The sequence below is a fragment of the uncultured Pontibacter sp. genome (assembly GCF_947502515.1).
Taxonomy (GTDB): domain Bacteria; phylum Bacteroidota; class Bacteroidia; order Cytophagales; family Hymenobacteraceae; genus Pontibacter.
The window spans coordinates 807,400-922,742 of sequence record NZ_CANNAI010000002.1 but is presented as its reverse complement, the minus strand read 5'-3'; the positions used below and the strand labels follow the sequence as shown (position 1 = coordinate 922,742).

Annotated in this window: 102 protein-coding genes and 1 pseudogene (2 of these 103 only partly in view); 33 read left to right on the top strand and 70 right to left on the bottom strand. The window is 51.2% G+C overall.

Translation table 11 applies throughout. The features are described from left to right. Positions 1-1,412 carry the 5' portion of a catalase gene (locus tag Q1A54_RS08690; RefSeq protein ID WP_299986776.1) on the bottom strand. 784 nt of this gene lie to the left of the window's left edge, so the window shows 1,412 of its 2,196 coding nt (coding positions 1-1,412); its start codon is at positions 1,410-1,412; its stop codon lies beyond the left edge, outside the window. A 253-nt stretch (positions 1,413-1,665) separates the two neighbouring features. Next, on the bottom strand, positions 1,666-2,217 hold the full coding sequence (locus Q1A54_RS08685) for a 2'-5' RNA ligase family protein (protein ID WP_007661227.1): 552 nt from the start codon (positions 2,215-2,217) through the stop codon (positions 1,666-1,668). 219 nt (positions 2,218-2,436) lie between these two features. Between Q1A54_RS08685 and Q1A54_RS08680 the strand changes: the two genes are divergently transcribed. Continuing rightward, a complete protein-coding gene (locus tag Q1A54_RS08680; protein ID WP_299986774.1) occupies positions 2,437-4,368 on the top strand; it encodes an ABC-F family ATP-binding cassette domain-containing protein in 1,932 nt (643 codons plus the stop codon). A 432-nt stretch (positions 4,369-4,800) separates the two neighbouring features. Continuing rightward, the gene (locus Q1A54_RS08675) at positions 4,801-5,283 is read left to right on the top strand and encodes a hypothetical protein (RefSeq protein WP_299986772.1); all 483 of its coding nucleotides are present in this window, start codon (positions 4,801-4,803) and stop codon (positions 5,281-5,283) included. A gap of 23 nt (positions 5,284-5,306) precedes the next feature. On the opposite strand, the gene Q1A54_RS08670 is transcribed toward Q1A54_RS08675, so the two are convergent. Beyond that, positions 5,307-6,077, bottom strand: a complete 771-nt coding sequence (locus Q1A54_RS08670) for a DUF2490 domain-containing protein (protein ID WP_299986770.1) — start codon at positions 6,075-6,077, stop codon at positions 5,307-5,309. Positions 6,078-6,142: 65 nt separating this feature from the next. Here Q1A54_RS08670 and Q1A54_RS08665 point away from each other — a divergent pair, with 65 nt between their 5' ends. Further along, complete coding sequence (locus tag Q1A54_RS08665; protein WP_299986768.1) at positions 6,143-7,222, top strand: PAS domain-containing sensor histidine kinase; 1,080 nt, start codon at positions 6,143-6,145, stop codon at positions 7,220-7,222. Here the strand turns inward: Q1A54_RS08665 and Q1A54_RS08660 are convergent. From Q1A54_RS08660 to Q1A54_RS08650, 3 genes are all read right to left on the bottom strand, one after another. Beyond that, positions 7,219-7,617 (bottom strand): response regulator, encoded by a 399-nt coding sequence (locus Q1A54_RS08660; RefSeq protein WP_196117578.1) that lies wholly within the window; start codon positions 7,615-7,617, stop codon positions 7,219-7,221. The two genes, Q1A54_RS08665 and Q1A54_RS08660, sit on opposite strands and share 4 nt — an antisense overlap. Next, a complete protein-coding gene (locus Q1A54_RS08655; protein WP_299986765.1) occupies positions 7,592-9,829 on the bottom strand; it encodes a PAS domain S-box protein in 2,238 nt (745 codons plus the stop codon). Before Q1A54_RS08655 ends, Q1A54_RS08660 begins: the two co-directional genes overlap by 26 nt. A 304-nt stretch (positions 9,830-10,133) precedes the next feature. Further along, on the bottom strand, positions 10,134-11,660 hold the full coding sequence (locus tag Q1A54_RS08650; protein ID WP_299986764.1) for a S8 family serine peptidase: 1,527 nt from the start codon (positions 11,658-11,660) through the stop codon (positions 10,134-10,136). Positions 11,661-12,133: 473 nt separating this feature from the next. On the opposite strand from Q1A54_RS08650, the gene Q1A54_RS08645 reads away from it, so the two are divergent. Together Q1A54_RS08645 and Q1A54_RS08640 are read left to right on the top strand one after the other, a co-directional pair. Further along, positions 12,134-16,009, top strand: a complete 3,876-nt coding sequence (locus Q1A54_RS08645) for an Eco57I restriction-modification methylase domain-containing protein (RefSeq protein ID WP_299986762.1) — start codon at positions 12,134-12,136, stop codon at positions 16,007-16,009. Positions 16,010-16,110: 101 nt separating this feature from the next. After that, positions 16,111-17,346 carry a PAS domain-containing sensor histidine kinase gene (locus Q1A54_RS08640; RefSeq protein WP_299986760.1) on the top strand — a complete coding sequence of 412 codons (1,236 nt, stop codon included), beginning with the start codon at positions 16,111-16,113 and terminating at the stop codon, positions 17,344-17,346. Positions 17,347-17,541: 195 nt separating this feature from the next. On the opposite strand, the gene Q1A54_RS08635 is transcribed toward Q1A54_RS08640, so the two are convergent. Next, on the bottom strand, positions 17,542-17,949 hold the full coding sequence (locus tag Q1A54_RS08635; RefSeq protein ID WP_299986758.1) for a hypothetical protein: 408 nt from the start codon (positions 17,947-17,949) through the stop codon (positions 17,542-17,544). Between the two features lie 258 nt (positions 17,950-18,207). Here Q1A54_RS08635 and Q1A54_RS08630 point away from each other — a divergent pair, with 258 nt between their 5' ends. From Q1A54_RS08630 to Q1A54_RS08620, 3 genes are all read left to right on the top strand, one after another. Further along, positions 18,208-18,609: a hypothetical protein gene (locus Q1A54_RS08630; protein ID WP_196117588.1), complete on the top strand. Its 402-nt coding sequence runs from the start codon at positions 18,208-18,210 to the stop codon at positions 18,607-18,609. 64 nt (positions 18,610-18,673) lie between these two features. Beyond that, on the top strand, positions 18,674-19,069 hold the full coding sequence (locus Q1A54_RS08625; RefSeq protein WP_299986756.1) for a hypothetical protein: 396 nt from the start codon (positions 18,674-18,676) through the stop codon (positions 19,067-19,069). Between the two features lie 13 nt (positions 19,070-19,082). Beyond that, the gene (locus tag Q1A54_RS08620) at positions 19,083-19,850 is read left to right on the top strand and encodes a creatininase family protein (RefSeq protein ID WP_299986754.1); all 768 of its coding nucleotides are present in this window, start codon (positions 19,083-19,085) and stop codon (positions 19,848-19,850) included. Positions 19,851-19,973: 123 nt separating this feature from the next. Here Q1A54_RS08620 and mscL read toward each other — a convergent pair whose 3' ends face one another. From mscL to Q1A54_RS08590, 6 genes are all read right to left on the bottom strand, one after another. Further along, positions 19,974-20,408, bottom strand: a complete 435-nt coding sequence (gene mscL / locus Q1A54_RS08615) for a large conductance mechanosensitive channel protein MscL (protein WP_230392125.1) — start codon at positions 20,406-20,408, stop codon at positions 19,974-19,976. A gap of 241 nt (positions 20,409-20,649) precedes the next feature. Then, positions 20,650-20,838 (bottom strand): hypothetical protein, encoded by a 189-nt coding sequence (locus Q1A54_RS08610; protein WP_299986751.1) that lies wholly within the window; start codon positions 20,836-20,838, stop codon positions 20,650-20,652. 44 nt (positions 20,839-20,882) lie between these two features. After that, positions 20,883-22,124, bottom strand: a complete 1,242-nt coding sequence (locus Q1A54_RS08605) for a glycosyltransferase family 61 protein (RefSeq protein WP_299986749.1) — start codon at positions 22,122-22,124, stop codon at positions 20,883-20,885. A 168-nt stretch (positions 22,125-22,292) separates the two neighbouring features. Continuing rightward, a complete protein-coding gene (locus tag Q1A54_RS08600; protein ID WP_299986747.1) occupies positions 22,293-23,873 on the bottom strand; it encodes a SulP family inorganic anion transporter in 1,581 nt (526 codons plus the stop codon). A gap of 85 nt (positions 23,874-23,958) precedes the next feature. Then, on the bottom strand, positions 23,959-24,504 hold the full coding sequence (locus tag Q1A54_RS08595; RefSeq protein WP_299986745.1) for a class I SAM-dependent methyltransferase: 546 nt from the start codon (positions 24,502-24,504) through the stop codon (positions 23,959-23,961). Between the two features lie 156 nt (positions 24,505-24,660). Continuing rightward, positions 24,661-26,262, bottom strand: a complete 1,602-nt coding sequence (locus Q1A54_RS08590) for a peptide chain release factor 3 (RefSeq protein ID WP_196117603.1) — start codon at positions 26,260-26,262, stop codon at positions 24,661-24,663. 392 nt (positions 26,263-26,654) lie between these two features. On the opposite strand from Q1A54_RS08590, the gene gap reads away from it, so the two are divergent. After that, the gene (gap, locus tag Q1A54_RS08585) at positions 26,655-27,647 is read left to right on the top strand and encodes a type I glyceraldehyde-3-phosphate dehydrogenase (protein WP_299986743.1); all 993 of its coding nucleotides are present in this window, start codon (positions 26,655-26,657) and stop codon (positions 27,645-27,647) included. Between the two features lie 185 nt (positions 27,648-27,832). On the opposite strand, the gene Q1A54_RS08580 is transcribed toward gap, so the two are convergent. The 3 genes from Q1A54_RS08580 to Q1A54_RS08570 all read right to left on the bottom strand — a co-directional run bounded on the left by Q1A54_RS08580 (position 27,833) and on the right by Q1A54_RS08570 (position 31,750). Continuing rightward, the gene (locus Q1A54_RS08580) at positions 27,833-28,582 is read right to left on the bottom strand and encodes a metallophosphoesterase (RefSeq protein ID WP_299986741.1); all 750 of its coding nucleotides are present in this window, start codon (positions 28,580-28,582) and stop codon (positions 27,833-27,835) included. A 135-nt stretch (positions 28,583-28,717) separates the two neighbouring features. Next, on the bottom strand, positions 28,718-31,153 hold the full coding sequence (locus tag Q1A54_RS08575; protein ID WP_299986739.1) for an outer membrane beta-barrel family protein: 2,436 nt from the start codon (positions 31,151-31,153) through the stop codon (positions 28,718-28,720). 336 nt (positions 31,154-31,489) lie between these two features. After that, positions 31,490-31,750, bottom strand: coding sequence for a hypothetical protein (locus tag Q1A54_RS08570; RefSeq protein WP_299986737.1), 261 nt, complete (start codon positions 31,748-31,750; stop codon positions 31,490-31,492). Positions 31,751-32,044: 294 nt separating this feature from the next. Between Q1A54_RS08570 and Q1A54_RS08565 the strand changes: the two genes are divergently transcribed. The 3 genes from Q1A54_RS08565 (at position 32,045) to Q1A54_RS08555 (ending at position 33,378) form a co-directional block, all read left to right on the top strand. Next, a complete protein-coding gene (locus Q1A54_RS08565; RefSeq protein WP_299986735.1) occupies positions 32,045-32,476 on the top strand; it encodes an STAS/SEC14 domain-containing protein in 432 nt (143 codons plus the stop codon). 209 nt (positions 32,477-32,685) lie between these two features. After that, a complete protein-coding gene (locus Q1A54_RS08560) occupies positions 32,686-32,955 on the top strand; it encodes a hypothetical protein (RefSeq protein WP_196117617.1) in 270 nt (89 codons plus the stop codon). A gap of 108 nt (positions 32,956-33,063) precedes the next feature. After that, on the top strand, positions 33,064-33,378 hold the full coding sequence (locus Q1A54_RS08555) for a DUF6122 family protein (RefSeq protein ID WP_299986733.1): 315 nt from the start codon (positions 33,064-33,066) through the stop codon (positions 33,376-33,378). 184 nt (positions 33,379-33,562) lie between these two features. Here Q1A54_RS08555 and Q1A54_RS08550 read toward each other — a convergent pair whose 3' ends face one another. Next, complete coding sequence (locus Q1A54_RS08550) at positions 33,563-34,204, bottom strand: DUF3347 domain-containing protein (RefSeq protein ID WP_196117619.1); 642 nt, start codon at positions 34,202-34,204, stop codon at positions 33,563-33,565. Positions 34,205-34,373: 169 nt separating this feature from the next. Between Q1A54_RS08550 and arsC the strand changes: the two genes are divergently transcribed. Beyond that, the gene (arsC, locus tag Q1A54_RS08545) at positions 34,374-34,715 is read left to right on the top strand and encodes an arsenate reductase (glutaredoxin) (protein WP_299986730.1); all 342 of its coding nucleotides are present in this window, start codon (positions 34,374-34,376) and stop codon (positions 34,713-34,715) included. A 64-nt stretch (positions 34,716-34,779) separates the two neighbouring features. On the opposite strand, the gene Q1A54_RS08540 is transcribed toward arsC, so the two are convergent. Continuing rightward, positions 34,780-37,158 (bottom strand): BamA/TamA family outer membrane protein, encoded by a 2,379-nt coding sequence (locus Q1A54_RS08540; protein ID WP_299986728.1) that lies wholly within the window; start codon positions 37,156-37,158, stop codon positions 34,780-34,782. Positions 37,159-37,171: 13 nt separating this feature from the next. Further along, positions 37,172-42,265: a translocation/assembly module TamB domain-containing protein gene (locus Q1A54_RS08535; protein ID WP_366915799.1), complete on the bottom strand. Its 5,094-nt coding sequence runs from the start codon at positions 42,263-42,265 to the stop codon at positions 37,172-37,174. Between the two features lie 275 nt (positions 42,266-42,540). Between Q1A54_RS08535 and Q1A54_RS08530 the strand changes: the two genes are divergently transcribed. Further along, a complete protein-coding gene (locus tag Q1A54_RS08530; protein WP_196117634.1) occupies positions 42,541-43,836 on the top strand; it encodes a hypothetical protein in 1,296 nt (431 codons plus the stop codon). Here the strand turns inward: Q1A54_RS08530 and Q1A54_RS08525 are convergent. The 8 genes from Q1A54_RS08525 to Q1A54_RS08490 form a co-directional block, all read right to left on the bottom strand. Then, on the bottom strand, positions 43,823-44,293 hold the full coding sequence (locus Q1A54_RS08525) for a YbhB/YbcL family Raf kinase inhibitor-like protein (RefSeq protein WP_299986724.1): 471 nt from the start codon (positions 44,291-44,293) through the stop codon (positions 43,823-43,825). The two genes, Q1A54_RS08530 and Q1A54_RS08525, sit on opposite strands and share 14 nt — an antisense overlap. Before the next feature lie 545 nt (positions 44,294-44,838). Further along, positions 44,839-45,081 carry an acyl carrier protein gene (locus Q1A54_RS08520; protein ID WP_007660653.1) on the bottom strand — a complete coding sequence of 81 codons (243 nt, stop codon included), beginning with the start codon at positions 45,079-45,081 and terminating at the stop codon, positions 44,839-44,841. 84 nt (positions 45,082-45,165) lie between these two features. Next, on the bottom strand, positions 45,166-48,345 hold the full coding sequence (locus tag Q1A54_RS08515; RefSeq protein ID WP_299986721.1) for an efflux RND transporter permease subunit: 3,180 nt from the start codon (positions 48,343-48,345) through the stop codon (positions 45,166-45,168). 144 nt (positions 48,346-48,489) lie between these two features. Beyond that, complete coding sequence (locus Q1A54_RS08510) at positions 48,490-49,545, bottom strand: efflux RND transporter periplasmic adaptor subunit (RefSeq protein WP_196117640.1); 1,056 nt, start codon at positions 49,543-49,545, stop codon at positions 48,490-48,492. A gap of 17 nt (positions 49,546-49,562) precedes the next feature. Further along, entirely contained in the window at positions 49,563-50,915 is a 1,353-nt protein-coding gene (locus tag Q1A54_RS08505) for a TolC family protein (RefSeq protein ID WP_299986719.1), read from the bottom strand. A 68-nt stretch (positions 50,916-50,983) separates the two neighbouring features. Then, positions 50,984-51,445 (bottom strand): MarR family transcriptional regulator, encoded by a 462-nt coding sequence (locus Q1A54_RS08500; RefSeq protein WP_196117642.1) that lies wholly within the window; start codon positions 51,443-51,445, stop codon positions 50,984-50,986. 114 nt (positions 51,446-51,559) lie between these two features. Further along, a complete protein-coding gene (locus Q1A54_RS08495) occupies positions 51,560-52,009 on the bottom strand; it encodes a DinB family protein (protein WP_196117644.1) in 450 nt (149 codons plus the stop codon). 66 nt (positions 52,010-52,075) lie between these two features. Continuing rightward, positions 52,076-53,695, bottom strand: coding sequence for an alpha-amylase family glycosyl hydrolase (locus Q1A54_RS08490; RefSeq protein WP_299986715.1), 1,620 nt, complete (start codon positions 53,693-53,695; stop codon positions 52,076-52,078). Positions 53,696-53,837: 142 nt separating this feature from the next. Here Q1A54_RS08490 and Q1A54_RS08485 point away from each other — a divergent pair, with 142 nt between their 5' ends. Next, positions 53,838-54,068, top strand: a complete 231-nt coding sequence (locus tag Q1A54_RS08485; RefSeq protein WP_299986713.1) for a hypothetical protein — start codon at positions 53,838-53,840, stop codon at positions 54,066-54,068. A 1-nt stretch (position 54,069) separates the two neighbouring features. Here Q1A54_RS08485 and Q1A54_RS08480 read toward each other — a convergent pair whose 3' ends face one another. Then, positions 54,070-54,348: a GNAT family N-acetyltransferase gene (locus Q1A54_RS08480; protein ID WP_299986711.1), complete on the bottom strand. Its 279-nt coding sequence runs from the start codon at positions 54,346-54,348 to the stop codon at positions 54,070-54,072. A 172-nt stretch (positions 54,349-54,520) separates the two neighbouring features. Between Q1A54_RS08480 and Q1A54_RS08475 the strand changes: the two genes are divergently transcribed. Together Q1A54_RS08475 and Q1A54_RS08470 are read left to right on the top strand one after the other, a co-directional pair. Then, complete coding sequence (locus tag Q1A54_RS08475; RefSeq protein WP_299986709.1) at positions 54,521-56,689, top strand: glycoside hydrolase family 97 protein; 2,169 nt, start codon at positions 54,521-54,523, stop codon at positions 56,687-56,689. A 126-nt stretch (positions 56,690-56,815) separates the two neighbouring features. Continuing rightward, entirely contained in the window at positions 56,816-57,010 is a 195-nt protein-coding gene (locus Q1A54_RS08470) for a hypothetical protein (RefSeq protein WP_299986707.1), read from the top strand. A gap of 50 nt (positions 57,011-57,060) precedes the next feature. On the opposite strand, the gene Q1A54_RS08465 is transcribed toward Q1A54_RS08470, so the two are convergent. After that, positions 57,061-61,527: an IPT/TIG domain-containing protein gene (locus Q1A54_RS08465; RefSeq protein WP_299986705.1), complete on the bottom strand. Its 4,467-nt coding sequence runs from the start codon at positions 61,525-61,527 to the stop codon at positions 57,061-57,063. A gap of 185 nt (positions 61,528-61,712) precedes the next feature. Here Q1A54_RS08465 and Q1A54_RS08460 point away from each other — a divergent pair, with 185 nt between their 5' ends. Further along, on the top strand, positions 61,713-62,150 hold the full coding sequence (locus tag Q1A54_RS08460; protein ID WP_299986703.1) for an acyl-CoA thioesterase: 438 nt from the start codon (positions 61,713-61,715) through the stop codon (positions 62,148-62,150). Positions 62,151-62,215: 65 nt separating this feature from the next. Here the strand turns inward: Q1A54_RS08460 and Q1A54_RS08455 are convergent. From Q1A54_RS08455 to Q1A54_RS08445, 3 genes and pseudogenes are all read right to left on the bottom strand, one after another. Next, positions 62,216-62,776, bottom strand: a pseudogene (locus tag Q1A54_RS08455) (NADPH-dependent FMN reductase). 62 nt (positions 62,777-62,838) lie between these two features. Further along, the gene (locus Q1A54_RS08450; protein ID WP_299986701.1) at positions 62,839-63,336 is read right to left on the bottom strand and encodes a VOC family protein; all 498 of its coding nucleotides are present in this window, start codon (positions 63,334-63,336) and stop codon (positions 62,839-62,841) included. 81 nt (positions 63,337-63,417) lie between these two features. Next, positions 63,418-64,935, bottom strand: coding sequence for a hypothetical protein (locus tag Q1A54_RS08445; protein WP_299986699.1), 1,518 nt, complete (start codon positions 64,933-64,935; stop codon positions 63,418-63,420). A 282-nt stretch (positions 64,936-65,217) separates the two neighbouring features. On the opposite strand from Q1A54_RS08445, the gene Q1A54_RS08440 reads away from it, so the two are divergent. Together Q1A54_RS08440 and Q1A54_RS08435 are read left to right on the top strand one after the other, a co-directional pair. Then, positions 65,218-65,937 (top strand): hypothetical protein, encoded by a 720-nt coding sequence (locus tag Q1A54_RS08440; RefSeq protein ID WP_299986698.1) that lies wholly within the window; start codon positions 65,218-65,220, stop codon positions 65,935-65,937. 11 nt (positions 65,938-65,948) lie between these two features. After that, a complete protein-coding gene (locus Q1A54_RS08435; RefSeq protein WP_299986696.1) occupies positions 65,949-66,551 on the top strand; it encodes a hypothetical protein in 603 nt (200 codons plus the stop codon). An 84-nt stretch (positions 66,552-66,635) separates the two neighbouring features. Here Q1A54_RS08435 and Q1A54_RS08430 read toward each other — a convergent pair whose 3' ends face one another. The 5 genes from Q1A54_RS08430 to Q1A54_RS08410 all read right to left on the bottom strand — a co-directional run bounded on the left by Q1A54_RS08430 (position 66,636) and on the right by Q1A54_RS08410 (position 69,821). After that, on the bottom strand, positions 66,636-67,481 hold the full coding sequence (locus Q1A54_RS08430) for an arsenite methyltransferase (protein ID WP_299986694.1): 846 nt from the start codon (positions 67,479-67,481) through the stop codon (positions 66,636-66,638). Positions 67,482-67,533: 52 nt separating this feature from the next. Further along, complete coding sequence (locus Q1A54_RS08425; RefSeq protein WP_299986692.1) at positions 67,534-67,866, bottom strand: metalloregulator ArsR/SmtB family transcription factor; 333 nt, start codon at positions 67,864-67,866, stop codon at positions 67,534-67,536. A gap of 77 nt (positions 67,867-67,943) precedes the next feature. Next, positions 67,944-68,966, bottom strand: a complete 1,023-nt coding sequence (locus tag Q1A54_RS08420) for a potassium channel family protein (RefSeq protein ID WP_299986690.1) — start codon at positions 68,964-68,966, stop codon at positions 67,944-67,946. Between the two features lie 57 nt (positions 68,967-69,023). Next, positions 69,024-69,482, bottom strand: a complete 459-nt coding sequence (locus Q1A54_RS08415; protein ID WP_299986688.1) for a hypothetical protein — start codon at positions 69,480-69,482, stop codon at positions 69,024-69,026. Positions 69,483-69,518: 36 nt separating this feature from the next. Further along, positions 69,519-69,821, bottom strand: coding sequence for a hypothetical protein (locus tag Q1A54_RS08410; RefSeq protein WP_040574659.1), 303 nt, complete (start codon positions 69,819-69,821; stop codon positions 69,519-69,521). Positions 69,822-69,988: 167 nt separating this feature from the next. On the opposite strand from Q1A54_RS08410, the gene Q1A54_RS08405 reads away from it, so the two are divergent. Next, positions 69,989-70,621, top strand: coding sequence for a DUF2911 domain-containing protein (locus tag Q1A54_RS08405; RefSeq protein WP_299986686.1), 633 nt, complete (start codon positions 69,989-69,991; stop codon positions 70,619-70,621). A 75-nt stretch (positions 70,622-70,696) separates the two neighbouring features. Here the strand turns inward: Q1A54_RS08405 and Q1A54_RS08400 are convergent, their stop codons facing one another. The 4 genes from Q1A54_RS08400 to Q1A54_RS08385 form a co-directional block, all read right to left on the bottom strand. Further along, positions 70,697-71,956, bottom strand: coding sequence for a PQQ-dependent sugar dehydrogenase (locus Q1A54_RS08400; RefSeq protein WP_299986684.1), 1,260 nt, complete (start codon positions 71,954-71,956; stop codon positions 70,697-70,699). Positions 71,957-72,103: 147 nt separating this feature from the next. Beyond that, positions 72,104-72,826, bottom strand: coding sequence for a PRC-barrel domain-containing protein (locus Q1A54_RS08395; protein WP_299986682.1), 723 nt, complete (start codon positions 72,824-72,826; stop codon positions 72,104-72,106). A 5-nt stretch (positions 72,827-72,831) separates the two neighbouring features. Continuing rightward, positions 72,832-73,032: a hypothetical protein gene (locus tag Q1A54_RS08390; RefSeq protein WP_299986680.1), complete on the bottom strand. Its 201-nt coding sequence runs from the start codon at positions 73,030-73,032 to the stop codon at positions 72,832-72,834. A gap of 136 nt (positions 73,033-73,168) precedes the next feature. Further along, positions 73,169-73,585, bottom strand: a complete 417-nt coding sequence (locus Q1A54_RS08385) for a hypothetical protein (protein WP_299986678.1) — start codon at positions 73,583-73,585, stop codon at positions 73,169-73,171. Positions 73,586-73,745: 160 nt separating this feature from the next. On the opposite strand from Q1A54_RS08385, the gene Q1A54_RS08380 reads away from it, so the two are divergent. Together Q1A54_RS08380 and Q1A54_RS08375 are read left to right on the top strand one after the other, a co-directional pair. Continuing rightward, positions 73,746-74,144, top strand: a complete 399-nt coding sequence (locus Q1A54_RS08380) for a hypothetical protein (protein ID WP_299986676.1) — start codon at positions 73,746-73,748, stop codon at positions 74,142-74,144. Between the two features lie 124 nt (positions 74,145-74,268). Further along, entirely contained in the window at positions 74,269-74,763 is a 495-nt protein-coding gene (locus Q1A54_RS08375; protein WP_299986674.1) for a hypothetical protein, read from the top strand. A gap of 121 nt (positions 74,764-74,884) precedes the next feature. Here Q1A54_RS08375 and Q1A54_RS08370 read toward each other — a convergent pair whose 3' ends face one another. Further along, on the bottom strand, positions 74,885-75,487 hold the full coding sequence (locus Q1A54_RS08370) for a hypothetical protein (protein WP_299986672.1): 603 nt from the start codon (positions 75,485-75,487) through the stop codon (positions 74,885-74,887). Between the two features lie 221 nt (positions 75,488-75,708). On the opposite strand from Q1A54_RS08370, the gene Q1A54_RS08365 reads away from it, so the two are divergent. After that, entirely contained in the window at positions 75,709-75,975 is a 267-nt protein-coding gene (locus Q1A54_RS08365) for a hypothetical protein (RefSeq protein ID WP_299986670.1), read from the top strand. A 53-nt stretch (positions 75,976-76,028) separates the two neighbouring features. Here the strand turns inward: Q1A54_RS08365 and Q1A54_RS08360 are convergent, their stop codons facing one another. Both Q1A54_RS08360 and Q1A54_RS08355 read right to left on the bottom strand, forming a co-directional pair. Continuing rightward, a complete protein-coding gene (locus Q1A54_RS08360) occupies positions 76,029-76,427 on the bottom strand; it encodes a hypothetical protein (protein ID WP_299986668.1) in 399 nt (132 codons plus the stop codon). 55 nt (positions 76,428-76,482) lie between these two features. Further along, positions 76,483-79,956 (bottom strand): DNA methyltransferase, encoded by a 3,474-nt coding sequence (locus tag Q1A54_RS08355; protein WP_299986665.1) that lies wholly within the window; start codon positions 79,954-79,956, stop codon positions 76,483-76,485. Positions 79,957-80,058: 102 nt separating this feature from the next. Here Q1A54_RS08355 and Q1A54_RS08350 point away from each other — a divergent pair, with 102 nt between their 5' ends. The 3 genes from Q1A54_RS08350 (at position 80,059) to Q1A54_RS08340 (ending at position 82,610) form a co-directional block, all read left to right on the top strand. Beyond that, entirely contained in the window at positions 80,059-80,880 is an 822-nt protein-coding gene (locus Q1A54_RS08350; protein ID WP_299986664.1) for a hypothetical protein, read from the top strand. A gap of 173 nt (positions 80,881-81,053) precedes the next feature. Further along, positions 81,054-81,389, top strand: a complete 336-nt coding sequence (locus tag Q1A54_RS08345; RefSeq protein ID WP_299986662.1) for a PAS domain S-box protein — start codon at positions 81,054-81,056, stop codon at positions 81,387-81,389. 396 nt (positions 81,390-81,785) lie between these two features. Next, positions 81,786-82,610, top strand: coding sequence for a hypothetical protein (locus Q1A54_RS08340; RefSeq protein ID WP_299986661.1), 825 nt, complete (start codon positions 81,786-81,788; stop codon positions 82,608-82,610). Positions 82,611-82,691: 81 nt separating this feature from the next. Here Q1A54_RS08340 and Q1A54_RS08335 read toward each other — a convergent pair whose 3' ends face one another. From Q1A54_RS08335 to Q1A54_RS08230, 22 genes are all read right to left on the bottom strand, one after another. Continuing rightward, complete coding sequence (locus Q1A54_RS08335; protein ID WP_299986659.1) at positions 82,692-83,651, bottom strand: calcium/sodium antiporter; 960 nt, start codon at positions 83,649-83,651, stop codon at positions 82,692-82,694. Positions 83,652-83,711: 60 nt separating this feature from the next. Then, a complete protein-coding gene (locus Q1A54_RS08330) occupies positions 83,712-84,179 on the bottom strand; it encodes a small multi-drug export protein (protein WP_299986658.1) in 468 nt (155 codons plus the stop codon). 32 nt (positions 84,180-84,211) lie between these two features. Continuing rightward, entirely contained in the window at positions 84,212-85,348 is a 1,137-nt protein-coding gene (locus Q1A54_RS08325) for a hypothetical protein (RefSeq protein ID WP_299986656.1), read from the bottom strand. Between the two features lie 54 nt (positions 85,349-85,402). After that, the gene (locus tag Q1A54_RS08320; protein WP_196117708.1) at positions 85,403-86,827 is read right to left on the bottom strand and encodes a cation:dicarboxylase symporter family transporter; all 1,425 of its coding nucleotides are present in this window, start codon (positions 86,825-86,827) and stop codon (positions 85,403-85,405) included. A 29-nt stretch (positions 86,828-86,856) separates the two neighbouring features. Continuing rightward, a complete protein-coding gene (locus tag Q1A54_RS08315; protein ID WP_299986654.1) occupies positions 86,857-87,516 on the bottom strand; it encodes a DedA family protein in 660 nt (219 codons plus the stop codon). 31 nt (positions 87,517-87,547) lie between these two features. After that, positions 87,548-87,757 carry a twin-arginine translocase TatA/TatE family subunit gene (locus Q1A54_RS08310; protein ID WP_299986653.1) on the bottom strand — a complete coding sequence of 70 codons (210 nt, stop codon included), beginning with the start codon at positions 87,755-87,757 and terminating at the stop codon, positions 87,548-87,550. 269 nt (positions 87,758-88,026) lie between these two features. Continuing rightward, positions 88,027-88,365, bottom strand: a complete 339-nt coding sequence (locus Q1A54_RS08305) for a hypothetical protein (RefSeq protein ID WP_299986651.1) — start codon at positions 88,363-88,365, stop codon at positions 88,027-88,029. A 185-nt stretch (positions 88,366-88,550) separates the two neighbouring features. Beyond that, positions 88,551-89,279: a VIT1/CCC1 transporter family protein gene (locus Q1A54_RS08300; RefSeq protein ID WP_299986650.1), complete on the bottom strand. Its 729-nt coding sequence runs from the start codon at positions 89,277-89,279 to the stop codon at positions 88,551-88,553. A gap of 178 nt (positions 89,280-89,457) precedes the next feature. Next, positions 89,458-90,399, bottom strand: a complete 942-nt coding sequence (locus Q1A54_RS08295; protein ID WP_299986648.1) for a sterol desaturase family protein — start codon at positions 90,397-90,399, stop codon at positions 89,458-89,460. 110 nt (positions 90,400-90,509) lie between these two features. Further along, the gene (locus Q1A54_RS08290) at positions 90,510-91,142 is read right to left on the bottom strand and encodes a TlpA disulfide reductase family protein (protein ID WP_299986646.1); all 633 of its coding nucleotides are present in this window, start codon (positions 91,140-91,142) and stop codon (positions 90,510-90,512) included. A gap of 87 nt (positions 91,143-91,229) precedes the next feature. Continuing rightward, positions 91,230-92,108: a DoxX family membrane protein gene (locus Q1A54_RS08285; protein WP_299986644.1), complete on the bottom strand. Its 879-nt coding sequence runs from the start codon at positions 92,106-92,108 to the stop codon at positions 91,230-91,232. Positions 92,109-92,273: 165 nt separating this feature from the next. Next, complete coding sequence (locus tag Q1A54_RS08280) at positions 92,274-92,603, bottom strand: hypothetical protein (RefSeq protein ID WP_299986642.1); 330 nt, start codon at positions 92,601-92,603, stop codon at positions 92,274-92,276. 88 nt (positions 92,604-92,691) lie between these two features. Continuing rightward, on the bottom strand, positions 92,692-93,954 hold the full coding sequence (locus Q1A54_RS08275; protein ID WP_299986640.1) for an MFS transporter: 1,263 nt from the start codon (positions 93,952-93,954) through the stop codon (positions 92,692-92,694). Positions 93,955-94,043: 89 nt separating this feature from the next. Further along, positions 94,044-94,457, bottom strand: coding sequence for a DUF6691 family protein (locus Q1A54_RS08270; protein WP_299986638.1), 414 nt, complete (start codon positions 94,455-94,457; stop codon positions 94,044-94,046). A 106-nt stretch (positions 94,458-94,563) separates the two neighbouring features. Further along, on the bottom strand, positions 94,564-95,121 hold the full coding sequence (locus Q1A54_RS08265; protein WP_299986636.1) for a YeeE/YedE thiosulfate transporter family protein: 558 nt from the start codon (positions 95,119-95,121) through the stop codon (positions 94,564-94,566). A 92-nt stretch (positions 95,122-95,213) separates the two neighbouring features. Next, positions 95,214-95,543, bottom strand: coding sequence for a rhodanese-like domain-containing protein (locus Q1A54_RS08260; RefSeq protein ID WP_299986634.1), 330 nt, complete (start codon positions 95,541-95,543; stop codon positions 95,214-95,216). Positions 95,544-95,702: 159 nt separating this feature from the next. Then, on the bottom strand, positions 95,703-97,115 hold the full coding sequence (locus Q1A54_RS08255; RefSeq protein ID WP_299986632.1) for an MBL fold metallo-hydrolase: 1,413 nt from the start codon (positions 97,113-97,115) through the stop codon (positions 95,703-95,705). Between the two features lie 123 nt (positions 97,116-97,238). Continuing rightward, a complete protein-coding gene (locus Q1A54_RS08250) occupies positions 97,239-98,102 on the bottom strand; it encodes a sulfite exporter TauE/SafE family protein (protein ID WP_299986630.1) in 864 nt (287 codons plus the stop codon). Between the two features lie 467 nt (positions 98,103-98,569). Continuing rightward, positions 98,570-99,217: a Crp/Fnr family transcriptional regulator gene (locus Q1A54_RS08245; RefSeq protein ID WP_299986628.1), complete on the bottom strand. Its 648-nt coding sequence runs from the start codon at positions 99,215-99,217 to the stop codon at positions 98,570-98,572. 118 nt (positions 99,218-99,335) lie between these two features. Beyond that, positions 99,336-100,673, bottom strand: a complete 1,338-nt coding sequence (locus Q1A54_RS08240; protein WP_299986626.1) for a rhodanese-like domain-containing protein — start codon at positions 100,671-100,673, stop codon at positions 99,336-99,338. A 153-nt stretch (positions 100,674-100,826) separates the two neighbouring features. Further along, positions 100,827-102,236 carry a porin gene (locus tag Q1A54_RS08235; protein ID WP_299986624.1) on the bottom strand — a complete coding sequence of 470 codons (1,410 nt, stop codon included), beginning with the start codon at positions 102,234-102,236 and terminating at the stop codon, positions 100,827-100,829. Positions 102,237-102,300: 64 nt separating this feature from the next. Next, complete coding sequence (locus Q1A54_RS08230) at positions 102,301-103,143, bottom strand: universal stress protein (RefSeq protein ID WP_299986622.1); 843 nt, start codon at positions 103,141-103,143, stop codon at positions 102,301-102,303. Between the two features lie 248 nt (positions 103,144-103,391). Between Q1A54_RS08230 and Q1A54_RS08225 the strand changes: the two genes are divergently transcribed. Next, entirely contained in the window at positions 103,392-103,601 is a 210-nt protein-coding gene (locus tag Q1A54_RS08225) for a hypothetical protein (RefSeq protein ID WP_299986620.1), read from the top strand. Positions 103,602-103,607: 6 nt separating this feature from the next. Next, positions 103,608-104,117, top strand: a complete 510-nt coding sequence (locus Q1A54_RS08220) for a DUF2243 domain-containing protein (RefSeq protein ID WP_299986618.1) — start codon at positions 103,608-103,610, stop codon at positions 104,115-104,117. 81 nt (positions 104,118-104,198) lie between these two features. Here the strand turns inward: Q1A54_RS08220 and Q1A54_RS08215 are convergent, their stop codons facing one another. Then, positions 104,199-105,077 (bottom strand): patatin-like phospholipase family protein, encoded by an 879-nt coding sequence (locus tag Q1A54_RS08215; RefSeq protein ID WP_299986616.1) that lies wholly within the window; start codon positions 105,075-105,077, stop codon positions 104,199-104,201. Between the two features lie 241 nt (positions 105,078-105,318). Between Q1A54_RS08215 and Q1A54_RS08210 the strand changes: the two genes are divergently transcribed. Then, complete coding sequence (locus tag Q1A54_RS08210; protein WP_299986614.1) at positions 105,319-109,329, top strand: Ig-like domain-containing protein; 4,011 nt, start codon at positions 105,319-105,321, stop codon at positions 109,327-109,329. Positions 109,330-109,335: 6 nt separating this feature from the next. After that, complete coding sequence (locus tag Q1A54_RS08205) at positions 109,336-110,325, top strand: type IX secretion system membrane protein PorP/SprF (protein ID WP_299986612.1); 990 nt, start codon at positions 109,336-109,338, stop codon at positions 110,323-110,325. Positions 110,326-110,336: 11 nt separating this feature from the next. Here the strand turns inward: Q1A54_RS08205 and Q1A54_RS08200 are convergent, their stop codons facing one another. From Q1A54_RS08200 to Q1A54_RS08190, 3 genes are all read right to left on the bottom strand, one after another. Beyond that, entirely contained in the window at positions 110,337-111,587 is a 1,251-nt protein-coding gene (locus Q1A54_RS08200) for a GAF domain-containing sensor histidine kinase (protein WP_299986610.1), read from the bottom strand. A gap of 3 nt (positions 111,588-111,590) precedes the next feature. Then, on the bottom strand, positions 111,591-112,673 hold the full coding sequence (locus tag Q1A54_RS08195; RefSeq protein WP_299986608.1) for a COX15/CtaA family protein: 1,083 nt from the start codon (positions 112,671-112,673) through the stop codon (positions 111,591-111,593). A gap of 78 nt (positions 112,674-112,751) precedes the next feature. After that, a complete protein-coding gene (locus Q1A54_RS08190; protein ID WP_196117755.1) occupies positions 112,752-113,210 on the bottom strand; it encodes a DUF2892 domain-containing protein in 459 nt (152 codons plus the stop codon). Between the two features lie 227 nt (positions 113,211-113,437). On the opposite strand from Q1A54_RS08190, the gene Q1A54_RS08185 reads away from it, so the two are divergent. Then, positions 113,438-113,857, top strand: a complete 420-nt coding sequence (locus tag Q1A54_RS08185) for a hypothetical protein (RefSeq protein ID WP_196117757.1) — start codon at positions 113,438-113,440, stop codon at positions 113,855-113,857. A gap of 100 nt (positions 113,858-113,957) precedes the next feature. Then, positions 113,958-115,343: the start of an efflux RND transporter permease subunit gene (locus Q1A54_RS08180; protein ID WP_299986605.1), read on the top strand. The gene runs 2,376 nt beyond the window's last position; the window shows 1,386 of its 3,762 coding nt (coding positions 1-1,386); its start codon is at positions 113,958-113,960; its stop codon lies beyond the right edge, outside the window.

The window sequence follows — 115,343 nt, the reverse complement described above, 5'->3', positions numbered from 1 at the left end:
TCAGTCAGGGAGTTCCAGAACAGGGTGGCCTGGCTGTAGTGGTCGTTAAAGCTTTCGCTGCGTGCCCTGATCTTGTGTCCATCCACTTTCTCCATGTAGTGTACATAGCCACCCATATTCTCGGGGGCCATCATCGGACACCCATTGCCAATCGAGTTTGGCCAGTAGTTTGCCTTGCCCTTGCCGATGGTCATGCGCATAAAGCCCGCGCCATGGTGGTTGTGCACCGGAGCCACCGGTCTGTTAATCGGCACTTCCGTAAAATTGGTGCTGTTAAAGCGGTTGAGCTGTGTATCCAGGTATGAGAAGAGACGGCCTTGCAGCAGCGGGTCATTTGTCACGTCGATGCCTGGCACCAAGTTGCCCGGGTGGAAAGCCACCTGCTCCGTTTCGGAGAAGAAATTGTCTGGGTTGCGGTTCAGCACCATTTTACCTACCGGTCTCAGGGGTACTAATTCTTCCGGAATCAGTTTGGTGGCATCTAGCAAATCGAAGTCATACTTAAACTCGTCTTCCTCCGGCACCAACTGCACCGCCAGCTCAAACTCCGGGTAATCACCCATTTCTATGGCATCCCACAGGTCGCGGCGCAGCCAGTCCGCGTCTTTACCGGCCAGTTTCTGTGCCTCGTCCCATACCAGGGAGTGCGTACCCAGTGTAGGTCGCCAGTGAAACTTCACAAAAGTGGCTTTGCCTTCTTCATTGATGAGCCGGAAAGTATGTACGCCAAAGCCCTGCATCATACGGAAGCTTCGTGGAATTGCCCGATCAGAAAGTACCCACATGAGCATGTGCGTTGACTCAGGCATGAGCGAAGCAAAGTCCCAGAAGGTGTCGTGTGCGGCAGATGCCTGTGGCATCTCGTTGTCCGGCATTGGCTTGATGGCGTGCACCAGGTCCGGGAACTTGTTGCCATCCTGTATAAAGAAAGGAGGCATGTTGTTTCCTACCAGGTCGTAATTGCCTTCCGCTGTGTAGAACTTGGTGGCAAAGCCGCGTACGTCCCGCACAGTGTCTGCTGAGCCGCGCGAACCCACTACTGTGGAAAAGCGCACAAATACAGGTGTCCGTGTGCCGGGTTCTGTCAGAAATCTGGCTTTCGTATATTTCTTGAGTGAGTCATCATAAGGCTGAAAGTAACCATGAACCCCTGAGCCGCGGGCATGCACTACCCGCTCAGGTATAGACTCATGGTCAAAGTGCGTCATTTTTTCACGGAAGTGAAAGTCCTCCATCAGGGTAGGGCCACGCTGTCCGGCTTTCAGGGAGTCATCGGTGTGGTTGATCCGGACCCCCTGGTCGGTGGTCATGTACTCGCCCTGGCCATCTTCCCGGAATTGCTCCAACTGCTTGTTTTTGCTGTCTTCGTTCACCTGGGTAGGCTTAGGCTGCTTATTGTCTTTCTCTTCCATGGTCATGTTTGTTTTTGAGATGTGTATAGGATATGCTTTTGACTTTGTGTGGTTAAATCAATTCAAGAATACGGGGATGAATTTTAAGGGGTTAAGAAAAAGTGAAACTAAACGTGATTAAAATTAAATTAAAATAATACTTTCCTTATGACAGCCAAGGGGGCATCAGCTGTGGTAAATCCACAGGCAGGTTTGAGAAAGGACTATGCTTGGAAAATTCTGGGATAGAGTGGCTGTGTAAAGAGGAGCAAACCTATAGCGTCAGCTCCTTACGCCCGAAGGTATACTCGTCTTCCTTCAGGTAATAATCACCGCACTTTTGCAGTATGGTCAGGTTGTCGATCCTGATCTCCCAGTTGAAATTGTAATTGAACAGAAAGGTGAGTACCGGTCCCAGTACTTCGGGGGAGGTGTCGCCGAGGGCCAGGGAAATGTGAGGGAGCCACATGTTAGGGTTGTAGTAAATGCCCATTTCGCTGCTCATCTCGGATATGTCGCGGTGCAGGCGGGCATGCAGCTGGTTGAGCGGCGCTGTGCGCAGCACCGGGATGTAGATCACCGGTTTCTCGCCAGGGAACACGCCCAGACCAGTAGTGCGGATGGTGAAGGGCTCCGTTTCACGGCTGGTTTCCGCCAGGTATTGCTGGATCTCTTCCATGTCCGGTATTTCGGCTGTGAGCAGAGTCAGGTGCGGGTATGGCGTCATCTTCACCTCATTGAGCCCAAATTTCTCATCAAGAAGCTCGGTCAGTTCAGATACACGCGCAGAATGAGAGGGGTCGAGCAGGGATGTTACTGCGATCATAAAAGGCTATATTTTATTGCTGTTCTCAACGTATCGCACACACATTTTTCAAAAGCATAAAGCTATAGAACGAGGTGCATGTGATAATGTTTACCTAGCCGGAGCTTTTTGCAGCAGGCATCTTTTATTTCTACGTATGAGGTGACTTTTGGTCTGTGGACCTTTGCACTGGGGATGTTTCCCAAAATAAGTACCTTTGTAGCTCAGCTTTCTGAATCTATGATCTCTATAAATAACCTTAGCTTTCATTTTGGCAGCCGCCCCATGTACGAGGATGCCAGCCTGCACATCAAACCCAAAGACAAGATAGGCCTGATCGGGCTCAACGGTACCGGCAAATCTACCCTGCTGCGCATCATCGTGGGCGAGTACAAGCCTGACGGAGGCAGCATACAGATGAGCAAGGAGACCACCATCGGTTTCCTGAACCAGGACCTGCTCAGCTACGAAACGCACGAGAGCATCCTGTCGGTGGCCATGCAGGCTTTTGAGGAGGCTATCTCGCTACAGCAGGAGATTGATCAGATACTGGTGGAGTTTGAGAACAACTTTCATGACAAACTGGTCGATAAGCTGGCTTCGCTGCAGGAGCGCTTTGAGGCGCTTGGTGGCTATACCATGCAGGCGGAGGCGGAGTCAATCTTGGAGGGGCTTGGCTTTACAACGGAGGAGCTGAAGCAACCACTGGCCTCTTTCTCGGGTGGCTGGCGCATGCGCGTGATGCTGGCCAAGATCCTGTTGCAGAAGCCTTCGCTGCTGCTGCTCGACGAACCGACCAACCACCTCGACTTACCTTCTATCAAGTGGCTGGAGTCCTACCTGGACCGCTTTGAGGGGGCCGTCGTGATTGTGTCGCACGACAGGGAGTTCTTAGACAAAACCACTAACATCACGGTGGAGGTGTCGGGGGCGAAGCTGAACCTATACCCGGGCAATTACAGCTTCTATGTGGAAGAGAAAGCCCTGCGAAACGAGATTCAGAAAGGCGCCTACGAAAACCAGCAGGCCCAGATCCGGCAGACGGAGCGTTTTATTGAGCGCTTCAAGGCCAAAGCGACCAAGGCTAAGCAGGCGCAGAGCCGCATGAAGCAGCTCGAGCGTATGGAGCGCATCGAGGAGGTGGCTCCGGAGGCGGCGAAGGTGAACTTTAGTTTCCGCTTCAATGTGCAGCCGGGACGTCACATATTCCGCCTCGAACACATGAGCAAGAGCTTCGGCAGCAAGATGATTTTCCGGGATACCAACGTCCACATTGAGCGGGGCGACAAGATCGCCCTCATCGGTGCCAACGGCAAAGGTAAGTCTACGCTGTTGCGCATCATCGCCGGTACGGAACCGATCCAGGGTAAGCGCGAAATGGGGCACAATGTGATCATGTCCTTCTATGCACAGCACCAGTTGGAGGCCCTGAACGTGGAAAACGAAATACTGCAGGAACTGCAGCAGGCCGGCTCCGGCAAAACGGAGGTAGAACTGCGCACGCTACTGGGATCCTTCCTGTTTACAGGCGACGATGTGTTTAAGAAGATCAAGGTACTGTCGGGAGGAGAGAAGAGCCGCGTGGCATTGGCCAAGACGCTCATCTCAGAGGCCAACTTCCTGATGCTCGACGAACCAACCAACCACCTGGACATGATGTCGGTGAATATCCTGATCCAGGCGCTCGAGCAGTACGAGGGTACCTTTATCGTGATCTCGCACGACCGCTACTTTGTGGAGAATGTTGCGACCAAGATCTGGTACATCGAAGACTACCAGCTGAAGGAGTACCCGGGCACGTACCACGAGTATGAGGCCTTCCAGGAGAAGCGCGAGAAAGAAACAAAACGCGATGCCGCTGCAGCGCCGGCTCCTAAAAAAGACGAGCCAAAGCCGAAGCGCGACAACAGCGAATTCAATGCGCTGAACAACCAGCTGAAGCAGATAAACCGCCAGATCAGCGAGGTTGAAAAACAGGTGCAGGTGCTGGAGCAGGAGCTAGCCAAATACGAAACCGAGCTGGCTGACCCAAAGGTATACGGTAACCCGAACGTACTCCAGGAGACTTCCCAGAAGTTTGAAATGGTGCAGAAAGAGCTGGATGCTGTCAACCAGAAGTGGGAGAGCCTGATGCTGGAAGCCGAAGAGCTGGAAGCGCAGCTGGGGAATTAGAAGGGTAAGTACGAGGACAGTAGTAAATTAAAGCATAAAAGAGAGTTGTCATGCTGGAAAAAGCCCGGTAGAAATGGGGAGCCCCTGCCCCCGGAAGATTAAGCAGATGCAGCTTGCTGGGGTAGGGTCCTCTTCATCAAGATCATTTCAGGATGACAAAACAGGGTAAATTAATGCTGTTCTTCTGCTTATAAGTATTAAGTGGGAAATTAGAAACGTTTGATCAGGGTCTTTTGATGTGATTTAAAATTGAAGCAGCAAGCCATGGGTTTGCTGCTTTTTTTGTGTTGATTCAGGTGTATTATGTTGAGAGTCAGTGGATGTGAAGTGTGGTGAATCTATACTTTAATGCAAAAATATGCGTATATAAAAATTGTACTTTGAGATAAAGTGACATTTTGCTATTTTGTTCCTGAATCTCACCTTATACCTATGAAAACATATTTACTAATGGTACTGCTTATTTTGAGCAGTATGTACAACCGCTCCCTGGCGCAGGGCGACGGTGAAATAATTGTACAGAAAAAAGGCCTTGGATTTGCTTACTACCAGCATGGCAGGCAAATCAGTAAAAAACAGCTTTTGCACATTTTGGATCAACACCCGGAGGCAAGGCAGGAGCTTCAGAAAGGCAACCGCAACTCACTTCCGGCTTCTTTGCTTTCCTATGCAGGTGGTATCCTGATCACCTACCCGATGAGCAAGCAGCTGGCCGGCAGCCAGCCCAACTGGCTGATCTCCGGTGCGGGAGCGAGTCTGCTGACCTTCAGTATACCTTTTACTGGTGCCAGAATGAAGCGGGAGCACCGGGCAATCTATGTTTATAACGAAGGCCTACGCTATGCCAGCAAGCCCCAGCCCGACATCCGCCTTGGCTATGCCTTTAACCGGGCTACTCTAATCTTTACCTTCTGAACAGAGCCAGCCTTCTAAACACTTTAAGGTTGTGCTTCCTGTCTGCGCCAGTCTATGGTATGAAACAGCCACACCACCAGGGTATGGTTACCGGTAAAGCGGCCCGGTGTGGCTGCCTGCACGTAGCGGTTCATGTAGCCGGCCTGCAGCATCAGCCCTTGGTACCGGGCGGCAGCCATCAGGGAGATGCGGTTCTGGTCAAAGGGAGCGGTGGCTTCCTCTCCCAGGTTCATCAGCAGTTCGTTGGATACAACCAGACTGGGCAGTACACCCCCAATCGTAAGGGCAGGGAAGTTGCGCCGCAGCACGGTTTGAAGGCGGGCGCGGTGGTTAAAGGTATAGCCTTCCGCCAGTTCACCGGCCGCCAGACGCTGACGGTAGCGCAAGTCCCAGCGTAGCCGGTGCTGCAGGGCAAAATTGCCGCCAAGTGGGGTCGGGATGACGAGCTGCGCCCAGGGGCGGTGCTCCCGTCGCCTGAGCTCTCCGCCCACCGGAAGCCACACATGCGCATAGCCTGCGGTTACATCAATGCGGTTTGGAAAGTGTGTAGTCAGGCCGGTGCGCACTACCCCAAAACCGTCCGGTATATAATGAAAGTCATTCCAGATGGAAAACCGCTCAGAAACACGGCTTGAAGTCATGTAGCCGAACCAGAGCTGCTCGTTTTGCTGCACCTCCTTCTGCTGCGCAGCCAGCTTTGCCGGGCAGCAGAATAGTAGCAGGAGCATGAGCAGATAAACCAGGGAGTAGCGCATCCTTTTTTGTGGCGTGGTGGCTGTGTGCTGACGTTGCATGGTACGAATATAACGTGTAAAGAGACACACCGTATGAATAGCGACGCCACTTACCGCCTTACACAATGGACAAACTCAGTACAATAGATCAGATCAGCCGACAGAGCAATAAAATTTTGTTTCAGTTTGATCTGGCACAGAATAAATTCAGTTTCCTTTCAAGTGCTTTTCGTGATTTATGGGAACCGGAGCATGAGCGGCTGCAGGAGCAACCTCAACTCCTGCTCGATACCGTGCCCGAAGAAGACCGCGCCGTCGTGGTTGACTGCTGGCATAAATTGCTGCGGGGCGAACCTGTTGAGAAAACCATACGCATGATGCGGAATGGCAGGCTGCGCCACATGCGCTGCAGCGTTTACCCCATTCGTGATGCAGCGCAGGAAATAGTGGCAGTGGCAGGTATGGCCGAGGATAATAGTCGTCAGCAGGAGTTTGTCAACTACCTCGCCGAGTTCGGGCACCGCAAGAACAGTGCGCTCGAAATGGTACTGCATGACCTGCACGGGCCATTGGCAATTGTACAGAGTGTAGCTGCCCTGCTTCGCAAAGACACGCAGGATAACCGGCTGGAGGAAGTGGCGCAATACACCTCCATTATCGAAAACGCCTGCATTCAGTGCACAGATCTGATTCGGGACCTGCTCAGTGAGGAGCATCTGGCGTCGCCCGAAATCTCAGTGACCAGAACGCGCGTCGACCTGAATAAGATGATCAGAAGCATGGCCGAGTTCTACCAGAAAGGGCAGATTGTACAGCAGGCGCTGGTGCTGGATCTGCCGCAGGAGCCACTTGTGCTGGACCTGGACCAGATCAAAATATCCCAGGTGCTGAACAACCTGATCTCTAATTCCATCAAGTTTACCCCGAGCACGGGCAACATCACGATCCATGCCTACCAGGAGGGGGATGAAGTCGTGATCGAGCACAGCGATACAGGCATCGGTATACCTGAGAACCTGCATGCGAATATATTTGAGCGAAAGGCAAAAGTCGGAAGGCCGGGACTGAACGGGGAGAAGTCACGCGGGCTGGGACTTTCCATTGTATATGAGCTGGTGCGGCTGCATGGTGGCCACATCAGTGTGCACAGCCGTGAGCATGAGGGCGCCCGCTTTGTGATCAGACTCCCGCTCTATGCCGATTAGGCACGGCTGTTGCGCGTCTGCTTCATGTAGTTCAGACTTTCTTCGTCGAGTGGCTTGTGCAGAAAGCCGCGTACAAGCGGATAATTGCGGGAAAGATCCTTATCGCTGGCAGCGATGGAAGAGGTGAGGATGAACACATCCAATCTTCCTTTGAGTTTATCTTCGTAGGGGCGCAGCACCTCCAGAAAATCCCAGCCGCTTTTGACAGGCATGTTCAGATCGAGCAGGATCACATCCGGCAGGGGAGCCGTGTCAGTAAAGGACAGATCAGCCAGGGCATCATCTGCAGAGCTATAGGTATAAATCTCGTCAGCAAAGCCTGCGTCCTCCAGTACCAGGGAGGTCAGGTATATGCTGATGTCATCATCATCAATTATGTAAACCTTGCGGGCCATAGGCTGGGAGCTCAAACTGTAATGTAAAAGTGGTGCCTACTTCTGGCTTACTTTCTACCTCTATCTTGCCTCCAATAGCGTTCATTTGCATTTTTACCAGGTATAGCCCGATGCCTTTTCCATCAGGTCCTGTATGGAAGCGCTTGTAGAGCTGGAACAGATGCGGCCGCACCAGGTCCAGGTCCATTCCGCTGCCATTGTCTGTTACACGTAATTGCAGGCTGTTATCTTTCCTTACGCTATTTACCTGTATAAGTAAGTCCCGGTGCGAAGATTTGTACTTAATCGCGTTTGAAATCAGGTTGTGCAGTATGCTGTAGACGAAAGCCCGGTTGGCCCAGAGCAGGTCATCCTCCTTCAGGTCCAGCATGATGCGGCCATTGGCCTGGGTCAGCAGATGCTGCAGGCTCTGCACCACTTCTGTCGCCACCTCGCTTAACAGGACGATCTCATGGGCTGCCTGCAGGTCAGAGGAACGCACAGCCAGTATTTTGTTCAGGTCACTGATCACATCATCAAGCCGGCGGGCGGAGATTTCCAGATTTTGCAGGCCCTTGGCAAAGCGGCTGCTGTTGCGGTCAAGCTTCTGTAGCACGGACGACAGCCCGACCAGGTTAGCGACAGGCGCACGCAGGTTGTGTGATACAATGTAGTTGAACTGCTGCAGGTCCTGATTCTGATGGTACAGGTGCTCGGTCGTTTTGAGTAACTGCTCCTGATCGAGCTTGCGTTCAGTAATATCGGTGTGGATGTAGATGTGCTTTATGACCTGGCCCTGCTCATTGGAAATAGGGGAGATGGTGACATCAGCCCAGATCAGGTCGCCGTTTTTTTTGTAGCTGCGCAGTTCCTTGCGCATCGGGATGCCCTTTGCCAGTTGTTCTCTTACCCACATGATCTCGCGCGGGTCCGTATCGGCAGACGTCAGGATGTCGCTCGGGCGCATGCCGGCTACTTCCTCCATGGTATAGCCGGTTACGTTGCAGAAAGCCTCATTGACCCACTCTATCTCCAGCTGGCCGTTGGTGATGATCACGCCGTTTGTCGTTTTACTGGCCACCAGCGAAAGCTTCCGCAGCTCTTCCTGCGCGATAACCTGTGCTGTGATGTTGGAAAACGCAATGAGGATACCGCCTTCGAAGGGGCTGATGGTGAACTGCAGAAAAGCACTCAGATCGCAGAATTGCTCCTTAAACTGTACTGCCTTTTTTGTTTCGGCCACCTCAAGGCATTTCTGCTTGAAAAGGGTGCTCTCCAGGATCGGGTATTCCTCCCAGATGCAGAGATCCATTAAGTCATCGAGATCCCGGTTGAGGAAATTTGCAAAGACAGTGTTGCCGAAGCTGTAGCGCCACTCTTTGTCCAAGGCAAAAAAGCCTTCCGACATCCCTTCCAAAATTTTATGCAGCTTCTTTGCCTGTGCATTTACAAGCAGGTTGGCCTCTTTTTCGCTGGTGCTGTCTTTGGCGATGCATTGTATGGCGAGCACCCGGCCCTCCAGCACCACAGGTACGAGTGCGGCCGACAAATAGCGCTTGCTGCCATCGCGGTGACGGATGCAGGTCTCAAAGTTGCAGGGCTGGCCTGTAAGCGCTGTGGAGAAGGCCTTGAATGTTTCTTCACGGTTATCCGGCAACACGAATTCGGCAAAATGGCTTTTCGGAAATTCTTCACGCGTATAGCCAGACAGCTTCACTACGGCATCGTTGCAGGCCTGCACTTCCCCGCTTGTGCTCATCGTAAATACCAGGTCGGGGTTGTTGAAGAAAAGCGCTTTGTAATAAGCCTGGCTTTCTTTGCGCTGTCGCGAGGCCTCCATCTGCGTGGTAATATCGCGCGAATTGGTCACGATACCCTGCACATGGGGGTTGTCCAGCATGTTGGTAGCGACACAGCTGAGCCAGCGCCAGCTGTCATTTTTGGCTTTGAAGCGAACAGGAGGAAGGTTTACTTGTTTGGTGCCGCCAGTGGTCAGGTTATAGAGCGCCTGCTCAAGAGAAGGTACGTCATCCGGATGTATCAGGTCAAACACATAGGTGCCCAGCAGGTCTTCCGGGGTATAGCCAAGTTCAGTGGCTATCGAATCCGAAATGTATTGATAGATCCCTTCACAGTTGAGTACCGTGATGAGCTCAGATGCGTGACGTACAATAGAACTATAGAAATCTGGTGTAAGGACCAGCTCTTCAGGTGGCGTAAAATTTACCTTCATAAAGGTGCAGTGGCTTAAAACTTCCTGAATGTAATTGTAATTAGGCAATATGGGTTCAATTGTATGGCGAAATTTATGAAAATGTTCTAAATGTTGAAAAAAGGCTTTCTAATATCCAAAACATGATTTTATGATGCGTAACTTATTACTTTATCTGGTGTTGTCAGTTAGGTTTTGATAATCAAACAAATAGGATAATAGGTGTAAATCGCTGTGTTAAAATTGGATTAAAATAGAATCAAGGAAATAAAAAAGCCGGACTGCTGAAAAGCAGTCCGGCTTTTGTTATGAGGGTTTGTCGTGCTTATTCGGTCACGGCACGGAAAGCGTTTACGCGGCCATATCCATAGTAAGGGTCACGACCAGGTTTGCCAAGATCGTCAGAAGTGGCGCGTAGTTTGGCCAGTACATGAGCCGGCTCCATACTGCCACCGTTACGGCCGATAAGAAGCGCTGCTACGCCCGCTGCGTGAGGGCCTGCCATACTCGTGCCAACTGACCAGTAGTAGGATGCTGTCCCTGGATTAAGGTTGCTGCCTGTGCTGAACACATAATCTAACACATAAGCGTATTGTGTCACACCTGCAATGGTAGCGATCTCATTACCTGGATACATATAGTCACCGCCTGGGGCTGCGAAGTGTACATCCGGGGTGCCGTAGTTAGAGTAAGAGGCGAAGTCATCCATAAAAGTGCCGAAAGGATTAAGTGCCCAACCGCGCGGAGCCGTCGCTGAGATAGAAATAACACCGGTAGAAGAAGAAGGTATGTGTACCAGCGACTTGTCTGCGTTTCCGTTGTTGGCGTCATTGCCAGCAGAGGCAATAACGGTTACACCATTTTTGGTGGCATAGCTGGTGGCGCGGTTAATGGCGATTAGCAACTCCTGCACAGCTTTAGTATCGCTTTCAATAAAGTCGTCAGACGGATCTTCTGGTGTGCCATTGTCGTTCAGGAACTTGCCATTGCGCGGCAGTGCAGCTCCAAGGCTCATGTTGATCACATTGGCGCCCTGTTGAGTCGCATGTATAATACCGTCGATCATCCAGCTAAAAGAGCCGGAGCCTGAGTCGCGGAGCACCTTTACCAGGATAAGTTCTGCCTCAGGAGCTACACCAATAATGCCAATGCCATTGTCAGCAGCGGCAATGGTGCCGGCTGTGTGGGTGCCATGGCTACCTACACCCGGTAGTGCGTAATCCAATCGTTCGCCCGGTACAAAGTTCCTGCTCGCAGCTAAATCGATGTTAGGGGCCAGGTCCGGGTGGTCCAAGTCAAAGCCGCTATCCAATACAGCTACACGCACGCCGCTTCCACGGTGGCCTGCATTCCAGGCTTGCGGTGCCTTGATGGCGGCATGCCCCCACTGCAGATCAAAGTAGCGATCATCGTCGCCGCTTGCCGGCGGTGTGCCCACGTCAGCCAGTTCCACAATCTTCATGTCGTCCGGGTTGTACCACTGCACTTCCAGGTCGCGCACAACAGAGCGCACACCTTTAATTTTAGAGGCTTTGGCGGCGAACTTCGGGTCTTCGGAATATACGGTAGCTACTCCTGCCTGCTCCATCAGACTTGTTACCTCGCCATTGGCAGCATTAAGCTCAGAGGCTATACCTGCCGGAAGTGTTTCGCTGCTCGACAATACCACATAATGGTTTTTGCGTAGCTTCACATTTGATTTTGCATGAACGCCCTGCGCCATAAGAGTGGCTTCCGCACTCATCTCAGTTGCCGGGTCCATGTCTTGTTCAGGGTTACAGCCAACCAGGGCCATAAACGCCAGCATGGCTGGGAAGATTAACTTCTTACTGGTAAAGGTTTTGTTAAGCATTTGTAGTTTGTTTAAAGTGATTTATAAAAATAAATTAGACAAAACATGTTTAAAACGAGGCATAACTATACCTGTAGCATAGCTGCCAGTGTAATTTTCAATAGTTTTTGTCTCTCCGGGCCTGTCCAAAGACAGTTAGAGAATAAGAGGTAATCGGAGCTTAACAGAAGGTATACTGTACCAGTAAGATGGTGAGTATACCTAAGACCATTGTATAGATGGTGTTATAGATATGTGAGTATTCGGTTACGTTGTATTTAAATAATAAGTTATAAATAATTAAGTTATTTTTAAAATACTATTTAATATTTATTTATTATTTTTTTTGAGAGGTGTCTTTTGGATGACCTACTGATACAGGCAGCGCAACTTTAGAATGTGCCCATGCCGCACGAATGGCACTATATTCAGAAGTTTTAATGTAAACTTACCCCGCTATTGCTTATCTTGCTTAGCCATAGCACACTTCACTTATGCAGCAAAACATCCTACGCCCCCGCCAGGCCCTGAATAAAGCGTATCTCCGGCTCAAGACCTCTCGCTCTGACATGGAGGCTTTCAAAGCGGCTCTCCGAACACTACTCGAGAGCATCAACCTGAACGAGAGCGAAGAGCATGTGAAGAACCACCTGCGTGACTTTTTGAAGTGTGCTTTTTATGATAAGTACGGCGTGAACACCAAGGGCAAGACGGACCTCGTGATCCACATCGGGCCGGATACCAAAAGCCAGGCGGGCGTGCTGCTGGAAGTGAAGCGGCCCACCAACAAGGCTGACATGCCGACGGGCGACAACCTGAACTACAAGGCCATGCACGAACTGGTGCTCTACTACCTGCGGGAGCGGGTGGAGCACAAGAACCACGACCTCAAGCAGCTCATCATCACCAATGTGCACGAGTGGTTTGTGTTCGATGCCCTGGAGTTCGACCGACTGTTTTACCGCAACGGACAACTCAAAAAGGACTTTGTGGAGTGGAGCCAGGGCAAGAAATCCGGCAACAGCACCGACTTTTTCTACAAGGAGATCGTGGCCCCCTTTATCGCCGGGCTGTCCGAAAGCATCACCTATACCTATGTAAACCTCAAAGAATTTGAGAAGCCGCTCAAAAACAAGGACCTCAAAGACGATGTGAAGCTGGTGGCCCTCTACAAGCTGCTCTCACCGGCGCATCTGCTCAAGGAGCCTTTTGCCAACGACGCCAACTCGCTGGACCCCGGCTTTTACCTGGAGCTGCTGCACATCATTGGACTGGAGGAAGTGAAGGAGGGAGGCCGCAAGCTGATTCGCCGCAAAGCCAGACCCGATGCAGGCTCGCTGCTAGAGGCCGCTTACCAAAAGCTCAAATCAGAGGACCTGGTATCTGGACTCGACAACCCCTATACCTACGGCAATACCCGCGAGGAGCAACTGTTCAATGTGGCGCTGGAGCTGTGCATCACCTGGATGAACCGCATCCTGTTCCTGAAGCTGCTGGAAGCCCAGCTGGCCAGTTACCACCAGGACGACAAGGTATACGCCTTCATGAACCCGGAGCAGCTGCGTGAGTTTGATGACCTGAACGAGCTCTTTTTTGATGTGCTGGCCGAGCGACCGCAGCATCGCAGCACCAACGTGCGCGACAAGTTCCGGCATATCCCATACCTGAACTCGTCGCTGTTTGAGACCACGGCCCTGGAAAAACGCACCCTGCGCATCTCCAACCTGAAAGACAACAGCCGCCTGGCGCTATACCCGCGCACAGTGCTGCGCGATGGGGCGGGCAAGGTGCTGAGCAAGTCGCAGGCCGACATGCGCACCATGGAGTACATGCTGCGCTTTCTGGGCAGCTACGACTTCGGGGCGGAGGGCAAGGAGGCGATACAGGAAGAAAATAAAACCCTGATCACGGCCTCAGTGCTGGGCCTGATCTTTGAGAAAATAAACGGCTACCGCGACGGCTCTTTCTATACGCCAGGCTTCATTACGATGTACATGAGCCGCGAAGCCATACGCCGTGCGGTGGTGCAGCGGTTTAACGAGTTCTATACCTGGGAACTGGCTGACTTCGACGCGCTGCGTTTCCGGCTGATGGCCAACCATACGCTTCAGGCGGCGCTGGAGGCGAATCAGCTTATCAACAACCTCCGCATCTGCGACCCGGCGGTGGGCTCGGGGCACTACCTGGTGAGCGCGCTCAACGAGCTGATCGTCATCAAATCGGAGCTGCGCATTTTGCTCAACCGGCAGGGCAAGCCGCTGCACTATGGCAGCATCGAGGTGCAGAACGACGAGCTGATCGTGACCGACTACTACGGCGAGCTCTTCAGCTATACCGTGCACCAGCACCCGGACGGGCATCACAGCATCAACCCACAGGTACAGGAACTGCAGGAAACGCTCTTCCACGAAAAGCAGACCATCATCGAGAACTGCCTGTTCGGCGTGGACATCAACCCGAATTCGGTCAAGATCTGCCGCCTGCGCCTCTGGATCGAGCTGCTTAAAAGTGCCTACTATCTGCAACAGGAGGGGGCTGGCTATACCGAACTGCAAACGCTCCCCAACATCGACATCAACATCAAGCAGGGCAACTCGCTGCTGAGCCGCTACCCGCTCACCGCCGACCTGCAGGATGCCTTTGGTAAGAAGGGCCACAGCCTGCAAGCTTACCGCGAGGCCGTGCTGGAGTACAAGCACACCAACTCCAAGGAAACGAAGAAGCAGCTGGTGCATTTTCTGGAGGAGATCAGGCAGGGCTTCCGGACTACACTGGCCAACAACGACCCGCTGCGCCAGCGTATGGCGAAGCTGCGGGGCACCATTGCCGCTGTGCAGGACCCCGACCTGTTCGGTGCTGTGAAGGTAGACAAGGCCAAACTCGCCGCCATGAAAAAGGAACTCCAGAAGCTGGAGGCCGAGCGGGAACAAATAGAATCGAACAAGGTATACGAGGGCGCTTTTGAGTGGCGTTTCGAGTTTCCGGAAGTGCTGGACGAGGCAGGCAATTACCTCGGTTTTGATGTGGTGATCGGCAACCCGCCCTACATCCGGCAGGAAGAGCTCGGCAACTTTAAGCTATACCTGAAAAAGCACTTTGCGACCTACGCCGGCACTGCCGACCTGTATGTTTACTTTGTGGAACGAGGTATAGACCTGCTGCGCGAAGGTGGTCAGTTCAGCTACATCGTGCCCAACAAATGGATGCGGGCCGGGTATGGGCAGGCGCTCCGTGGCTGGGTGCAAACCTATACCTTGCAGCAGCTGCTCGACTTCGGCGACTTGCCGGTGTTTGAAGAAGCCACGACCTACCCGCTGATTGTGTCTGTCACCAAAACGGCACCGCAGGATGAGGACTATACCTTGCAGGCCGCAGGTATAGACACCCTCGATTATGAACGGGGCTTGTCAGAATATCTGCAGAACAACGGCTATTGGGTGCAGGCGAACCTGCTCCCTGATTCGGGCTGGTCGCTTTCTGATAGTACTTCGCAGCAATTACTTGAAAAACTGAAAAACACAGGTATACCGTTGGGGGAGTATGTGGAGGGGAAAATATATTATGGCATTAAAACCGGGTATAACGAAGCCTTTGTGATTGATGAAGCGACGAAAGACAGACTGATCGCAGAAGACCCGAGAAGTGCCGAGGTGATCAAGCCGTTTTTGGCTGGGCGTGATGTGAAAAAATATATGCCTTTGCCTAAGAAGAGATTCTTAATTGGAATGCCAAAAGGTTGGACATCAAATCATATAGGGGAAAAAACGAATGAAACACATGCTTGGGATTGGCTTTTTCAGAACTTCCCTGCGGTAGCTAATCACTTACTCCCACATAAAGAAAAAGCTATTGCACGCAGTGATAAAGGCGATTATTGGTGGGAACTAAGAGCATGCGAATACTATGAAGAATTTGATAAACCTAAAATTATTTATCTAGTATTTCAGGTTAAGCCTGCATTTACATTTGATGAAGAAGGATTCCTTGGGAATAATGCCACTTGGATTATACCTACAGAGGACAAATCTCTTTTAGCTGTTCTTAATTCTAAACTAGGCTGGTATCTCATTTCAACTTATTGTACTTCAATTCAGAATGGTTACCAGCTTATCTATAAGTATCTAAGACAAATCCCCATCGCCCAAGCCGACGAAGAAACAAAAGCAGGTATACGGGCCTTGGTAGAGCAAATATTAGCGGCGAAGCAAGCCGATGCGGGGGCGGATACCTCGGCGCAGGAAGCTGAGATCGATCTGCAGGTATACCGGCTTTATAACCTCACCTACGACGAAGTGCTGCTCGTGGAGCCGGGCTTTGCCATGCCGCGTGAAGCCTACGAAATGCAGCATATTATCAGTGCGAAGGTATAACAACCATTTTAACGCCCAACTGTGTGTTTATTATGATTGATTCATTAGCCAAATGAAAAATATAATCGGATAACCGCCGATTAATGCCGTATTTACACTATATGCCTAACTCAAAAACAAACCTAAAAACCTCCCAGGCGAACACCACCTCTTCTGAAGCCGAAATCCTGGCTTTGCGAAAAGAAATAGAGCAATTGCGTTTGGAGAAGGCGGCAGCTTTTGACAGACTTAATGTACAGGAAGCCATTCATAAAAACTTCGAAGAGAGCCAAAGCCGCTTCGAAGCTATATTTTACCAGTCTGTACTGGGGCAGAAGATCATTTCCGCGGACCTGAGAATTACGCAGGTGAATGAGTCCTTGCAACAGATGATGGGTTACAGCAAAGCCGAGCTGGTCGGTACCCGCATTACCGAGTTTGCCCACCCTGATTTTGTCTGGGACTGGCAGGCACTGCAGAAAAAGCTCTGGGAAGAGCAGATTCCTTCTTTTCAAATAGAAACCTGCCTTCTCAAAAAGGACGGCACCAGTTTCTGGTGTCGGGTGACCTCCATTCTTTTTCAGGACCAGGACGCTAGGCTGGGCTTTACGATAGTAGAAAACATAGATAAGCGAAAACTCCTTGAACTGGAGCTCAAGAAGCTTTACGATAACCAGGAAACGATCATGCACATGGTAGCGCACGATCTGAAATCTCCGCTTAATAATATTATGCTGGCTGCCCGCTTGCTGAAAGAGACCTTGGAAGAGCCTGATACAAAAAAGCAGGAAAAGGACGAGCAAATCTTTTCATACGTCAACCTTATTTCGGAAACTTCAGATAGAGCGCTCCACCTGATCAGTGAGCTGCTCCTCATAGGAGAGATCGAGTCCAGGTATGCTACCCTGGAACAAACAGACCTGAAAGACTATATTCAGTTCCACCTGAACAGCCTGCGAGTGGACGCGGAAAGAAAAGGTATTCGCCTGCTGTTCCATCATTCAGGAAAACCTGTTTTTGCTGCCATTGATAGAAGCAAGTTCAGATGGGTGCTGGAGAACCTGCTTTCCAATGCCGTAAAATTTAGCCAGGAAAATGGTCAGATAAGCCTCACACTGAAAGAGGAAGGTGACAAAAAGGTACTGCAGGTGCAGGATAACGGAATCGGAATTCCCGCTGAGCTGCATGCCACCGTATTCCAGAAATTCACCAAAGCGAGGAGGCAAGGGACAAAAGGGGAGCCCACGACAGGGCTGGGGCTATACATTGTCAAGCAGATAATAGACGAGCACAAGGGCAGGGTATGGATTGAAAGCCAGGCAGATGCAGGCACCTCCGTCTTTATAGAGTTGCCCTAAGCGTGGCAAAGACCAGGCACCCGCAAAGCTGCTGATAACATGACCTCCTACTACCCGAAAAATATTTTAAAAAAGATAACAACTTTCTAATATAGGCAGCCGTATATATAGGCAGCTTAGCGAAAGCTCATTTTGTGAATGATAGGAGCGGCTCCGGGGGTGAACGACCGGGGCCGCTTTTTTTATGTCTATACCTTAGGCTTTGAGCCAGATCAGGGCTTCTTCCGGAGTGGTAAAAGTAGCGACTTCATAATTTAAGATGCCTGCTTTGCGGGCGGCCTCAATGTTGCGCTGTGCGCGGGCTTCCTTTTCAGGGTCAGCAGGCTGTACCCGGGCTACTTTGGTCAGGCGCGTCTTCGACAGCATACCTGCCAGTTCCACCGTCAGCTGGCGGTTCTCCTCCTCCTCAATTTCTATAGCCGTGGTGCGGGCGTCGAGCAGGAGCTTGCGCACATCGTAGTTCCGGATCGTTTCCACCATGATCTGCAGGCTGTGCCTGATCTCTGACAAATGATAGCGTTGCAGGTCGGGGTAGCGCACCTGCAGTATGTCAGTGGCCGGGTTGTACTCCAGTCGCAGTATGCTGTTTTGTAAAAGAATCATGGGGCGTGCTGAATACTAAAGATAGTTCAGAGATGAATCGGCCCAAGATACAAAGCAGCCCCTGAACGGTCAAGTTAAACTAGAGAAAGGTCAATAATTTATACTAAAATTATGCAGTGGTTTTGATTTTAAAACTGGAAACTGTTTATTGCAAACCCTTGTCGAAATATATGGATAGGAGTACACTGATGATGTAAACACGGAAACGATTGTTTTACAGCTCTCTATGTCCCTATCAGTTATACAGACTGTATTGCAATGATAATATACAAAAAAAACTATATAAGCATTGCCTATTACGAGGCGGAGCAATTACTGGAGATCACCTGGTCGGCTTACGCGGCCAGCGCAGAGTACCGGGACGCGATGCTACAGTACATTCATATACTCAAGAACTACGAAGTGAAGCGCTGGCTTGATGACTACCGCCTGTCCCGTGTGGTGCGTCTGTCAGACCAGAAGTGGACGAAGGAGGAGTGGGCGCCGCTCTTTTACCCGCACGTGCAGCAGTTGGAGAAAATGGCCCGTGTCCGCTCTAATGACATTTCAGCCCGGATCAGTTGCGAAAACATGTTCAAGACAGTGGATAATAGTACGCTGCCTTACAGTTTCAGAGAATTTGAGCAGTACGGAGAGGCCCGAAACTGGATACTTGGATGATCATCCAAATGCATTACTTTTGCCCTGTGAAGCGTATAAATAGCGCTTCGTCCAAAAAACTTACATGATCATTCCAAATAAATTCCTGAAGCTGGACTATAACCCCACCAAAGATATCCTTTTGGTGGAGTGGCCGAATATGCACAACTATACCTTACCGGAGGTAACGTATATCATCAACGAGGTGGTAGAAACAGTACGCAGCTACGATATCAAGCGCATCCTCACCGATACGCGCCAGTCGAAGGTGACAGTGCCGATGGAGGAGTATGCCGGGATCATTAACAACCTGGCCCTGCAGTTAGCCACTACGCGGCTGCAAAAGTTTGCCAAGCTCAAGACCGCTGACCCTGACCGCGAAACCATTTCCAGCAACGCCGCAGCCCTGGTTGTCGGCTCCATCACGTATCGCAGCTTCGAAAGCATGGATGACGCGATCGAATGGCTTGTTGAAATTTAAACCCAAACTCCCCATGCGTCCTTACATACTTGCCGAAACGAACTGGAAAGCGATCAAAGACCAGCAGGTTGAAGTAGCCATACTGCCCTGGGGTGCCACAGAGGCCCACAACTATCACATGCCCTACGGCACTGATAACTACGAAGCGGAGGCTGTGGCAGCTGAGGCTGCCCGTCTGGCTTGGGAAGCAGGGGCGAAGGTGATGGTGCTGCCGGTGTTACCTTTTGGCGTAAACACTGGTCAGGCCGACATCACACTCGACATCAACCTGAACCCGAGTACCCAACTGGCAATCCTGCGCGACATCGTCACGGTGCTCAACCGGCAGGGTATACAGAAGCTCCTGCTGCTCAACAGCCACGGAGGCAACGATTTCAAACCCATCTTGCGTGAGCTGGGCCTGCAGTTTCCGGACATGTTCCTGCTCACCTGCAACTGGTTTCTGGCCGCTGACCGCAAGGCCTTCTTCGACAGTCCCGGTGACCACGCCGACGAGATGGAGACCAGCATCATGCAGCACCTGCGCCCCGACCTGGTGCTGCCGCTCAGCGAAGCGGGGGAGGGCAAAGAGTACAAGTCCCGCCTCACAGGTATACGCGAAGGCTGGGCCTGGTCAGAGCGCCTGTGGTCGCAGGTGAGCGACGACACCGGCATCGGCAACCCGGCCGCCGCCACACCCGCCAAAGGCAAGGCCTTCTTCGAAGCTACTACACAAAACATAGCCCAGCTGCTGATCGAACTCAGCCAGGTGAACCCAAAGGACAGGTATAGCAGAGTTTAGGAATTATAGGGTTTGGGAGATTGAGAGTTTAAATCCTGATCCGGGCAATTATTAGAAAAAAAAGCCCTGCTGCACTGGCGTATTCGCTTAAGTGCAGCAGGGCTTTTTAGGTATGGGTAGCGCTTACTTGGCTGCGATGGTGCGCAGGGCGTCGCGCATTTCGGTAAGCAGCACTTCTTCTTTGGTAGGAGCAGGCGGCACTGCCGGAGCGGCGGCTTTTTTACGCATCATGCGGTTCATGCCTTTCACGATCATAAAGATGATGAAGGCCAGGATCAGGAAGTTGATCAATACCGTAATAAAATTACCCCAGGCAAAAACAGCGCCCAGTTTACGGGCCTCTTCCAGCGCCAGACCCTGCGGTACGGCATCAGAGAGTGGTACATACAGGTTGGAGAAGTCCATATCACCGATCGCCTTACCGACCAGCGGCATGATGAGGTCGTTGACAACGGAATTAACCAAGCCACTGAAAGCGGCGCCAATGATGATACCAATGGCCAGGTCCATCACGTTGCCGCGCATGGCAAACTCTTTAAACTCTTTCATCATACCCATATGCTTTGATTTTTGAAGGTGAGAAGATTTTTGATTTTTATGATATGTAAATATATTCATTTGAAAGTATAAAGCAAGCAACCTATACCTAGGTATTAAAGCGGATAGCCTGCCTTAACAACGCAGCCCTGTGCTATACCTCGAACAGGTATAGCACAGGGCTGCTCACTCTTCCAACAAAATATAGTGCCTGCGGCACAAAAAAACCATGCAAATCAGGGCTGTTTGCCCGATCGGCTAATTATTCCTTCACTTTGTAGCTACAGTTCTGACCTGCGCTGTATTCTATTTTCTCCTCAGACATGAGCCCTTCAATGAGCTCGTCTGTGTACTCCTTGCTGAATCCAAGGCTCTCACCCAGGGCTCTTTCGTCAAGCTTTCCGTTGTTTTTACGCAAAGCTTCGAGGTACTTCTTTTTATCTTCTTCCATTGTTTTCAGTTTAAGTTCAGTTGCACCATGCCGCCATTCCTCTATCAGCTATACTTCAGGTTGGTTTGTTGGTTTGGCTGCGCCTGTCGTTTATTTTTCTTCCCGGCCCGAATCAGTTCCACAAGCTCCGGAAGCTCTACTTTCAGGTTCTCGTGCTGGCCTTGTCCGGCGTCTTTCACCAGGCTGTTGCTCTTGCAGATGATGTAGCTGTAGTCCATGCCCATTTTGGTGGCAATGTCATAGAAGGGTTCTACTACAAAACCCTCGTGAAACAGCTCAATCACCTGCGTGCCCGGTTTGCAGAACATCATGCTGACCAAACCCGCTCCCGTAGCCGACACCACCGAGCTGGCCTTTGAGAACAGCTTGATCCGCTCCAGCACAGACAATTGGCTCAGCACCACGGAGCGGTAGCCGTAGGGTTTCAGGGCCTCCACCAGCTCCGCTTCGTTCTCGACCTGTCGCAGTTTGGAGTCGCTGCGGCTGATGTATAGTTTTACGTCCTGCTGGTCTGCTTCGGTTTCCTGGGTGGCAAGGGGTACAAATGCGCCCTGTATGTATTTACAGAGCCAGTGCGGTACCAGCGTGTGATTGCCACGGGGCGCAGTGGAGGCGATGATGCAGTCGGCCATGATGTGCGGGTGCTCGTCACCGGCAATCAGTTTTGCGTCCGGTATACCCAGCAGTCGCATTGTTTCGAGCTGGAAGCCATAGCGCAGGCTGGGCACCAGGAACCAGTCCACTTTGTCGTACAGTCCGCTCTCTTTGAGCAGGTGCAGGCGTGGCAGCACATCCACAAACCAGTGGCTGATGTTGTTAAGCCCCGCGCCGCCTGTCAGCAAAGAAAAGACAGTGCCCTCAAACCTGGTAGGCGTCGAAAAATAGCGCTGTTCAAAAATATTGTTATACCCGTTTTCCGTCACTTTCCCCTCTTTCATGCTCAGGGACACATTCTCGATCAGGCGGTTGTATTTGCTGATGATCGCTACGGTGCTGTCGTTGTCGGTGTAGATGCGGCCATTGGGGGCTTCTACCACCTCATAGTCGGTGGTGACTTCCCGCTGCGGCTTCCAGTAGGCTGAGCAGGCTTCATAAAGAGCCTCCGGGATATCCAGGGTGGTACGCAGGGCCGGATAAACAGGGTATAGCCTTGCTTCGCGCTGTGCTTGTGCATCGTCGGCATGCAGGCAGAATATACTTTGCGGCCTGTAGCGGATGTTGTGCGACACAAAGCGTCCTGTAATCTTTTTAAGCCGGTTTATGATCTTTTTATAAAGTAATTTCATGGTATTCCAGGGTAGGCAGCATTGGTTTATAGGAGACAACAAAGGCTGCCATTTATGGAGGAGTAGGAGTCGAGTTAAGTCGGGCGTAATCTATCATCAGTAATTAAAATCAATCTGATTCTATATACTGATTAACTTATGGGATTGTTCTTACTAAATTGTCCTAATTTAAGCTAGTTTACGCTGAGCAAAGAACTTGTCAAGGCCTATTTGTTCTATTTTGATGTTCTTATAAGCTGCCGTGGCTTTAAATTCTTCGATGATCTCGAGCACGTCGTCGTCTATGTTTACAGAACGGGAAGCATCGATCACCACCGTGGAATTAGGCGCCACGTGGTCCAGCGTGAGCATGACACTCGCTTTGTTCAGGAAAGTAACCTCCTCTGAAAGAACCAGTTCCACACGTTCGCCTTCGTAGTGCGCTTTCTTGTCAATGAAGAACGGCGTACGGTAGTTGTCGCGCAGGATCATGAATACCGACACAGCACCACCGATCATGATACCTGTGATCAGGTCGGTCAGCATCACGGCTACGATGGTCACAAAGAATGGCACGAACTGGCGCTTGCCAGCTTTCCACATACGGCGGAACAGGGCAACTGAAGTCAGCTTATAACCCACCACAAAGAGCACCGCCGACAGCGAAGCCAGCGGAATCATGTTGAGGATGTGGGGTATGACCATCACGCAGATCAGCATCACGGTACCGTGTGTGATCGTGGAGAGCGGCGTGCGCCCACCTGACGACACGTTGGCTGAGGTACGTACGATCACGGCCGTCACCGGCAAACCACCGATAAAGCCTGATACCATGTTGCCTATACCCTGTGCTTTGAGTTCGCGGTTGGTGGAGGACTTGCGCTTGTATGGGTCCAGCTTATCGCCCGCTTCGGTGCTCAGCAGCGACTCCAGCGATGCGATAAAGGCAATACTCAGGGCCACGGTATAGAGCTCCGGATTCGTGAGTTGGGAGAAATCCGGGAAAGTGAAGAATGAGAAAAACTCACCGATGCCATCCGCTGCCGGCAGCTCCACGAGTCGATTTCCGCTTAGAGCCAACTGCGGAAAATAAGCCACAAAAAGCTGGTTTACGAGTACGCTAACCACTACTGCGATAAGGGCAGAGGGCACAAACTTAAAGAAGGTATAGCGCTTGAGCGCAGGCTGGTCCCAGGCAAAAATGATGATGAGCGAGAGCACCGTGATGATGGTGGCACCCAGGCTGATCTGGTCCAGCACGCCGGCAAACAGGTTGGCGCTGAGGCCATCTTCCATGCTGCCGAAGAGCTCCTTGCCTGCATACCCGAAGGCGTGCGGAATCTGGTTAATGATGAGGATAAGGCCGATAGAAGCCAGGATACCCTTGATCATGGAGCTTGGGAAGAAGTAGGCAATGGTGCCCGCCCGCAGGAAGCCCAGGATGATCTGCAGCACACCCGCTATTATTGTGGCCGCCAGCACCGCCTGAAACGAGCCCAGCGACTGAATGGCCATCAGCACCACCAGCGCCACAGAAGCAGCCGGTCCACTAACGTTTACTTTGGAGCCACTCAGAAAGCCCACCACAATACCGCCCACTATACCGGCAATGATGCCCGAGAAAAGGGGCGCACCGGAGGCAAGCGATATACCAAGGCAAAGCGGAAGCGCAATCAGGAATACGACAAGACCGGCAGGCAGGTCAGTTTTGACATGAGAGAAAAACCCGTCGTTGATTCGTTTCTGATCGGGTAATGAATGTTGATTCATAAATGTGTTTTTTGTAATGAAATAGGATAAGGTGTATGAGGTGGTATTCTGCTAATGGTTGCTGTGCTTCGTAAAATTCAATCTTTCATAGCTTGCTTTTATTTTCAGGTTGATGTTTTCTTAATATGATCACTCGGTTATTGTCTGTATAAACTATTTCAAAACCATAGTGCCTGGCTATCCAGTCGAAGGTATGGCGGTGATAAAAGGCCACATGCGTCGGATCTCTGGCATAGTACCAGGCTGGCAGGTCGCCGGGCTGCTGCCAATGCGCTGTCATCACGGTCAGGGTGCCATTCGGTTTGAGCAGTTGCCTGATTCGCTGCACTTCGGTAGCAGGCGCAAAAAAATGCTCAAAACATTCCGTCGCGAATATGAAATCGTAGGCCTGCGCTGTCTTCAGCTCCGGGAAAAAGAACGGATCATAGTCATCCATGACAAAACCTCTGTTCCGTAACAGCACCGACAGCGTGGGACCGGGGCCGCAGCCAAAATCCAACCCGCGCATACCTGCACGCAGATAGGGGAGGGTTGGCAGGATGGCTTTGTTTAAAAACTCCACATAGCCTTTGTTGCCGATCTTATTCTCGTGTAGCAGGTAATGGGCTTTTTCCAGTTCTGCTGAAGGCAAATCTTTTCTGGCAGAAAATATAAGCTGGCATTGCGGGCACAGGTATAGCGTGCGATCTTTTGGGCCCTGTAACTTTTCTGGTTCTTGCCAGTCGGCGCACAAGGGACAAATCGGTTCGCTTCTATTTCCTGAGCTCCTGAGCATATCGCAGATCTTTTATCCCTGCCTTGCCGCCTCAAATTTGAAGTCGGAAGTAAAGTGGAAGTTCAGTTTCGGATAATGCTCCTGCACCGAGCGCAGCACCCACGACGTATCGGCAAAAAACACGGGGTTATCGTCCTTGTCGTAGGCAATGTGACTGCCTTTGATGGCGATAAATCGGGCCAGTGCCTCTTTGTCATCCGAAGTGATCCAGCAGGCTTTATAATAGTTGAGAGGGTACAGATCGCAAGTGGCACCGTACTCTTGCTTCAGGCGGAACTTGATCACGTCGAACTGCAGTTCACCTACCGTCCCGACGATCTTGCGGCTACCAGGCTGTTGCATGAACAGCTGTGCTACACCCTCGTCCGTGAGCTGACGTATACCTTTCTCCAGCTGCTTTGTCTTGAAAGGGTCCTTGTTGACTACTTCCTTGAAGATCTCAGGGGAGAAGCTCGGTATACCTTTGTATTGCAGCAGCTCGCCTTCCGTGAGCGTGTCGCCAATTTTGAAAGAGCCCGTGTCATACAAACCCACTACGTCGCCTGGCCAGGCTTCTTCGAGTAGACTCTTTTCGTTGGCCATAAAGCTGGTGGGGCTGGAGAAGCGGATGCGCTTGTCGAGGCGGGTATGGTAGTAGAGCTTGTTACGCTCAAATTTGCCGGAGCAGATTCTGCAAAAGGCAATACGGTCACGGTGGTTCGGGTCGAGGTTGGCGTGTATCTTGAAGATGAAGCCTGTGAAGGCATTCTCCTCTGGCCGCACTTCCCGCTGTGAGGCTTGCACTGCTTGTGGAGATGGAGCTATCTTAACGAAGGTATCGAGCAGTTCGCCCACGCCAAAGTTAAAAATAGCGCTGCCGAAGAACACGGGTGCCAGATATCCCTCCTTGTACAGGTCCAGGTCGAAGTTTTCGTAAAACTCGTTCAGGAAATCAGTGTCGGACCGGAGCGTGTCAGCCGATTGCTTTCCAATGATCTCGTCCAGTTCCGAACTTTTGATGTCCTCGATCGCGATAACATCCTTAGTGAGTTGTTGTTTGTTGGCCGTGAAAAGTCGGAGGTCCTTGTCGAACAGGTTATACACGCCTTTGAAAGTGGAGCCCATACCGATGGGCCAGCTCAGCGGACGCACGTGGATGTTGAGCTCACGCTCCAGCTCGTCGAGCAGTTCATAAGGGTCGCGGCCCTCGCGGTCCATCTTGTTGATGAAGACGATCACAGGCGTGTTGCGCATGCGGCATACCTGCATCAGGTTGCGGGTCTGTTCCTCCACACCTTTCACGCAGTCCACTACCAGGATCACACTATCCACGGCCGAGAGCGTACGGTAAGTGTCCTCGGCGAAGTCCTTGTGACCGGGCGTGTCGAGAATGTTGATCTTGTGACCGGCATAGTCGAAACCCATCACCGAAGTGGCAACGGAGATACCACGCTGTTTCTCTATCTCCAAGAAGTCAGAAGTGGCGGATTTTGTGATTTTGTTGCTCTTGACAGCGCCTGCCGTATTGATGGCACCGCCGAACAAAAGCAACTTTTCGGTAAGTGTGGTTTTACCGGCATCGGGGTGGCTGATAATGGCAAACGTACGTCTGCGCAGGATTTCTTCTGAAACCATGAAGCTTAGAATAAGGCCGATCCTTGCGAATCAGCTATTTATGAAATAAAAGGTATAAGTATACTTGTTTTGTCTAAGACAGACAAAATGTAAATCAGGGGGGAGTAGGGACGCTATGTAAAAGTAAGGCGCACATTTGAGGATGCAAAAGTAGTGCTTATTTCGTTGAATCGCAAACCCTTGAGAAATTCTATCGCAGCAGAGGTGTTTGCCAGAAGCTGCATGTCAGCTAAACGTCTTTAAGTGCCAAAGGGTAAAAAGCAGTTTGTATTGTAAAATCTTACACCCATGTAGGTGACTACCCCAGCGGTTTTAGAGTATACCTATAATATGGATATGCCAACCCGACAATTAAAAATTTTATACACACTCATAAATTAACCTACAAGACTATGGCGAAGATAAAAGTAGCAATCAATGGCTTCGGCCGTATCGGCAGGCTCACCTTCAGAGCCCTTCTCCGAAAGGAAAATGTTGAGGTGGTGGCCATTAATGACCTGACCGATACCAAAACACTGGCTCACCTGCTGAAGTATGATTCTGTGCATGGCCGCTTTAATGGTATCATAGAATCAACTGAGAAAAGTCTGATCGTGGATGGACAGGAAATCGGCGTGACAGCTGAACGGGAGCCCAGAAACCTGCCTTGGGAGAAATTAGGTATAGACGTAGTGCTCGAATCTACCGGGCGCTTTGTCGACGAAGCGGGGGCCTCCCAGCACCTGGAAGCCGGTGCAAGAAAGGTCGTGATCTCGGCACCAGCCAAGGGAAACATACCAACAGTGGTACTGGGCGTAAATGAAAATATCCTGACAGGCGACGAAAGAATCATTTCGAACGCATCCTGCACCTCCAACTGCCTGGCACCCATGGCGAAAGTACTCGACGATGCCTTTGGAATTGAGAAAGGCTACATGACTACCGTACATGCTTACACGGCTGACCAGAACCTGCAGGACGCTCCCCACAAGGATCTGCGCAGAGCCCGTGCCGCAGCCTATTCCATTATACCTACTACCACCGGGGCAGCCAAAGCGATTGGTCTGGTCATGCCGCACCTCAAAGGCAAACTGGATGGCGTGGCCATCAGGGTGCCTATACCTGCCGGCTCTCTCACCGATCTTACCTGTGTGCTGCAAAAGCCCGCTACCAAAGAGGAAGTAAACGCAGCCATGAAAAATGCGGCTGAAAGCTCAATGAGAGGAATCCTGGAGTATACGGAAGACCCGATCGTATCCATTGATATAGTCGGCAACAAACATTCCTGCATCCTTGACGGTGAGATGACCTCGGCAAACGGTACGCTCGTGAAAGTGGTCGGCTGGTACGACAACGAGGTAGGTTACTCCAATAGGTCTGCCGACCTAATCTCTAAAATTGGTTAATTTTTTCCGGTACAGGAAGCACTCAGCTTCTTGCACCGGCTTGTTTGCGCATGCCGATCACTTTTTGGAGGCACTTCTGTGGAAGATACGCCTTTTCCCTTGCTTTCGGATAAGTGGGTAAGGTATAGCTACCAGCAAAAAGGAGGCCCAATAGCCTCCTTTTTTATTTCCAGACAGTTTCAGGTCTATACCTCAAACAGAAAGAAAGGTTTCTCATAATCCGACTTCTGAAGCACCGGCTTCGACACGTTGAATACCTTCACGCCGGTCGATGTTTCACCTTCCAGGGTGCCCACGTGCGCATGGCCATGAAAGGCGGCAAGCACGTTTCGACGGTTAAGCGGCTCCTCGAGGCGGGAGCAGCCCAGGAATGGATGTATGGCCTCAGGCTCGCCTTCGATGGTTGCCTGAATAGGAGAGTAGTGCAGAAGCGCAATCTTTTTCAGATCGCCATGTTCACTGTCGATCTGCGACAGGGCGGCATCCAGCTTCAAGGCCTCCGTTACGGCCTCCTGCACAAAGTCTTTATTGAGTTGCTCACCAAACATACCAAGCATATACCTGTCAAATCCGCCACCAAATCCTTTCACACCGGCAAAGCCCACATGCTCAATCACAGTAAAGTCGCCGTCGAGCAGTTTCAGGTTAGTCGGAGCAAATACCTTTCGCAATTTCTTCACCTGGTCATGGTCATAATCATGGTTTCCCAACACGGCCAGTACAGGTATAGAGCAGGCCTTCAGCTCCTCTGCTAGTACTTCGGCTTCGCTTTCGCGGCCGGTGTCAGTCAGGTCGCCGCACAGCAGGAGCACATCCGCTTCTTCCGATACCTGCCTGAAAAAATCCGTCCATTTACCAGCGTCCTGCTCCTGCACATGTATGTCTCCCACAGCTGCTATTCTTAGTTTTTTATGTTCTGTGTTCTCTTCTTGCATGTTCCCTTTTTTGATTGATTGTATAACTACGTGCAAGGGCGGCATCAGGATAGGGCAGTGGTATAGCCGGTGAAAAATAAACAGCCCCCACACTTATATGTGCAGGGGCTGAGTAAGCTAACTAATACTATTTATCTAGTTTCCAGTGCGGTTGATCTCATCCAGGTTGATGTTGCGTTTCTTCGCTTCGAATGCCTTTCCCTTTGCAAAGTTGTAGCGCAAGTTCACGCGTATGCTCTGGGCACCCTGGTATTGGTCAATGGCATTCAGGTTGCCGTCGAGCAGGGTTTTTACGCGTAGCTCACGGGTTCTGAAGATGTCAGTGGCGTTAACAGACAGTGTCAGGCGATCGTCCATGAAGGTGCGCTTCAGACCGGCATCCAGCCACCACTGGCTCTTGATCTCGTACAGACCGTACACCGCAGGACCCTGGAAGCCGGCGTTCAGCTCCATGCGCAGATTCTTCGGCAGCTGGATGTTCTGATTGGACTGCAGGAAGAACAGCACCTGGTCATTCACAACGTTTTGTGCATTCACGTCTTTGGTATAGCGCTGGTAGGCCAGTGTAGCAGTGTTGTTCATCTCCCACTTGCCGGATAGCTGCACCGGCGCTACCAGCGTACCATACACGTTCTTATAATTCTCAATATTACGCTGCCCAAACACGGTGGTGTTGTCTTCGCTGTTGTAGGTTGGAATCTCACCGATAAAGTCAGTTGTAACCGAGTAGCCGAGCATCAGGTTGTAGCGCTGCTTCAGTGTCTGGGTCACCTCAAACGAGTTGGTGTATTGCGGCTTCAGGTTCGGGTAGCCCTGTGACCAGGTATAAGGATCGAGGTAGAAAATGAAGGGGTTAAGCTGGCCATAGTACGGACGGTTGATGCGGCGGCTGTACTTGTAGCTCACCTGATAGTCGTCACTCACTTTCTGCTGCAGGAACAGGCTCGGGAACAGGTCGAGGTAGTCGCGCTTGGTAATATCATTCAGTGTGATGGAGTTGCCTTCAGAAACAGTCTGCTCAGCACGAAGGCCTGCCATGATCTTCCAGTTCTCGCTCAGCTTGCCGGAGTAGTTGGCATAGCCTGCAAAGATGTTCTCAGTATAGACAAAGTGGCTGGTGCGGCGAGTGTCCAGCACCTGGCGACCGTCAGTTATTTCATAAAACAGCAGTTCATTGTCTGATACCACATGGCTGGCTTTAACACCAAGTTCCAACTTACCGTCCTTACCCAGTTTTTTGCCGAAGTCTACTTTTCCTGACAGGATATCGTAGCCGGTTGGGTTGTAGCTGGTCAGGTGTTCCTGGCTTACCAGCTCATTGCCGTCCAGGGTGCGCTGTGTGTTCTTGAACACGAAGTCTGTCTCGTCGGTGATGCGGGCATAGTCGATGTCGGCTGACAGCGTAGTGCCCAGGGTATCGAGTTTGCCATTGTAGTGCAGGTTGAAAGTACCGTTGCGGTAGGTGCTGGCATGCTCGTTTGTAGCAGATATCTGACGGCTGTTGGCGGCAACTGGGCGGCGCAGGATAGACTCTGTGTTAAAGATACCCTCGTTGCTATTGTAGAACAGGTTGCTCATGAAACCCACACTGTGGCGGTCGTTGATATCGTAGTCGGTGCCAAGGCGCAGGGTAGGGGCGATGCGCTCGCGCTCTTCATAGCCTTCCTGGTCAAAAAAGCTGCTGCCGGCCGGGTCGTTGAAGATGCGCTCCATCTCCATGTCGCGGTAGTTCATACGGCGGGCAAAGTCCAGTCCGGCTGTGGTGTTCCACTTGCCTGCTTTGTGGCTTAGGTCAAAGCCTGTGTTGTACGAGTGCAGGCGGTTGTACTGGTAGCCGGCATACACGTTGCCGTTCATACCAAAAGACTCGTTTTTCTTCAGGTTGATGTTGATGATGCCGGAGGCACCTTCCGCATCGTAGCGGGATGAAGGGTTGGTGATGATCTCCACATCCTTCAGGTTCTCCGCCGACATGCCCTGCAACAGGTTCTGTAGTTGCTTGCCAGACAGGTAGGACTGCTTGCCATTGATCATGACCTGCACGCCGGGCTTGCCGTTCAGGGTGATATTGCCATCCTGGTCCACCCATACGCCGGGAGATTTCTCGAGTACCTCGTAGGCTGTGCTGCCCTGTGCCAGCGCAGTACCCTCTACGCTCACTACCATCTTCTCAGCGTCGTTGGTAATGGTAGGACGCATGGTCTGGATCGTTACTTCCTTCAGCGTCTTCACATCAGGCTTCACCTGCAGTTTGCCGAAGTCACGGCTAAAGTCAGGCCCTGTTACTTCAAACACCTCGGTGGTCAGGGGCAGATAGCCCAGGCCGCTCAATTTCAGCTTATAGCTTCCCTTTGCAGGTGTTTTGATGCGGAAGCTGCCATCCATTTCTGCTATGGCACCAGTCACGACTGCATCAGTAGAAGAAGAGAGTACGGCGACGTTCACGAATCCCAGGCCTTCGCCTTTCTCGTCCAGCACGGTACCTGTTAGCCAGCCTTCATTCTGAGCTAATGCACTGTGCGCCAATGCTGTGAGGATAAGCAGGAAGAAAAATTGTAATGACTTTTTCATAGTAGTATTTTGTTAGCGTGTATGGTAATAGGATGATGTAAAGCTAGTCTATAGTACTTTGTTATGCAAGGTACTGTTTGATATATTATATGAATCACCTGAAATTATCCGTTAACAGCTCAAAAATTCCGACGAACGAAATTCAAATCCGGGAAATTTCGATGAAGGAGGGGAGGGGTTGGTCCGCCTGATGATTTTGCTAATAGAGGCTTATTGGAGGGCAGGGGTTGCTCTGGTGCACCACATTTTTTTGACAAAGCAAAAAAATACCTGGTTACCCTTACGGATAGCCAGGTGATGTTAGCCGGGCAAATGAATGTGTAACTGTACTTTACGCTAATTCGCTAACGGACAGAGGCGATCATATTGTTTTGGGTGCTTTCTTTTGATCAGGCGCAGCATATAGCGGAATACGAAATAGTTTTCCCGCTTACGCTCCTCCTGGCCAAGTGATTTTCGGTAGTCCAGCGTTTCCAAGAGACTGGCAGTATCCTGGTAGAGGAGGTAACTATAGACTTTAAAAAAGCACTTTCGCACGCTTTTCTGCTGTATTTCTGTACCCGTAACTTCGACCAGGGCTCTTCTCAAATTGTCCATTTTCAACGCCTCTATATTATAATTATCTATTATTTACTGCATATTCTCATGTTTAAAGCTCAAAGCTACCAGTTGATGTGCAGAGATAAAATGACATTTATCACTTTAATAACCAATGTATTATGGAATTGTAGATGCTACTATTGAAAGGCATAACAGGCACAATGGGTTCCGTTTACATTAAAATAGAGTGGGTTAGATAACAGAATTGTCATTTTTACACAATAGTAACAACAGCCTAAGTATTTTCACGTTATATGAATATATCAGTAAATAATAGACTGTTATATAGATATGAAATCACCACCATACCTTCAAGTGCATTATGATCCGGAGCAGAGCTTGATTTCGAGCCATTGGCTGCGGGTCGTAGACAGTGCCGAGTACCGGCAGGCGCTGGTAAACATCTGTCAGCAGCTGTATAAATCTAATGCCCTGACCTGGCTGGTGGACTTCAGCCGTATGACAAGTCCTACTATACGCGATCAGAACTGGACCATTGAACTGCTAAGTCACAGTTTACCCCACACCAAACTCCGCAAACTGGCACTTGTTCTTCCTGACGATCTTTTCCTGGAGGTCGTGGTAGAGAAAGTAAGCTACGGTTTGATGAGCATGTCTAATAACAAAGTGCAGATAGGCCACTTTACCGACCCGCAAACAGCTCAACAGTGGCTGGCAGCCTCAGGCGATCCGTGTGAGGGCCTCTTCCGTTACGCTTCCTAGCTAAATCTGCTGATCACCTGAAATAATGGTAAATACACCACAACGCAGGGTGTGAGGAAGAATTTAGTGGGTAAAAGGGAGATTACAGGTAAAATTTCTGAATTAAATTGAAAAAATTGAGGATTATCATGAAATATTCATGAACTTTTTAAGAAGAGTTCATGTAATGAAATTGCTATTAACTTATAATCCTTTGCACATACATTACTATGAAAGAGCTTGAGAGAATCCAAAAGGCACTACGGCACAGCAACACCCTTGTACTGAAAGACCGTGAAAAGAAGGTAGAGTGTTCTTTTATAAAGGAAGGACTGGTTTACGACAATTTCCAGATTGAGAACAACGTACTGGCGACAGCCCTGCAGGAAGCAAGTCTGAACGGTATCGTGGAGGGCTTCCATTTTGAGCGTCTCAAAAACACCTACGAGTGGTTTGCGCTGCGTGTGAAATCCAGGATGCTTTTAGATACTCTGAAATAGTTAATTCCCATAGCTATAGAAAAGGCCCTTTGCTAGACGCTGGCAAGGGGCTTTTTTATGCGCCTTGATAAAGGTAACCTATACAGTGCTCATGTAGTACTGTGCTGTATGACCTTATCCATTTCCTTTGTCATTCACATGTTCCTGCACCTGGCTGTGCCGCTGGCATTTGCAGCTTTATTTTACAGAGAGCAGTTCACCAGGGCTTCTCTGATCATGCTGGCAGGTCTGGCCATTGACGCTGACCATCTGCTTGTCAGACCAATTCTCGACCCCTGGCGCTGCAGCGTGGGCTTCCATTTATTGCATCAATACTGGCTTATACCTCTTTATGTAGTCCTGGCCCTTATACCCAAAACCCGGCTGATCGGGCTCGGACTTGTCATCCACATCTTCCTCGATTGGATTGATTGTTATATGTGATGGAGTGATTTTATGGATGGAGAAATTTATAAAAGCAAAAGGGCTGATCAGTTCCTGATCAGCCCTTTTGAAGTAGATGGGATTATGGTAAGTGCTCCTGGAATTTAGAATGCATTCTACCTGCGTGTTTCCTGCAGATTTTCAGTCACGCAATCCTCCACTCACACAACCCAGCATTCATTTATTAATTGAACACTTCCTCGTTACTGCCGCACTTGAGCATGCTGCTGCCGAAGTATGGGTTGCGGATTTCTGGTTTGGTGCTCACCCAGTAGGCACCCTGGTTGTTGTTTACCATCGGGCAATGCTGGTAGTATACTTTCTGGTCGGTGGCGCCAAAGGCTTTGGTCAGGGAGAACACAGCTTCTGACAGGTCTTCCAGCTGGTTGCGCTGCTCGCCCAGGTCGTTGGTGCCGGCAATGGCAGCGGCGGCATTGCGTACTTTTTCAATCTGCTCTTCAGCAAATTCTTTCTGCTCAGGTACCTGCAGTGTGGCAACCGGCATGGCGTTCGCTGAGGTCAGCACGGCATTGGCAGCTTCTTTGGCCGCCTCCGGGTCAGACTCCACCATGGCGTCTTTCAGCACGATGTACTCGTCCAGCATCTGTGACAGATTACGTGTCATAGGCTCGGCTACTGAATCAAAAGTAGGTGTTTCTACTACCACAGTACCTGTGGCAGGCATATTATCGCCGTGCGCCATGCCATCATGGTGCTCGTGGTCATGCTCTTCAGTAGCATCAGCCTGCTGCTGGTTGTTGTCCGATGAACAGGAAGCGAAGGCAAACATAGCTACCAGCGCTGCGAAGAATGTTGTCTTTTTCATAATGGTTTATTAGGAAATAGAAAGGTTGGTTACTAAAGTGAAATAAAACGGATGCCCCGGTCGGGCTCTCTTTTTTGCAAAGTTAAGCTTTTTGGCGAAATGAAGGTAAAGGGGCTGCTTTAGCCTTGTAGTTGCTTTTACGTATCTTTGAACAAATCAAGTTTTAGAGATGGTTACGATCTATCATAACAACAGATGCAGCAAGAGCCGCCAGACGCTGGAGCTGCTGCGCGAAAAAGGAGAGGAGCTCCAGGTGGTGGAATACCTGAAGGACACACCTTCCGCACAGGAACTGAAAGCAGTGCTGCAGAAGCTGGGCCTGAAGCCAGAACAGGTGCTGCGCAAAGGCGAACAGGTATACAAGGACCAGTACGCTGGTAAGAGTTATACCGACGATGAGTGGCTACAAATTATGGCTGAAAATCCGATCCTGATCGAGCGCCCTATCGTGGTGAAAGGTGACAAAGCAGCTATCGGGCGCCCACCAGAAAAGGTGCTTGAGATTCTTTAACAGCTAGTTGACAGGTATAAGGTATAGCGGCTATACCTCATACCTGCTGCTATACCTGCTTGCCTTAGAAAGGATAGCCGATGGCGATGTTCAGCACGACACCGTGTTCGCCGGGGCCGGGGTTGAAACCGAACTTGAAATCATCGAGGACGAAACGCTCGCCCTGCGGCAGGTAGGGCACGCGTACCGGTATACCCAGATCAAAGCGGATCACAAAGAACTCGATGTCAATTCGCAGGCCGAAGCCGGTGCCCACCGCGAGCTCCTGGATAAGATTGCCTGCCTGGAACTTGGGTTTGTCCAGATTCCCATCCTGGTCGTAGGTCTCGTTGATCAGCCAGATGTTACCGGCGTCCACAAACACAGCCCCTCTGAAAAAGCCGAAGATCGGAAAGCGGTACTCAGCATTGGCTTCCAGCTTGATATCCCCCACCTGATCAAAAAAGGAGAAGGCTTGCTCGTCCGGTACGTTGTAAGTGCCCGGCCCAATACTACGTGCCCGGAAGGCCCTGATGCTGTTCGGCCCGCCGATCGAAAACTGCTTCACATACGGCATGGTGCGGGAGTTGCCATAAGGGTAGCCCACACCGGCTATCAGTCGGGTAGCCAGCTGACTCTGCTCGCTAAAGTTGAGGTAGTAGCGGAAGTCATTGTCGATGCGGGTATACTGCGAGTAAGGCTGGTTAAATATCGTGCGGGGAGGCACCGGCGGGTCCACCTCGTCGTCGCGTTTCTCATTGCCCAGCAGCGACTGCACACCACTTACCAGGTTGCCCGATACATCCAGTGTAGTGGCGTTGAAGAACTGGTGCGTTTTCCGCTCAAGAGCCAGGGTGCTAAAGGTATGCTGGTAAATGGAGCCGATGATAAACTGCTCCTCAAAGCTGCTGCGCAGAAAAGGGTTGCGGGTAAGCAATGAGTCAAACTCAGGTGTTTGTTTTCCCAGGCGCACATACTGCAGATTGATCGGGGTGAAGTCGTGCGTGATCGTCTGCTTCGGACGCCAGTTATACCCGTAGGAGGCGTTGAAGGAGTTCATCTGGAAAAACTGCACCCTGTTCAGGAAATTGTAGCCCAGCGTAATGCGCGTCTTGGGCACAAAGGCTGATCGCAGGTTGGGCAGGTTGAAAGGCGCCACCAGCCGGGGGAAGGTAAGGGAGGCCTGCGCCCCAAGTTCGTAAGAGTTCAATCCGGCCGGATTCTCAGGGTTTTCTTCGGAACCGCTGACCACCCGCCGGCCGCCTACCTGGTTTTCAAAGCGGCCTGTCAGGTCCAGCGTGAGCGTCTCAGACCCTCTGAACGCATTCCGGTTACGGAAAGAGACCGTGACGCCCGGTCCGGCCAGGTTGTTGGATTTGCTGACCATTTGCGCCTCTGCCCGCAGCGACTTTTTCAGTGCCGGCGTCATGAAAACAAATGCATCCAGGCGGTCTTCTTTCAGCGTGTCGAGCTCGTACCGCAGGTTGACAAACTTATAGGCACTCAGGCCAGAGAGTCTGCTCACGGTAAGCAGGTGGTTGCGGCGGCTGTATACACTGTCCTTCTCCAGAAACAGGCCCGGCACCACATGCTTCGCCCGCACGTAGTTTTCGTTCGGGATGTAATTGTAGGCGTCGAAACGGAGGGTGTCGCTCACCGACAGGCTGTCATTGATGGTAAAGTTGGAGTTGATGAAAATGTCATCGATCCGGTATGGACGAAGCGCCTGGGAAGGGCTATCCTGCTTCAGGCGCAGGAGCACATCCACCTCCTTGTTGCCTACCGTGGTGTCGGCACTGAAGATGAGCATATTGGGAGCGAAGAAGTAGTAGCCCCTGTTCTTCAGGGCCTGGTCGATGCGGGCACGCTCCGCTATCATTTTATCCAGGTCGTAAGGCTCTCCTTTTTTGAGCACGGAGTTTTCCTGCATCCGCCTGATCTCAGCATGTATGGGCAGCGAGTCGCTGGCGGTATACGAAATGTTGCGGATGCGGTAAGGCTCGTGCACGGTGGCGGTCCAGGTGATGGAGGCTTTTTTCTTTTTGATGGTGGTGTCGCTCTGTACGGAGTTGTGGAAATAGCCCCGGTTGTGCAGGCGGGCCTGCATCACATCATTGATGCTGGAGGTGTCCACCTCCGAAAGCAGCACAGGCGGTTCGCCGATCTTGTTCTGGATCCAGTTTTTCAGGCCCTTCTCTTTCTCGGTATAGAAGGCATTGTAGATCCACAGTTTAGGACGCATGCCAAGTATAGAAGCATTGGGCTGCGGGCGTACCGTGGCACTCAGTTCAGTCTCCAGTTCGCCGCTGCGGTTACTGCTATCCTGCTCATCATTTATCTTAACATCAAAACCTGCAAATAGGGCGTCTCCGTCTGGTACTGTCTTCGTGCTGCTACAACCGGGCAATACCCAGCTCAACGCCAGACATAAAGCAAACAGGGTATAGCGTAAAGCTGCTGTCATATAGGGTTTGTTTCTATTCTTCTTTGATGACTTCTTCTACTTTTTCTTCGGCTTCCTGCTCTTCCTTGCGCTTCTCCCGCTCATTGAACTTGATGGCTTCCTCCATACGGCGCTCCTCTTTGCGGGCTTCGCGACTCTCCAGGCTGCGGAACAGGTCGGAGAAGTTGTCGTAGTCGCGCACAAAGATCAGCGCCAGGCCGGTTGCCCGCACATCGCCTTCCAAAAAGCCCTCGTACTGGTTGCGCTGGAAGCCGCGCACCCGCAGCCTGCCGTCTTTGGTGATGGAGTACTCTACGGACACGTCGCCACCGAAGCCGCTCATGTTGCGCTGCTGTGGCTCACGCTGTCCCTCCAGTCCTATGTCGGTACCTACGCGCACGGTCAGGCGGTCGTCGAGGAACTGCTGGCGCATAGCCACATTCAGGTCGGTGCGTCCTTCGGCAGAGCCGGACGAATAGTCTTCATACGAGCTCACGCCCAGCTCCAGACCAAGACCGCCGGCATAGCGGTTGGAAAGCTGGTTCAGCTGATCCGACATCACCTGGCTCAGGGAGTTGCGGGCAGTCGCTGCCAGGCCGCCGCCAGAGCTGGCCAATGGATCAGGGGCCAGGAAGCGCCCCAGCACCAACAGCGCAAACACCTGCTTATTCATCTCCGACTCATCCTGGCGCAGCGTGCCGAGCATACTTTCTACGCTGCCGTCCATGGCGCCGCGTTCTTCTTCTTCCAGCTGAATGTCAAAGCCGATTTCCGGCTGCAGCATCTCACCTGTCAGGTTCACATACACCTCAAAAGGCAACTGGTTTCGGAAGCGGCTATCTGCCTGCTCCATACTTCCTGTCTGGGCTGCAAGAAGCTCCATGGGGGCAGTCTGCACCCGGTAGATCGCCGTGATCTGCATGTCGGCCATCATCGGGTCGCCGGTCCAGTTGATGTAACTGCCTTGGGTAATGTCCAGTTGCCGGGATACCAGGTCATAGAAGTCCATGCTATACCTGCCCTCTGTGATCTCGTAGCGGCCGCTCATGCTGATCTGTCCGCTTGGCGTAATGCCGATGTAGAGCGGGGAGGCACTGCCACGCACGACCAGGTTGTCGCCCGTGGTCGGGTCTATCACAATCGTGATGGTCGTGGCATCTGTCACCGTGATCTGCGCATCGACGTTGGCACCCACAAAACCCGCACTGGTGGTATTATCCTCTTCTTCACGGCTAAGTATGGCGGTAAGGGAATCGTTCAGAGCAACAAACTCTACTACACCCTCCCGCTCCGCTGCGGCCACATCATCGGCGGGTATTACGGTGGTAAAAGTAGAGTTGTCCAGTACTGTGACAAATACCTCGATATTCGGCTCCATCATGCTGCCGGTGATATTGGCCTTCAAAGCCATTTGCACATTGCCATAGAACAGGTCGTTGTCATTGGCGGTGGAATTCATGGCCAGGAAGCGATCTGTCTGCGCACGCAGGTCGAAGGTATAGTCAGTATAGTTCTGCGTCAGGATGCGGCCGTTGATGTCGAGGGTGTTGCCCAGCGAATCGGTGAGGGTAAAGTCACGCATGCTGATGCCCTGCTCCGTAAACTCCAGTCGCTCGTTTTGAAGGGTATAGGGCGTGTTGAGCATCGTCAGGTTGAACTGTGCCTGGTTAAAGTCGAGCGCCCCGCGAATGTTTGGTTGCTCCAATGTACCGGTAATGCGCATTTTGCCGGAGGCACTGCCGTCCAGATCGTCTACCATACCTTGCGTGAAGCCCCCGAACGAGGCCAGGTTCAGATTGGCCACATTGGCATCCAGGTTGAGCAGGCTAGCATCGGGCTGCATCTCATAGAAGCCAGTCACCAACACCTGGTTGCCGTTGCCGGTAAGTGCTATGTCCAGGTTGTAGCGGTTTTCTCCGGCCGTGTTTGCTTTCAGGGCAATATCTCCTACCGGTATACCTGTATAGGCGAAGTTGGACAGGGTCATGTCGGCCGTGAAGCCCGGGTTGCCGGCCATCAGATCAGTGACGGTGGCGGTACCGTTCAGCACACCGGTCATCACGCTGTCCTGCTGTTGGAAAGACTCCATGATATAGCCGATCTCAAAATTGCCAAACTCCACCTGCAAAGGGGCATTCGGACCAACAGGACCCGTGCTATTGAGGAGCACGTAATTGCCGTTGCGCTCCAGCCGAACGTTTTGGGCGTAAAGCAGATCGGTGTCGAACTGCAGGTAATTGTCCTGCGGTACAGACCAGGGGTCCCCATTGATCACCAGTTGCTCCGGGTTAATGGCAAAACGGTAGCCCGGGCCCAGGCTGTTGAGCACACCGCCGATCACAAACTGCTCCACGCTGTCGAGGTCAGCCATGGCCAGTCGCAGGGTCATGTCATTGTCGCGGGCAGCTCCGTCCAGGCTGACATTGTTGATCAGCAGCGAAGGCGACCGGATCTCGCGCACGCCGAGGCTGTAGCCCATCTGCTCCCGGTTACCCCGTACCTGCAGGGCTATATCGTGTATGTTGTAGTCGGTATAGACTACCTGTCCAACGTTGGCATCCATAGCGAATTCCTGCGTTTCCCCGTTGTAGGAGGCTGTGATTGGACCATCGACCTGCAATTGCTCCAGGTCAGGTACAAAAGAGGCAATGATATCCGGACGGCGCAATTGTACTTCAGCCTCAAAGTCGCCCAGGTTCAGGTTAGCAGGGAAAGGCGGGTCGGGTTGGAGATCAAAGTAGGCAGAAAAGTGCTTGGCGAGTGCAGTGGGCAGCTCAGCCAGATCGTTGGTAAAGCGCATATCGGCATCCGCTATGCTGGAGTTAAGTGCAATGGCTGTACCTGGCATATTCTGCTGCAGGGTTAATTGGAGCGAATCGATTGGGTAGGAGACACCCTCCAGGCGCACCCGCACGTTATCGCCTTCCAATGTGCCGCTGATGTCACTGGCATCGTTACCGGCAAAGCGACCGCGCAGCTGGCCCCTGATGCCCAGGTCATCTTCATAAAAATTGAGGGCTTTCAGGTCTACGCCTTTCAGGTCCAGGTCAAAGACATACTCACCCCGCTCTTCATTGCGCAGGTTAAAGTCGCCTTTCAGGTCAAAGTTCAGGTTTTCGTCTCGGGCGCGGGCTGCGACATGGTACAGGTTGCGGTCGATGCGGGCATCCACATCCACATTGTTGTAGGCGTAGTTGTTGTAGTTTGCTTCTTTGATGCGGGCCTGTACATCGGCGCGCATGGTTTCTGGAGTTAATCCAGTTCCTCTCGCGGTAGCCTCAAAAGCCACACGCCCCACGCCGTAGTCTTCCGTAAAGAGCTGCCCCAGGTCAAAACCTGACGTTCTGACCGTCGCCCGGAATGGCTCAGCTCCGGCCGGTCCCTGGTCCATGTCCACCACGGCGTTCAGGTTGCCAAAAGAGCTGTTGATGGCTGCATTCAGATCAAAGTTGGTGAGGGTGCCGCTATACCTGCCCGTCATGCTCAGGTTGTTCGGGATTCTGATCTCAGGCGGAATCGTGCCCGGAGGAGCGAGGGCCAGGATGTCGGTGCGGGTAGTCGCCATGCGGTTGATGTCGAGGTCCATGGCCAGCCGGTCCGGGTCCATCGCATTGCGCACATTGCCGCTCACATTTACGGCAGTGCCCTGCAGACCCGCCACCTGCAGCTGCTGTATGTTGATGTTGTCCAGACGCCCTTGCGCACGACCGTCAAGGCGTATCGTAGTATTCGCAATTTTGCGGAACGATGGGTTATCGGCAAGGTCAGGTGCAAAGTACAGGGCATCCTGCATACCGATGCGTGAGTTGTCGATGTCCAAATCCAGTCGAACAGCGTCCAGGTTATCGGTCAGATCGTCCCAGGAGGTATAGCGCAGGGCCAGGTCCTTGCTGATGCGGCTGTGTCCGGTCTGCAGGTCGAGGTTAGCCAGCCGGGCATGAGTGGAGTCGAGCGTGATATCCGATTGGAAATTATTGACCCGGAAGCCGCTCTGTTCTTCAAGCTTGAGCTGGTTGAGCTGCATGCCCATCTGGTTCAGGCTATACCTGATCTCCTCCGCATCCATTTCGATGTTGGAGAAGCGCAGGTGGTTGTAGTCCATACCACGGGCCTGTCGTGGCGCATCGGCATTGTCCATACCTGCCTCCAGGCCGCTTACGTTCAGCTTGCCCAGGTTCACCACCCAATTCACGGGCTGTCCCTGTGTTTTCTCTACCGACTCGTCCAGTTTACGCACTGTTTCTGCCGGGTTCACCGCCAGTGAGTCAGTTGGCTTCAACTTTTCCTGCACATAGAGCACCTTTGAGTCGTGCAGGTCGAAGCTGCGCAGGTCAATGCGGGCATTGGGCAGGTCAATATTGTCTACTGCCAGTTCTGATTTTCCCAGCTTGAGCTCAATGCGTTGGTCGGCGGGTATACTTGCATAGTTCAGCGCAAAGTTCTCAACTTCCACACCGTTCAGACCAAAGTCAAAGGTGATGGGCTCTGAGGGTTCGTCAGGCGGAAGCTTGGTTTGCACATAATTTATACCTGTGTTTCGCAACTCAATATTATCGAGACGGTAGATCTCCTCTTCCAGCTTGAGCTCTTCCATAGTGGTGGTGAGCTGGCCTACTCTGGCCCTGATGTGATTGCCGCCTGCCTCGTCGTTGAAATTGACATATACATTCTCCAGGTTAATCAGACCCAGGTCTATTTGCATTCCTCCAGTTGTGTCGGCGGGTTGAGCTGCGGTGGTGTCGGTCGCGAAGGCCTCCGCCAGAAAATCGAAATTGGAAGTTGAGTCGGGCCGGATGTGCAGGTTGAGGGTAGCCTGCTGCAGGTCTATTTTGCTGATATTCAGCTCACCGCTCAGCAGTGACCAAAGTTTGATGTCCACCCCAAGGCGCTGGCTGTACCAGAGCGTGTCCTGCTGCTGGTCTTCCAGGTATACATCCTCCAGCACAACGGCATTGCGCCAGTCTGTTTTAAAACGCCCGATTTCTACGCGGGTGTCCAGCATGCCGGCCAGGTATGAGGCCCCTTTCTGAGCTGCGAAATTCTGCACTTTCGGGATTTGCAAAGCGATGATGATGAGCAATAGCAGGCCCACTACAATGGCAAGGAACCAGAGTATCACCTTGGCAATGGTTTTTCCGATATGTTTAGCTGATGCGATATGGAGTTAGTTTTACTGTTTGACTTTACGAAAGATTGCTAACAAGGATAGAATTTTTTACTAATGACTATGGCACATGCCTTGGTACGCCATAGTAGGGTTACAAGAATGCGGCAGCTATTGTTTTGGCCCTTGGCAGGAAGAAGGTAGGTATATTTAGTAAGTGGTGTGATGTAAGTAGTTAAAAATCAACTAACTGAATGAGGTTTGAGTACAATAAAACGTTGGTTTTTTTGTGTATGGCCATGGATGAGTCTGCTATACCTCCGGGTTTTAAGGATATGTTGGGTTTTGGGTTGGTAGAGGCTTTACTGGGCCGTCGCTCCCGTCGTTTTTTTATGGGGGCGGAAATCCCTGATGGCGTGTTTGCCTACAAATCGGAAAAGGAGCCGATGCCCCTCTCTGAACTGGAGAAACTGCTCGTGGTGACGGCCTGTGCCGGCAACACGGGTTGGCACAACATGATCTACCGAGCGCAGCGTTATGCGCCGCATCTCTCCAACTATGCGGCTGCAGCAGGAGGGCGTACTTTTCCCTCAGCTGCCGGCTTCCATACCTCCATGACTTTCTTCACTGACGACTCCGGTGTGTATGTCGTAGACAACCGGGATGCGCCGGCCTCAGCAGACAGGGCGGCGGACGGATCCCTGGATCTGGATGAAGTGGTGCAGGCACTGCGAAGTCGCATCAAAAAGCTGCAGAATAGCCGCCTGAAACTGCCCTCCGAAGTGCCTTTTGTGGAAGCGCATAACACCTGGGTCACCAATAAGCCCGGTACGCTCCTGGTGATACCCGTAGCCGACCTGGCCCAGCACGTGCTGCTAGCAATCTGCTATATGCTGCAAAACGGACTCGTACTTTACGATGACATCCACAAGCAGGCAGTACCAGGTATAGCGCAATTCAAAAACCTGGTGAATGTGAACAATGTGTGGCCCATCACTTTTGTAGAGCAGCTATCACTTGCCGAGGTATGCGCGGAAATGGCTACTTCCTGCTATGCAGGGACGTTGCTGCTGCAAGCTATGGGGCTGGGTGGCTGGATGTATGATGGCATAGACCCCTTAAGTGTGCTGGGGGCAAGCGGTGTGGCCGGTGTGGAAGGGCTCGGCTTTCGCTACGATACAGATGAACGCTGGCCATACCCCAATCCGACCGGGCTGTCAGGTATAATGGAAGGCTATTGTCCGCCTCACTATCCGGATATGCGGGCTGCCGTGGAGGCCGTGTGTGAGCGAAAATTTGGAAGGGAGGGACCTTTTGATCCGGCAACACCTGGACCCTGGCGGGAGAGTGCTAAGGTTAGGGGAGCGGCCCAGGTACACGATGAGTCATTCCGGGAGTGCGTGGCGCTGCAGGCACAGTATGTGTTCGACACCTTCGGCAAGTTTCCGGGTACGGTGCCTTCTATGTTTATCTGCACCTACCTACAGGCGCATCACCTGGATCTGGCTTTTTATGACAAGTTCTATCAACCCGGCGCCTACCTGCACACCCATGCCCGGCACATGGCGCAGTGGCATCCAGTTATGCCATCATAACATTGTAGCGGCTATACACCCCCATCAGTTCGCCCAAAGCGAGTACATGCGGACCTATCACACGGAGTAGTGCCTGCCTGCCGGTGCCTTCTTTGATGTTCAGCATCACATCCAGGGCGTAAATTCTGTAATAGTAGTGGTGCAGTCCCTGTGGCGGGCAGGGACCGCCATAATGCAGCTTCCCAAAATCGTTGGTCCCCTGTATACCAGGCACAACCCCTTCCTCGATCAGGTTTGTAGGAGGCACATTCCATACCAGCCAGTGTGTCCAGATGCCCCGTGGTGCGTCGGGGTCCTCCACGATGATTACCAGGCTTTCCGTGTACTTTGGCAAGTTCCTGATCTCGAGCTGCGGACTGATGTTCTCACCGTCGCAGGTATAGCGGATCGGTATTCGCTCCCCCTGCGAAAAGGCAGGACTTGTGAGGTATAGCTTTCCTTGGGTTCTCGACTGCATAAAGTTTCAGTTACTGTATAGTATGAATGAGATTGCTGTCCGGGAGGCAGGGTGAACATGGCAGGAGCGTATAATCGGTATTTATATTTATATTGTAACTTAGTTTTTTTATAAAGGTTGAGTTTTTAAATAAATAAAAGTATAGTTTTACTAATAATCTTCTTAAATAGGCATAATTGTTACCTGAATAAGGCTAAACAAGGGTGGTTAGATAAATTTTACCAGGATTTTTCTTTAAACTATTGAGAATTAGCCAGAACCTATTAACTTTCGTATATAAGGCAACTCGGATAAAAAAAGCATGCGGTTATGGAGAAATTCATCATCTTAACAGTACTGGCGATTTATGCAGTGGGGTATTTGTTGTACTACATGTATGGCAAGGAAGACCGAAAAACCCGGAAGTATGATCGCTACCAGCTATAAATAAATTACTGTTTTTGTTTTCAGTTGAGGGTTTTGTGCGGAACTGTTACAGCATAAAAAAAGGTGCAGGATAAAGTCCTGCACCTTTTTGGCATGTATCAAATGGGAAATTCTTTTAACTAACTCGCTCTTCTTAGCTGCAGGTAGTTCACCAGATCATCAATCGAATACACCGGTACTTCATCCGGGATCACGACATCAAACTTTTTCTCTACTGCCAGTATAATATCTACCACGTCAACTATATCCATTCCATTTTCCCAAAGTCCTTTGGGGCCGGAAAGTTTATGTGGGGCGATTGCTTTTAATCTGCTTACCAGATTGATTACCTCTTTGTATAAGGTAGTTCTAGGATCTGCCATATGTTTATAAATAAAGGGTAATTTATTTCACGCTTTCCACCAGGCTCCTCCTGCCTTATATCGGGCAGGAGGAGGGGGAATATCTTAGTGCGCAAACTCGTGCGCCATCTTTCTTTCTTCGAGCTCTTTGGTTTCGTGCTCCAGCTCTTCCAGTGACTTCTCTTCCAGATGGATTACCGTCTTCTTGTCCATACCAAGCTTAGCCAGGATGCGGTCGAAGCCATAGTAGATGATCGGCACCACAATCAGGGTCAGGAACATGGAAGAACTCAAACCACCGATCAAAGCCCATGCCAGACCATTTTTGGTCGCGGCTACCGAACCACCCGCCAACGCGATCGGCAACATACCGATCACCATCGCCAGGGTTGTCATCAGAATCGGACGGAAACGGATTCTTACCGCTTCGATCAGGGCTTCTTTCACTTCCACGCCCTCGTCTTTGAGTTTGTTGGTAAAGTCGACCACCATAATCGCGTTCTTGGCTACCAGACCGATCATCATGATAATACCCAGGATGGAGAAGATACTCAGTGCCTGTTGTGCCAGTGCCAGGGCCAGCAAGGCACCGATGATCGCCAAAGGTATAGAGAACAGTACCACCAGCGGGTATACATACGAGTCGTACAGGGCCACCATGATCAGGTACACGAAGATGATCGAGGCCAGCAAGGCTACGCCCAGCGTACCGAAACCTTCGCTCTGGTTTTTCATGTCACCGCCAAACTCGTAGCTTACGCCTTTCGGCGCTTCCACTTCGGCTAGTTTCTCCTGAATCTCGGCACCGATCGAACCAGACGGACGACCAATTACCTGCGAGTTCACGTTCACGGAAGTTACACGGTTGTAACGCTCCAGCTGCGACGGACCGGTAGACTGACGGATGTCGGCAAACTGACCCAGGCGCACCAGCTGCCCCATGTTGTTCACGAATGACAGGTTGGCGATGTCGGTTACGCTGCGGCGGTCGAACTCGTCGAGGCGGATGTTGATGTCGTAGTCTTCGGTACCAGAGCGGAAGGTTACGTCGGAGTTACCGCTGAAGGCCAACTGCATGCTGGCACCCACGTTCTCCAGCGACAGGCCTACGTTGGCCATCTTGTCGCGGTCCACCACTACTTCAATCTCCGGGTTACCGCCTTCTACTGACATTTCCACGTCGGCCGTACCAGACACACTTTCTACCACACCCATTACACGCTGCGAGAAAGCCATCACACTGTCCAGGTTAGAACCTGAGATGATCAGCTGGATCGGGGCCTGTGAGTTACCTACCAGACCTACCGGCACTGGCGTCACTTCCACGTTTGGCAGTTTGCTCTCAATGTCTGCCTTGGCCTGGCGGCTAAACTGGTCGGTGCTGAAGGTACGCTCTTTCACGTCTACCAGCGTTACCGATACCTCTGCTTTGTAGGCCGTGTTCTGGCCCTGCTGTGCCGAAGAGGTAGTACCTACGGTAGTAAATACTTTCGATACCTCCGGGAAGCCCTCCAGGTATTGCTCTACCTGGCGTGTAGCAAAGTTGGTCTGCTCTACCGTCGCGTTCTTTGGCAACTCCAGCTGCAAGCTTACTTCACCACGGTCACCGGCAGGTATAAAGGCCGACCCGATAAAGCCGAGTGGCACCAGTGCAAAGGAGGCAACCAGCAAGATCATGGTCACGCCCAGTGTAATCAGCTTGTGGTTAAAGGCCCACTTCAAAGCGGCAGTAAAGCCATCGATAATGCGGTCCAGAACGCGCTCGAATGCCAGAATGAAGCGTCCGAAGATGTTCTTATCCGAAATGTGCTCCAAGCGTGAGAAACGGCTCGCTAAAAGTGGAATCAGCGTGAAGGCTACGAAAAGCGAGATCATCGTTGACACGGCCACTACCACCGCAAACTGGCGCAGAATGTCCGATACCAGACCCTCTGAAAGGGCAATCGGTATAAACACCACCGAAATTACGAGTGTGATGGACGTAACCGTCGCCATAATCTCGCGGATACCGTCGTAAGCGGCCTGCGCCGGCTTTTTGCCCATCTCCATGTGGCGGTGAATGTTTTCAATTACCACAATGGCGTCATCCACCAGAATACCCACCACGAGCGAGAGTGCCAGCAGCGACATCAGGTTAAGCGAGTAACCGAACAGGTACATGAAAATAAAGGTCGCCACCAAAGAGGCAGGTATAGAGATCATGACGATCACCGCATTTCGGAACGAGTGCAGGAAAAGCAACATCACTACGGCCACCAGAATTACGGCAATCATTAAGTCATGCAGTACCGAGTCGGCTGCCTCCAGTGTAAAGTCGGAGGAGTCGTTGGCAATGTTGAAGTTCAGGCCCACGTCGGCATAGTCTGTTTCCAACTGAGCCAGGGCTTCTTTTGTCAGACGGCTCACCTCCACGGCGTTCGCATCCGACTGCTTCTGAATGGTGATACCCACAGACGGGCTGCTGTTTACACGGGTCAGTACTTCAATGTCTTTCTGCGTGTCCTGTACTTCGGCTACGTCAGCAAGGCGTACAATGCCGTTGGCATCTTCACGCACAATCAGGTTGCGCAGTTGGTCCAGCGACGAAAACTTACCAGCCAAACGAATCTGTGTCTGACCGCTTTCCTGCTTGATCTTACCTGTAGGGAAGTCGAGGTTGGAGTTGCGGATCTTCTGCTGTACCTGTAGGATAGAGAGGTTATAGGCCTCCAGTTTGTTGGCGTCGATGTTTACCTTGATCTCACGCTCCTGGCCACCCAGAATTTTGATGGCGGCCATACCGGGTATGCGCGACAGCTCCGGCTTGATCTTCTTGTCGATCAGGTCGTAGAACTCGGTTGGCGACATGTTGGCCGTGGCCCCCATCTTAATGATCGGGAGGTCATCGAGGTCAAACTTGTTCAGCGTCGGCGACTCCGCATCATCTGGCAGATTGGCCAGGATGGTGTTGATCTTTCGCTGGGCGTCCTGCAGGGCCAGGTCCACGTTGGTTCCCTGGTTCAACTCCACCACAATAATGGAGAAACTCTCCAGGGAGGTGCCACGCATGGTTTTCACGTTCTCAAGTGCCGACAAGGCTTCCTCAATCTCTTTTGTCACTGAGTTCTCTACCTCGTTAGGCGAGGCACCCGGGTAGATGGTAGAGATGGTCAGCACCGGCGGGTTGAACTTCGGAAGAAGCTCATAGTTTAGTGCGCTATAACTCGCAACACCCAGTAGTGTGAGGACCGTGAAGACCACTACCACCAAGGTTGAGCGCTGTATAGATATTTTGGTTATGTTCATTTCTAAATGTTCTTAATGCTTTAATAGCGCGAGCGTCTTCGCTCGTTTTTGGTATCGTGCGGCCTTTGGCCGCTTGTAACTATCGGCTGGGCCAGAGGCCCCACTATAGTTAGTCACGAGCGAAGACGCCCGCGCCATATTTCATTACTTCAGCACCGTTACTTTCATGCCTTCACGCAGGTTGATCTGTCCGCTGCGAACGATCTGCTCGCCAGGCTGCACACCTTCCAGGATCTCTACCTGGTCTTGCGTTACCACGCCTACACGTACCGGACGCTGACTGGCCTGGCCATCCTTCACCACATACACCAGTGGGTTCTGGATGCTACCTACGATCGCCTCACGCGGCAACAGCATGGCGTCGCGCTGGTCTGCTACGTCAAAGAAAGCAGTACCATACATACCGGCACGCAGGTTGTTGTTAGCAGCATTTTTCACTTCCACTTCCACGTCGAATTTCAAGGTTGCATCAGCCTGGGCAGCGATCGCCGTCACAGTACCTTCATATTCCTGGCCTGAACCGGCATCAGCTTTCACTTTTACCTTGTCACCTTTGTTGATCAGAAGGACTTCGCTTTCAGAGGCTTTTACTTTCAGTTTCAGCTTGTCCACATTCACGATGTCGTACAGTTTTGTACCTGGGTTCAGGTATGATCCAACTTCCACATGAATCTCGTTAATCTCGCCACCGATGGGGGCGGTGATGCGCGTCTTGGTCAGGCGCTGACGGGCAGCTACCAGTTGCGCTTCCGTTGACTTGGCATTCAGACGGGCATCTTCCAACTGACGCTTTGTGATGGCATCACCGGCAGCCAGGTTTTCGAAACGCTCCAGGTCACGCTTGGCCTTTTCAGCGTTTGTCTGGGCAGTGGCCAGGTCGGCAGCCATGGTATTGCTCTCAACCTGTGCCAGCAGTTCGCCAGCTTTTACTTTGTCGCCTTTGCGCTTAAGCACGCTCTTGATCTGGCCTTGTGTTTCAGACAGCAATGTCAGACTCTGGATCGGGGCGAAATTACCCTGTGCCGTAAAGGACTTGTCTAGTTTAGCAGAAGCTACTTCGGTAATGGTAACAGGTATGGCTTCGCTTTTGATGGAGGCTACGGCGGCGTTTGCGGCCATTTGCTCTTTGTTGCTCATCAGCTTAAAGCCAATGGCGCCCAAAATCACGATAACGACTACGATATAAATCAGCTTTTTCATTTTGTTCTTTGTGATGCTTATTTAATTAATGTGTTTAGGTCGCCGGTAGCTTTCAGGTAGCCAAGTTGGGCCAGCTGGTACTTCAGCATTTCGTTGTTCAGATTTGTTTTGGCTTCGCGCAGACTTACCTCAGCTTCGAGCAGGTCGGTCAGCGGGGAGATGCCTTCTTTATAGAGATCATTGGTGGTGTCGTATACCTCCTGTGCCAGCGCTACATTCTGCTCCTGTGCCGCGATGGAGGCGGAGCTGTTCTGCAACTGACTGATAGAGTTCTCAAGCGCCACTTCCAGGTTCTTGGTCAGTTTCTGGCGGTCAGCTTCCAGCGACTTCAGCGTATACTCCGTCTGCTTGATCTGGGAGTGCTTGCGCATACCATCGAAGATCGGGATGTTGAGCTGCAAGCCAACAATGCCAGTGCTGAACCAAGGCTGACTTGAGTCGAAGAAGTTAAACTCCTTGCGCATGGCATTGTACTGAAATGTACCTGTAGCAGAGAGGGTAGGGTAGTAGCCCGCCCTGATGTTCTGCTTTTGAAGTTCCGTTAGTTCGGTCTGCTTGTTGAGCAACTGCAGCTGCGTCTGTCCCTGCACCAGGTCTTTGCTGCTGTTGAAGGCCGCGGCTCCGGTATCAAGTGCAATCGCGGCATCAGTCAGAGCGATGCCTTCTTCCAGCGGCATACCCATGAAGAACTTCAGGATATTCATTTGCTGGTCAAGCGCACTGGTCAGCGTTTGCAGCTGTGTCTCCAGGTTGGTTTTGTTCACCTTGATGCGGTTCACATCCACTTTGCGGGCCAGGTCGTTTTCGTACTGTAGCTGCAGGATCTTGCCCAGCTGATCCAGTCGGGCCAGGTTGGCATTGATGATCTGGAACTGCTCTTTTGTCTGCAGGATCTGGAAGTAAGAAGAGCTCACGTTATACATTACTTCCTCTTCTGTCATGGCCTTGCGCAGACGGTACAGGTCCTCGCTGCTCTTAGCTGCCTTCAGTCCTACAAAGTAAGACTGGTTAAACAGCAGTTGCGACAGCTGTATACCTGCCGATGCATTGTATTTGGTACCAAACTGCACCGGAATCATTTCATTAGGCTTGCCTTCAAACACGTTTGGGATTACCTGTACCGGGATAGCCGGATACATGTTAAAGTTACCTGTGGCATTTAACTGTGGCAGGCCACTACTCTTCGCCTCTTTCACCATGTATTTGGCGCTCAGCTGGTCGTAGGACGCCTTTTGCATATCCTCGTTATGCTCCAGCGCATACGTGATGGCCTCCTGCAGACTCAGCGTCTGTACATCAGGCTTCTCCTGCGCCACAACCGGCTTCACGAAAAGCATGGCCAATCCGACTACTAAATATTTGATTTTCACGTTTCTGTTTATTATGTTTAGATATAAGTAGTTAGTTCTGAAAATTATGAACTTAAAAACTAAAAAAATTATGCTCTACTCTTTTCCCACTCGTCGATCAGGCGGGGCATTTGCGCTTTCATATAATCCAAAAAGCTGATGAAGTCATTTAGTTTCGTGTCATAAATTGGGTTATCACGTTTTCTGACTTCCAGTACCCGTTTTAAAAGAGAGTTGAGGTGACTTAGATCTTCCATCTTCTTAGCAAACAACTCACGCCAATTGGACGATTTGATGCGGAAATAACGCTTCCGGTCACCTGAAAAAGTAGTATATTCAATATGTCCGGTGTTCAGGAGCATATTAAGCGCATTGCTGGTAGCGCTTTTGCTAATATTGAGCCCTTCGCTGATCTCCTCAAAAGTAAGTTCAGGTTTATCGCACACTAAAAGCAGGCCTACCACCCGGGCAACTGCCGGTTGAAAGCCATTGTTTTCGTGATAAATCCCGATTTGTTCGATCAGTTCGCGCTGTTTTTCGCTAAGAGTCATATCTTTGCCTTTGTTATTCTTTAGCTATAACGGTACAAAGGTATAACTTAGTTTCATTAGTTCATAATTTACAGAACTAAAATTTCTGAATTTATTATCCCTTCCAGTACATGCCTATTCCAGAATGCGTCGCAGGTAGTTAATCTGGCCGAGATGATAGTTTAAATGCCCGTAGAGGTGTATCAGAAAGTAGCTGACGGTCATTTCGTAGCCAAGCACCTGCTGTGGATATGGCTTTTGCAGATCATCTGCGGAGAGGCGTTCCAACGTAGAAGCGACGGTGCGCTTCACCTCTTCAATCTGTTCCAGAAGTTTTTCTTTGGGTATATTCCGTAGACTGAATTCTGCGTCCCTATCCCGCACATAGCCGCTTCCGCCCAATATAGCTCCGATATAAGTATTCAGGTTGCCGACCAGGTGCAGACAGAGATTTCCAGCTGAGTTGGATGTGTGGCCTTTTGTTTTCCAAAGGTTCTCCTCCTGCTCGAATAACCGGATCTCTGCTGCGAGTTTATCCAGATCGCGCAGTAATACGGCGCTGAACTCACTTACTAGATGCTGCATTTTTGGAAACGATTCTATTAATGTATTTCTGTTACTACTCGTTGTCAAATTAAGATGTGGCAGATGCTATTGGTCTTTTCGATGCTTTAACCTGATCACCATCCCTTCGTCGCCACTCAGGCTTACCCGGTCTTTCACCTCAGTTCCTTCCCTTTCTGGCAGCGTGTCTATTTCGATGGATCCCTCGAACTGGAAGTGCTCCGGGTGGAAATGACAGGTTTTGTGGCTCAGGTTCAGCAGTATCAGAAAGCGGGTGTCGGAGGTATAGCGCATATAGGCCAGCAGCGGTTTCTGGGCCTCCATCGGCTTGTAATGTCCGATGCGCAGGGCGTCTTCTTTCTGACGGAGGTTCAACAATCGCTGGTGCAGCGCTAACATGGAGTCGTGGTCGTCGGCCTGTGCCTTTACATTCACCCGACGGTGGTTTGCTGGCAATGGCAACCAAGGCTTAGATGAGCTGAAACCGGCATTTTCGCTGTCGTCCCATTGCATGGGCGTACGCTGCGGGTCTCGGCTCAGGTTGAGCCCGGGCATGTTGAGGCCCTGTGGGTCCTGCACCTCCTCTTCGAGTATAGGTACGTCGCGCATGCCGATCTCATCTCCGTAGTAGATCGTAGGTGTGCCGCGCAGCGTGAGCAGGAGCATCGCCGCTACCCGTGCCTGGTCCTGACCAACCCTGCTGGAGATGCGTGACTGGTCGTGGTTGCCGAGTACCCAGTTTGGCCAGCCGCCTTCCGGCAGTGCAGCCTCGTACTGGTTGATGTTAGAGGCGATTTCTCCTGCATCCCAGTCAGTAGAAAGCAGTAGAAAGTTGAAGGGCAGGTGCGCTCCGTTTTTGTCAGTGCCGTAATAGGTCATGAGCTTGTGGATGGGCAGGTAGATTTCGCCGATCATCATGCGTTCGTCGTAGCTGTCGAGCACTTTGCGCATCATGTGTACAATGTCGTGTACTTCCGGCTGGTCAGTAGAGTAGGCCGGAATGAGCTTTTCGTAAGTAGCCTGGTGCGATTTGTAGTTCGGATTGGTGGGGTTGTCGCGTAGCTGGTCATCTTTGATCATGTGCCACATTACGTCCACCCGGAAGCCGTCTACTCCCTTGTCGAGCCAGAAGCGCATCACGTCCATCATTGCCTCCTGCACCTCCGGATTGCGCCAGTTCAGGTCGGGCTGCTCTTTCAGGAAGGCATGGTAGTAGTACTGTTGCGTCTTTTCGTCCCACTCCCAGGCACTGCCACCAAACACACTGAGCCAGTTGTTCGGCTCAGAACCGTCTTCGTTGGCGTTCTCCCAAATGTACCAGTCGCGCTTCGGATTGTCTTTGGAGGAGCGGGACTCCTTGAACCAGGGGTGTTCGTTGGAAGTATGGTTGGGCACCAGGTCGAGGATCAACTTCATACCCCGGTCGTGTACGGCCTGCAGCAGCTCGTCAAAATCCTCCATGGTCCCGAACAGCGGATGTATGCCACAGTAGTCAGAAATGTCGTAGCCAAAGTCAGCCATAGGGGAGGAGAAGATGGGAGAGATCCAGATAGCTGTCATGCCCAGTGACTTGATGTGGTCCAGTCGCCGGATGATGCCTTGCAAGTCACCTACGCCATCGCCGTCACTGTCCTGGTAAGAGCGTGGGTAGATCTGATATATTACGCCTTCCTGCCACCACAGGTATTTCTGATTCTCGTCTTTCATTCTTGTCGGTTTGTTCTGCAATTCGACCTGATGCCGGTCCTATTATATTAATGATTCATGTACGGGAGAATGCGCCGGGAGATATAGATGTACCTCAACCAGAGGATAAAGCCTGCGTTATAATGATTTGATGCAGGCAATTATGGAGTACAGTTTTTCATCATTCTTCACAGGCTTGGGTTTGATCGGTATCCTGATCGGTATCGTGCTATTGGTATTTGTGTTGTGGAGTGTGATCTGGTCTTACAACGATGCCCGCCGAAGAGGGAAATCCCCCTGGTTGGTGGCCCTGATGGTCCTGTTCATGGTTTGGCCAATAGGGCTGATCGTTTGGTTATTGCTTCGGCCGCAAAATAAAGAGCAGCAGGTATAAGCTACTCCCAACACACAATGTCGTTGTATTCTTTGTGGCGCTTCACATAGGCTTCGACAACAGGGCAGGAGGGTACAACCTGGCACTTGCACTCCCTGGCATGTTCTAGTCCTTCCTTTACCAGTTTGTCGGCTATACCTTGCCCGCGATGGGTTTCGGGCACATAGGTATGGTCGAAGTCCATACGTCCCTGATCGGTGATGGAATAAGTAAGCTCAGCCTCACCTCCTTCGAGGATAATATAAAAGCGGGTGTCTTCTTCGTCGTGAATGATTTTCATGGGAATATAGTAGTATTTGGAACAGGTATACGGCTTGTGAGAGAAGGTGTTAGTAAGCCCGCCTCGCGATAAAGCGATTTTTAATGTAATTTGCATGCATCATCCATAACCTGTAAGAGGCTGCGGGAGTACAATCAGCGGTTTCTACATAACATGTTTCATTTTCTACACTATGCAACAAAACGCTAACATGATAGGGCGCATCTCACAGCGGCTGTCACTTTTCCTTTTCCTGTTCCTGATCACCGTGCTGGTGCAGGCGCAAACGATCACCTCTCCGGACAAAAACCTGAGCATGACCTTTGAACTGGCCGCCAACGGAGTGCCTACCTACCAGCTGACTTACAAAAAGAAGCCTGTCATCAAGCAAAGCAGAATGGGCTTTGAGATGAAAGATGTGCCTTCTATGATGAACGGTTTTACGGTTGCCAAGACAGAGCAAAACAGTGTGAACGACACCTGGGAGCCGGTATGGGGTGAACAGAAAACCATCCGCAACAACTACAATGAGTTGTTGGTGACGCTCAACCAGAAAGAGCACAAGGACCGCCACATCCGCATCCGCTTCCGCCTGTTCGACGACGGGCTGGGCTTCCGCTACGAGTTTCCCCAGCAGCCGGAGCTCAAGTACTTTATCATCAAGGAAGAGCATACTGAATTTAACCTGACCGGAGATCACAAAATCTTCTGGATTCCGGGTGACTACGACACGAACGAGTATGCCTATACTACCTCGCAGATTTCGCAGATTCCAGGCCTGATGGAAAAAGCGACCATCGACGTGCATGCACAGCACCCGATCAAAACCCTGGCCGTGCAGACGCCCTCTATGATGAAATCTTCGGACGGACTCTACATCAACATACACGAAGCGGCTTTGCTCAACTACCCGGCTATGAACCTGAACGTGGATCCGAAGACTTTTAAGTTCAGTACACACCTGACACCTGACGCGGTAGGTAACAAAGGCTACCTGCAAACCGATGCGCAGACGCCCTGGAGAACCATTGTCGTAAGCGACAAGGCAACGGACATTCTGGCTTCTAAACTGATTTTGAACCTGAACGAACCGACTGCCTATGAAGACGTGTCCTGGATCAAGCCAGTGAAGTACATTGGTATTTGGTGGGAATACTTTGTGGCGGGTAAGAGCACCTGGGCTTATGGCAAAGAAACCAATGTGAAGTTGACTGACGACTATACCAAATTAACTCCAAGTGGCCGCCACGGTGCGACCACTGAGAATGCCAAAAAGCACATCGACTTTGCTGCCGAGCATGGTTTTGACGCTGTGCTGATCGAAGGCTGGAACATTGGCTGGGAAGACTGGTTTGGCAACTGGAAAGAGGAAGTATTTGACTTCGTGACGGCCTATCCTGATTTTGATGTGAAGGAAGTTCAGAAATACGCGGAGTCGAAAGGTGTGCGTGTGATGATGCACCACGAAACTTCTGGCTCAGCCACCAACTACGAGCGTCGTCTGCATGAGGCCTTCCAGTTCATGCAGGACCATGGTTACAATTCTGTGAAGACAGGTTATGTAGGCAAGATCATTCCGCGCGGTGAGCATCACGACGGACAGTGGATGGTGAACCACTACAACTACGTAGCTAATACAGCTGCCAAGTATAAGATCATGATCAACAGTCACGAGGCGGTTCGCCCGACTGGTTTGCACCGTACCTTCCCGAACTGGCTGGCGCAGGAATCTGCCCGCGGCACTGAGTTTGAGGCAATGGGCGGTCTGGCCCCAGACCACGCGACTATCCTGCCGTTTACCCGCCTGATGGGCGGTCCGATGGATTATACGCCGGGTATTTTCCAGACGGACCTGTCGTACTACCACGGCGGTGAGCAGCGTGTGAACACCACGCTGGTGAAGCAGCTGGCCTACTACGTGACCATGTACAGCCCGCTGCAAATGGCCGCTGACATTCCGGACAATTATACCCGCTTCCCGGATGCGTTTCAGTTCATCAAAGACGTAGCCTTAGATTGGGACGATACCTGGGTGCTGGAAGCCGAGCCGGGTGACTATGTGACGATTGCCCGTAAAGCGAAAGGCAAGAACGAGTGGTACATCGGGGGTGTAACCGACGAAAACACCCGTACTGCCAACATCCGTTTCGACTATCTGCCAAAAGGCAAAAACTACATCGCGACTATTTATGCAGATGCGAAGGATGCCAGCTGGAACAAGAATCCGCAAAAGTATACCGTACGCAAAGTACTTGTAAATTCGAAAAGCGTACTGAAGCAGCACCTGGCCTCTGGTGGCGGTGTGGCTGTGAGCGTGAAGGAGGGAAGCAAGCAGGAGCAGAAGGGTTTGAAAAAACTGTAAGCTCCTTCAGCTGATACTAAAAAAAGCGCCGTGCAGGAATGTGCGGCGCTTTTTTTGGCTGTAATCGAATTATTTTAAGGTATAGTTTGTATCTTATTGATATGTAAACTTTTAGCCTTTTTACTTATGAACCCAGACGAATTTGAAGAAAGTTATACCAAAATCCTTCATACGCTTTTAAAAGCTTTCGCTAACAGCTCCGTAGTCGAACCCGAAAAGTTCTATAATCTGGCCGACTCCATAGAAAAGCTGCGCGATAACAGCGCTGCACTTTACGACGCTATCAAATCTTTAGAAGACGAACAACGCGAGGCCGCCTAGAATTTAAAACAAGCTGACAGTGCTATAGTATCCTGAAAGGTACAAGGACATTACAGCACCGTCAGTTTCTTGGTGACTAAACCACGTTCCGTCTGTATCTGCAGGAAGTAGAGCCCGGCTTTGGCAGTAGGCAGGCTGACCTCCACCGCTTCTGGCCTTGGTCCGGTGATGCGGGTCTGGTGCAGGCGCTTGCCGACGGCATCGTATACCTCCAACAGCTGCACGTCAAAGTCGGCGTGGCGGAGGCTGACCGTGAAGCGGCCCGAGTTCGGGTTCGGGTACACCTGGATGGCCTCGGCCGGCGTGAGCTCCTCCACCACGAAGTCAGCGCTGCTCTGGGCCTGTCCGCCGTAGCCGGTGATGGTCACCCTACCGGTGGTGGCCCCGCGCGGTACTCTTACCTTATACCTGTCGCCGGAGGCCTCCAGCACCAGCGCCTCCCGTCCGTTGAAGGTGATCTTGTCCTGCTGGCCCATGATGCCGAAGTGCGCGCCGGTGATCTCCACCACCGTGCCCACTGCGCCTTTGGCCGGCTGCATGGCCGTGAACCTCGGGCCCGGAATCACCTCGAAGGCGGTAGCGGCCGTGGCCTTTCCGCCGGGCGTCTCCACGGTGATGAAGCCAGAGGCAGCCTGCTCGGGCACGCGCACCGTCAGCCGCTGCGGGCTGGCCTCCAGCACCTGGGCCTGGGCCTGTCCGAAGCGCACGATGTTGCGCGCTTTGTCTGCGGCGAAGTTATCGCCCGTGATTGTCAAGCTCGCTCCCACGATGTCGGTCTCTTTGCTCAGGGCCGCGATCACCGGCGCGTACCACACGGTGTAGGCCGCCCCGCTCACCGCCTCGCCGCCCTTGGTGCTGATGCGGAAACTGCCTGTCGCGGCGTTCTCAGGCACCCGCACCGATACCGCGTTGCCGTCATGCCCAATGATCTCGCAACGCAGCTCACCCAGCGTGATGGATTCGATCATTTCCAATTGCAGGTGTTCGCCCGAGAGCGTCACCCTCTGGCCCACCATGCCCTCAACTGGGCTGAAGGAGGCGAGCACCGGCGGCTGGTAGACCTGGAATTTAGCAGTGGAGGTCACGCCCCCGTCTGGTGTGATGACTTTTATTTCGCCCGTGGTGGCGCCCGTCGGCACGCGCACTTTGAGCTCAGTGGCCGTGGCGCTTACTATGGTGGCGGCCCTGCCGTTCAGGTATACCTTGTTGTCGTTGGGCCTTTCGGCGAAGCGCTGGCCCGTGATGGTGACCTCCGAGCCGAGCTTTCCGGCCGCGGGCTCAAAGCCTTCGATGCCCGGCGTGGCCAGCACGTCCTCCAGCCTCACCCGCACCGACTCGCTGATCACCGGCGGCATGTCGAAGATGCGGTTCTGGGTGAGGTTCGTGCGGATGGGGGAGTTGAAGTCAAAGAAGATGTCTGCCAGGTTCTCCACCAGCGTCTTCTCCGGCAAATCGGCCTTTGGTTTGATGCTGAAGAGGACGTAGCCGTGGCTGCCGGGCTCGTCTGCCGTGGAGTCGGGCAGCAGGATGTTGTCGAAGCTCCAGGTGAGCACCGGCTGCCCCTTGCCCGACACCTCCACGCGGGCCGGGTGGGAGGTGGCCCCCAGCTGCAGGGTGGAGAGGTCCAGGTGCTCGGAGAGCGTGTCCACGACCACCACGCGGTAGGCCACGTCGGTGCCCGTGTTCTGGAAGCGGATCTTGTATTTGAGGGCGGTATTGGTCGGGGTGTAGAACTCCCCGGTGCGGCCCACGGGCGTGACCAGCTTGTCATTGGGGTCGTAGGAGTCGGTGATGGGCATGCACTCGACGGACTTCTCGGCCTCCTCGTCGTCTGCGGGCAGCAGGTTCACCTTGCCCGTGCTCACAGAGCTGACCTCGCCGCCCGGGCAGCCCTCCACGGTGACGCTCACCGAGGTGTTGTCGCCGTTACCAGTAGGCTGGTCGGCCTCTATTCTCCAGGTGTAGCCCATGGCCGGCACCCACAGCACCAGGCTGTCGCCGGCGGCCAGGCGGAACTGCTCCACCGAGGCCAGCTGGCCGTCGGCATACTTGCGGAAGAGGCTAGGGTCGGCCATGTCGGCCGCGCCCGTGTTGCGCACCACAAAGCGGATCATGCCCGTGGCGGCGCTGCAGCGGCCGGTGATGGAGACGGTTGGGGTGGGCTCGGCGGGCGTGTTGTTGGAGGGGGTGATCCAGGCGCGGGTGCACACGGTCAGGCCCCGCACCGACTCGTCGCCGCAGGTGACGATGTCCTCGACAGTGATGGTGCCCGACTGGCCGGCCGCCAGGTCACCCACGGAGAACTCGTAGGTGCCGTCCGCCAGCAGGGTGTGGGGCTTGTCTGCCGAGAGCAGCCCCACCTCTTGGGGCAGCTGCAGGTATACTTTGGCGTCGGGGGCCGGGGCGAAGCCGGAATTGGTGTAATGCACAGTCGTCGTGCTCTCGAAGCAGCGCCGCCGCCGGGTAGAGGAAACGCTTACGGAAAGGTAGGGGGAGAGGACAGCGCGGTTGCCGAAGTTGATGGCATCGATGATTTCGCCTGCTCTGGTGATAGCAACATTCTTAAGTTCACCAGGCTGCGGACAGGTAGCACTTATTTTTCTGCCAATCTGATCTGGCAGGATCGTCTGAAGTGAGTAATTGCCCGGATCAACTTTAAGTTGGTAGCTGCCATCCGCACGCGTTACTGCATAAACCGGGCCTGGCATGGCCTGCACCACAATACCAGCAAGCGTCTGATCAGACGTATCCAGGGTACAATTACTGTTTGTGTCATGATACACAAATCCTCTAATAATGCTTTGAGGTTCCTGGTAAGTAGAAGATTGATAAATAGAAAAAGTGTTGGCATAACGACCTCCCAAAATCAGCCGGGAACCACTTCTGTTAGCCGAAACATAATCCAAACTTCTTTTCTCCTCATGCAGAAGCTCCCCTTTAGCATTAAAAATTTGAAAAAGCCCTGCAATGTTCGAGGCTACGTAGATGTTACCTTTGCCATCCAGTGCAAGATCACTGTCCACATCCCATGATATATAGCTGGAACTGTACTTACCAAACTCACGGATGAATTTACCGTTGGCATCAAATTGCTGAATGCGTGTTCCCTTGTAATCGAGTACATGAATAATTCCAAGCAGGTCGACAGCGACAGCCTGGGGTACCCAAAGTTGTCCTGGATTTGGACCCCAACTGCCAATTTTTGTGATGAAATTTCCCTGGGAGCTTATTTTACGTATCACCCCGCCGTAATAGTCCGTCACATACATATTCCCTGCAGCGTCATGCGCAAGGTCAGTAAAATAGTTATCCGAAACATCATCACCAAAATCAGTGAAGCGCTGCTGAAATTGTCCTTTACTATTAAACTTGAAGATGGCATTGCCAGAGTACGAGTTTTTAGAACTATTGAGGACATAGATATTTCCAAAAATGTCAACGGATATGGCACTGGGAGCTAAGATGCTCATACCCGACCCTGTGTATCCAAATTCCATGACAACGTCACCCTCATGATCGAATTTAGTTATCTTACCGGAAGAGTTCAGAATGTAAATGTTGTCATCTTCATCCAGTGTAATCTCCTTTGGTGACCATTTTCTCCCCCAAGCATCAAGGTATTGCCCATTTTTGTCATAAAGAAATATTTGACTGTTGCCGATTTGGTGACTTTGATCAACTATCAGGATATTGCCTTCTTGGTTTATGGCTATCAAATGACTTGATCCCATTAAGCGTCCAGGTCCTGAATCCAGAATAGATTTACTTTCATAGATTCCGTTCGCGTCAAATACAATGAATCCTTTGTAAGCATAACCATTTATTTGATTGTCAAATACATACACTTGCCCGGTTTTCTTGTCTACGTCAAGCTGAACCGGACCATTCAGCCTGGTACCGGCATCCCCGCTGTTACCAAATACAAGTAATTGCTCACCTTTGGGAGAGTACTTGATAATTCTTTTATTTGGAACGTCAAGCGCGAATAAATTGTCATGTGCATCCAGGCTAATGCTGCCGGTACCAATAGGAATTTCTTGCAGGAAGTTTCCCTCTTTGTCAAACTTTTGAATTCGTCTGTTTCCGCTATCCGCTACGAAAATTTCTTCCTTTGAATTTACTTTAATAGCATTCGGATAGCTGAACTGCCCGGGACCGCTCCCCCTTGTTCCGATCTCAAAAAGCAGCTTCCCTTCTTTGTTGTATTTAGAAAGTTTTGAGACGGAATAGCTGAGTGCATATAGATTGTCTTTTGTATCAAAAGTAATTTTATAGCCATTATAGCCCCTAAAATCTATCTCGCATAAGGGATCCTTATGAATAACCTTGCCTTTAGGTGTAAACTTTTGCAACTTTTGATGAGGTAGGTAAATGTTTCCCTCGGAGTCTACTGCAATGTCCTCCTCCAGGCCTACGGTTACCCCTACTTTTTGATAAAGATCAAAGTTGGCAATCTGGGCTCGGGAATAGGTGTTGGCGACAAGTAAAATGACTAACAATAGTAAAGTTGTTCTCATAGGCGCTCGATAACAATTTTTAAATTGAGGTATAAGTCTGTAAGACTAGCAATTAGAATATAAACATAGCTTTATATTGGCTTATTTACCAGAGTAAGTTTTAAAAAACAACCTGTGTTATACCTGCATGCCTTAACTTTACAGTCTTACCATCGTTATCATTTCGATTTCATAATTAAACACCCATGCCTCATACCTATACCAACAAAGTAATGTGGTCGCACCTGGATGCGAACATGCACATGCGCCACTCTGCCTATGCTGATTTTGCGGCACAGGCCCGTATCGAAGCTCTGGAAGAGTTGGGAATGGATTTGAAAACTTTTCAGCGCCTTCACATCGGACCGATCCTGTTCAGGGAAGAAACCACGTACCTGCGGGAGTTGGGCATAAACGAGGAGGTTACCATCAAGACCGAACTGACAGCTAGCCGCAAAGACGGCTCCCGCTGGGCATTGCGCCACGAACTGTACAAGGAGGACGGCGTGAAAGCGGCGGTGATCAAAGTGGAAGGCGCCTGGATGGATGTGCTGAAGCGCAAGCTAACTGTGTTGCCGGAAGAGCTGGCACAGCATTTCATGGAGCTGCCGCGCAGTGCCGACTATGTTGAGTTAGAAGGATAAGGCTACACACATATCTGACAACTATAGAAGGCTCAAGTGTAGACTTAGCGCCAAAGCTAAACTGCTTACTGCTCCATTTTACCTTTCGCCTCTATACACCAGAGTAGTTCCTGCAAAAAGTGGTCTGCACGTTTGTCAGTAGCTTCTGTATCATGGGCTTTGCCTTCTTCATCATAATTGTCCTGCACCTTAGGTACCGGGAACATGGCGGGTACGGTCCAGGCACGCATTTTCCAGAGCGAAAACTGCAGTGAGGTAATCACCTGCGTACCACCAAAAGCACCGCCGGACACCGTTGAGATGGCCACCGGTTTGCGATGCCACTCATCGTAGAGTAAATCCACCACGTTTTTAAGACTGGCCGGATAGCCGCCATTATACTCGGGCGTTACGATGATGACGCCATCCGCACCCAGAATCTTTTCCCTGAATTCCTGCATGCCGATCGTGGGCTCTTACTGCCGGCTGTAGCGTTCGTGAAAAACCGGGAAGTCGTAGGCTTTCAGATCTATGATCTCTGTAGTGGCGAGCTGGTGTTCTTCCAGATACTTTTTCAGGTATAGCACGACGCGGTGACTTTTGCGGCCGGTGCGTACGCTCGAAGAAATAATGGCGATGTGGGGCATGGGTGCTATGGTTATAGGTTGTGGTTTGTATTTGAGTTGTTATCGTTTTTTCAGGAGAGTTATCATTTTTCAAGCTCACCGAGCAGGTCCTGTAGGTCGAGGGGTTGGGTATACATGGTGATGGAGCCCTCTTCGTCGCGAGGCCAGTTTTCCTGAGGTCTGTCCCAGTAGAGTTCTACTCCGTTGCCATCGGGGTCCGACAGGTATAGCGCTTCCGAAACGCCGTGGTCCGAGGCACCGTCAAGACGGTAGCCGGCATCCCTGATTCGCTTTAGAATAGCAGCCAGATCTTTGCGGGTAGGGTAGAGGATGGCAGTATGGAAAAGGCCGGTGCTGCGAGCCGGAGGAGGAGTGCCGCCTTTGCTGTACCAGGTGTTCAGGCCAATGTGATGGTGGTAACCACCCGCCGAAATAAAAGCCGCATCCGGTCCGTACATCATCATCAGCTCAAAGCCCAGCAGGTCGCGGTAAAAAGCCAGGGCCCGATCGAGATCTGCAACCTTGAGGTGCACATGCCCGATGCGAGTCTGCGCAGGTACGGTATACTTGTTTGAAGCCATGGTCTTCTGCCTTTTAGTCTTAAATACTAGCCCATACGCGCATCACAATTTTTTGTGTTGATCAAACCCTGAACGCTTAGCTTACAAACCACTCTGCGCTAGCTCCAGCAGCACATCGTAATAAGGGCGTCGTAGCATTTTCGCTTTGAGCCAGGCGTAGAAGCTCATCGCCTGAATGTCCGTATTCTCAAATGACTCAAACTCGAGGCTCTGTTCTACCTGATGAAAAAAGGCTTCGCTGGCAACAAGCTCCGGTTGGTCTACCATGTGCTTGATTAGTTGCAGGTATTGCTTCACGTTGTAGTATGCCGGCTCTTGTAGCAGGTCTTTGAAGGTACGCTCAAAGGACCGGATCTTGTTCAGCACCAGGTCTTCGTTACCCAGTTCATATTGCAGAATCAGTTCACCCATCTTCTTCTTCAAAACCCACTCACGGCCCATGGTCTGCTCCAGCCATTTGTCTGATCGTTTGATGCCCAGCAGCACCCGGTTGGCTTTGCCAAAAGCTCCCTGCGCAAAGTAGTTAAAGCTTAACCCAAGAAGGGCAGTCAATTGGTCACGCTGGCTTAGGTGTACCTTGCTTTTGTAGAGCAGTTTCTCCATCAGACCGATGGCCTCCTCGTTGTTCCGCAGAAAGACCAGGTTAGCTACCATCAAAAAAATGTAACGCGGGTAAAAGGTGGCATAATGGTTCTTCCCATCTCCACTCATGCTGTTGTGTAGGAGAGCCAGGTAGTGGATCGACTCTACAAATTTCTTGTTCCGGTATAGCACGTGCGCGATCATGTAGAGCAGGCTAAGCTTGTAGTACTGGTGCGCTTTGATAAATCCGTATTTCTGTTCTGTCTCCTGATACTGGCTGATGATGTAAGGCTCAAACGTGAGAAAATCCTTCCGGGCCAGAACGGCACTCCGGGCAATGGACATCAGCTTATAAAGCAACAGCGGGCGTTTGCTCACGGCCTCGGTCAGGTTGTAGCTGGCAAGCACTTCCTGTATGATCCGGTTGAAGTGCAGGTCGCGGCCCTGCCTGCGGACAGCCTGCAATCGCTGATTGATGATGCTGCTGGCGATGTTGGCTCTCTCCACTTCATCTGCTGCCAGTTTGTTCTGATTGCGCCTGGCTATGATCTGTTCCAGGTCTTCGGCAAACTCACTGTCCGCTTTCTCGATCTGCAGGTTATAGATCGTGTTAAGCAGGTCGTATTGTTCGTTAGCGGTGGCCATTTTCTCAGCTTTGAGCAGGTAGTGCCAGGCCAGCCGTTCCACTCGCGCATCGAACAGGTAGCGGGCCAGGGAGAGCAAACCCATGATCGTGGAAGCCGCCGTACTGTCCTCTTCCATCCGCTTGAGCATGATAAAGTCCGTGAGGTGGCGGGTGAGCCTTTTGCGGAGCGCATAATAAGCCACCGGATTCGGATCTTCCGGGTATAGCCGGGCGATCAGCTGCTCCGGTGTGTACTGCTTTTCCTGCAGCAATAATTTATAAAGTGCCAGGTCTTTGCGGCTCTTCTTCTTTTTCTGTCGCTGAATAAAAATGCCAAGTTCCCGACGGTCTTCTTCCCCCAGTGTTTCCAATGTTATTTTGAGATCGTCCATCTTGCTTTAGGTATAGCGGTTGTTTTTGTACGGCATGGAGGTATGGTCTCTAGAGGCTCACTCAGCTGTTAGGTGAATTTTGATTAATGAAACCCACTTAAATCTAAATTTTAAAAGTCTTATGATGTGAATATAAGTATTTGTAAGTTAGTAATATACGATTGGTTAAATTAAAATTTAAAAGTCTGTAAAATGAATTTGCTGGCTTTCTATACCTGTGGTAGTGTTGTAGGTTTGATCTATCAAAAGCAAAAGAAAAAACCACTATAACACACATCGACCATGAAAAATCTACTGTTCACAATCATTGCCTGCCTTGTTTATTTTACCGGTCAGGCGCAGGACATTCTCATCAAGCGCAACGGCGACGAGCTGGAGGTAAAGGTGCTTGAGATCGACTTGGAGGCTGTTAAATACAAGCGCTTCGATAATCTGGAAGGCCCCATTATCTCGATAGCCAAAGCGGATGTATTTATGATCAAGTATGAAAACGGGACCAAGGTGACCATGAACGAGATGCGCCCAACTGTGCAGCAACCGGTTTACGCCCAGCGCACCGGTTATCCGCAGGAAAACCTGAAGCTAGGTGGACCGCGCCTGGGTTTTACTGTCCTCAGCCAGAAGTACATCGACCACATCAGCAACGATTACGACACCAACGTCAATGCCTTCATGACGCAGTTTGGCTGGCAGTTTGAGACGCGGGTATTTACGCTGGAAAACGGTACTTCAGGTTTGTTTGAGTTCGTGCCTTTGATAGGTGGCCTGGAGCAGGGCAAGTTCTTGCCGAGTCTGAGTGCGCTGGTAGGTATAAGAGGGGCGAAGGGGTTGGAGTTTGGCCTGGGACCGAATGTGTCGCTTGGCGGTGCGGGGATAGTGCTGGCGGTCGGCACCAATTTCCAGAGCCAAGGGGTAAACTTCCCGGTCAACTTTGCGGTGGCACCTTCTAAGGATGGCGCACGATTCAGTCTGCTCTTCGGTTTCAACTCACGCAAATACTAAGCAGCACAGCTATGAAAAATGTTCTACTATTCATCCTGTTACTGGGTATACAGCAAGCGCTGTTGGCACAGGATATTATCGTGAAAGTATCGGGTGAGGAAATACCTGCCCGGGTACAGGAGATCACGCTGTATGATGTGCTTTACCAGCATCCTGATTCATCACAGGGCATGATCTGGCGCTTGCCGAAGACAGAGGTGTTTATGGTGAAGTTTGAAAACGGAACGAAAGAGGTTTTTGAACAGCACTTAGCTGACAGTCTGACAAGCATGGCACAGGGAATGACACCAGAGCAGCTCTTTGAACTGGGCAAAGCGGATGCGAAGCAGTACTACAAAGGTAATGGCGCCATGTGGGGTTCAGCTGCCAGTTCCATGGTCATGTTCCCAATTGGATTGGCTGGCAGTATAGCTATTGGGGCTACTGCCCCTAAAGTGAAGCCGGAGCGCGTATCTGATATTAGCTTGCTGGAGGAACAGGATTACCTGAGAGGGTATAAGGAGCAGGCAGCCCGCAAGAAGAGAGGAAAGGCCCTGGCCGGTGTAGGAATTGGAGCAGGTATACAGCTCGGTCTGCTCATTTTGATACTGACCAGTATGCCTGTGATGCCGTAAGCCCTGCCCGCGTAAAAGACAGATCGGGTGTGGTCAGCTATCAGCGCTAACCACACCCGATCTGTTTTGTGTTTCTCCAAATACTTAGCAGCAGCCGCTGCCCGGTGCGCAGGCCAGGTTTTCGATGGGTTTGCTGCCGTATACCGTAATGCTGTAGATGCCGGTGTTGCTCTCTCTGAAGGCCTGTATACCTGCGGCATCCAGGTAGTCCTGCAGAATCTCGTCCGGCACGTGGATCGCTTTCTCTTTCTGTACCGTGATGTTCTCGAAGCCAACTTCACGGATGATCTGCAGGTACTCCTCTTTTTGGATCGCACCTGACACGCAGCCGGCATACATTTCGCTGGCCTGCACAATACCCTCCGGCAAATCGCCTACCAGTACCACATCCGAAATACTGAAGTGACCACCCGGCTTTAGCACACGGAAAGTCTCGGCAAATGCCTGTCGCTTGTCCGGTACCAGGTTGAGCACGCAGTTGCTGATCACCACATCGGCACGGTTGGCTGCGATTGGAAGCGCTTCAATCTCACCTTGTCTGAACTCCACGTTGTTGAAGCCGAGTTTGTCAGCATTTTCGCGGGCCTTGGCGATCATGGCCTCTGTCATGTCCACGCCGATCACCTTGCCGCCTTCGCCTACCAGCGCACGGGCAACAAAGCAGTCGTTGCCGGCACCGGAGCCGAGGTCAACAACTGTCTGGCCTTTGCTGATCTGGGCAAACTCGGTCGGCACACCGCAACCAAGCCCCAGGTCTGCATCCGGGTTGTAACCTTCCAGTTCGGTATAGTTATCTGCAAAAATAGCATAGTCCACGGTACCGCAACCGGTAGCCCCGCAGCACGAAGCTTCGTTCTGCTCTTTGCTTTGTAACGCGATCTCGCTGTACTTGTCGCGCACTATTTTTTTGAGTTCTTCTGCCTTGTTCATAGTTCTTAATTTAAGTTTATCGGTAAATTACGATCAATTAAAACAAATTTTTTTAACAGCAACTGCTGCCACAAGCCGTGTAGCTTTGGAAAAACACGCCTAAAGTTTCCTGGGCTTGCTTCCATACCTGCTCGTTGATGCAGTAGCACACTTTTTTGCCGTCAATATCGCCTTGTATCAGGCCGGCTTCTTTCAGCTCTTTCAAGTGCTGCGAAACCGTGGACTGCGACAGCGGCAACTCGTCTACAATATCACCGCAGATACAAGCCTTACGCTCCAGCAGCACACGCAAAATAGCAATGCGGGCCGGATGACCCAGTGCTTTGGCAAAACGTGCTATCAGGATTTCCTCTTCTGTAAATTGCTCTGTTTTAGAAAGTCCCATAGTTTAATTTATGATCGTAAAAATACGATTAAATGAAATGACTTCAAAATAATTAATAAGTTTTTTTAATGATGCGTTTAAACCGGGTCAGGCCGATAAATGTCTTTCCAGCTCCAGCCATCCTGGTAGAGAAGATAAGTGAGTGTTTCGCGGCGCTCCTTGAAAATTTCAGGAGATTGAAATTCTCTTAAGCGATCCATCCGCAAGGGTATGCCCGCTTCGATCAAGGCATCCCAGTTCATAACCGGGAATGTGTAGGGTTTCTGTTCTTCGTTTTTGTGGTGGCGGTTGAGCACCTGTAAGTAAAAGTCTTGTGCGCCCCTAACCGTGAGCAAGTCTGCATCCGACGGCCTTGCTTCTTCCTGTACGCCATATTTCAGAAAGTTAATCGTCTCATCAAAAATGCTGAGATTAAGGATAACTGCCTGCCGTTGCTCTATGCTGTGGAAGTAGTGAATGATGGGGTAGGCCTTGTGGTTTTGACTGTGCTGGATGATCATGTCGGCCAGGTCGGCATCGTGCTGCAGCAGTCGGTCAAAGTTTTTGCCGTTCCAGCAGTTCAGCAGCATCTGTTGTGGCGAGTTGCCAAGGCTGCTCAGAAACACACTGAGCTTCACTTGCAGTATAACGGCTGAAAGCACAGGCATGATGTATGTGATGGAGATGGTGATAAAGGCTAGACCACTAAAGGCTAGTAGGTTAGCAACGATATCCCAAACGTAGCTACCCGGTTTGTAGTCGCCATTGCCCATCGTGGACAAGGTATAGCCGGCAAAATAGAGCTTCTCCCAGGCAGTGGTGATTTCTTCCGTATTGCTATCCAACACAGAGCCCGGATCGGAGAGGAGCAGCAGAAATGAACCGAACCACATGCCTGCCACCCAGGTCAGGATGATAAAGACCAACAGCATCTGGCCGACCCGCTCCAACATTTTCTTTTTGCCGTCATTGCCTGCCATTTTCAGGCACAGGCGCCATGTTTTTTCGGACAGGAAATTTGTCATGCGACCGCCACCCTGAAATGAGAGGGTGGTTGTAATCAGGTCACTTAACACAAAGAATATGAGGGTTATACCTGCTATCGCGTAGAGTAGCTGCATGGGATGATGGGAATTGAAATACACATGAATGGAAGCTGCCTTGGTGGAAGGCTCTCATCAGCGGTTCATACGCTGGCGCATCCGGTTTACGTGGCTGGAGTCGACCATTCCCTGTCTTTGCATACGCTGCATCATGCTGCTCATCATACCCGGGTGCTGTAGCATCAGGCGGCTCATTTCGTTGCAGGCCGCTGTGTCAGCGTCGCACAGGGTCATCATCTGTTTCATGTGCTGCTGCATTTGCTGACGGTGCAGCGAAACCATACCGCTAGTGTCGCCGATCATGCCGCCCTGCATCATGTCACCCCGCATCATACCGGCACCCATGTTTCGGTCCCGCATGTAGGCCATCATTTCAGCGCGCATCTGCTCATCTTCCAGTATGGCGTCGTATACCTGGTGTCGATCATCTTCATCGCGCAGCATTTCCTGCACACTGTCTGATTGCTGGCAACTTCCTGTGCCAATCAGCAGGATCGCCAGCAGGAGAAAGGTTGCGTACTTCATCGTTTTCATCTCGGATGGATGGTTTAGGTTGGTTTTTTTGTCTGTCTAAGCTCTTAGCTTCTGTGCCATTTCGGGCGTAATTGCTTCTGCATAAGCACCGTAAGCGTCTACCAGCACGCCTTTTACACCGCGTGAGGAAGAGATGGCGTACACCACGGAGTTGTCATCCGGATTGCTCATGCCCTCGAAGCGGTGCACCTCATCTACTTCAAACTCCTCGGGTTTCAGCTCCATCGGTTTGGTGGTACAGACGATGCAGTTTTCTTTTAAGTTAAAGTCTTCGGTATAGCCTCGCTGCTTAAGTCCGTTCAGTGCCTGGGATAGGGTATCGTAGCTGTTATCGTTCATGGTGTCTTTTAAAATTAGCGTAAATGAATGCTGCCTTTTGCTGCGTTTTCTTATACTCTTTGAGCTGTCTTTTCGTTCCGAAAGTGGCATCTGGCGTCTTATTGAGATTTAATTTGTAGCTTCAGCGAACCAAATTCGTAATTTCTATAAACGATACATCTACCACTATGACAAAACGCTATACCCAACTTGCCCTTGGCGTGCTACTGGCCACGTCACTAACATACTGCAACCAGCCTGAGCAAAACCAGGAAGAAACTGCTGCCCAGGAAAGCCACGCCGGCCATAACATGCAGGCCAGCGAAGGATCCACCACCATCGGGGCACAGGCAGAGCCGGACACATTAAAAGGCAGCCTGAAAGCCGAGGCCCACGGCATGATCGGCGATGCCCACCTGACCATTGCTTACCATTCCCCGGCCGTGCGCGGACGCCAGATCTGGGGAGGACTGGTAGCCTACAACCAGGTATGGGTTACGGGAGCGCATACGGCCACCAGCCTGATGACGGACAAAGACATCACCATAGGAGGGAAGCCATTGCCAGCCGGTAAGTATGCCTTGTTTACCATACCTGGTGAGCAGGAGTGGACCATCATCATCAACAAAAACTGGGACCAGCACCTGGCCGATGACTATGCCGAATCGGAGGATGTGCTGCGTTTCACCGTACAGCCCGAAATTGCGCCTGTGAAACAGGAAAGACTTCGCTACGAAATCGTTTCCGGAGCTGGTGGAAACGGCACGATCCAGATAACCTGGGACATGCTGAAAGTGTCGCTGCCGGTTACCCAGCAGTAGGGCTATACCTACTAAGCAGCAACAAAAAAGGACAGGTCTAAACCTGTCCTTTTTTGTCTTATGTCCTGTTGTGACTTACCTTGGTGTGATCTTCCACAGCTCACCGTTCTCCTGGTCGGTAACCAGATATAGTGCACCGTCCGGTCCCTGGCGCACGTCGCGTATACGCTGACTCCGGTCGCCGAGCAGATGCTCCTCACCAGTTACGCGGTTGTTCTCGATGCGCAGGCGTACCAGCACCTGTGAGCGAAGCCCCCCTACAAACAGGTTGCCCTTCCACTCCGGAAACGCACTGCCGGTATAGAACTGTGCTCCCGAAGGCGCAATCACCGGATCCCAGTAGTAGACCGGGTCCACGTAACCTTCCTTGGTCGTGACGGCGTTAGGGATAGGCGCACCAGAGTATTCCTCTCCAAACGTCACCACCGGCCAGCCGTAGTTTTTGCCTTTCTCGATCAGGTTAAGTTCGTCGCCACCCTGCGGACCCATGTCCACGATCCAGTACTGGCCCTGCTCGTTGAATGCCGCTGCCTGCACGTTGCGATGACCGGCTGTCCAGATCTCGGGCAGTGTGTTGTTCTGGTTTACAAAAGGGTTGTCGCTGGGCACCTTACCATCAGGGGCAATGCGGATAATCTTGCCCATGTGGCTGTTCATCTGCTGCGCCTGAGGACGGATCTGCTTATCGGATCGCTCACCCAGAGTAATGTACAGCATGCCATCCGGTCCGAAAGCCAGGCGGGAGCCGTAGTGCATGGTGCCGTCAAAAGTAGGCTGGGCCTGGAAGATCACCTCCACGTTTTCGAGGCGACTGCGGTCATCGTTTAGTCTGCCCCTGGCAACGCTGGTGGCATTGCCCCCTTTACGAGGTTCTGAAAAGCTCCAGTAGATCATGCGATCCGAGCCGAAGTCGGGGCTGAGGGCTACGTCCAGCAAACCGCCTTGTCCGCGGGCATCTACTTTGGGCACACCCGCTATCGGATTTCCAATCTGTCCGGATGCCGATACAATGCGCATGTTGCCGGGCTTCTCTGTAATGAGCAGATTCCCATCCGGAAGTGGTTCCACAGCCCATGGCTTTTGGAGATTTTTGGTGATTACCTGCACATCAAACTGAGTTTCAGATTTCATTTCGCAGGCGCGGGTCTGCCCCTCGAAAGTAGGTTTCTGCTCAGGGGAGTTAGGCGTGCCCATGTCAATCGGCTGACACTCTTCCTGGGTGGCAACAGGCTCTTGCGGGTCATTGTTCTGCTGGGTGGTCGTGTCATCGCTGCAGGATGCGCCCATGGTCGCCATACCTAGCGCAGAAAGAACGAGGAGTCTGGATAGTTTCATAGTGTTATCTATTATGTGGTCGGTATTAACAGTATAATCATTCTAGTACTGGATTGTTTTGAATAGGTTCGCTTCGCCTCTTAACAACAAGGCCGCACTCTGTTATAAGGCGGCCTTGCAGGTATAGCAGTTACATAGCTTCGTGTTCTAGGAGTCCAGGGCTCTTTTCTTGAGCAGAATGAACTCCTCTTCGGTAATGGAGCCCCTTTCGCGCAGTTCTTCCAGGCGCTCGATGGTGTTGATGGATTCTTCGACGGGCTTGATGCGCGGCTCCCGGCTTGTGGTATCCGTGTATTCTGTAGCAGGTGTATCTCTGCGGTTCAGATCCTGGGTCGATACGTTGGATGCGTAAAAGCGGTCTTCGCTGAATGACTCGTCGTTGTAGAAGTCATCACTGATGCGACGCGTGCCGGATGGCTGCTCATGAACGGCCTCGTCAAACTCGGCTTTGTAGTCCGAACGCTCGTCTATGGTATCGCGGTGGGCCCGCCGGAAGTTATCCCGCACAGCATACTCATAGTCAGTCGAGATCGGCCCGCCCGGGTATACCGGATAGCGGCTGATGCTGCCGGAGTCTACAGAAGAGAGAAAGATGTTTTTGCCCTTGCGGTCGAGCGCGGCTGCTCCGATGGGCACCAGCAGAAAAGTGTCGCGGTCGCGGTCGAAAAAGCGGTGCTCGCCCAGCACGGAGAGGTAGCGCACTTTCATGGCCTGCATGTCCACGATCAGGTCTTTTACATCGCCTATTTTTTCGCCGTCGGCACCCACTACGCGCCAGCCCCTGACGTCGGTATTGTCTTTGGCTACCTGGTAATCCTTGAGCTCGCCCAAAGGCACCAGTCTTTCATTTCTTAAATCATTGTCATTCATTTCGGTCAGATTAAGTTCTTTTGGATATCAGGAATCAGGTCAGTTGCTGGTATGTGCGCCAGCGGGAAGACAGCGGCCAATGCCTGCGTTTGTCCGTCTTTGAGAACCAGTTCATAAATGGCCCATCCCAGCAGGAGCAGGATCACGACCAGCAGGATCCAGGGCCACACAGGTTTTTTCTTTTTTTCAATTCGTATTTCAGCCATGTTGCTTTTTTATTTTTTCATAGTTTTAGCTCGGTCACCTGGGCCAGCCACCAAAGCGGCGGGAGGTGCTGTGCTTAATACGGTGTTACAGAGATGATTGTTGAAAGGATGAAACGGTAGTCGGGAGAGGGGGCGATCAGGTCAGTTTCTTTTGATTGAGCCACTCCATGGCGTCCATGAGATGTACGAAATATTTGATCTCCAGCGAGTCGGTACGCTGCCTCTCCGGCTGTGGTACCGGGGCATCAACGGGCAGTACATTGGCAATGCAGCGTACCTCCGAAGTTTCTTTTACTTTCGTGTCCCACTCGCTCCAGCTCAGGTAGGCCAGGTAGGCGGCGGGTGCCTGAAAAAAGTCCTGCACATCGTTCAGGATAGAACGACAGGGAAATTGCCGGATCATTTTCAGAATGCCTTTTTCCACTTCCTCAATGCTCTCTTCCGTCGCAGTTCCTTTCCAGATGATGTGGAGCATCTTGCGGTCGGCCAGGTAGCGCAGGGTACAGTAGCGCTGTCCCAAACTGTTCCGGTAATGTTTGTATGGTCTTCTCATAGCTTTTATTAATGGTACAGCTCTAAGTTGATATCGGTTGTGGCGGGTTGTATGTTGCATGGGGCATGGCGGGAGGTATGGCTATAGGGTGATTTTTGCTGATAGGGCTTTGCAGGCGGGGGCGGCACTGCAAATTATTTGGGGACAGTATACTTATGTGTTGAATTTAAACGTAATTTGCATCGTGCCTTACGCCGTCAAAAACATATTGCTCTCGTTCACATTCCTGTTTGCATTCTTCAGTCTGCAACACGGGGCGGCTGTGGAGTTGCAGGCTGCAGCTACGCAGCAGGTGGCTACGCAGGGTGAGCTGAGGGAGTTCGACAGGTTACAAGCCCCGTACATGGCGGTGTTACAGGCCGAGGATCATGCCGGGACCTGGCAGTTCAGGCCTACGCAATCCTCTAAACAGGCCTCGTACAGTTCGCCAGCGCTTGCCGCTAAGCTACAGGAGTTCAGGCTGCAACTGCTGATCGCGCACTACCTGCAGCGGATCAGGCATATCAGTCCTGGCCTTGCCGTCAGCGACATCATCTTTCCATTCCATTATTTCTGGTAAATCCTTTTCCTTTTGGTGAGGGTGTCCTGGCACGCCCTCCTTTCGGAAACAGGTATAGGTACCGGTATGCATCCAAGGGCTATACCTGCCTTATGTATTATCAGATTTTAATGGATTAAATAAAATGGATTTAGAAGCAATCGTATTAGGTATTTTGGCAACAGCAGTATTTCTGGTGCCTATTTTTTTCATTCAACGCAAACAAAAAGGGGAGGCCAACAAAGCAAAGAAAGCTTTCCTGGAAGCTGCCTCCGCACAGGGGCTCAACATCGGGCAGCATGATTTCTGGAACGAGCGCTACGGCATCGGACTGGACGAAGCACAAGGGCAGATCTTTTACTGGCACAACGATGAAGCAGACCTGCAGGAGATCATTATTGACCTGGGCACGGTGCGCAGAACCTCTATCGACAACATGCACCGCGACGTGAACGGGAACCGCATCATCGACATGATCGTGCTGCGCGTAGCCCTGCACGGACCTAAAGCGCCGGAGCTATACCTGCCGTTCTATAACCGCGAGGGTAGTATGATGCTGAGCGGCGAGCTGCAGCTGGCTGAGAAATGGAGCAATATCATTCAGCAAAATATGGCGAAGATGCAGGCTGTGCAGGTATAAACCTGAAGCAGCAAGCAGGCCGCAAACAGGAGGGCCAGTTGGTGAAGGTATAAACCGTAAATCGGTTATGCTTCAGCCAACTGGCCCTTTGCTGTTTTATATGGCCTATCTAAACGGATGTTTACCAGCTATAGGTCAGCTTCGTGTCAAAGCGGCCGTCGGTAATGTGCATGATTTTGGAAGCGTCGGTATAGTGGTTTAGTTTTCCCTCGAACTGGCCGGATACGATGTGGCTGACCGTGTCGAGGCGGGTGAGGTGCAGGGTAAGGCTTGCGTCATTTACGAGGTGGTAAAAGTCGTTTTGGTTCATGTCGACCTCCATGGCCGCCATGTCCTCTTGCTCCGGCGTGAGGGTATAGGTTCCGGGGCCGCTCACATCGTAGGCGCCAAAGGAGAAGCTCTGCGAGATGTATTTTTTCTCGTCTTTGAATTTGTAATTGTACTCGGCCCGCACGATTAAGGTATAGGTGCCGTCGGTGTTCTTGTGCAGGCGCCCTTCCACAAAGTTGTCGACACAGTCGAAGAAGTTGCAAATCTGGCCGTAGTTGACCCATACCTTGCCATTGGCCTTGAAACCTAATGTATTGCTGCCGTTTTGCGTAACAGGCGGCAGGTTGAACTCTGGCTCCTTGTCACAGGAACTTATACCTGCGCACAGGGCTATACCTGTCAGTAGGAGCGCAATGGTCCGCATGCGGCGAGACCTTAATTTGGGAGTGTTCATTTGAAGCGAATTAGGGATGCAAGGTATGTAAAAGTCGCTACATTCAGACATAGTCACTATGCCCTAACAACTGCTGTACGTCTGACCAGTTATATCCGCTGTATAGCTTACTGCTACAGTCGTATGTGTCAATTGAGAGTTTGCAAGGGGTATTCGATGTACGGATGGTATGGTAAGTGCCTGTTTAAGCTGTAACTTAGACTGAAATTCACCTGATTATCATGAAGAAATTACTTTATGTCGCCATAGCTTTAAGCTTTACGGCCTGCTCTATTGAAAACGACCTGGAAGACACGCTTTACCGTGTGGCCGAATCCGGTGCGAACATGGTGCTGGACTCCTTGCACCATACCGCCAACAAAGAGCTGGATCGCTACACTGGCATCGACTCGCTTTCCAGCAAGATCGGGGCGATGGATACGCTGAACGTGGAGCGTGAGATAGAGCGCGGCGTGAAGCGCAGGCTCATCGAAGAACTCTCCAAATAGCAATGCTCCGTAGCAGCTGTTTTATACTGCCGACGCCTACGGGGGTAAAGGTTTTAGCTGGCTTGTTGCGCTGGCAACGGATGCCGGAAAAGTGTGAGGCCGTACCAGGCAGCCAGACCGGCATATACGGCGCACAGAGCCCACACTGCGAACGGCTGCTCCGGATATCGGAACAAGAACTTGAGCATGGCCATGGCTCCTATGAAGAAGTGGGCGAAGTTGGCTAGGCAGATAGGGCGGTTATAAATGCCCCCGATTCGACTGCCTTTTGCCATCCAGTTGAGCATGGCAAAGCCCAGGTATAGGGCACCCAGCAGCTGCAGCACAACCACCTCCAACGGATTCGATTCTGTGCCCAGGTAGAGGGCTAACTCTTCGGGTAAAAACGTGAAGGCTATACCCAGGGCAGCCAGCACGGCGGCACTCAAAACCATCATCAGTTTAGTTTGCATCGGTATTGATTCAAATTTAAGGTATAGCTATACCTGTTAGCCAGGTATAGGGCTTCTACTTCACATATTGCTCCTGTTCAGTTTTGCGCAGTAGGCCCAGGCCATGGAGCGTTTGCAGCAGACTGTCGATTTGCTGGAGGCGCTGCGTTTGCTGGGGCTTGGCGACGGGCTTGAACTGGCGCACCAGGTCCTCGGCAGAGGCGGGGCGCTCGTGCAGCTGCAGGGCGCGTTGCACGGCTTGTGCCTGCTCGGCCAACGTTTTCGGCCAGGCCAGCACTTCTTTGGCGGTGGCTTTGGCGGCTTTGGTTTTGGTGGTCAGGCCGATGTCGGTTTGCTGGGCTCCCTGCGGATTCTGGTACTCGGGGCGCAGCCAGCGTACGAGGCCGCGAGCCTCTTCGGCGGCGCGTTCCTTGTTGAGAGCCACCAGGCGTTCGAGTATTTCTTCTTCGGGCAGATTGGCGGGCCAACCATAAGCGGCGGCCACGGCTGCATCGAGCTCGGTGTGCAGTTGCAACAAGATACTCACCAGCCCCTGCTCGTGGGTTTTCTGCTCTTTGGCCGAAAGCGCCTCGCCCGACCGCAGTTTCTCCAGCACATTATACATATCGGTGATGGTGAGCGTTGGGTGCTGCGCCTGCCGCTGCTTGCGGTGCGCGTCCAATGCCTCGGCTATACCTCGGATTTTTTCTTTTTGATCTTCGGTTGGGGTGGGGAAAGGGAAAGTGTCGAAGCAACGGGATTTGTCATAGACGGAATCATTCCCAACCCCTAATCTACTGCCAGTTGCTAAAGAGTAAACTACATGTAATTTTGATTGTAATATACCTAGGTAGTATGAATCATCAAGTGCAATAGCTATTAATTTATCATCTGGCATTATATCAATTTGCAAGAACTGGAAAATACGATGCTTAGCTGTTTGAGGAGTTGCTATATATCTCTCTAGACCACTTAATGCTTTTCTAATTGTCTTACGAGGTTCTGCAAAAATCCACCATTTATCACGTATAGCAGCTCTCTTATTTTCATCTCTATGTGGTTTAACATTTAGAAGTATGTGCTGATATAATACCGAATATTGTGAACGAACTTCATCAATAGTTAACCCTAATAAGTCTATAACCATTAGACCTCTTGGTCTTGTTGTAAAGTCTTTACCGTTCCAGTAGTTTCTGATATGTTTTTCAATTCCAGGTATACTGCCTAATCCAAGTTTGGTAGCTTCTTCTGGTGCTACAATTAGACCTGCACCATGCGGAATTACTCCCCTTGAACTCATGTTATCTGTAGCTTTAAGTGCTTTCACATCTGCTACATTTGCACCAACCTTTAAATCAGAGTGTATAGTGCCTATTTTTTCTCCAAGTATTACTTCACGACCTAATTCTCCTGTATCTTTTTCTTGGAGTGATAAGTTTAGTCTTCCAACTTGACTGCCTTTTTCCGCTACAGTCATTGCAATTCGAACTTGTGCACCATCACCACTATCGACCCATGGGTGGTCAGGTATAGCATAGGTGATTGAGATAGGTTCTTTGGCTTCCATGAAAGCCTGCAACACGCGTCGGTTGAAAGACTGCGTTATACTGTTCGTCGTAATAAAACCGAATCGTTCAGTTCTTTCATCTGCTAAAATTTCAGCCGCTTTATACCACCAGTACATCACAAAATCTGCACTATCAGGTACAGCACCTTTGTAAGCTTTTCGCAATGCTTCGGTATACCCATCACCCAAAGCATCGCGCATTCTTTTATTCCCTACAAACGGCGGGTTGCCCACTATAAAATCTGCTTCGGGCCAGGAAGCGGGTTTGGGGTCGAGGTAATCGTAGACGATGGTGCGGGCGGTTTCGTCGGGCACTTCCTGTCCTGTAACGGGGTGGGTTTTGGTGCTATGGCCGTCCCAGCGGGTAACGGGCTGTCCGTTGGCGTCGAGGTGGGGCACTTTGTCTGTGTAGCTGAGCACGGCATCCTGCTGTTTGATGTTGCCGTACTCACGCAAAATCGGGTTGCTGAGGCGGGTGGCCGAGCCGTGCGCCTTGAAGTGCCACTGCAGGTAGCCAATCCAGAGCACCACGTCGGCAATGGCCGCTGCCCGTGGGCTCACCTCCAGACCGAGCAACTGCGCGGGCGTCACGGTATAGGCGCCCGTCATGTCGAGGGTTTGCTGCCCCGGGAAGTGGTCGAGGTGCTCTTTTACCTCGCCCTCCAGTCGCTTGAGGTGCTCCAGCGTCACGTACAAGAAATTGCCGCTTCCGCAGGCAGGGTCGAGCACGCGCACCGAGCACAGGCGGCGGTGGAAGTTCTCAATCTCTTTTCGAGCTCCCGCCTCGTCGCCGTTGTCTTCGAGTATGGCCGAAGCTGTGCGGGCCGCTTCCCACTCTTCGCGCAGCGGCTCGATCACGGTCGGCATCACGAGGCGCTCCACATAGGCGCGGGGCGTGTAGTGGGCACCCAGTTTGTGGCGCTCGCGCGGCTGCAAGGCACGCTCCAGCAACGTACCAAAAATGGCAGGCTCCACCTCCGACCAGTCAGCTTCGGCAGCCAGGATCAGCAGGTCGAGTTGCGCCTCGGTAACTGGCAGCGCCTCCGGGTTTTTGAAGAGGTAGCCGTTAAACTGGGGTATAGACGTGCGCAGGGCCGGGTCGAAACCGCCTTTGTCCATGCTCTGCCACAGCGCCCGCAGCGCATCCGGAAAATGCTGGATGTTGTGGCGGTAGTCCTGCAGCAGTTTGGTGAAGGAATTGTCGGGCAACAGCTGCACATCTTCGGCGAACATGGTAAAGAGGCAGCGCATCAGAAATCCCGCCACTTGCTCCGGCGTATGGCCGGCCAGTTCGAGCGAAGCCGCCAGCTTCGCCAACCGCTCTGCCAACTCCCGTGTAACACGGGCTGCACGACGACTCGGGTCCAATTCCAACGGCTCGGTAAAGAGCAGGCGCAGGCGCTCGCGCACCTCGGTGCGGTGCAGTTCGTCGAGCGTAATTCTATAGTTTAGCGGGTCGGGGAAAGGCACGTATGTCTTGCCCTGCCGCGCAAAGTCAGCGTACAAATCAATGCAATAGCCCACATCGACCACCGCCAGAAAAGGCGGCCAGCCCTCGGTCGTGGGCAGGGAACGGGCATAGCGCAGAGCCTGTTCTTTGGCCTTTTTCATTTCGCGCTCCCAGGTACGGGTGTCGCGGGTGGCAGTGCCCGTCTTCGTTTTTACACGCTCGCCGCCCAGCTGTTCGGCCTCTGTTATACCTGCCTTGTCGGAGCCCTGCTTGGCCTCCAGCACAAAGCAGTCCTTTTTGTAGAGGTCGATGAAGTTGGTGCTCGTCTTGCCCTCCCCATCGTCAAACACCACCGGCCGCTCAAAGGTATAGGTTGCCTCGTGCACCTTATCCGAAGCCGGCCGCGGCTTCTCCACCCCCAGCAGTTCGCACAGTTCGGTCAGAAACAACTGGTAATTAGCACGTTCCGAAGCGCCGGAAGCTTTCCAGCGGGTGATAAAGTCTGTTACGGAAGGGGTAGGGGTGTGGGGCATGGTATTGTGTGTATGCAGGTATAGCAGTATTTACAGAAGCAATATATAAATATTTAGCTATATTTGTTTGAACATTTACATCCACATTCATTTAAATCTCTTATGAAAGCAAGTTTACTTGGTATACTAATAGCCATTCTGTTTATAGGCACAGGCTGTTCGTTCAACGACAAAGACCCAGAGCCTGAGAAGACGTACCTATTGCAGCGGAAATATTCAGAAATTGTTTCTCATGACTTAAAGGGATCAATCGATCTTACCTATACCTACAATGACAATGACCAACTTGTGAACATTAGTGGAGTTACTGATTGGAAAGGTGAGATTAAAACTGCTTTTACTACTATCAAATACGATAACCAAGGTAGAGCAGAACGCATCAACACGTTGTCTGGCACAGAATGGGTTCTTTTTTATAATGATAAAGACCAACTGGTAAAAGTGACAAGAGCTTATTTGGGTTCAATGATTGCCATTTATATGCACTATTATGATGATAAGGGTCGTCTCTCAGAAATGAAATATTACTCAGGCACTGTTAGTGAAGAAAGTTTGTCGGGTTATCGATTGTTTTCTTATCCTAGCTCAAACCAGGTTAAAATATCGATATATACTGGCACAAGAAAGACTACTGAATATACGCTGCTAACTGATAACAAAAAGAGAAACCTTCCTGTGCTTCCACATCAAATTTCAAGTGATTTCTTCTCTGAGGAACTGATGTCCGAAAGACTAATTACAGAGAATAATATTCTGAGTTTTGAGCAACTAACTTTTAATAGCACAACTAATACGAGTAAAAAATCTGGAAACAGTTATCTAACAGAGTTTACTTACAATGAAGGAGGTTACCCAGCAACATGTGTTAGAACTTTTCATGAAGGTTCGGTACAAAAAGTTACCTATACCTACAGCGTCAAATAATCCTTTACAGGTATAGCTTAAGCCCTCTTCCATAACCGGAAGAGGGCTTTTGTTTATATAATCGACGCTGCACTACACTTATTTGTTTTACAAGTGCCTACGAATGTCTTTCCAACTTACCGACCTGTTCCTCGTTAGGGGGTATAGCCTGCGGGCTTTACCCAAATTTTTGCATGAAATCAACCTTCTTTAAAGAGCGTATCGCCTCCAATTTTATCGCCCAGGTAAAAGAGTACGCTATTTTTGCCATGGACGTGAACGGGGTGGTTGAGACCTGGAACGAGGGCGCTGAGCGACTGAAGGGCTACAAAGAGGATGAGGTTGTCGGGAAGTATTACGGGATGTTGCTCACGGAAGAAGACCAGCGCAATGGTGCCCCTGAACGTGAGCTGGAGGCGGCCAAGCAGCAGGAGTACTATGTGGGTGAGGGCTGGCGACGAAAAAAGGACGACACACACTTCTGGCCAACGTCACGCTCACGCCCATCTACAACGACAACGACGAACTGATTGGCCTGACCAAAGTGACCCGCGACCTCAGCGACCGGCGGCAGTCAGAAGAGGCGCTGCGTAAAAAGCACGACGAGCTGGATGCGACCAACCGCGACCTCGACAATTTCATTTATGGTGAAGTCCATTCGTTTTTCGCGAAAGAATTTCCGAAGCATTTTATACAACCTAATCAGCAATGCCATCAAATACCGCTCACATGATTCTGACTGCCAGATAAAAGCAGAAACTCACCAGGAGCTGATCCGGCTGAGTCACAAACAGCCTGGAAGGCACAATTAGACGCTAATTGGGTTGAGCATGAGAGGATTGTGATTTACAGATAACTAGAACTAAAAGTATAATTTGTTATGTTTGCCAGGATATGTTTTTTATTCAATCCAAAATTTTAATCCCATGAAAACAACAAAACTGCTCTACACCCTAGCTGTGTTGTTTTTGTTGGTGTCCTGCTCCGAAAAAGACAGCCCACGCCCGGAGCCTGAGCCAATAAAAAAATACCTGCTCTACAAAAAGACTTCGGATATAAGTCTGGCCGATGGTACCACAAAGACCATTAACTGGGACTATATCTATGACAAGGATAATAAGCTGAGCAGAATCGACGCCCTTTCTAAGAAAGGGGCTGAGTCGACCAATCTTGGTTCTATAATGGAACACGACGATAGAGGCAGACTGACACTGGTACGAGATCAGACAGGCAGAGACGTGCGATTGTCATATGAAGGCAGCAGCAACCTCCCGTCCATGGTGCGGGTGCTTGTTGATGGTGAAACTCCTATCGTGCACCTTAACAAATTTAACACGCTCGGCAGACTGACAGAGCAGAAAATCTATGCCGGAGAGGTGCTGGAAGAGAATTTGCAGGAAATCCTGACCCTTTCTTACGGAAAAGCCAACCAGGTGAGCCTGCGACGTACTTCAGCTTCAGGCCAGGTATACCAGGAAGCCAGCATAACAACAGACGACCGAAACAGACCAACGCCTGTCTACCCGGATCATGTTTCCATGAATTCCATCAGCTCGGAGATCTCCATCGAAAGCCTGATCACGGAGCACAACGTCACCGCTTACGAGATTATAACATTTTATTCAGGTGCCGTGGACAACAGCTTTACAAGCACTTATACCTATAACCAGGACGGCTATCCTACGGCTTCCACCAGAACCTACAAATCAGGAGATGTAGAACGAATCACGTATGATTACCTGGTAAAGTAAATTCACTTAAATGCAGGTATACAAAAGGCCCTCCTCCATAATCGGAAGAGGGCCTTTTCTTTTCACAGCTCAGGCTATACCTTACTCCTGGCTAACCAGTAAGCCCAGGTAAGCCAGGTATAACAGCAGGAAAATAACACCTTCCCAGCGGGCGAGTTGACGGCCACGGCCTGTGAAGATGAAGATGAACAGCAGCAGTCCGGCACCGATGTTGAAGATAATGTCGGTGAAGGAAGCGGCACTCACCTGCAATGGTGTAACGACCGTGGACACACCCAGGATCAGGAAAATGTTAAAGATGTTGGAGCCCACTACGTTGCCGATGGCGATGTCTACATTCTTCTTGCGAACCGCTACCACCGAGGTGGCCAGCTCTGGCAGGGAGGTGCCCACCGACACAATCGTCAGGCCGATGATGCGCTCTGACAGACCAAAGGCCTGTGCTATACCTACTGCACTGGTTACGATCAGTCTGCCGCCCAGTATCAGGCCGCCCAATCCGAGTGCAATAAAGAAGATCGCCTTCAGGTAGGTATAGTCCTTCGTTTCGCTTTCCTCATCGTCCTCATTGCCGCCTTTCGCGATCATCAGGTTGTAGACCAGAAAAATACAGAAGAAAAGCAACAGCAGGAGTCCGTCGGACCGGGAGATCAGGTTGGCCTCGGCACTGTCGAGGAACACGTCGTTGGCTACAAAAAGAACCGCGACCGCAGCCAGCAAGCTCAGTGGTATTTCGAGCCAGGTGGTGTTGCGCTTTACCGTCAGCGGGTAGATGACCGAGGAAATGCCCAGGATGGCCAGCACGTTAAAAATGTTACTTCCCAGCACGTTGCCGAGCACCATTTCGGTGTTGTTGTTGATGGACGCAAATACGTTCACTACCAGTTCCGGTGCCGATGTACCGAAGGCCACAATGGTGAGGCCGATCACAATGTTAGGTATACCCAGTTTTTTTGCCAGACTGGAGGCGGCGTCTACAAGCTTGTCAGCTCCAAAGATCAGGGCGACGAAACCTGCCAGTAAAAGAAGTATGTTCAGCATTTGATTTTAAAAAGTTCTTCCCTTTTGTGTGATGGTTTAAGGATACGAAGGTAAAGCAATTTATGGAAAAGACTTCAGTCCCATACTACCCAGGTAGGACCCGGCAGCCATGATCAGGCAGGAAATGAACACCCCGATACTCACAGACAAGAGTGCTTTGTTACGCTCGATCTTTAGAAAGTAAGCTGCCAGTGTGCCCATGTAGGCACCTGTGCCAGGCAACGGGATCATCACAAAAACCATCAGCCCCCAGAAACCATACTTTTGTATATCAGCACCAACGCCCTTTTTGGCTCTTCTGCCTAGCTTGATGACTCCTTTTTTGTAAGTCCTGTTTGGCCAGAGTTTCCGGCTAAAGGTCTCGATGAGCCAGGCGAGTAGAGGGAAAATAAGCAGATTGGCGACCAGACCAACTACAAAAGCCCAGAGGAGAGGCATGTCGTTGAGCACCGCATAAGGTATACCGGCCCGCGCCTCCCCAAAAGGGGAGATGCTAAGCAGGAAGGTATAAATAAGTATTTCAAGCATATGTGATTCACTAATAATAAATGAGCGGCGGCTTATTTAAAGAAAAAATCCAGGAGTTCCTGCTGCATCACCGGATTGATGGCTACTGCCAGAATCACGGAGATAATTAACCCGATGGTAACGGACAGGACATCTTTGCCGATCAGTTTGAATGTTTTACCGATTGCCGCCCTGGAGTCCTGTGCCCGGATGCGCATACCCAGTTCACGACCTGCCAGCAAGCCCACAAATACCCAGGTGGTACTCATCGGCATGTTGTTCAGCTCCTTGAAATAGTAGAGAATCAAGGCGTACACCAGGTCAATGATCGTAGCACTCCGCACATCCCGCACTTCTGATTTTTCGTTGATGATGTGCTGGATTTTGTCGCCTTTCATATAAAAAAGGAAACCAAGCCCCAAGAAGATAAAGCCAGAGAAAGCCAGAAATTCCAGGCCGCCCAGCTGACGCGGCAGGTATACGGCAATGTTGGCCAGGTCCTGCACGAGCCAAATATACCACAAAAAGCCGCTGATCAGCCATTGTGCCACCGTCCAGAGCACGTGCGCTTCACCTTTGATAAAGCGCTTGATCACCTTCGAAAGCAAAAGGTAAATAACCAGGGCCGAAATAAAGGCCAGCACGTAGCCCGCCAGACTTTTGTTGATCATGCCAAGCACTGTGGCACTCGTGGCGGTGAACACGCTGAGCAGCATGAAAGTAGTCGATACCGGGATCCGGAACCTGGTCAGAAGCAGCAGTACGATAGGAGAGGCCAACTGCAGGTATACGAAGCTTTCGGGAGCCTTTTCGAGTCCCGGTGTAGTCAGGCGCTGGTAGGTCACGTCACCGTCAAAAGCATACCAGCTGTAAGTCACCGTGCCCAGGAAGATAAGGCCCATGAACAGCCACTGCCAGTACCACTTTTTGTCTTCGTTGGATACGATAAACGTACCGATGGTCTGGATGCTGTCGTTGGCGATGGCAGAGTAACCGGCGAAGGCAAAGCCCACCCACATGGCAATGTGTGGGTAAGGGTATACCATGCCTGCCATCATAAGCGAGAAAGCGATGAAGTAGAGGAACTTCTTCTCTTTCTGGAAGATGATGTCAAACTGATTGTAACGCTTCCTGAATTTATAAGGTTGAACAGGGGCCAGGTGCGGCCTCTTTTTTTGCGTCTTTGTCATCTAAAGAACTGTGAATTTTAAAAAATAAGGATGTGACTTTTCTGAATGAAGACGCTATGCAGGTACTTCTTCCTGCTTTCTTTCCAAAAGCTCCGGATTGCTCGTTTCCACCAGACCCACTTCCGGCTGCAAGTCGAACTCACCTTCCCAGCGGGCAACTACGGCGGTGGCCAGGCAGTTACCGGTCACGTTAATGGAAGTGCGGGCCATGTCCATGAGTTCGTCTATACCCAGGATGGCAAACAGGGGCCACACAGGCAGGTTGAAGGAAGCGACCGTACCAAGCAGGATCACAAGTGAGGCACGGGGCACACCGGCCACGCCCTTGCTGGTGAGCATCAGCGTGAATACCATCAGCAGCTGCTGTTCCCAGGTCAAATCTATACCTGCTGCCTGCGCCACAAACACAGCGGCCAGGGCCAGGTATAGCGTGGTGCCGTCGAGGTTAAAACTGTAGCCGGTCGGCATCACGAAAGCCACAATGCGGCGTGGTACGCCTAGCTTCTCCATCTCTTCCATGGCCCTTGGCAAAGCCGCCTCCGAACTGGTAGTGGCAAAGGCAATCGATACCGGCCCCGAAATCGCTTTCAGGAAACGCACGATCGGGATGCGGGCAATGAGGGCAACGGGCAGGAGCACCAACAGCACAAAGGCCAGCAGCGCCACATACAGAGTCGCCAATAGCTGGAACAGGTTCACCAGAATGCCGAAGCCCATGTGCCCCACCGTATAGGCAATCGCAGCACCCACCCCAATCGGGGCGAAGTACATGATGATGTTGGTGAACTTGAACATCGTTTCAGAGAGGCTCTCGCAGAAGTCGAGCATAGGCTTGCGCTTGTGCTCCGATACCATGGCCAGACCAATGGCAAAGATCACGCTGAACACCACGATCTGCAGCACCTGCCCCTCAGCAACCGACTTGGCAATGTTCTCCGGAAACACATGCAGGATGATATCGGACCAGGTCTGTTTGGCCGGGGCCTGAATTTCTTCCGTCTCGGCTATACCTGCCATGTTGATGCCTTCGCCAGCTTTGCTGATGTTAATGGCAGCCAGGCCGATGAACAAGGCCAGTGTGGTCACGATTTCAAAATACAGGATCGCTTTCCAACCCATACTACCGATCTGCTTCAGGTTGGCGTGGCCGGCTATACCTACCACCAGTGTGGCGAAGATCAGTGGCGCGATGATCGTCTTGATGAGTTTCAGGAATACCTTGCTCAGCACGTTCAGGTGCTGGGCTACCTGCGGAAAGTCATAGCCGATCTGAGCGCCGACCACCATGCTGATCAGGATCCAGGTAGTAAGGTTACGCTTTTGCAAACCGTAGAGCAGCAGCACAGCCGTGCCGGTCCAGCGGATGGCCGTGAGGGCTTCGGCAGGCAGTGCGATAACTTCATACTGCTGCAGCAAGGTGAGGATGGCGGCTATGGTGATGCACAGTAGCGTAGCCAGGGGCAAATAGGCCTTGTTCATAAATTTAATTGGTCTAAAGCTTGATTGATTTAAATCTGCGGGGAACTACTTTTCATGAGCCGGTTTTTGAGGGCGGCAACTAGGGGAGGAGCCATGGATAGCACGATGATGGCCAGAATAAGCAGCGAAAAATGCCGCTTGACGGCCGGCAGATTACCAAACAGGTAGCCTGCTATCATAAAAAATACCACCCATACGATGGCCCCAACCACGTTGAAGCTAAAGAAGCGCCTGTAATGCATGTTGGCGATGCCTGCCACAAAAGGAGCGAATGTGCGAACGATGGGCACAAAGCGCGCATAAATGATGGTGCGCCCGCCGTACTTTTCAAAGAACCGCTGTGTCTGGTCCAGGTGAGACCGGCGCATAAACCAGAAGTCGCGCAGGTAGATGCGACTTCCGATCTTGCTTCCTGCAAAATAATTGAAAGAGTCACCCAGTATGGCCGCCACGATCAGCAGCCCCATCAACAGCAACAGGTTAAGGCCTGAAGCAGGTATGGCAGCCAATGCGCCAAGCGCAAACAGCAGTGAGTCGCCCGGTAAGAAAGGGGTAACCACCAGGCCTGTTTCGCAAAACACAATGAGAAATAGGATCAGGTAGATCCACTGCTGGTACTCCTGCACCAACTGCACCAGGTGCTGGTCAATGTGCAGAATAAAATCTGCCACGTAATACATGATATCCATCCGAAAAGGAGCTATGCGTGCCGGACTGTTATTACTTTTGGTCCTTGTCGTTTACAGACTTGTCGATCTCGCTCTTGATCTCGTTTGTCGCGTCTTTAAACTCCCGAATGCCACGACCGAGTCCGCGTGCCAGTTCAGGTATGCGTTTGGCGCCAAACAGGAGTAGAATGGCGAATATAATGATGGTCACTTCAGCGCCTCCCAGGCTTCCTATGAAGGCAAAAATTGCGATGCTGTTCATTTGTGAGGTATAAAAATTTTGTTTTGATGATAATAGGATCAATCGCTCCCTGACGGCTATTAAGACAGCGACAAAAAGCATCAGCCGCTTTACAGCGTGTAAAGGGCACCAAGCGCTGCGTAGCCAATGCGAGCAGCTGGATTATAGGATGTTGTTAGATGTAAGTAAGGCTGAGTGACAGCAGGGGCTATACCGGCAGCCGCTTGGGCCAGGTATGCGAGCTGTTTCGGAGCAGGCTCACTCAAAAAGAATGGGAATGGGGTAGCAGCCTAGGGAGCCTGGGGCTGACTGGAAGTGTAGAAAAATTGGCAGAAGAAGTTGTCGCCGGGCGCCCGCGCAGCGTAGGGCGGGATTGCCTTTTGACCTGTAAACCAGATACCAGGTGCTTTGGAAGCCGTGGCTGCTGGCTGTAAACTGATCGTCAGGGTGGAGGCTGTTCCTTCCTCGGCCAGGTATAGCACACCCTGCTGCAGACCAGTGCTGTTGAGTTCACTGCTTAGGGATTCGTCCTGGGCGGTGCTGGCAGGGCTGGGCTGAGGTACCGCCGCGTCATAGGCATAGCTTGCAGTGCCATGGAGCAGAACGGCCCAGAGCAGAGCAAGCGACATAATTAAATGTCTCAGGAAGCGGTATTTAAGCTGAACCAGGGCCATAAGCAACCGCAAATATACTACTATTTGTGAGGCAACTAGCGAAGCTGAAATTTTAATTTACAGCCATTTATCGTTCACCCGTTTTTACACAGAATCAGCCCAAAAACCGACGGGCAGAGATTTTGCAACAGGCCCGGAATTTACATAAAAACACTTTGCAGCACATCGCCTACAAAATAAGCCAGCATAGCAGCTAAACCACCAAGCAGCAGTGTTTCGGCTATACCTGCCATGATGTTCCGCTCGGTTACAATGCTTTTAAGAGCACCTACGATCGTCATGGCAATACCCGTCAGGATGCTGGAGTAAAGGAATAGTTCGGCTCCTGCTATACCTGAATCGAGTCCGGCAAAGATGTAGGCCAAAAGGGGAATGGAGCCCACCACGATGAAGCTGATAAAGGTGACTGAAGCCGTTTTAATGGGGGTTTTGTCGTCTTGGGTCATCTCCAGCTCTTCTTTCATCATGGTATCCACCCACACGTCTTTGTCAGAAGTAATGACCTCGACTACCTGGTTCAGCAGCTCGCCCTTAAAGCCCTTGGCTTCGTAAATCTCCCGGACTTCTTGTTTTTCTATATCGCCCAGGTTATCAACTTCCCAATACTCGCGGGCTTTGTGACGGTCAAAATTGTCGCGGGCTGCCTTGGTGGAAAAGAAGTTGCCGACTGACATGGAGAAGCCGTCCGCAATCAGGTTGGCCAGCCCGAGGATGATCACAACCGCTATACCTAGGTTAGCACCTTCAGCTCCTGCCACCACGGCAAAGGTGGTGATGGCCCCGTCTATACCCCCGTACACAAACTCTGAGATATATTCTTTTTTGAAGAATAGAATTTTGTCTTCCGTCTGAACTTCGTGGTGCAACATAGGGGAGTGTTGGAGTTTGAGGATTAGAAAGTTAACAAAAAACTGGAATATTACACCGCTCGTTTGGACAGGTCGCCTCCTGTGCGAATCATTCATGTCGTGTGAGGCCTGTTACAGATGGGCCCAATGATTAACCACCAGCAAGCGTTTCGCTCAAACTGATGGAATACTTTATACCTTAATCCTGCGAAACGGCTTCTTCAGCAGGTATAAGTTTGAACTCTGTATGTGATACTGCTTCCATAGGTGTAGCTACCCGCTCTTTGAAAGGATATACCTGTTGCTCTATAAAGGACTTCGGGTATTGCTCAACCTCCTCAAAACCGAGCTCAATATCACGCCCGTCTTCCGGCATGTAAGCCGTGCCGAACAGGTAATCCCACACACTCAGGCTGATGCCATAGTTAGCGCCATACCTGTGGGGCATGTGCCGGGCGTGGTGCCAGATGTGCATTTGGGGGTTGTTGAAGAGGTAGCGCAGCGGACCCAGTGGAAGGTGCAGGTTGGAGTGGTTGAAGTGACCGATGGCCGTGGCGAAAATATGCACCAGGAAAAAATCCTGAATGCCGAAGCCGATCATAGCCAGCGGAATGTACTCCAAGGTGCGGTAAACCACGGTTTCGCCCCAATGGAAACGCAGGTGCGCCGCAAAGCCCATCTGCTGTACCGAGTGGTGTACCTTGTGGAAGCGCCACAGAAAGTCGGAGCGGTGGAGGAGACGGTGCACGTTCCACTGAATGAAATCGCGCAGAACAAAAAGTGTGAGCAGTTGCGCCCACACCGGCCAGGACTGTATCTCAAAGGCCACTAAATTCCGGATTCCGAACAAGCCCAGAAAATCGTTGAAGGCTTCCACACCAATGTTCGAAATGGCATTGAAACCAATCAGCGAGAACAGGAAAAAGTTGAAGAACATATAGAAGCCGTCAAGCCAGAAATCCTGCCGGATAACCGGTTGTCCCTTGCGCCACGGCAGCACGACTTCCAGCAGCCAGAAAAACAGCGACAAGCCCACCAGCCAGTAGAAATAGTTGCCCCAGCTTGGGTACAGCATTTCACGCCACAGGTAATTACCGTAGTCTGAAAAAGAGCTTGTGAAGATGTTCCAGTATTTTTCCATGCAGCTTTACTTGCAATGAATTGTCCAGAGAATTTGTTCCCGGGGATTTGATCTTGTAAGTATAAAAAAATAGCCGGCAATATGTTTGGAACCGGCTATTTTCAGTGTATTTATTTCGAGAGCCCCTGTAAAAACTCGCGTACTTCTTTGGTGTCATATTCGGCCATACCTTCCTGCTTGGCTACGATCTTACCTTCCGGTGAGATGATGAACGTAGTAGGTATAGCGGTGCTGTAAAACTCCTGCGGGAATTGGCTGGCTGGCATGTATACGGGGAAGGTATAGCCCTTCTTGTCGATGAATTTTTTCACCTTGTCCATACCCCCTTCATCTACCGACAGCATCACAAAAGCGACTTTATTCGGGTCCATTTTCTTATACAGGCTGTGGATGTTTGGCATCTCGGCAATACAAGGCGGACACCAGGTTGCCCAGATGTTCAGGAAGATCACCTTGCCCTTCAGACTTTCGAATGCTACGGTTTTACCATCAAGGCCTACCATCTTGAAGCCGGCACCTGCCATGGGTGCCCCTGCAGATGCATCGACTGTAGTTTCGGTTGAGGTTTTCGCAACCTCATCTATGGCCGGCACATCCGCATTTTTTATACCTGTTGCCAACAGGATGCGCTGCACCTGGCCGATAGCTTCGGTATGCAGACCTGTCAGGTACAGGATGCCGAAAATGCCGAGCGTGATCGCCCAGCCAGGTATGTTCTTGATTGAAAATTTATTCTTATTCATGATATTGTCTTTTAATAGAAGTCAGTTTGTGCGAATCAGATCAATTTTACTGAGTCGCATATAAATCTACACTTTCTTGCTCTAAGCTTATAACTCTACAGTGGTATAGCCTTGTTCCTGCAGGTCGAACATATAGGTCAGGCCGTTCGGAATCACTTCTACACCGTCTACCAGTGAACCCGCGTCGATGTTGAACTGCTTAAGCGACATCCCGCAGACGCGGTAAGTGATGCCAGCCGCTTTGCCTTTTTCAAATTCACCGGCCAGGTTACTGCCTTTCACAAATGCCTCCACAGACTTACCACAGGCCATCACTACAAAACTTTTCCGCTGGTAGCGACTCTCCTTTGTGATAGTTTCAGCTGTATTTACAGCAGCTTTTAGATGGTTGGGCTGACTTATCAGCACAGCGTATTTTTTGCCGTTAGTCTCTGCTGCTGCGGAGGCTGTTGTACTTTGGGCAGTTGTCGTGCCGGTGGCGCAGGAGCCGAGGAACACTAGCATACACAGTGCCAGCATGGCAACATAATTACTGTTTATTTTATTCTTTTGAATTGATTTCATCTGATTGTTTTGAAAAAATGTCTGGTCCAGCCCATAGTGGACGGCGCCATTCACAATGAAAAACAGGAGCATTCCGATCAGGGCAATGTTCTTGAACAATGGTCCGGATCCTTCGGCACCCACCTGCACGGTAAGCGTGATCGGAATCAGGATAGCCAGTAGTAAAGCGGCCGCCAGTCTGGTCTTAAAACCAGCCAACAGCATAGAGCCTCCTATGAGCAAACCCACACCCGATAAAATAATCAGGGTTTCGGCGGGTGCTATCCAGGTAGCCAAACTGGCAAAAGGTGCCTTTTCAAGTCGGGCGGCTGCACCCGCAGTTTGAAGAATGTGATTGAAACCAGCCAGGATAAAGATCAGGCTACCCATGATGCGGAGCACCAGGAATGATATTTTTTGCAAAGGTGTATTTTCCATAATAGCGTTTATTTTCTTAAAATAATCGTCGCAGCAGAATAGGGAATGCCTATCGCCTTGACTTGTCGAATAAGACACAGCCCGGCAGGTATAGCAACAGGGGCATACCTGGTATCTGCTTGACTGTATCATCACAAAGCATTTGATATATTAAGAAAATCGCGGTGGGTCTGGATCAGCACCCAGACTAGGAGCCAGAAGTTTAGGAGGGGAGAGGAGTCTAAACTGCTGCCTGACTGAGGAAGTAGAAAATAAGTCTGACTGTGTGTCATGCACCAGAGCGAAGAGTTGCTGGCCACAATCGATCGTGACATTGGCTGCGTTCTTTTGCTCTGAATGTGTCTGGTGCTTCAGGCATTTCTTCGCACAGGGGCGCTTAAGTTTTTTATGACTATCCGCTGCTTTCAGTTCGCTTTTAAGGGCACAGGCCATTCCGTTCGCAGGCTTATTTGGCTGGGCCAGCGTAAAAAGGAAAAGCATAGTGCTTAAAAGAAGTAGCAGATAGTTGTTCATAGTTCGTGTTTTGCCAGCAGGTATAACTGGCCGGTACTCACGTAAATTTACAAATTTAAGCTTTGGCCACCAAGCTAGTCCCGCACTCGGAACTGTGCCACAGGAGCCTTTTGGTGCAGCACATCCGTATCTCGGAAAGTATACCTGCCCCAACGGTCAGGATGGCCGTGCCCAATAGTACAAATTCCACGCCAAAGAGATCGCTGAAAACACCCGCCGCCACGGCTCCGGCTACATAGCCAAAGTCACGCCAGAAACGGAAGATGCCCAGGCTCTGCGGACGCTGCTCGGGGTGCGTATTTTCAGCAACGACTGACAAAAAGTTAGGGTATACCAGTGCCGTACCAACTCCCAAAAGTACCAAAGCTGCGATGACAATTGCATAGGCCTGGCTGAAGAATAACACGCCGATGGCCACGCCCTGTAGCATCATGCCAATGCTCAACAACTGTTTCTTGCAAAGCACATCACCCAATTTGCCCGTCACCAATTGCCCGATACCCCACACAGCCGGATATATACCTGCCAACAGACCGACCTGCTGCAAGGTATAGCCTTTGCTCATGAGCAGCACCGGCAGCAAGCCCCACAGAATACCGTCATTCATGTTGTTTACAAAGCCACTTAGTGTCACAGATCCCAGGTTGGCATGGCGCCAGGTCGTGTCTTTCCAAACGTTGCGAAGCAGCGGTATGCTGGTCTGCGCTGTCTCGGTTTTAACATGTGCATGCGTATCGCGCACCAGGAACCAGGTGAGCAACAGACCGATGATCGAGAAAGCAATACCCGGTATAAAAGCGTAAGTCACTTCCCCTGTTGAGGAGGCAATGTAGCCGGCCAAAAATGCGACAAGCCCAACGGCTAAATAACCGGCAAATTCGTTTATACCCATCGCTAATCCGCGGTTTTTCTCACCCACGAGGTCAATCTTCATGACCACGGTAGCCGACCAGGCTAGGCCTTGGTTGATACCCAGCAGCAGATTAGCAAAGATCACCCACCACCAGTTGTCCGCATAGAGCAGGAGCCACGGCACCGGCAAGGCAAAGAGCCATCCAATCAGCAGCAGTTGCTTGCGGGTGAAGCGTACGGTCAGCCTGCCCATCATCATGTTGGCAATAGATTTAGCCAGACCGAAGGCCACGATAAACGACAGAAGCGCCGTGTGCCCGCTGATACCGAAAACCGTTTCGGCAAATTCAGGGATTACAGACCGCTCCAGTCCGACCATAGCACCCACAAAACCATTGATCAGCACCAGCAGCCAGAACTGCGTTGCGTTTTCTCTCAATCCTAGTTTTGTATCTGTAGTCGACATGGTCAGTATATTTTTCTAAACATGCGTGAAAGCCTCTGCTTCAGGCAGAAAGCTTCCAACGCATTTTTAACTATTAGCCAAATTTCTTCTTAATGCGGCAATTTGTCTTTGATGGCACCGTACAGATACGTACCTGCCAGAGCACCGCCGATAGCGATAAAGATCGCCCAGTAGCTAAAGCCCACGTTCACGAACATCGGACCCGGACAAGCGCCTGTCAGCGCCCAACCCAGACCGAAAATGGTACCGCCGATGATGTAGCGCGGAATAGACATTTCCTTCGGTGTAAATACGATCGGGTTGCCCTGGAAGTCACGCAAGTTGAACTTCTTGATCACCAGCGTGGCAATGGTGCCCAGCACGACAGCCGTACCGATGATGCCATACATGTGAAAGTCCTGGAAGCGGAACATCTCCTGAATGCGGTACCAGGAAATCGCCTCCGACTTACTCATCACGATGCCGAACAAAATGCCGGCTATTATAAACTTTATACTTTTCACGGGTTATAATTAATAATGACGAATGATTAATGAATAATTGATGAAAATGGACAGGTAATGAATAATGCTGGATACTTATTAATCATTATTCATTACTCACTATTCATTAAAAGATTAAAGGTAGCAGCACGTAGGTGGTGATCAGTCCGCCGATGAAGAAGCCGATCACGGCGATAAGCGACGGCAGCTGCAGGTTGGAGATACCACTGATGGCGTGACCAGAAGTACAGCCACCTGCGTAGCGAGCACCGAATCCGATTGCAAATCCGCCTAGCAGCAGGATCAGGAATCCCTTGAGGGTGAAGGCGGCGCTCAATCCAAAGATTTCCTCTGGCTGCATACCGTCAGGGGCTGAGATACCCAATTGCTGCAGGTCCTGGATGGTGGCCTGGGAGATCTGTACCGGCTCGCCAGATGATAGAAACTCAGCAGAGATAAAACCGCCTATGATGGCACCTACCAGGAACAGCAGGTTCCAGGACTGGGAGCGCCAGTCGAAATCAAAAAACTTAACCGATTTGCCGGCGCCGCAGGCCGAGCAGATGGTGCGCAGGTTAGCCGAGAAACCAAACGACTTGCCGAAAAACAACAGCAGCACCATGACAAAAGCGATCACGATACCCGAGGTATACCATGGCCATGGTTGGCTTATAAACTCTAACATATTTTTAATCTATTTAGTAATTGGTGATTTAGAGAGAAAGCAGGGAAGGAGCGAGGTCGCGTGCCCCTTCCATAGCTGCTTTTAAATTTTTATTAGTTGTTTGGCCAGGCACCGATGCCTCCTGCGAGGTTATAGCACTTGAAGCCCTGTGCACTCATAAGATCGCAGGCAGATCCGCTGCGGTTGCCGCTGCGGCAGAATACGAAGTACTCTTTGTCTTTGTCTAGTGAGCCTAGTGCATTCTGGAACTGACCTGTGGTTACGTCCAAATTCTTCGCGCCTTTGATTGTGCCAGAGGCAAACTCACCGGCCGTACGCACGTCAAGCAACTCGGCTTTAGGAGCGCTCTGGAATTTAGTTTTGAATGTTTTTCCGTCCAGGTTTTCGTAGTTCTTGGGAGCGGATTTAAAGATATTGAACATGGCTTTATGCGTTTAATGTTTGTCTTATTTCAATTTACTATACAAAGGTACAGGTATCATAAAACAGGTTCAGTGACTTTGGTCACGCAGCATGGTTGGGCCTTAAAATAATCAGGGCCAGCTTTTGACTGGCCCCGATCAAACTAAACTAAACCAAAATTACTTCAGTGTAGAAGGGCAAACGTATGCCGTTCTAGGTATAGCTGTCTCAGCAATGGCCTTAAATCCACCCTCAACGTTCACCACATTGTCGAAGCCTCTTGCCTTCAGGATAGACGCTGCAATCATAGAGCGATAGCCACCGGCACAGTGCAGGTACATGTCCTCGTTTTTCGGCAACTCAGCCAGGTGGTCGTTAAGGTAGTCCAGTGGCGCATGCTGGGCTGCTTCTACGTGCTCGGCCTGGTACTCGCCTGGCTTGCGCACGTCTACTACTTTTATGTTGTTGTTTTGGGCGTAGTCAGCAGCAAACTCAGCCGCAGAGATAGACTTGATCGTGTCCACTTCTTTGCCAGCTGCTGCCCAGGTTTCGAAGCCGCCTTGCAGATAGCCCAGCGTATTGTCGTAGCCTACACGGGCCAGTCGGGTCACCACTTCTTCTTCACGGCCTTCGTCGGCGACGAACAGGATGGGCTGTTGTACATCCGGAATCAGGGCGCCTACCCAAGGGGCAAAGCTGCCGTCGATGCCGATATTGATCGAGTTCGGGATAAAACCAGCTGCAAAAGTTTCCGGCTTGCGTGTGTCAAGTACCAGCGCACCTGTCTCGTTCACAGCAGCCTCAAAAGCCTCCGGCGACAGTGCCTGCTGGCCTTGCGTCAGCACTTCCTCGATGTTGGCATAGCCTTCCTTGTTCATCTTCACATTCATCGGGAAGTAGCCCGGAGGAGGCAGCAAACCGTCTGTTACTTCTTTCACAAACTCTTCTTTCGTCATGTCGGCACGCAAGGCATAGTTTGACTTCTTCTGGTTACCCAGCAGGTCAGTTGTTTCCTTGCTCATGTTTTTGCCACAGGCAGAACCAGCACCGTGCGCAGGGTATACCACCACGTCATCAGGCAAAGTCATGATCTTGTTGCGCAGCGAGTCGAACAGGTGTGCGGCCAGTTGCTCTTCTGTCAGATCAGATTTTACGGCCAGATCAGGACGCCCTACGTCACCGATGAACAGTGTGTCACCAGAAAAGATCGCTGTTTCCTTACCGTTCTCGTCGAGCAGCAGGTAAGTCGTAGACTCCATGGTGTGACCCGGTGTGTGCAGCACCTTGATGATCACATTGCCCAGTTTCAGTTCCTCACCGTCGGTGGCAATATGCGCTTCAAAAGTAGGTTGTGCGTTAGGACCGAAAACGATCTGGGCACCACTGGCTTTTGCCAGGTCCACGTGACCTGACACGAAGTCGGCGTGGAAGTGCGTCTCCAGTACATATTTAATTTTTGCGTTTGCCTTTTCAGCTTTCTCCAGGTATGGCTTGATCTCGCGCAGTGGGTCTACAATGGCTACTTCGCCATTGCTCTCGATGTAGTAAGCACCCTGTGCCAAACATCCGGTATAGATCTGTTCTACTTTCATGGGTATTGAATTTTTGAATGCTGTTTTTTTCAGGTTGAATGGTCACCTGCTTATCCGATGACCATACAAATATCTGAATATAATCAGCGTGACACAGTGACATTGGTCACGCAAGTGATTTTTTTAGAAGAAAAGCTCTTTTCCGATGATATACACCCCCATCACCAGGACGAACCAACCAAAAGCGGTTTTAAGTTTGTCGGCGTGGATCTTAGCTGAAAGAAAAGTGCCTACGAAGATGCCAGCAATCGAAATGGCTGAGAAAATACCCAGGAACATCCAGTCGATTTCGTAGTTGAAAATATCGCCAATGAATCCAAAAAGCGACTTGGCAGCAATAATTAACAGGGAAGTACCCACCGCCATTTTCATATCAAGTTTACTGAAAAGCACCAGTGCCGGAATGATCAAAAATCCACCGCCAGCACCTACCAGACCGGTGAGTGTACCTACAACCAGACCTTCGGCCAGAATGCCGCCATAGTTGAATTTTGGCTGAGGGTGTGGCGTACCATTACCCTCCACATCAATTTCCGTGTCGATGTTCTCGTCTACTGTATCCACAGGGTCGGTGGGTGCTGTGGCAGGTGCTTTCTTCTTCCTGATCATGCTGATGGAGGCAAACACCATAAGCCCGGCAAACAGTAGCATGAGCATGATACCCTTGGTGACCATGAAGTCGCCAACCGAGAAGATCTCCTCAGGTATGGCCGGCACCAGGTAGCGGCGCGTCAGGTATACCGCCACAATGGAAGGTAAACCAAACACGATGGCTGTCTTCATGCTGACAAGCCCGTTTTTGTAGAATTTATAAGAACCCACCAGGCTGGTAAGGCCTACGATAAAGAGGGAGTAGGCAGTTGAGATAACGGGACTCAGCCCGATCAGGTATACCAGTACCGGCACCGTCAGAATAGAGCCTCCGCCCCCAATTAGTCCAAGAGAAAGCCCAATTAAGAGGGCTGCTATATAACCTAGTATTTCCATTGATTATGTCGTTTGTTTTGTAATCTAATGCAAAGGTATGGCGGTTGTAATCGGACTTCAGTGACTAGTATCACAGAGGGAAGGAAGTTTTAAAGTTTAGGAGTATATGTTTGTAGGGATGGGTCGCGACCTGTCCGAATCGTGCACCGAACTCCATTCTGCAGGTAAGGCTGTTTCATCCTTGTAAACGAGTTAAAACAATAATGTCATTGTGTAAAGAAACTAGGTTGAAATAGAGGGCCCTTACCCCCGGGAGGTTAAGCTTAAACTAAATGCTACCAAGATCCTTTCTGGTTGACAAAAGAAACTGATTGTTATGGTCTTTCTATTAAGAAGCGGTAGAGTAGGTTATTTATGCGCAGACAATCACATGCAGGAATTATATCTTTTAAGTGATTCAGAACTTATACCTTCCCGTTGCATAGATCAGCTTTTCGCACGGACAGGTCGCGACCTGTCCCTACAGTTTAAACAACCTCCAGGTCATGTACTTCAATGTAATTTCGATGCAGCGTAATAGCACCAGTCTGTTCCAGTTTTTTGAGCAGGCGGGAGATTACCTCGCGGGAGCTGTTGAGTTCGAGGGCGATCTGCTGGTGGGAGAGGCGGATCTCTTTGCCGCTTACTTTTACATGGCGCTTGAGATAGAACAGGAGGCGTTCATCTAGGCCTTTGAAGGCAATGCTGTCGAGTGTTTGCAGCAGTTCCTCGAAACGTTGGCGGTAGGAGGCGATCACAAAGTTGTGCCAGCTCTTGTACTTGGCAAGCCACTGCTCGGAGAGGTGCGAGGGAATCAGGATGACTTCTGCTTCGGTTACAGCTTTGGCCATAATCTGGCTCTGCTCGTCACGGGCGGTGCACATCATGGACATCGCGCAGGCACTGCCAGGCTCGAGGTAGTACATCAGGAACTCATTGCCTTCATCGTCTTCGCGGTATACCTTGAGCAATCCACTCAAAAGCAAAACCGTAGAGCGGATGTACTGGCCGGTGCGCATCACCTCTTCTCCTTCCTCCACTTCGCGGATGGCGCTGTGTGCGAGTATGTCATCGAGTAGCAACTGTTCAAACTGCGGGAATTGCTTGATGATGTCTTCTTTCTGCGGTATTTCCATAGTTTAGTATACGTATCGTAAAGGATTGAATAGATTTTAAGGTATAGCAAGTATAAAGCAAAAAACCAGTGCAAGCACTACATGTGCCCGCACTGGTAATTATTAATTTATAAGACGCTTATTTGAAGTCGTTTACGGCTTCGCTCAGGTCAAGTACTTTGGTGTCTGGCAGCGCTGCCTCCACAATGCTGCTGCCTGCCGCAGAGCGGTAACCACCTGCACAGTGTACAACTATTGGCTTGTCAGATGGTATCTCCTCTGCACGCTCGCGCAGCTCTGGAAGAGGAATGTTAATGGCCTTATCGAAGAACTTGCCACCTTTCACTTCCGATGCGTTGCGGATGTCTACGATCGTATACTGATCCTGATTTTCCTTGAACTCGGCCACGTCAATCACAGGTGATTTCTCCTCGGCAGCCTCGGTCTGCACAAACGCACCCTCGATCAGCAATTCGTATCCGATCTTAGAGGCCTTTTGGATCAGGTCGTTCAGCTCTTCTTCTGTTTCAGCGATCAGGTAGTAACGCTCGTCCGGACCAACAATACTGCCCAGCCAGGTTTCAAACTTACCGCCGTTCTGGATATTGATCGCCCCTTCGAGGTGACCTTTTTTGAAGACCTTCTCGCTGCGACCGTCTACAATCACAGTACCTTTCCCAGGCTTGAAGTTTTTCTCCAGTTTCTTCACCTTGTCCAGACTTGGCTGATAAGCAGGAGCGCCTTGCTTGTTCAGTCCCACATCGTAGCCGAAATATTTAGGTATAAATGGCTGGTCTTCGGTAAGCACTTTCACAAACTGGTCTTCGCTCATTTCCTGCAGGGCGTAATTGCTCATTTTCTCAGCACCAATGGTGCTGCTGTTGGCTTCGCTCAGCCCTTTACCGCAAAGTGTTCCGGCTCCGTGCGCAGGGTATACCAGCACATCGTCGTCCAGCTTCATCAGTTTCTCACGCGTACTGTGATACATCTGGCGGGCCAGCTCTTCACGCTTGGCCGTGATGTTACCGGCACTCTCGCGCAGGTCTGGGCGGCCTACGTCACCAATGAACAGCGTATCTCCTGTGAACACTGCCTTGTCCTTGCCTTCGTGCTCCAGCACAATGCTGATGCCATCAGGTGAGTGGCCAGGGGTATGGATAGACTTCAACCTTACGTCACCAATCTCAAGCACATCGCCTTCGTCAAAAGTTTTGTGTGGGTAGTCTGCACCCACCATGCTGTGGGCATAGATAGTCGCACCTGTTTTTTCATGAATTTCCAAATGTGAACTCACAAAATCAGCATGCGGATGTGTTTCGATCACACCCACGATTTTCGCATTGTTTTTCTCAGCGTAATCGTAGTAGGGCTGCGGGTTGCGAGCCGGGTCTACCAACACTATTTCAGCGGTTTTTTCACTCAGTATAGCATAAGCGTAATGTGCTAAGCCTTTGTCTTCAAACTGTTCTATTTTCATGGGTTTTGGGTTTTTATATTTTATGTTTTCAGAAACCAGTAATGGATTTCTAATTACTGATACAAAATTAAGGTATACGTTGGCCCCGTACAGTGATGTAAGTCACATAGCGTTAATCTCGGGTAGATTGTTGTTTTTTTTAGTTCTCTATACCTAGAAAGTGATCTGAGTGACAAAATTAATGTTGTGAAAATTGGTGTTGTAGTACATATCCTTTAGCGGAATGTCCATGTCCGGAGAGGTCCTGCCAATGTAAAGTAAGCGGAAACTGAGCCCATCCAGTACAGGCTTCGATGGACGGTAGTTCAGGTCAGCGACCCAGCCCCAATAGGACATCGCACCGTATTTATTATACCTGTAATCATCCGGTGCCGGGAGCCACGACCTGGCCAATGCTAACTCTGACGTAAAGTTTCCTGACCATTTTTTGCGGGCCTTGGCCACGAACAAATCTGATTTGCCAACACCCTCCAATCGTCCTCTTGAAATAGTCGCAAAAAACTGCTCTCGTCCCCATTCCCTTGGAAACAGGAAGCGACCGTCCCCGTCAATGTGCAGGTAGTTGAGCGACAGATGCAGATCCTCTGGTTCGTAGGCCAGCATACCACCAGCCAGCCATTGCTTCTGGTCAGGGAAGTATACCTGCGTGCTTTCAGGGTTGCCGCCGTCACCGATCTGGAACTGGTAAAGTCCCTCTATACCTGCCTTTACCTGTGGCGCTACTTCTACTACCGCTCTGCCATAACTGTTGTTGGATACATTTTCAATCCAGTAGTTCCATGCTTCGGCCTGGAGTTGCTTGCTTGGATTAAGCTGCAAACCAGTCACAGCCACACCTTTGGTATGCGTTTGGTGTGTGTAGGCAGATGGGTTGCCAAATTCATCTACTCCCAGTGAGAATATTCCGATTGTTTCGCCTGCCTTAAACCACTCCACAGTACTTCGGGGAGAGAAATGATCAAACCAGGCCAAAGTGAAAAGTCCTTTTCCCTGAAGCGGCAGCTGCACTTTTATACCCTGAAATGAATAGGGCTTCATGCGTGTGTCCTGTGGGTTCATCAGGGGGGAAGCAAAGCAGAAGCGACCCACCTTCGCCCGAAGCTTTGCGGAGTTATACTCCAGGTATAGCTCGTCCAAACGGTCCAGATCCGCTTTGTTGTGGGGATCTTCTATATCGAAAAGCTCCAGCTCTAATTTCGGGTGTTTTTCAGAGATGAAGTCCCTTTCCCAGATATTGGAGGAGAACAGGTTATAAGTAAATAATCCGGCAAAACCGAAGCGGAAGCCATGCAAAGAGGCGGTTTTGTACCCGATCTCTGCTCCGATGGCATTGGCGTAATTGTCGGAGAGGGAGCCGTGGTTGAACGTGGCCATAAAGTAGTTGCGCACGTGTCCCTCTACTTCTCCTTTTGTGAACAACTCTTTTACACTCTTTATTTGCACAGTGTCTGCTTCCAGTCCAGAGCCATGCGTTTTTTCAGCGGCATGATGTACTTGAGCGGCAGCGCTGTTCCACCACAAAGCGCTTAACAAAGCGGTTGCAAGCGCAAGTTTTATTTGCATAATGTGATAATCGTATGGTCACGGGAGAGTTATAGCTCTCCCGGTTTAGGTAAGTGAAATTGTTTTAGTTGAGGTGATAGGTAAGGAACGGCCGGATGCAGTGGTTCACAAGCGTCTCAGCGATGCTGCCGTAGAAGATGTGGCTGAAACCCTTGCGGCCATGTGTGCCGATCAGTACCAGGTCTATCTCTGACTCCTGGTTAAAGTTGCGCACGCCTGCCGGCACTTTATCGTCACTCTTAAAATGAAGCTCGTAGTTCTGCAGTCCCAGCTCCTCCGCAAAGCGCTGCATGCTGGCTTTGATCGAGTCCAGTTTCGGTGCATCCCCCTTGTCAATGATCTGCAGGAGGTGCAACTGGGCACCAAACAGCTGCTGCAGTGTCTTGATGGTGTTGACAGACTGCTCAGGCTGTTTCTCGGCCGAGAAATCTGCTACCCACAGGATGTTTTGAATCGGTGTGATGGAGGCATCCTTCTGGATCGTGATGACAGGTATATGCGTATGGCGCACCACGTGCTGCGCTTCTGAACCGGAGAGGCGCTCGAACCAGCCATCAGCTCCCTCGGTGCCCATGATGATCAGGTCAATCTGCTGCTGCTCAGCATACCTGGTCAGGCTGGTGGTCAGGCCGCCGTATATCACTGCGCTGGTGAAGTCCATATCAGCCTGCTTCCTAAGCTCGTCAAACTGCTGCTTCACCTTTTGTTCCTGAGCATACATCTTATCTCTGTCGATACTTTCAGAGGAGTCCGTGGTGCCGGCCCACTCGGCGGCATTCACCTGAATCACATGTACAAGGTGGAGGTTGAGAGGAGTTTTCTCCAACAGGAGGTTCAAAAACTGCAGTGCCTTGAAAGATACCGGTGTGAAGTCTACGGGCACCATGATGTTGAGTGTCTTTTCCATTGTCTGTTGCTTGCTTATCGTTTGTGTCGCTTTATAATAACTTGTATGATTTTATGTCAATTGACAGTACAAAGATCCTCAGCAGATAGGCGGCGTTCAGTGACTATGGTTACATAAGCCCGGATTTTTGAGATAATGCTACATGGAGGGCAAACAAGAGAAGGGAGGAGGGTCTATAAAGCAACTAAAGTATTATAAGGTAGGTATATGCATGCAGAAAACCGATTTGATTTTAACAGGTATAGTGCATGATGAAGACTCCTGGCTTACTCGCTCACCTGACCTTATTATTTCTGTTTATACTGCTGAGTAGCGCAACAGCCCTTGCCTGCACCACCTGCAACCGGCCTCTGCAGGCGGCCATCTTCGACGAAAGCTTTCTGAAACTTTTCTTTTACATGCTGCTACCTTTCCTGGTCATCGGTGCGGCGGTGTATCGGCTGAACAAACTCAAATAACAAGCTATGAAAAGACAAATACCCATCGAAGAAGTGCAACCTCTTCGTACTGGTCCGTTGATCGCAGCAGCTACCCTGATCGGTATTGGGATGGGCGGCTTTGTGGACGGTATCGTCCTGCACCAGATCCTGCAGTGGCATCAGATGATCTCAGCTAAATTACCTCCTGACACGCTGCTGAATAAAGAGACCAACATGTTCTGGGACGGGATATTCCATGCCTTTACATGGCTCACGACGGCGCTAGGCATTTACTTGCTCTGGCGGGTGGTATACGAACGCAAATCAGTCCTTTCTAACCGGATATTTGGTGGCAGTCTGTTGCTTGGTTTTGGCATTTTCAACATCGTGGAGGGCATCATCGACCACCACATCCTGGTGCTGCACAACGTGCGTGAGATCAGTACGAATCAGTCAGCCTGGAACTTCGGATTTCTGGGAATATCTGTGGTCATATTGATTGCCGGTTGGATGCTTATACAGCAGGGCAGGCGAGAGGTGCAGGCAAGCACTTAGCGTAAGCTATTGAATGCAAACCTTCCTGGTATGGAATGAGCCGCTGGCCCTGTATGAGCTGTGGTAAAATGTGTAAGTGTCTTAGCTAAGCTGCAGCAAAGCCTTTCGGCAGGTTTCACGTCCCAGTTCGATCTGGCTTTTGGCTTTGTAAAACTCAAATATCGAGCAGGAGTTCGCTGGTATTTCTACCAGTACATCCGGCGGGTAGGCCTGCAGCATTAACCTAGTGAGCCGGTCCTGGGTCATGTGGTAGGTCAGCAGCAAAAGCTCTCTGAGAGAGTAATCTGAAAGGGGCGAAGCTTCACCGGAAGTGCTCTCCGTGTCTTGGCCCGTCCGGTGCAGCCATTTCCAGAGGGCTGATACCGCCTCCGGGCTTTCATTCACTTTTTGCGTTGGTTTTTCTTCGAGTGGCGGGCCATTCAGGTTAACCGCCAGTACTATTTCATCGGTGTTTTTTTGCACCAGGTTGAGTGGGAGCGGATTGAGTACGCCGCCGTCCACCAGAAACTGCCCGTTTTCGAGCACGGGCGTAAAAACACCGGGTATTGCAATGGAGGCCCGCAAGCCTTTGTAGAGGTCACCGGAAGTATAGTGTACCTCTTCGTTTTGGAGCATGTCGGTGGCCACCGCTGTAAAGGGTACTTTCAGTTTTTCAATCTCCTGCGGACCGGTCACTTCCCGCAGCAGGTTAAACACCTTTTCGCCCTTGATGAATCCCTGGCGGGTAAAGGTGAAGTCGAGCAATTGAAAGACCATGCTTCTGGTCAGGGTAAGTACCCAGTCCCTGTAGGCCTTGTTGAACCCGGCCGCATATAAGCCGCCTACCACAGCTCCCATTGAACAACCCACTACGCTGACAATTTCAAAGCCCTCTTCTTCAAGCACTTCTATAACGCCAATATGGGCAAGTCCGCGGGCGCCGCCGCTCCCGAGCACCAGGTGTACCTTCTTCTGTTCCATGTTGGGCCAAGATAATGTTTTTTGCCCGAAGTGCTCTTTTCTGACTCCTCTTTGGTCCAAAAATGGTCCCTTTGAGACTTGCTCTACACAAGAAATAACTGACAACTGACCCTGCTTGCAACGAGTATCACTATATATTCTGGTCCAATTACTCAACCTGTCAAAAAGTTTTTCGTTTAGCTCTCTGAACTTGCATAACATCGGCTCTGCAAGGTGCTCAATTACGTTTCTTTTAATTTCTATGGATAAAATCTACTCGTTCAGTTATAGAGAACAGGCCAGACTTATACTTTTTACAGTACTTCTTATAGCAGCGGCACTTACAGGATCCAAAAGTATAGCTGCTCCAAACGTATTTTTTGCCACAGCCCCTGCTGCTGTCAAAGCACAGCCCTCCCTTGTTGGCGCCATCACCGTTCAGTGGAATGCCGTGACGGGTGCAAGCAGCTACGTGGTGGAGCGGTCGCTGTTTGCAGGAGCTGGATTTCAGGAGCATGCCACGGTGCCTGTTACAAACGGAAAAAACATCTATACCTACCGCGACACGGGTCTGGGCTACGGCGAAACCTATTACTACCGCGTAAAGGCTGTGACCAGTTCAGGTGATTCTCCCTGGAGTAGTCCGGTCAGCGCCACCACGCATGCGCAAACCAAGAATTTCAACATCATGCCGCTCGGCGACTCCAATACACACGGCACCGTGTCAAGTGACGAACGACCTGATTCGCAGCGCATATCGTACCGCAAGCAATTATATGATCTGCTGATGGGCATAAACGCCCGCTTTACCTATGTGGGGAGTGAGCGCTCCGGCAGCGAGTTTTTAGCCAATGACCAAAATGCAGGTTTCTCCGCTGCCCGCACAAACGACATCCTGGACCTGCTGCGTACAAGCAGCTACCGCAACCAGATGGGAGAGCAGGTGTCGCGCGGAACAGGCACCTACCTGGACAAGTATAACCCCGACGTAATCCTGCTGCACCTGGGCACCAACGGTGGCTTTTACGGCCTTTCTGATGATGACCGAACCATCGGGGAAATGGCATCCATACTGGATGAAGTAGATGCCTATGAGGCACGGGCAGGTAAGGAAGTTACGGTTGTGCTGGCCCTGATCATCAATCGTATTGAAGATGCCAACTCGCCCGGCACCTCCGAGCTGACAAGCCGATTCAACCAACGCCTGAAAACAATGGCTGAGAACCGCATCCGCACACGCAGCGACCGTGTGATTGTTGTGGACATGGAGCGGGAAGCCGGGCTAAAGTATGCATACTGGTGGACGGAAGCCCAGGGCGACATGCACGATCTGGTGCACCCCCATACAACGGGTTTTCAGAAAATGGCGAATCAATGGTTCAAAGTTTTGAATCCGCTCATGAAACCGGCCAGTACGGCTTCCAATAACCCTGAGACCTCCATCACCAAAAAGCCAAACGAGATATCGAACAGCAGGTCTGCCTCTTTTGAGTTTGCCAGCAACAAGAGCCCGGTGTTCTTCGAGGTGAGTCTGAACGGCGGCGACTATGAAGCTGTGAGCAATCCCTATACCTTAAACAATCTGGCCGACGGGCGCTATACCTTGTCGGTGCGGGCCGTAGATGCAGCCGGCCGGAAAGACGCCACACCGGCAACCCATACCTGGACCATCATTACAGAACCTCCGACACCACCTACTTTTACAGCAGTCACAGAAGACCGCGGTCCGGTTAGTAATGACCGGGTGACCTCCGACAACACCATTCGTCTGTCAGGTAAGGCGCAGAGCGGCGTGGAGGTAACTGTGCGTGAAGTAGAGCGGGGTGAATTGGGCAAAGTGAAAGCAAATGAAGCCGGCGATTGGTCCTTCAACTACGAGGGGACCACACTGCCAGCCGGCGTATATCGCTTCACAGCCATCGCCACTGATATTGCGGGCAATGTGAGCAAGGTGAGCAATACCTTTACGGTGACCATCGACCTGACCCGGCCGGATATTGTGATCAGTACGGAAGCCAAAGCTCCCGTGCGGGAGGCTTTTCAGGTACAGCTTAAGTTTACGGAGGAGGTATACGGACTGGCTGCCGGCGATATCACCGTCACAGGTGGAACTGTGAGTGATCTGAAAGAAGTAAATAAATCCACGTATACTGCTACTATTACGCCACCCGCCAATGGCCAGGGTACGACAGCTCTTAGTTTGGCGGCCAACAAAGCAACTGACCTGGCTGGTAATGGCAACACGGCTTCTAATAAGCTGGAGATCGCCTATGACCTGAAGCGGCCGAAAGTCACGCTGAGCGCAGATGCCCCACAAATTGTGAAGGCACCTTTCACTGTTAAATTTACATTTGATGAAGCGGTAACAGGCTTTGTGGCGGCTGACATCAGTGTGCAGAATGGCTCGGCGGGCAACCTGAAATCCGAGAGCGCCACGATTTATACCGCGACGATCAGCCCTGCAGCTGACGGGGAAGTCGTGGTCAGCCTGGCAGCCAACAAAGTGACTGACGAAGCCGGCAACGGCAACGAAGCTTCTGCCGAACTGAAGCGGCTCTATGACGTGGCGCCGCCAACAGTAACATTGTCCACCACAGCAGGCAACCTCAGCAATGCGGCTATACCTGTTACAATCACTTTCAATGAGCCTGTTACGGGACTTGCCTTAAACTCCTTCAGCGTAACGAACGGCAAACTGAGCAGTTTGCAGAAACAGGATAACACGACCTACACCGTGCAGCTGACACCCGATAAAGACGGGGAAACAAGTTTGCAACTTGCCGCTGACAAGGTGGAAGACCAAGCCGGCAATGGCAATACGGCATCAAACGTTCTTAAACGCCAGTACGATGCCACACCACCAACTGTAGCCCTTAGTACAGATGCCTCCGAACTCACCAACGAGCCTTTCACTGTCAACTTCCGCTTCAGTGAAGTGGTAGAAGGCTTTGCGGTAGGCGACATCACAGTGGCGAATGGCACAGCCAGTGAGTTCAGCAAAACAGGCGATCAGACGTACAGCGCCGTGATCAAACCAGCAGCCGATGGCCAGGTAACGGTGCGTGTAACGGCGGGCATGGCGCAGGATGCGGCGGGTAATCCAAACACTGCTTCCAATACCCTGGGTATACAGTATGACAGTACGCCACCGGCTGGCTATGCTGTGGCTTTCTCTACAGACAAGGTGGAGCATAACAACCAGCAGAATATTTCTTTCAGTGTAAAAGGAGCAGAGCAGGGGGCCACATACTTCTATACCATCAGCAGCGACAAGGGCGGCACGGATGTGACGGGCACCGCCAGTACGACGGCAACCTCCTTCAATGTACAAAACCTGGATCTGAGTGGTCTGCACGATGGTACGCTAACACTTACTTTTTACCAGGTGGATGCCGCCGGTAACCGAGGTGCAAACGCCGTGGCTGAGGTAGTGAAGATGACGAAGAACATTGTGATGGTGAGTAGCATAGATGCGATCTCCGTCCCGTTCCGAACTGCATTTGAGGACCTGCAACTGCCTGCGCAGGTACAGGTGCGCTATACCAATGGCGAAGAAGAAGACCTGGAAGTGGAGTGGCAGCCCGGCAATTACAATGGAATGGAAGCCGGCTCCTATACCTTAAGCGGGGAACTGGTGCTCAAGCCGAACACTACCAATCAGGACAACCGCAAGGCCAGTATCACAGTCACGGTGGAGCCAAACCAACCGCCAACGGCTATCGCTATCAGCCACAACTCCTTTCAGCCTAATGCTAAGCCGGAAGATGTGCTGCTGACGTTCAGCACCACCGACCCCGACGATGATACGCATACCTATGCCCTGGTGAACGGAGAAGGAGACAGCCACAACACCTACTTTGAGCTCCGAGATGATCAGCTATACCTGAAGTCTAACGAGGGGCTGTCGGGCATACGCAACTTCAACATTCGGGTGCGCACGACTGATCCTTACCGAAACAGCTTTGAACAAACTTTCACCTTGAACAAGGAGGTATACCAGCCAGCCAATCCGATCAAACTGGTGAACGCTTTCTCGCCGGACAACGACGGCATCAACGATACCTGGACCGTACCGGAACTCAAATTCTACGACGAGATCAGCATACAGGTATTTGACCGGGCAGGCAGGAGACTGTTCCATACCACCAATCCCGAGCAGGGTTGGGACGGTCGTAGCCAGGACGGACAGGTGAAAGAGGGTTCCTATTTCTATATCATCGAGGTGAAGGATATCAACCTGGTGCAGAAGGGTGTATTAACAGTACTTAAGTAAGTTTTCATGAACAGATTATTCGTAACAGCTATATTATTACTCACCATCACAGGCCTGCAGGCGCAGAACCGGAAGTACATCAGCAATTTTTCAGCTTACCAGCACTTCTACAACCCTGCACTGACAGGTAGTGAAGGCTCCATGCTTCGCACCTATTACCGCAACCAGTGGACAGGATTTGAGGATGCCCCCAAGACGCTATTCTTCTCAGGTGAGCTGGACATGGCGGATATGAACAAAACCACGGATCGTACCCGTCACTATCAGTACCGCGACTCGCGCAGCAATTACATGGGTGCCCGCCATGCCTTTGGCCTCATCGCACTGCAGGAGCGCTTCGGCCCGACAAGAGAGACGCAGCTCGGTCTTAACTATGGTACCGGAGTGCTGCTTTCACAATCACTTAGTCTGCGCTTTGGTACATCGCTCACCTTCAATAATTTCCGGCTCGACGGCAACAGCCTGGTGGTGGACAACACAGGTGACCCGCGATACCAGCATGTACTGGGCGACCAGAACAGCATGAGTAAATTTGACCTGAACCTGGGTTTTGCGCTGGCATCCGCAAATTATTACCTGGGTTACGGGATGCAGGATATTACCAGGGGCCACTTTATGAAAAGTAGCGACAATTTTATGAAAGATGTCTATACCCGCAAACATATTGCGCAGGCCGGGTTCCGCACCGCCATGTCAGATCGTTTCGGGCTGATTGTGAATGGCCTGTACCAGTATGATGAACAACTTAAAAGCACAGTCGAAGGACAGGTGAAAGCAGTGTATAACGATATGCTATGGGCAGGAGCGGGCTACCGCAACGACCAGGCTTTCCATGTGGGGGCTGGTCTGCACTACCGCCAGTTCCGCATCACCTACGCCTACGAAAGCCCGGTACAGGAAGCACGCTCGATCAGCCGCTCCACCAACGAGATCGGCCTGGCCTATACCTTCCGTCAGGCGAATCCAAATCAGCAGAGCGGGCTTACTTTCTGGTAATGCCCGATTGCCTACAGTGGCCGGGGAATCGGAATTTTAATGTCGAAGGCGGTGCCTTCTCCGGGTGAGGAAACCACAGTCATGCTTCCATGCAAGCCATCGAGCAGGTGCTTCACCAGTTGCAATCCCAATCCATAACCCTGCTCCCCTTTGGTGCCGGTCGTGGAAGAGGATTTGCCTTGCATCACACCTCTTACCTGTTCTTCCGTCAGGCCTATACCTGTGTCACTTACCCGGATATGAAGCAGGGATTTATTTTCGAGGTCTTCCAGCCTTAGCTGCACCGTCACGCTTCCCAACGGTGGTGTAAACTTGAATGCATTCGAAATCAGATTCCCGGTGATCTGCATCAGCCTTTTCTTAGGGAAAGGCCTGTCTGCCTGCATCGTATCGATCTCCACATCAAAAGTGATCCCTTTATCAGTAGCCTGTGGCTGATAGAGCTCCAGCAGACGCTCGCGCAGCGTGTTCAGGTTCAGTTCATTTTCACCCAGACCGGAAGTCTCTTGTGCAGTTTCCTCCTCGTTCGCTGTCAGGATCTCATCAGACAACTTAAGAATGGACTGGCCGCTCTTGTAGATCAGATTCATGAAAGTCAGAACTTCCGGCAGTTTGTTTTTTTCTCCCTTTTTCAGGATAAGGTCTGCCAGTCCCACGATACCGCCCACAGGCCCTCTGATGTCGTGCGCCACCCTTCGGTTCAGCTGTCCGGCTTCTTCCAGTTTCTGGTGCATCGAATGTATAACCTGGTGCACCACCAGGCGGTGCACGATCTCGCCTGCAATGATCTTTAGCAATTCTATTTTTTCAGGAGAGAGCTCCTTTATATTCCGGTCCAGTACGCAGAGTGTGCCGATATTGTAACCCCGCTTCGTACGGAGAGGCAATCCGAAATAGTACTTGAGATCAGGATTACTTTTTAGACTCCGCAGATTCATGAACCGCTCATCCTGCATCAGGTCTTTGACCTCTAAAGGATCGGGTTGTGTGATGGCATACTGGCAGACAGATTCTTTTCGGGGTATATTGCCAGTCGGGAAACCATACCCTGCCACCGTCCATTGGGTGTAGGCGTCAAGCAGGTTTACAAGCGATATCTCCGTGCCGGCCACATGCGCGGCCAGCCGCACAAGGTCCTTGAAGCTATCGCTTAGATCGCCATAGTCAAGGTCGAGTTCTGAGAGATCAATAAGACGCTGAAACTCCTCGTGCTGTACAGTTTCCTGATCCGGCATAGGCTCAAGTATTTGAAGGTTGTCCATCTCTTAGTATTTACGCAGTACACCAGCTGGTTCTGCCATTTTTCTTCTTTCCGGCATAATTGCTTCTACTTTGTGCTGCAACTGATGTGCCACAAACAGCGCCGCCATAAACAGAATCGCCGCCACGACCTGGTGCAGCACACCCAGACTGATGGGAACCACCAGTACCAGGGTCGCTATGCCCAGGCCAACCTGCAGTATCGTGACAAGTAGCAGAAACCTCACCGCTGTCCGAGTGGTGCCTGGCAAGTCCTGCTTGCTTAAGTAGCTATAAAACAGCACTACAAAGATCAGTACAACAAATGCGAACCAACGATGCATGAACTGCACTGCTACGCCATTATCAAAGTATTGCACGATCGATAAGCCATTCAGGAAGCCAGGAAAGAACTCTCCCTGCATGAGTGGCCAGGTGTTATAAGAAAAGCCCGACTTCAGTCCTGCCACAAAGGCCCCCAGCACAATCTGGATCAGTATAGCGAACACCAATAACCAGGAGAGGGAGCTGTAGGCCCGAAGTGCAGGGGACTTCTGTCTCACCGGTGCCACCAGGTCAGCAATGGTCCAGAGAATGACACCGATCAGCAGCAGGGCCAGTGTCAGGTGCGCGGCTAGTCGGTAATGGCTCACGTGCGGCATTTCACTCAGGCCGCTCATCACCATCACCCAACCCATCACGCCCTGGGCCATACCGAGCAGCAGGATGAAAACAAGGCGCTTCACCAACCAGGGTGCCAGCATTTTGCGGTACAGGAAATACAGGAAAGGTACAATGAAAACGATCCCGATGATGCGGCCCAGCAGGCGATGCAGGTATTCCCACATAAAGATCTGCTTGAAGCCCGAGAGTGTCATGCCGAAGTTCAGCTTCTGGTACTCCGGAAACTGCTTGTACTTCTCAAACATAACGAGCCACTCGTTTTCAGAGAGCGGCGGCAGCGTGCCTGAGATCAGGTTCCACTCGGTAATGGAAAGGCCGGAGCCGGTGAGGCGGGTGATGCCACCGATGACCACCATGGCCAATACGAGCACAATGCCGCTGATAAGCCAGAGAACGACAGGTATAGAAGCAGGTTTTTGATGCATAACATGGAAAAGAACAAATATCCAAGTTTTTGACCTGCCAGAAGATGATAAATATCACTTTTTAATAAAAAATACCACTCAGATGCCTCGCACAGTATCTAATATTTTTGCGGGAGAACTTTTAGGAGAGATGTCGTCAAAATCACCCCGAAGAGCTTTCAGGGCATACCTCTCTTCATCAATTTCTCTGCGGCTGCGGATGCCCAGCGCCCGCATGATGGGCAGGGGAGGGCACCAGCCCTGTATGCCATGCTGCAGCAGGAAAGTAGTGACAATACCCGGCAGGATGAACCAGCGCTTGTTTACAAAAGCTCCCAGCAGGGTGCCGGACAGTGCCAGCGTGGAAGCGTTGACCTCCAAAGTACGTTCGATGCTCCATTCCTGGTCGAGTTCGCGGATGCGCTCTGAAATCTCCTCGTGACTGCGGCCTTTGTAGCGAGCTATACTTTGACGTATGTGATGATCCACCCGTTCGTTGGTTTCATCAAAAGAGCTTTCCCGCACACGCCCCTGTTCTTCCTGTTCTGTATTATTCATTATCTTCTTCCAGTTTGTGTATCTTACTATAATGCTATACGCGGTTGTATGAATATTTAGTTGTGCCAGAACAGAATCATGTCTGCAGGAAGATGCCTTTTGGCATAAATCTTCGGCTTTCTATCGTTTTTTGTAAGATTTACTACGAAATCTGTAAGTTCATCTTAGGTTTGCTGCCTACCTTTGCAAAAGAAACTGTATCTTCGTCTGAACGAGCGTACCTGAATTTGAAGCTGATTCGCACCATACTGACCCTGACACTGGCCCTGCTGGTTGTTTTCTCATCTGTGGGGATGACGATCACGCAGCATTTGTGCGCAGGTGAGGTCATGGCAACAGCTTTCTTCTCGCACAGCGCCGCCTGCGAAATGGAGAAACAGCGTGAAAGTCTGCCGGATTGCCACAAGCCAGCCATGGACGATGACTGCTGCCAGGACCAGACGATTGTGCTGGAAGTAGAGGACGAGCAAGCGCTTAGTCCGACTTTCAAGCTATCCGTTCCGGACATGACCTTCATCGCTGCTTTCACAGCCGCATGGTCTGCTCTTTTTGAAATTTACGAACCGGCCTATACCCATGTGCCGGATTATTCCCCTCCTTTGCTTGCGCAGGACATCCCTGTGTTTGTGCAGTCCTTCCTCATATAAACCTGCTTTTTCGATGATGCCCGGCCTTTTTGGTCAGGTATAGCTATTGGCTTTCCCTATCGGGAGGCGCCATTCCTTTTTGCATTCAATCGAATAGAGCATGTTAAACAGCATTATTAAATTCTTTCTGGAACAGAAGCTGGTGACAACCCTGCTGCTGCTCCTTATCGTGGCCTGGGGTATTATGGTAGCGCCGTTCAACTGGAACGTCACCTTCCTGCCCCGCGACCCGGTGCCGGTAGACGCCATTCCGGACATTGGCGAAAACCAGCAGATCATCTTCACCGAGTGGATGGGCCGCTCTCCGCAGGACGTAGAGGATCAGATCACGTATCCGCTCACGACTTCCCTGCTGGGTATGCCCGGCGTGAAGACCATTCGCTCCACATCCATGTTCGGTTTCTCGAGCATCTATGTCATTTTTGAGGATGACGTGGAGTACTACTGGAGCCGCTCCCGCATTCTCGAAAAACTAAATTCCCTTCCCGCCGACCTGCTGCCAGCCGAGACGACACCAAAGCTCGGCCCTGACGCCACGGCACTCGGCCAGGTATACTGGTATACCCTGGAAGGCCGCGACGAAGAGGGTAACCCCGCTGGGGGCTGGGACCTTCACGAACTGCGCAGTATTCAGGATTTCTATGTGAAGTATGCGCTGGCGGGAGCACAGGGCGTGGCCGAAGTGGCCTCTGTGGGCGGTTATATCAAAGAGTACCAGGTAGACCTCGACCCGGTAGCCATGAAGGCGAACAACGTCTCCATGATGGAAGTGATGAACGCCCTGAAAGCCAGTAATCAGGAGGTGGGTGCCAGCACCGTGGAGATCAACCAGGTGGAGTACTTGGTACGTGGACTGGGCTATGTGAAGGAAATCAGCGACATTGAAGAGGCGACCGTGCGGGTGGCCAACAACGTACCTATTCGTATCCGGGACATCGGGCGGGTGAACATTGGTCCGGCTGACCGTTCTATGCTGGGAGTGCTCGACAAGAGTGGCGCCGAGGCTGTGGGCGGTGTGGTGATCGCCCGTTACGGTGACAATCCACTGGCGGTGATCAACAACGTGAAGGCTAAGCTGGACGATATCGCAGCCGGTCTGCCCTCCAAAAAACTAGCCGACGGACGCACTTCCAAAGTGACGGTGGTACCTTTCTATGATCGCACACAGCTCATCAATGAGACACTCGGCACACTCAACACAGCGATTATTTTGCAGATCCTGATCACCATCATTGTGATCATCGTGATGGTTTACAATCTGCGGGCCTCGCTGTTGATCTCAGCGCTCCTGCCGCTGGCCGTGCTGATGACTTTCATTCTGATGAAATATTTCGGAGTAGACGCCAACATCGTGGCGCTGTCAGGTATAGCCATAGCCATCGGTACCATGGTCGACTTGGGAATCATTCTGAACGAGAACATCCTGCGGCACATGGAGGAAGCTCCGCCGGGGCAGTCACTGGTGAAGACGGTATACAATGCCACC

Bases quoted from the DNA above. Each gene is read 5' to 3' on its own strand.
- Q1A54_RS08685 (WP_007661227.1), bottom strand. From the start codon at position 2,217: ATGATCGCAGTAACATCCCTGCTCGACCCCTCTCATTCTGCGCGTGTA.
- Q1A54_RS08680 (WP_299986774.1), top strand. From the start codon at position 2,437: ATGATCTCTATAAATAACCTTAGCTTTCATTTTGGCAGCCGCCCCATG.
- Q1A54_RS08675 (WP_299986772.1), top strand. From the start codon at position 4,801: ATGAAAACATATTTACTAATGGTACTGCTTATTTTGAGCAGTATGTAC.
- Q1A54_RS08670 (WP_299986770.1), bottom strand. From the start codon at position 6,077: ATGCAACGTCAGCACACAGCCACCACGCCACAAAAAAGGATGCGCTAC.
- Q1A54_RS08665 (WP_299986768.1), top strand. From the start codon at position 6,143: ATGGACAAACTCAGTACAATAGATCAGATCAGCCGACAGAGCAATAAA.
- Q1A54_RS08660 (WP_196117578.1), bottom strand. From the start codon at position 7,617: ATGGCCCGCAAGGTTTACATAATTGATGATGATGACATCAGCATATAC.
- Q1A54_RS08655 (WP_299986765.1), bottom strand. From the start codon at position 9,829: ATGAAGGTAAATTTTACGCCACCTGAAGAGCTGGTCCTTACACCAGAT.
- Q1A54_RS08650 (WP_299986764.1), bottom strand. From the start codon at position 11,660: ATGCTTAACAAAACCTTTACCAGTAAGAAGTTAATCTTCCCAGCCATG.
- Q1A54_RS08645 (WP_299986762.1), top strand. From the start codon at position 12,134: ATGCAGCAAAACATCCTACGCCCCCGCCAGGCCCTGAATAAAGCGTAT.
- Q1A54_RS08640 (WP_299986760.1), top strand. From the start codon at position 16,111: ATGCCTAACTCAAAAACAAACCTAAAAACCTCCCAGGCGAACACCACC.
- Q1A54_RS08635 (WP_299986758.1), bottom strand. From the start codon at position 17,949: ATGATTCTTTTACAAAACAGCATACTGCGACTGGAGTACAACCCGGCC.
- Q1A54_RS08630 (WP_196117588.1), top strand. From the start codon at position 18,208: ATGATAATATACAAAAAAAACTATATAAGCATTGCCTATTACGAGGCG.
- Q1A54_RS08625 (WP_299986756.1), top strand. From the start codon at position 18,674: ATGATCATTCCAAATAAATTCCTGAAGCTGGACTATAACCCCACCAAA.
- Q1A54_RS08620 (WP_299986754.1), top strand. From the start codon at position 19,083: ATGCGTCCTTACATACTTGCCGAAACGAACTGGAAAGCGATCAAAGAC.
- mscL (WP_230392125.1), bottom strand. From the start codon at position 20,408: ATGGGTATGATGAAAGAGTTTAAAGAGTTTGCCATGCGCGGCAACGTG.
- Q1A54_RS08610 (WP_299986751.1), bottom strand. From the start codon at position 20,838: ATGGAAGAAGATAAAAAGAAGTACCTCGAAGCTTTGCGTAAAAACAAC.
- Q1A54_RS08605 (WP_299986749.1), bottom strand. From the start codon at position 22,124: ATGAAATTACTTTATAAAAAGATCATAAACCGGCTTAAAAAGATTACA.
- Q1A54_RS08600 (WP_299986747.1), bottom strand. From the start codon at position 23,873: ATGAATCAACATTCATTACCCGATCAGAAACGAATCAACGACGGGTTT.
- Q1A54_RS08590 (WP_196117603.1), bottom strand. From the start codon at position 26,262: ATGGTTTCAGAAGAAATCCTGCGCAGACGTACGTTTGCCATTATCAGC.
- gap (WP_299986743.1), top strand. From the start codon at position 26,655: ATGGCGAAGATAAAAGTAGCAATCAATGGCTTCGGCCGTATCGGCAGG.
- Q1A54_RS08580 (WP_299986741.1), bottom strand. From the start codon at position 28,582: ATGCAAGAAGAGAACACAGAACATAAAAAACTAAGAATAGCAGCTGTG.
- Q1A54_RS08575 (WP_299986739.1), bottom strand. From the start codon at position 31,153: ATGAAAAAGTCATTACAATTTTTCTTCCTGCTTATCCTCACAGCATTG.
- Q1A54_RS08570 (WP_299986737.1), bottom strand. From the start codon at position 31,750: ATGGACAATTTGAGAAGAGCCCTGGTCGAAGTTACGGGTACAGAAATA.
- Q1A54_RS08565 (WP_299986735.1), top strand. From the start codon at position 32,045: ATGAAATCACCACCATACCTTCAAGTGCATTATGATCCGGAGCAGAGC.
- Q1A54_RS08560 (WP_196117617.1), top strand. From the start codon at position 32,686: ATGAAAGAGCTTGAGAGAATCCAAAAGGCACTACGGCACAGCAACACC.
- Q1A54_RS08555 (WP_299986733.1), top strand. From the start codon at position 33,064: ATGACCTTATCCATTTCCTTTGTCATTCACATGTTCCTGCACCTGGCT.
- Q1A54_RS08550 (WP_196117619.1), bottom strand. From the start codon at position 34,204: ATGAAAAAGACAACATTCTTCGCAGCGCTGGTAGCTATGTTTGCCTTC.
- arsC (WP_299986730.1), top strand. From the start codon at position 34,374: ATGGTTACGATCTATCATAACAACAGATGCAGCAAGAGCCGCCAGACG.
- Q1A54_RS08540 (WP_299986728.1), bottom strand. From the start codon at position 37,158: ATGACAGCAGCTTTACGCTATACCCTGTTTGCTTTATGTCTGGCGTTG.
- Q1A54_RS08530 (WP_196117634.1), top strand. From the start codon at position 42,541: ATGGATGAGTCTGCTATACCTCCGGGTTTTAAGGATATGTTGGGTTTT.
- Q1A54_RS08525 (WP_299986724.1), bottom strand. From the start codon at position 44,293: ATGCAGTCGAGAACCCAAGGAAAGCTATACCTCACAAGTCCTGCCTTT.
- Q1A54_RS08520 (WP_007660653.1), bottom strand. From the start codon at position 45,081: ATGGCAGATCCTAGAACTACCTTATACAAAGAGGTAATCAATCTGGTA.
- Q1A54_RS08515 (WP_299986721.1), bottom strand. From the start codon at position 48,345: ATGAACATAACCAAAATATCTATACAGCGCTCAACCTTGGTGGTAGTG.
- Q1A54_RS08510 (WP_196117640.1), bottom strand. From the start codon at position 49,545: ATGAAAAAGCTGATTTATATCGTAGTCGTTATCGTGATTTTGGGCGCC.
- Q1A54_RS08500 (WP_196117642.1), bottom strand. From the start codon at position 51,445: ATGACTCTTAGCGAAAAACAGCGCGAACTGATCGAACAAATCGGGATT.
- Q1A54_RS08495 (WP_196117644.1), bottom strand. From the start codon at position 52,009: ATGCAGCATCTAGTAAGTGAGTTCAGCGCCGTATTACTGCGCGATCTG.
- Q1A54_RS08490 (WP_299986715.1), bottom strand. From the start codon at position 53,695: ATGAAAGACGAGAATCAGAAATACCTGTGGTGGCAGGAAGGCGTAATA.
- Q1A54_RS08485 (WP_299986713.1), top strand. From the start codon at position 53,838: ATGGAGTACAGTTTTTCATCATTCTTCACAGGCTTGGGTTTGATCGGT.
- Q1A54_RS08480 (WP_299986711.1), bottom strand. From the start codon at position 54,348: ATGAAAATCATTCACGACGAAGAAGACACCCGCTTTTATATTATCCTC.
- Q1A54_RS08475 (WP_299986709.1), top strand. From the start codon at position 54,521: ATGCAACAAAACGCTAACATGATAGGGCGCATCTCACAGCGGCTGTCA.
- Q1A54_RS08470 (WP_299986707.1), top strand. From the start codon at position 56,816: ATGAACCCAGACGAATTTGAAGAAAGTTATACCAAAATCCTTCATACG.
- Q1A54_RS08465 (WP_299986705.1), bottom strand. From the start codon at position 61,527: ATGAGAACAACTTTACTATTGTTAGTCATTTTACTTGTCGCCAACACC.
- Q1A54_RS08460 (WP_299986703.1), top strand. From the start codon at position 61,713: ATGCCTCATACCTATACCAACAAAGTAATGTGGTCGCACCTGGATGCG.
- Q1A54_RS08450 (WP_299986701.1), bottom strand. From the start codon at position 63,336: ATGGCTTCAAACAAGTATACCGTACCTGCGCAGACTCGCATCGGGCAT.
- Q1A54_RS08445 (WP_299986699.1), bottom strand. From the start codon at position 64,935: ATGGACGATCTCAAAATAACATTGGAAACACTGGGGGAAGAAGACCGT.
- Q1A54_RS08440 (WP_299986698.1), top strand. From the start codon at position 65,218: ATGAAAAATCTACTGTTCACAATCATTGCCTGCCTTGTTTATTTTACC.
- Q1A54_RS08435 (WP_299986696.1), top strand. From the start codon at position 65,949: ATGAAAAATGTTCTACTATTCATCCTGTTACTGGGTATACAGCAAGCG.
- Q1A54_RS08430 (WP_299986694.1), bottom strand. From the start codon at position 67,481: ATGAACAAGGCAGAAGAACTCAAAAAAATAGTGCGCGACAAGTACAGC.
- Q1A54_RS08425 (WP_299986692.1), bottom strand. From the start codon at position 67,866: ATGGGACTTTCTAAAACAGAGCAATTTACAGAAGAGGAAATCCTGATA.
- Q1A54_RS08420 (WP_299986690.1), bottom strand. From the start codon at position 68,966: ATGCAGCTACTCTACGCGATAGCAGGTATAACCCTCATATTCTTTGTG.
- Q1A54_RS08415 (WP_299986688.1), bottom strand. From the start codon at position 69,482: ATGAAAACGATGAAGTACGCAACCTTTCTCCTGCTGGCGATCCTGCTG.
- Q1A54_RS08410 (WP_040574659.1), bottom strand. From the start codon at position 69,821: ATGAACGATAACAGCTACGATACCCTATCCCAGGCACTGAACGGACTT.
- Q1A54_RS08405 (WP_299986686.1), top strand. From the start codon at position 69,989: ATGACAAAACGCTATACCCAACTTGCCCTTGGCGTGCTACTGGCCACG.
- Q1A54_RS08400 (WP_299986684.1), bottom strand. From the start codon at position 71,956: ATGAAACTATCCAGACTCCTCGTTCTTTCTGCGCTAGGTATGGCGACC.
- Q1A54_RS08395 (WP_299986682.1), bottom strand. From the start codon at position 72,826: ATGAATGACAATGATTTAAGAAATGAAAGACTGGTGCCTTTGGGCGAG.
- Q1A54_RS08390 (WP_299986680.1), bottom strand. From the start codon at position 73,032: ATGGCTGAAATACGAATTGAAAAAAAGAAAAAACCTGTGTGGCCCTGG.
- Q1A54_RS08385 (WP_299986678.1), bottom strand. From the start codon at position 73,585: ATGAGAAGACCATACAAACATTACCGGAACAGTTTGGGACAGCGCTAC.
- Q1A54_RS08375 (WP_299986674.1), top strand. From the start codon at position 74,269: ATGGATTTAGAAGCAATCGTATTAGGTATTTTGGCAACAGCAGTATTT.
- Q1A54_RS08370 (WP_299986672.1), bottom strand. From the start codon at position 75,487: ATGAACACTCCCAAATTAAGGTCTCGCCGCATGCGGACCATTGCGCTC.
- Q1A54_RS08365 (WP_299986670.1), top strand. From the start codon at position 75,709: ATGAAGAAATTACTTTATGTCGCCATAGCTTTAAGCTTTACGGCCTGC.
- Q1A54_RS08360 (WP_299986668.1), bottom strand. From the start codon at position 76,427: ATGCAAACTAAACTGATGATGGTTTTGAGTGCCGCCGTGCTGGCTGCC.
- Q1A54_RS08355 (WP_299986665.1), bottom strand. From the start codon at position 79,956: ATGCCCCACACCCCTACCCCTTCCGTAACAGACTTTATCACCCGCTGG.
- Q1A54_RS08350 (WP_299986664.1), top strand. From the start codon at position 80,059: ATGAAAGCAAGTTTACTTGGTATACTAATAGCCATTCTGTTTATAGGC.
- Q1A54_RS08345 (WP_299986662.1), top strand. From the start codon at position 81,054: ATGAAATCAACCTTCTTTAAAGAGCGTATCGCCTCCAATTTTATCGCC.
- Q1A54_RS08340 (WP_299986661.1), top strand. From the start codon at position 81,786: ATGAAAACAACAAAACTGCTCTACACCCTAGCTGTGTTGTTTTTGTTG.
- Q1A54_RS08335 (WP_299986659.1), bottom strand. From the start codon at position 83,651: ATGCTGAACATACTTCTTTTACTGGCAGGTTTCGTCGCCCTGATCTTT.
- Q1A54_RS08330 (WP_299986658.1), bottom strand. From the start codon at position 84,179: ATGCTTGAAATACTTATTTATACCTTCCTGCTTAGCATCTCCCCTTTT.
- Q1A54_RS08325 (WP_299986656.1), bottom strand. From the start codon at position 85,348: ATGACAAAGACGCAAAAAAAGAGGCCGCACCTGGCCCCTGTTCAACCT.
- Q1A54_RS08320 (WP_196117708.1), bottom strand. From the start codon at position 86,827: ATGAACAAGGCCTATTTGCCCCTGGCTACGCTACTGTGCATCACCATA.
- Q1A54_RS08315 (WP_299986654.1), bottom strand. From the start codon at position 87,516: ATGGATATCATGTATTACGTGGCAGATTTTATTCTGCACATTGACCAG.
- Q1A54_RS08310 (WP_299986653.1), bottom strand. From the start codon at position 87,757: ATGAACAGCATCGCAATTTTTGCCTTCATAGGAAGCCTGGGAGGCGCT.
- Q1A54_RS08305 (WP_299986651.1), bottom strand. From the start codon at position 88,365: ATGTCGCTTGCTCTGCTCTGGGCCGTTCTGCTCCATGGCACTGCAAGC.
- Q1A54_RS08300 (WP_299986650.1), bottom strand. From the start codon at position 89,279: ATGTTGCACCACGAAGTTCAGACGGAAGACAAAATTCTATTCTTCAAA.
- Q1A54_RS08295 (WP_299986648.1), bottom strand. From the start codon at position 90,399: ATGGAAAAATACTGGAACATCTTCACAAGCTCTTTTTCAGACTACGGT.
- Q1A54_RS08290 (WP_299986646.1), bottom strand. From the start codon at position 91,142: ATGAATAAGAATAAATTTTCAATCAAGAACATACCTGGCTGGGCGATC.
- Q1A54_RS08280 (WP_299986642.1), bottom strand. From the start codon at position 92,603: ATGCTTTTCCTTTTTACGCTGGCCCAGCCAAATAAGCCTGCGAACGGA.
- Q1A54_RS08275 (WP_299986640.1), bottom strand. From the start codon at position 93,954: ATGTCGACTACAGATACAAAACTAGGATTGAGAGAAAACGCAACGCAG.
- Q1A54_RS08265 (WP_299986636.1), bottom strand. From the start codon at position 95,121: ATGTTAGAGTTTATAAGCCAACCATGGCCATGGTATACCTCGGGTATC.
- Q1A54_RS08260 (WP_299986634.1), bottom strand. From the start codon at position 95,543: ATGTTCAATATCTTTAAATCCGCTCCCAAGAACTACGAAAACCTGGAC.
- Q1A54_RS08255 (WP_299986632.1), bottom strand. From the start codon at position 97,115: ATGAAAGTAGAACAGATCTATACCGGATGTTTGGCACAGGGTGCTTAC.
- Q1A54_RS08250 (WP_299986630.1), bottom strand. From the start codon at position 98,102: ATGGAAATACTAGGTTATATAGCAGCCCTCTTAATTGGGCTTTCTCTT.
- Q1A54_RS08245 (WP_299986628.1), bottom strand. From the start codon at position 99,217: ATGGAAATACCGCAGAAAGAAGACATCATCAAGCAATTCCCGCAGTTT.
- Q1A54_RS08240 (WP_299986626.1), bottom strand. From the start codon at position 100,673: ATGAAAATAGAACAGTTTGAAGACAAAGGCTTAGCACATTACGCTTAT.
- Q1A54_RS08235 (WP_299986624.1), bottom strand. From the start codon at position 102,236: ATGCAAATAAAACTTGCGCTTGCAACCGCTTTGTTAAGCGCTTTGTGG.
- Q1A54_RS08230 (WP_299986622.1), bottom strand. From the start codon at position 103,143: ATGGAAAAGACACTCAACATCATGGTGCCCGTAGACTTCACACCGGTA.
- Q1A54_RS08225 (WP_299986620.1), top strand. From the start codon at position 103,392: ATGATGAAGACTCCTGGCTTACTCGCTCACCTGACCTTATTATTTCTG.
- Q1A54_RS08220 (WP_299986618.1), top strand. From the start codon at position 103,608: ATGAAAAGACAAATACCCATCGAAGAAGTGCAACCTCTTCGTACTGGT.
- Q1A54_RS08215 (WP_299986616.1), bottom strand. From the start codon at position 105,077: ATGGAACAGAAGAAGGTACACCTGGTGCTCGGGAGCGGCGGCGCCCGC.
- Q1A54_RS08210 (WP_299986614.1), top strand. From the start codon at position 105,319: ATGGATAAAATCTACTCGTTCAGTTATAGAGAACAGGCCAGACTTATA.
- Q1A54_RS08205 (WP_299986612.1), top strand. From the start codon at position 109,336: ATGAACAGATTATTCGTAACAGCTATATTATTACTCACCATCACAGGC.
- Q1A54_RS08200 (WP_299986610.1), bottom strand. From the start codon at position 111,587: ATGGACAACCTTCAAATACTTGAGCCTATGCCGGATCAGGAAACTGTA.
- Q1A54_RS08195 (WP_299986608.1), bottom strand. From the start codon at position 112,673: ATGCATCAAAAACCTGCTTCTATACCTGTCGTTCTCTGGCTTATCAGC.
- Q1A54_RS08190 (WP_196117755.1), bottom strand. From the start codon at position 113,210: ATGAATAATACAGAACAGGAAGAACAGGGGCGTGTGCGGGAAAGCTCT.